The sequence below is a fragment of the Roseovarius sp. B08 genome (assembly GCF_051417955.1).
GTDB lineage: Bacteria > Pseudomonadota > Alphaproteobacteria > Rhodobacterales > Rhodobacteraceae > Roseovarius.
This window is the reverse complement of record NZ_JBPRLW010000001.1, coordinates 1,910,581-2,024,601: the sequence shown is the minus strand read 5'-3', so window position 1 is coordinate 2,024,601 and position 114,021 is coordinate 1,910,581. Positions and strand designations below refer to the sequence as shown.

At 64.9% G+C, this 114,021-nt stretch carries 104 protein-coding genes, 2 tRNA genes and 2 pseudogenes (2 of these 108 cut by a window edge); 50 read left to right on the top strand and 58 right to left on the bottom strand.

Translation table 11 applies throughout. The features are described from left to right. The 6 genes in view from ACSQ76_RS10260 to ACSQ76_RS10235 are tightly spaced (at most 34 nt apart) and all read left to right on the top strand, a layout consistent with a single transcriptional unit that may run on beyond the window. Positions 1-299, top strand: the 3' portion of a protein-coding gene (locus ACSQ76_RS10260) for an RHO alpha subunit C-terminal catalytic domain-containing protein (RefSeq protein ID WP_437156502.1). 481 nt of this gene lie to the left of the window's left edge; only the last 299 of its 780 coding nucleotides appear in the window; its start codon lies beyond the left edge, outside the window; the stop codon is at positions 297-299. A gap of 34 nt (positions 300-333) precedes the next feature. Continuing rightward, positions 334-1,200 carry an ABC transporter permease gene (locus ACSQ76_RS10255; protein WP_306128303.1) on the top strand — a complete coding sequence of 289 codons (867 nt, stop codon included), beginning with the start codon at positions 334-336 and terminating at the stop codon, positions 1,198-1,200. Beyond that, complete coding sequence (locus ACSQ76_RS10250; protein ID WP_437156501.1) at positions 1,197-2,012, top strand: ABC transporter permease; 816 nt, start codon at positions 1,197-1,199, stop codon at positions 2,010-2,012. Before ACSQ76_RS10255 ends, ACSQ76_RS10250 begins: the two co-directional genes overlap by 4 nt. A gap of 3 nt (positions 2,013-2,015) precedes the next feature. Continuing rightward, entirely contained in the window at positions 2,016-3,137 is a 1,122-nt protein-coding gene (locus ACSQ76_RS10245; RefSeq protein ID WP_437156500.1) for an ABC transporter ATP-binding protein, read from the top strand. 4 nt (positions 3,138-3,141) lie between these two features. Next, positions 3,142-4,347 carry an aromatic ring-hydroxylating oxygenase subunit alpha gene (locus tag ACSQ76_RS10240; protein WP_437156499.1) on the top strand — a complete coding sequence of 402 codons (1,206 nt, stop codon included), beginning with the start codon at positions 3,142-3,144 and terminating at the stop codon, positions 4,345-4,347. Then, positions 4,344-5,120, top strand: coding sequence for a methyltransferase domain-containing protein (locus ACSQ76_RS10235; RefSeq protein ID WP_437156498.1), 777 nt, complete (start codon positions 4,344-4,346; stop codon positions 5,118-5,120). Before ACSQ76_RS10240 ends, ACSQ76_RS10235 begins: the two co-directional genes overlap by 4 nt. A 79-nt stretch (positions 5,121-5,199) precedes the next feature. On the opposite strand, the gene ACSQ76_RS10230 is transcribed toward ACSQ76_RS10235, so the two are convergent. After that, entirely contained in the window at positions 5,200-6,264 is a 1,065-nt protein-coding gene (locus ACSQ76_RS10230) for an extracellular solute-binding protein (RefSeq protein ID WP_437156497.1), read from the bottom strand. A gap of 151 nt (positions 6,265-6,415) precedes the next feature. Between ACSQ76_RS10230 and ACSQ76_RS10225 the strand changes: the two genes are divergently transcribed. Beyond that, complete coding sequence (locus tag ACSQ76_RS10225) at positions 6,416-8,440, top strand: FAD-dependent oxidoreductase (protein WP_437156496.1); 2,025 nt, start codon at positions 6,416-6,418, stop codon at positions 8,438-8,440. Here ACSQ76_RS10225 and ACSQ76_RS10220 read toward each other — a convergent pair. From ACSQ76_RS10220 to ACSQ76_RS10205, 4 genes are read right to left on the bottom strand one after another with little or no spacing between them, the layout of a single operon-like run. Beyond that, the gene (locus ACSQ76_RS10220) at positions 8,432-9,823 is read right to left on the bottom strand and encodes an aminotransferase (protein ID WP_437156495.1); all 1,392 of its coding nucleotides are present in this window, start codon (positions 9,821-9,823) and stop codon (positions 8,432-8,434) included. The genes ACSQ76_RS10225 and ACSQ76_RS10220 overlap by 9 nt on opposite strands. Positions 9,824-9,842: 19 nt before the next feature. Next, the gene (locus ACSQ76_RS10215) at positions 9,843-11,030 is read right to left on the bottom strand and encodes an aminomethyltransferase family protein (protein ID WP_437156494.1); all 1,188 of its coding nucleotides are present in this window, start codon (positions 11,028-11,030) and stop codon (positions 9,843-9,845) included. Beyond that, positions 10,972-12,570 carry a phytoene desaturase family protein gene (locus tag ACSQ76_RS10210; RefSeq protein WP_437156493.1) on the bottom strand — a complete coding sequence of 533 codons (1,599 nt, stop codon included), beginning with the start codon at positions 12,568-12,570 and terminating at the stop codon, positions 10,972-10,974. The genes ACSQ76_RS10215 and ACSQ76_RS10210 overlap by 59 nt, the downstream gene beginning before the upstream one ends. Then, the gene (locus tag ACSQ76_RS10205; protein WP_437156492.1) at positions 12,567-14,201 is read right to left on the bottom strand and encodes a phytoene desaturase family protein; all 1,635 of its coding nucleotides are present in this window, start codon (positions 14,199-14,201) and stop codon (positions 12,567-12,569) included. The genes ACSQ76_RS10210 and ACSQ76_RS10205 overlap by 4 nt, the downstream gene beginning before the upstream one ends. A gap of 145 nt (positions 14,202-14,346) precedes the next feature. On the opposite strand from ACSQ76_RS10205, the gene ACSQ76_RS10200 reads away from it, so the two are divergent. Beyond that, on the top strand, positions 14,347-14,970 hold the full coding sequence (locus tag ACSQ76_RS10200) for a TetR family transcriptional regulator C-terminal domain-containing protein (RefSeq protein WP_437156491.1): 624 nt from the start codon (positions 14,347-14,349) through the stop codon (positions 14,968-14,970). 64 nt (positions 14,971-15,034) lie between these two features. Here ACSQ76_RS10200 and ACSQ76_RS10195 read toward each other — a convergent pair whose 3' ends face one another. The 5 genes from ACSQ76_RS10195 to ACSQ76_RS10175 are packed head-to-tail and all read right to left on the bottom strand — an operon-like array spanning position 15,035 to position 19,404. Beyond that, positions 15,035-16,243, bottom strand: coding sequence for a Tm-1-like ATP-binding domain-containing protein (locus ACSQ76_RS10195; RefSeq protein WP_437156490.1), 1,209 nt, complete (start codon positions 16,241-16,243; stop codon positions 15,035-15,037). After that, positions 16,240-16,689 (bottom strand): SRPBCC family protein, encoded by a 450-nt coding sequence (locus ACSQ76_RS10190; protein WP_437156489.1) that lies wholly within the window; start codon positions 16,687-16,689, stop codon positions 16,240-16,242. The genes ACSQ76_RS10195 and ACSQ76_RS10190 overlap by 4 nt, the downstream gene beginning before the upstream one ends. 19 nt (positions 16,690-16,708) lie before the next feature. Next, positions 16,709-17,542, bottom strand: coding sequence for a phosphoenolpyruvate hydrolase family protein (locus ACSQ76_RS10185; protein ID WP_437156488.1), 834 nt, complete (start codon positions 17,540-17,542; stop codon positions 16,709-16,711). After that, the gene (locus ACSQ76_RS10180) at positions 17,529-18,512 is read right to left on the bottom strand and encodes a branched-chain amino acid ABC transporter permease (RefSeq protein WP_437156487.1); all 984 of its coding nucleotides are present in this window, start codon (positions 18,510-18,512) and stop codon (positions 17,529-17,531) included. Before ACSQ76_RS10180 ends, ACSQ76_RS10185 begins: the two co-directional genes overlap by 14 nt. 1 nt (position 18,513) lies before the next feature. Next, complete coding sequence (locus ACSQ76_RS10175; protein ID WP_437156486.1) at positions 18,514-19,404, bottom strand: branched-chain amino acid ABC transporter permease; 891 nt, start codon at positions 19,402-19,404, stop codon at positions 18,514-18,516. A 102-nt stretch (positions 19,405-19,506) separates the two neighbouring features. On the opposite strand from ACSQ76_RS10175, the gene ACSQ76_RS10170 reads away from it, so the two are divergent. Beyond that, positions 19,507-20,358, top strand: coding sequence for an AraC family transcriptional regulator (locus ACSQ76_RS10170; protein ID WP_437156485.1), 852 nt, complete (start codon positions 19,507-19,509; stop codon positions 20,356-20,358). A 6-nt stretch (positions 20,359-20,364) separates the two neighbouring features. On the opposite strand, the gene ACSQ76_RS10165 is transcribed toward ACSQ76_RS10170, so the two are convergent. From ACSQ76_RS10165 to ACSQ76_RS10145, 5 genes are all read right to left on the bottom strand, one after another. Next, positions 20,365-21,093, bottom strand: coding sequence for an ABC transporter ATP-binding protein (locus ACSQ76_RS10165; protein ID WP_437156484.1), 729 nt, complete (start codon positions 21,091-21,093; stop codon positions 20,365-20,367). Then, positions 21,086-21,850: an ABC transporter ATP-binding protein gene (locus ACSQ76_RS10160; RefSeq protein ID WP_437156483.1), complete on the bottom strand. Its 765-nt coding sequence runs from the start codon at positions 21,848-21,850 to the stop codon at positions 21,086-21,088. Before ACSQ76_RS10160 ends, ACSQ76_RS10165 begins: the two co-directional genes overlap by 8 nt. Positions 21,851-21,917: 67 nt before the next feature. After that, the gene (locus ACSQ76_RS10155; RefSeq protein ID WP_437156482.1) at positions 21,918-23,135 is read right to left on the bottom strand and encodes an ABC transporter substrate-binding protein; all 1,218 of its coding nucleotides are present in this window, start codon (positions 23,133-23,135) and stop codon (positions 21,918-21,920) included. Between the two features lie 457 nt (positions 23,136-23,592). Then, positions 23,593-24,756, bottom strand: a complete 1,164-nt coding sequence (locus ACSQ76_RS10150; RefSeq protein WP_437156481.1) for a mandelate racemase/muconate lactonizing enzyme family protein — start codon at positions 24,754-24,756, stop codon at positions 23,593-23,595. A gap of 99 nt (positions 24,757-24,855) precedes the next feature. Then, on the bottom strand, positions 24,856-25,524 hold the full coding sequence (locus ACSQ76_RS10145) for a TetR/AcrR family transcriptional regulator (protein WP_437156480.1): 669 nt from the start codon (positions 25,522-25,524) through the stop codon (positions 24,856-24,858). Positions 25,525-25,648: 124 nt separating this feature from the next. Between ACSQ76_RS10145 and ACSQ76_RS10140 the strand changes: the two genes are divergently transcribed. Beyond that, complete coding sequence (locus tag ACSQ76_RS10140) at positions 25,649-26,815, top strand: efflux RND transporter periplasmic adaptor subunit (RefSeq protein WP_437156479.1); 1,167 nt, start codon at positions 25,649-25,651, stop codon at positions 26,813-26,815. Beyond that, positions 26,812-29,943 (top strand): efflux RND transporter permease subunit, encoded by a 3,132-nt coding sequence (locus ACSQ76_RS10135; RefSeq protein WP_437156478.1) that lies wholly within the window; start codon positions 26,812-26,814, stop codon positions 29,941-29,943. Before ACSQ76_RS10140 ends, ACSQ76_RS10135 begins: the two co-directional genes overlap by 4 nt. A 44-nt stretch (positions 29,944-29,987) precedes the next feature. Here ACSQ76_RS10135 and ACSQ76_RS10130 read toward each other — a convergent pair whose 3' ends face one another. From ACSQ76_RS10130 to comD, 5 genes are read right to left on the bottom strand one after another with little or no spacing between them, the layout of a single operon-like run. After that, the gene (locus ACSQ76_RS10130) at positions 29,988-30,443 is read right to left on the bottom strand and encodes a tripartite tricarboxylate transporter TctB family protein (RefSeq protein WP_437156477.1); all 456 of its coding nucleotides are present in this window, start codon (positions 30,441-30,443) and stop codon (positions 29,988-29,990) included. After that, complete coding sequence (locus ACSQ76_RS10125) at positions 30,443-31,945, bottom strand: tripartite tricarboxylate transporter permease (RefSeq protein ID WP_437156476.1); 1,503 nt, start codon at positions 31,943-31,945, stop codon at positions 30,443-30,445. Before ACSQ76_RS10125 ends, ACSQ76_RS10130 begins: the two co-directional genes overlap by 1 nt. 27 nt (positions 31,946-31,972) lie before the next feature. Next, a complete protein-coding gene (locus tag ACSQ76_RS10120; protein WP_437156475.1) occupies positions 31,973-32,929 on the bottom strand; it encodes a tripartite tricarboxylate transporter substrate binding protein in 957 nt (318 codons plus the stop codon). Positions 32,930-32,975: 46 nt separating this feature from the next. After that, on the bottom strand, positions 32,976-33,539 hold the full coding sequence (gene comE, locus ACSQ76_RS10115) for a sulfopyruvate decarboxylase subunit beta (protein WP_437156474.1): 564 nt from the start codon (positions 33,537-33,539) through the stop codon (positions 32,976-32,978). 1 nt (position 33,540) lies between these two features. Next, positions 33,541-34,038: a sulfopyruvate decarboxylase subunit alpha gene (gene comD / locus ACSQ76_RS10110; RefSeq protein WP_437156473.1), complete on the bottom strand. Its 498-nt coding sequence runs from the start codon at positions 34,036-34,038 to the stop codon at positions 33,541-33,543. Between the two features lie 142 nt (positions 34,039-34,180). On the opposite strand from comD, the gene ACSQ76_RS10105 reads away from it, so the two are divergent. From ACSQ76_RS10105 to ACSQ76_RS10095, 3 genes are all read left to right on the top strand, one after another. Further along, entirely contained in the window at positions 34,181-35,086 is a 906-nt protein-coding gene (locus tag ACSQ76_RS10105; RefSeq protein WP_437156472.1) for a LysR family transcriptional regulator, read from the top strand. 121 nt (positions 35,087-35,207) lie between these two features. After that, entirely contained in the window at positions 35,208-36,605 is a 1,398-nt protein-coding gene (locus tag ACSQ76_RS10100) for an FAD-binding oxidoreductase (protein WP_437156471.1), read from the top strand. A 276-nt stretch (positions 36,606-36,881) separates the two neighbouring features. Further along, positions 36,882-38,618 carry a sensor histidine kinase gene (locus ACSQ76_RS10095; protein WP_437156470.1) on the top strand — a complete coding sequence of 579 codons (1,737 nt, stop codon included), beginning with the start codon at positions 36,882-36,884 and terminating at the stop codon, positions 38,616-38,618. A 40-nt stretch (positions 38,619-38,658) separates the two neighbouring features. On the opposite strand, the gene ACSQ76_RS10090 is transcribed toward ACSQ76_RS10095, so the two are convergent. Further along, positions 38,659-38,744 (bottom strand) — tRNA-Leu (locus ACSQ76_RS10090). A gap of 128 nt (positions 38,745-38,872) precedes the next feature. Between ACSQ76_RS10090 and ACSQ76_RS10085 the strand changes: the two genes are divergently transcribed. After that, on the top strand, positions 38,873-39,487 hold the full coding sequence (locus ACSQ76_RS10085) for an exopolysaccharide biosynthesis protein (protein WP_437156469.1): 615 nt from the start codon (positions 38,873-38,875) through the stop codon (positions 39,485-39,487). Between the two features lie 76 nt (positions 39,488-39,563). Continuing rightward, a complete protein-coding gene (locus ACSQ76_RS10080; RefSeq protein WP_306130340.1) occupies positions 39,564-40,040 on the top strand; it encodes a disulfide bond formation protein B in 477 nt (158 codons plus the stop codon). Here the strand turns inward: ACSQ76_RS10080 and ACSQ76_RS10075 are convergent. Further along, positions 40,037-40,465 (bottom strand): Lrp/AsnC family transcriptional regulator, encoded by a 429-nt coding sequence (locus ACSQ76_RS10075; protein WP_306130339.1) that lies wholly within the window; start codon positions 40,463-40,465, stop codon positions 40,037-40,039. The two genes, ACSQ76_RS10080 and ACSQ76_RS10075, sit on opposite strands and share 4 nt — an antisense overlap. A gap of 116 nt (positions 40,466-40,581) precedes the next feature. Here ACSQ76_RS10075 and rocF point away from each other — a divergent pair, with 116 nt between their 5' ends. The 3 genes from rocF (at position 40,582) to ACSQ76_RS10060 (ending at position 43,319) form a co-directional block, all read left to right on the top strand. Beyond that, positions 40,582-41,511, top strand: coding sequence for an arginase (rocF, locus tag ACSQ76_RS10070; RefSeq protein ID WP_437156468.1), 930 nt, complete (start codon positions 40,582-40,584; stop codon positions 41,509-41,511). A gap of 17 nt (positions 41,512-41,528) precedes the next feature. Beyond that, positions 41,529-42,581 (top strand): ornithine cyclodeaminase, encoded by a 1,053-nt coding sequence (locus tag ACSQ76_RS10065; protein WP_371931339.1) that lies wholly within the window; start codon positions 41,529-41,531, stop codon positions 42,579-42,581. Between the two features lie 81 nt (positions 42,582-42,662). Next, on the top strand, positions 42,663-43,319 hold the full coding sequence (locus tag ACSQ76_RS10060) for an FkbM family methyltransferase (protein ID WP_437156467.1): 657 nt from the start codon (positions 42,663-42,665) through the stop codon (positions 43,317-43,319). Positions 43,320-43,564: 245 nt separating this feature from the next. Here ACSQ76_RS10060 and ACSQ76_RS10055 read toward each other — a convergent pair whose 3' ends face one another. The 6 genes from ACSQ76_RS10055 to pdxH form a co-directional block, all read right to left on the bottom strand. Further along, the gene (locus ACSQ76_RS10055; RefSeq protein ID WP_437156466.1) at positions 43,565-43,855 is read right to left on the bottom strand and encodes a hypothetical protein; all 291 of its coding nucleotides are present in this window, start codon (positions 43,853-43,855) and stop codon (positions 43,565-43,567) included. A gap of 164 nt (positions 43,856-44,019) precedes the next feature. Further along, the gene (locus ACSQ76_RS10050) at positions 44,020-47,685 is read right to left on the bottom strand and encodes a vitamin B12-dependent ribonucleotide reductase (protein WP_437156465.1); all 3,666 of its coding nucleotides are present in this window, start codon (positions 47,683-47,685) and stop codon (positions 44,020-44,022) included. Positions 47,686-48,256: 571 nt separating this feature from the next. Continuing rightward, a tRNA-Pro gene (locus ACSQ76_RS10045) sits at positions 48,257-48,333 on the bottom strand. 147 nt (positions 48,334-48,480) lie between these two features. Next, positions 48,481-48,975 (bottom strand): DUF192 domain-containing protein, encoded by a 495-nt coding sequence (locus ACSQ76_RS10040; protein ID WP_437156464.1) that lies wholly within the window; start codon positions 48,973-48,975, stop codon positions 48,481-48,483. Further along, positions 48,939-49,478, bottom strand: coding sequence for a cold-shock protein (locus tag ACSQ76_RS10035; protein WP_306130344.1), 540 nt, complete (start codon positions 49,476-49,478; stop codon positions 48,939-48,941). Before ACSQ76_RS10035 ends, ACSQ76_RS10040 begins: the two co-directional genes overlap by 37 nt. A 118-nt stretch (positions 49,479-49,596) precedes the next feature. Continuing rightward, positions 49,597-50,202, bottom strand: coding sequence for a pyridoxamine 5'-phosphate oxidase (pdxH, locus tag ACSQ76_RS10030; protein ID WP_306130333.1), 606 nt, complete (start codon positions 50,200-50,202; stop codon positions 49,597-49,599). Between the two features lie 179 nt (positions 50,203-50,381). Here pdxH and fabI point away from each other — a divergent pair, with 179 nt between their 5' ends. The 6 genes from fabI to ACSQ76_RS10000 all read left to right on the top strand — a co-directional run bounded on the left by fabI (position 50,382) and on the right by ACSQ76_RS10000 (position 56,921). Then, entirely contained in the window at positions 50,382-51,188 is an 807-nt protein-coding gene (gene fabI / locus ACSQ76_RS10025) for an enoyl-ACP reductase FabI (protein ID WP_306130332.1), read from the top strand. 5 nt (positions 51,189-51,193) lie between these two features. Continuing rightward, positions 51,194-51,694, top strand: a complete 501-nt coding sequence (gene gpt / locus ACSQ76_RS10020; protein ID WP_306130331.1) for a xanthine phosphoribosyltransferase — start codon at positions 51,194-51,196, stop codon at positions 51,692-51,694. A 9-nt stretch (positions 51,695-51,703) separates the two neighbouring features. Continuing rightward, a complete protein-coding gene (locus ACSQ76_RS10015) occupies positions 51,704-52,891 on the top strand; it encodes an aminotransferase (RefSeq protein WP_437156463.1) in 1,188 nt (395 codons plus the stop codon). Between the two features lie 50 nt (positions 52,892-52,941). Continuing rightward, on the top strand, positions 52,942-54,783 hold the full coding sequence (locus ACSQ76_RS10010) for a peptidyl-prolyl cis-trans isomerase (RefSeq protein WP_437156462.1): 1,842 nt from the start codon (positions 52,942-52,944) through the stop codon (positions 54,781-54,783). An 11-nt stretch (positions 54,784-54,794) separates the two neighbouring features. Next, complete coding sequence (gene trpE, locus ACSQ76_RS10005) at positions 54,795-56,306, top strand: anthranilate synthase component I (protein ID WP_437156461.1); 1,512 nt, start codon at positions 54,795-54,797, stop codon at positions 56,304-56,306. A gap of 75 nt (positions 56,307-56,381) precedes the next feature. Further along, positions 56,382-56,921, top strand: a complete 540-nt coding sequence (locus ACSQ76_RS10000) for a pseudouridine synthase (RefSeq protein WP_437156460.1) — start codon at positions 56,382-56,384, stop codon at positions 56,919-56,921. A 54-nt stretch (positions 56,922-56,975) separates the two neighbouring features. Here ACSQ76_RS10000 and ACSQ76_RS09995 read toward each other — a convergent pair whose 3' ends face one another. The 4 genes from ACSQ76_RS09995 to ACSQ76_RS09980 form a co-directional block, all read right to left on the bottom strand. Beyond that, positions 56,976-57,650: a sensor histidine kinase gene (locus tag ACSQ76_RS09995; protein ID WP_437156459.1), complete on the bottom strand. Its 675-nt coding sequence runs from the start codon at positions 57,648-57,650 to the stop codon at positions 56,976-56,978. Further along, the gene (locus ACSQ76_RS09990) at positions 57,608-58,069 is read right to left on the bottom strand and encodes a GAF domain-containing protein (protein ID WP_437156458.1); all 462 of its coding nucleotides are present in this window, start codon (positions 58,067-58,069) and stop codon (positions 57,608-57,610) included. Before ACSQ76_RS09990 ends, ACSQ76_RS09995 begins: the two co-directional genes overlap by 43 nt. A 290-nt stretch (positions 58,070-58,359) precedes the next feature. Beyond that, the gene (locus ACSQ76_RS09985) at positions 58,360-58,536 is read right to left on the bottom strand and encodes a nicotinate phosphoribosyltransferase (RefSeq protein WP_437156457.1); all 177 of its coding nucleotides are present in this window, start codon (positions 58,534-58,536) and stop codon (positions 58,360-58,362) included. Between the two features lie 148 nt (positions 58,537-58,684). Next, positions 58,685-60,283, bottom strand: coding sequence for a divergent polysaccharide deacetylase family protein (locus ACSQ76_RS09980; RefSeq protein ID WP_437156456.1), 1,599 nt, complete (start codon positions 60,281-60,283; stop codon positions 58,685-58,687). A 136-nt stretch (positions 60,284-60,419) separates the two neighbouring features. On the opposite strand from ACSQ76_RS09980, the gene ACSQ76_RS09975 reads away from it, so the two are divergent. The 6 genes from ACSQ76_RS09975 (at position 60,420) to lexA (ending at position 65,277) form a co-directional block, all read left to right on the top strand. Further along, positions 60,420-61,001: an anthranilate synthase component II gene (locus ACSQ76_RS09975; protein ID WP_437156455.1), complete on the top strand. Its 582-nt coding sequence runs from the start codon at positions 60,420-60,422 to the stop codon at positions 60,999-61,001. Further along, entirely contained in the window at positions 60,998-62,020 is a 1,023-nt protein-coding gene (trpD, locus tag ACSQ76_RS09970) for an anthranilate phosphoribosyltransferase (protein WP_437156454.1), read from the top strand. Before ACSQ76_RS09975 ends, trpD begins: the two co-directional genes overlap by 4 nt. Further along, a complete protein-coding gene (trpC, locus tag ACSQ76_RS09965) occupies positions 62,017-62,832 on the top strand; it encodes an indole-3-glycerol phosphate synthase TrpC (protein ID WP_437156453.1) in 816 nt (271 codons plus the stop codon). Before trpD ends, trpC begins: the two co-directional genes overlap by 4 nt. After that, on the top strand, positions 62,832-63,308 hold the full coding sequence (gene moaC, locus ACSQ76_RS09960; protein ID WP_437156452.1) for a cyclic pyranopterin monophosphate synthase MoaC: 477 nt from the start codon (positions 62,832-62,834) through the stop codon (positions 63,306-63,308). Before trpC ends, moaC begins: the two co-directional genes overlap by 1 nt. Beyond that, entirely contained in the window at positions 63,305-64,477 is a 1,173-nt protein-coding gene (locus ACSQ76_RS09955) for a molybdopterin molybdotransferase MoeA (protein ID WP_437156451.1), read from the top strand. The genes moaC and ACSQ76_RS09955 overlap by 4 nt, the downstream gene beginning before the upstream one ends. Before the next feature lie 83 nt (positions 64,478-64,560). After that, positions 64,561-65,277 (top strand): transcriptional repressor LexA, encoded by a 717-nt coding sequence (gene lexA / locus ACSQ76_RS09950; RefSeq protein WP_437156450.1) that lies wholly within the window; start codon positions 64,561-64,563, stop codon positions 65,275-65,277. Here lexA and ACSQ76_RS09945 read toward each other — a convergent pair. After that, the gene (locus tag ACSQ76_RS09945) at positions 65,271-67,274 is read right to left on the bottom strand and encodes a ComEC/Rec2 family competence protein (RefSeq protein ID WP_437158182.1); all 2,004 of its coding nucleotides are present in this window, start codon (positions 67,272-67,274) and stop codon (positions 65,271-65,273) included. The two genes, lexA and ACSQ76_RS09945, sit on opposite strands and share 7 nt — an antisense overlap. A 115-nt stretch (positions 67,275-67,389) precedes the next feature. On the opposite strand from ACSQ76_RS09945, the gene gltX reads away from it, so the two are divergent. From gltX to ACSQ76_RS09930, 3 genes are all read left to right on the top strand, one after another. Next, positions 67,390-68,799 (top strand): glutamate--tRNA ligase, encoded by a 1,410-nt coding sequence (gene gltX, locus ACSQ76_RS09940; RefSeq protein WP_437156449.1) that lies wholly within the window; start codon positions 67,390-67,392, stop codon positions 68,797-68,799. Positions 68,800-68,871: 72 nt separating this feature from the next. Continuing rightward, positions 68,872-70,167 carry a citrate synthase gene (gene gltA / locus ACSQ76_RS09935; protein WP_306130316.1) on the top strand — a complete coding sequence of 432 codons (1,296 nt, stop codon included), beginning with the start codon at positions 68,872-68,874 and terminating at the stop codon, positions 70,165-70,167. 181 nt (positions 70,168-70,348) lie between these two features. Then, complete coding sequence (locus ACSQ76_RS09930) at positions 70,349-71,113, top strand: hypothetical protein (protein ID WP_437156448.1); 765 nt, start codon at positions 70,349-70,351, stop codon at positions 71,111-71,113. A gap of 130 nt (positions 71,114-71,243) precedes the next feature. Here the strand turns inward: ACSQ76_RS09930 and ACSQ76_RS09925 are convergent, their stop codons facing one another. The 10 genes and pseudogenes from ACSQ76_RS09925 to ACSQ76_RS09880 all read right to left on the bottom strand — a co-directional run bounded on the left by ACSQ76_RS09925 (position 71,244) and on the right by ACSQ76_RS09880 (position 83,013). Next, the gene (locus tag ACSQ76_RS09925) at positions 71,244-72,023 is read right to left on the bottom strand and encodes an enoyl-CoA hydratase-related protein (RefSeq protein WP_437156447.1); all 780 of its coding nucleotides are present in this window, start codon (positions 72,021-72,023) and stop codon (positions 71,244-71,246) included. A 73-nt stretch (positions 72,024-72,096) separates the two neighbouring features. Beyond that, positions 72,097-72,549 carry a cytochrome c-type biogenesis protein gene (locus tag ACSQ76_RS09920; RefSeq protein ID WP_437156446.1) on the bottom strand — a complete coding sequence of 151 codons (453 nt, stop codon included), beginning with the start codon at positions 72,547-72,549 and terminating at the stop codon, positions 72,097-72,099. Beyond that, positions 72,546-74,513 carry a heme lyase CcmF/NrfE family subunit gene (locus tag ACSQ76_RS09915; RefSeq protein WP_437156445.1) on the bottom strand — a complete coding sequence of 656 codons (1,968 nt, stop codon included), beginning with the start codon at positions 74,511-74,513 and terminating at the stop codon, positions 72,546-72,548. Before ACSQ76_RS09915 ends, ACSQ76_RS09920 begins: the two co-directional genes overlap by 4 nt. A 443-nt stretch (positions 74,514-74,956) precedes the next feature. Continuing rightward, on the bottom strand, positions 74,957-75,544 hold the full coding sequence (locus tag ACSQ76_RS09910; protein WP_437156444.1) for a holin family protein: 588 nt from the start codon (positions 75,542-75,544) through the stop codon (positions 74,957-74,959). Continuing rightward, positions 75,535-76,146: a holin-associated N-acetylmuramidase gene (locus tag ACSQ76_RS09905; RefSeq protein WP_437156443.1), complete on the bottom strand. Its 612-nt coding sequence runs from the start codon at positions 76,144-76,146 to the stop codon at positions 75,535-75,537. Before ACSQ76_RS09905 ends, ACSQ76_RS09910 begins: the two co-directional genes overlap by 10 nt. A 67-nt stretch (positions 76,147-76,213) precedes the next feature. Beyond that, positions 76,214-76,660 (bottom strand): cytochrome c maturation protein CcmE, encoded by a 447-nt coding sequence (gene ccmE, locus ACSQ76_RS09900; protein WP_222450030.1) that lies wholly within the window; start codon positions 76,658-76,660, stop codon positions 76,214-76,216. 41 nt (positions 76,661-76,701) lie between these two features. Next, positions 76,702-77,730: an N-acetyl-gamma-glutamyl-phosphate reductase gene (gene argC, locus ACSQ76_RS09895; protein WP_437156442.1), complete on the bottom strand. Its 1,029-nt coding sequence runs from the start codon at positions 77,728-77,730 to the stop codon at positions 76,702-76,704. A 71-nt stretch (positions 77,731-77,801) separates the two neighbouring features. Then, positions 77,802-78,616: pseudogene (locus ACSQ76_RS09890) on the bottom strand (glutamate racemase). A gap of 22 nt (positions 78,617-78,638) precedes the next feature. Beyond that, positions 78,639-79,502, bottom strand: coding sequence for a lysophospholipid acyltransferase family protein (locus ACSQ76_RS09885; RefSeq protein ID WP_437156441.1), 864 nt, complete (start codon positions 79,500-79,502; stop codon positions 78,639-78,641). Between the two features lie 91 nt (positions 79,503-79,593). Then, positions 79,594-83,013: an indolepyruvate ferredoxin oxidoreductase family protein gene (locus tag ACSQ76_RS09880; protein ID WP_437156440.1), complete on the bottom strand. Its 3,420-nt coding sequence runs from the start codon at positions 83,011-83,013 to the stop codon at positions 79,594-79,596. Between the two features lie 179 nt (positions 83,014-83,192). Between ACSQ76_RS09880 and ACSQ76_RS09875 the strand changes: the two genes are divergently transcribed. Further along, the gene (locus ACSQ76_RS09875; protein WP_437156439.1) at positions 83,193-84,086 is read left to right on the top strand and encodes a LysR family transcriptional regulator; all 894 of its coding nucleotides are present in this window, start codon (positions 83,193-83,195) and stop codon (positions 84,084-84,086) included. Between the two features lie 198 nt (positions 84,087-84,284). Here the strand turns inward: ACSQ76_RS09875 and ACSQ76_RS09870 are convergent, their stop codons facing one another. Together ACSQ76_RS09870 and ACSQ76_RS09865 are read right to left on the bottom strand one after the other, a co-directional pair. After that, positions 84,285-85,415 (bottom strand): M24 family metallopeptidase, encoded by a 1,131-nt coding sequence (locus tag ACSQ76_RS09870; RefSeq protein WP_437156438.1) that lies wholly within the window; start codon positions 85,413-85,415, stop codon positions 84,285-84,287. Beyond that, positions 85,412-86,443, bottom strand: a complete 1,032-nt coding sequence (locus ACSQ76_RS09865) for a pyridoxal-phosphate dependent enzyme (RefSeq protein ID WP_437156437.1) — start codon at positions 86,441-86,443, stop codon at positions 85,412-85,414. The genes ACSQ76_RS09870 and ACSQ76_RS09865 overlap by 4 nt, the downstream gene beginning before the upstream one ends. 145 nt (positions 86,444-86,588) lie before the next feature. On the opposite strand from ACSQ76_RS09865, the gene purL reads away from it, so the two are divergent. From purL to grxD, 5 genes are all read left to right on the top strand, one after another. After that, complete coding sequence (gene purL, locus ACSQ76_RS09860) at positions 86,589-88,754, top strand: phosphoribosylformylglycinamidine synthase subunit PurL (protein ID WP_437156436.1); 2,166 nt, start codon at positions 86,589-86,591, stop codon at positions 88,752-88,754. A 202-nt stretch (positions 88,755-88,956) separates the two neighbouring features. Then, positions 88,957-89,505: a hypothetical protein gene (locus tag ACSQ76_RS09855; protein ID WP_437156435.1), complete on the top strand. Its 549-nt coding sequence runs from the start codon at positions 88,957-88,959 to the stop codon at positions 89,503-89,505. Positions 89,506-89,683: 178 nt separating this feature from the next. Then, the gene (locus ACSQ76_RS09850) at positions 89,684-89,926 is read left to right on the top strand and encodes a BolA/IbaG family iron-sulfur metabolism protein (protein ID WP_057793905.1); all 243 of its coding nucleotides are present in this window, start codon (positions 89,684-89,686) and stop codon (positions 89,924-89,926) included. 4 nt (positions 89,927-89,930) lie between these two features. Next, positions 89,931-90,167 carry a hypothetical protein gene (locus ACSQ76_RS09845; RefSeq protein ID WP_306130300.1) on the top strand — a complete coding sequence of 79 codons (237 nt, stop codon included), beginning with the start codon at positions 89,931-89,933 and terminating at the stop codon, positions 90,165-90,167. Beyond that, entirely contained in the window at positions 90,164-90,526 is a 363-nt protein-coding gene (gene grxD, locus ACSQ76_RS09840; RefSeq protein ID WP_306130299.1) for a Grx4 family monothiol glutaredoxin, read from the top strand. Before ACSQ76_RS09845 ends, grxD begins: the two co-directional genes overlap by 4 nt. 173 nt (positions 90,527-90,699) lie before the next feature. Here the strand turns inward: grxD and ACSQ76_RS09835 are convergent, their stop codons facing one another. The 7 genes from ACSQ76_RS09835 to ACSQ76_RS09805 all read right to left on the bottom strand — a co-directional run bounded on the left by ACSQ76_RS09835 (position 90,700) and on the right by ACSQ76_RS09805 (position 98,523). Then, a complete protein-coding gene (locus ACSQ76_RS09835) occupies positions 90,700-92,493 on the bottom strand; it encodes a TRAP transporter permease (RefSeq protein ID WP_437156434.1) in 1,794 nt (597 codons plus the stop codon). Positions 92,494-92,497: 4 nt separating this feature from the next. Beyond that, a complete protein-coding gene (locus ACSQ76_RS09830) occupies positions 92,498-93,451 on the bottom strand; it encodes a TAXI family TRAP transporter solute-binding subunit (protein WP_437156433.1) in 954 nt (317 codons plus the stop codon). 58 nt (positions 93,452-93,509) lie between these two features. Then, positions 93,510-94,844 (bottom strand): type III glutamate--ammonia ligase, encoded by a 1,335-nt coding sequence (gene glnT, locus ACSQ76_RS09825; RefSeq protein WP_437156432.1) that lies wholly within the window; start codon positions 94,842-94,844, stop codon positions 93,510-93,512. 42 nt (positions 94,845-94,886) lie between these two features. Next, complete coding sequence (locus ACSQ76_RS09820; protein WP_437156431.1) at positions 94,887-96,224, bottom strand: FMN-binding glutamate synthase family protein; 1,338 nt, start codon at positions 96,222-96,224, stop codon at positions 94,887-94,889. 12 nt (positions 96,225-96,236) lie between these two features. Then, positions 96,237-96,908, bottom strand: a complete 672-nt coding sequence (locus ACSQ76_RS09815) for a protein GlxC (protein ID WP_437156430.1) — start codon at positions 96,906-96,908, stop codon at positions 96,237-96,239. Position 96,909: 1 nt separating this feature from the next. Continuing rightward, complete coding sequence (locus tag ACSQ76_RS09810) at positions 96,910-97,803, bottom strand: class II glutamine amidotransferase (protein ID WP_437156429.1); 894 nt, start codon at positions 97,801-97,803, stop codon at positions 96,910-96,912. 87 nt (positions 97,804-97,890) lie between these two features. Continuing rightward, on the bottom strand, positions 97,891-98,523 hold the full coding sequence (locus tag ACSQ76_RS09805; RefSeq protein WP_306130292.1) for a helix-turn-helix domain-containing protein: 633 nt from the start codon (positions 98,521-98,523) through the stop codon (positions 97,891-97,893). 198 nt (positions 98,524-98,721) lie between these two features. On the opposite strand from ACSQ76_RS09805, the gene ACSQ76_RS09800 reads away from it, so the two are divergent. Next, on the top strand, positions 98,722-98,847 hold the full coding sequence (locus tag ACSQ76_RS09800) for a hypothetical protein (protein WP_306130291.1): 126 nt from the start codon (positions 98,722-98,724) through the stop codon (positions 98,845-98,847). Between the two features lie 70 nt (positions 98,848-98,917). On the opposite strand, the gene ndk is transcribed toward ACSQ76_RS09800, so the two are convergent. Then, a complete protein-coding gene (gene ndk, locus ACSQ76_RS09795; protein ID WP_057793921.1) occupies positions 98,918-99,340 on the bottom strand; it encodes a nucleoside-diphosphate kinase in 423 nt (140 codons plus the stop codon). Between the two features lie 133 nt (positions 99,341-99,473). Between ndk and abc-f the strand changes: the two genes are divergently transcribed. The 3 genes from abc-f to ACSQ76_RS09780 are packed head-to-tail and all read left to right on the top strand — an operon-like array spanning position 99,474 to position 102,604. Then, a complete protein-coding gene (abc-f, locus tag ACSQ76_RS09790; protein ID WP_437156428.1) occupies positions 99,474-101,330 on the top strand; it encodes a ribosomal protection-like ABC-F family protein in 1,857 nt (618 codons plus the stop codon). A 46-nt stretch (positions 101,331-101,376) separates the two neighbouring features. Continuing rightward, positions 101,377-101,997 (top strand): MarC family protein, encoded by a 621-nt coding sequence (locus tag ACSQ76_RS09785; RefSeq protein WP_306130289.1) that lies wholly within the window; start codon positions 101,377-101,379, stop codon positions 101,995-101,997. Positions 101,998-102,022: 25 nt separating this feature from the next. After that, entirely contained in the window at positions 102,023-102,604 is a 582-nt protein-coding gene (locus tag ACSQ76_RS09780) for a retropepsin-like aspartic protease family protein (protein WP_306130288.1), read from the top strand. A 14-nt stretch (positions 102,605-102,618) separates the two neighbouring features. On the opposite strand, the gene ACSQ76_RS09775 is transcribed toward ACSQ76_RS09780, so the two are convergent. Together ACSQ76_RS09775 and ACSQ76_RS09770 are read right to left on the bottom strand one after the other, a co-directional pair. Then, complete coding sequence (locus ACSQ76_RS09775) at positions 102,619-103,074, bottom strand: DNA polymerase III subunit chi (protein WP_437156427.1); 456 nt, start codon at positions 103,072-103,074, stop codon at positions 102,619-102,621. Beyond that, positions 103,074-104,547 (bottom strand): annotated as a pseudogene (locus ACSQ76_RS09770) (leucyl aminopeptidase). The gene ACSQ76_RS09775 and the pseudogene ACSQ76_RS09770 overlap by 1 nt, the downstream one beginning before the upstream one ends. Before the next feature lie 193 nt (positions 104,548-104,740). On the opposite strand from ACSQ76_RS09770, the gene lptF reads away from it, so the two are divergent. The 6 genes from lptF to rsmA are packed head-to-tail and all read left to right on the top strand — an operon-like array spanning position 104,741 to position 112,244. Continuing rightward, a complete protein-coding gene (gene lptF, locus ACSQ76_RS09765; protein ID WP_437158181.1) occupies positions 104,741-105,880 on the top strand; it encodes an LPS export ABC transporter permease LptF in 1,140 nt (379 codons plus the stop codon). Beyond that, on the top strand, positions 105,877-106,968 hold the full coding sequence (gene lptG / locus ACSQ76_RS09760; RefSeq protein ID WP_437156426.1) for an LPS export ABC transporter permease LptG: 1,092 nt from the start codon (positions 105,877-105,879) through the stop codon (positions 106,966-106,968). The genes lptF and lptG overlap by 4 nt, the downstream gene beginning before the upstream one ends. Further along, positions 106,965-109,190: an LPS-assembly protein LptD gene (locus tag ACSQ76_RS09755; protein WP_437156425.1), complete on the top strand. Its 2,226-nt coding sequence runs from the start codon at positions 106,965-106,967 to the stop codon at positions 109,188-109,190. Before lptG ends, ACSQ76_RS09755 begins: the two co-directional genes overlap by 4 nt. Next, the gene (locus ACSQ76_RS09750; protein ID WP_437156424.1) at positions 109,187-110,434 is read left to right on the top strand and encodes a peptidylprolyl isomerase; all 1,248 of its coding nucleotides are present in this window, start codon (positions 109,187-109,189) and stop codon (positions 110,432-110,434) included. Before ACSQ76_RS09755 ends, ACSQ76_RS09750 begins: the two co-directional genes overlap by 4 nt. Further along, entirely contained in the window at positions 110,431-111,411 is a 981-nt protein-coding gene (gene pdxA / locus ACSQ76_RS09745; RefSeq protein ID WP_437156423.1) for a 4-hydroxythreonine-4-phosphate dehydrogenase PdxA, read from the top strand. The genes ACSQ76_RS09750 and pdxA overlap by 4 nt, the downstream gene beginning before the upstream one ends. Next, positions 111,408-112,244, top strand: coding sequence for a 16S rRNA (adenine(1518)-N(6)/adenine(1519)-N(6))-dimethyltransferase RsmA (gene rsmA / locus ACSQ76_RS09740; RefSeq protein ID WP_437156422.1), 837 nt, complete (start codon positions 111,408-111,410; stop codon positions 112,242-112,244). Before pdxA ends, rsmA begins: the two co-directional genes overlap by 4 nt. 36 nt (positions 112,245-112,280) lie before the next feature. Here rsmA and ACSQ76_RS09735 read toward each other — a convergent pair whose 3' ends face one another. The 3 genes from ACSQ76_RS09735 to prfA form a co-directional block, all read right to left on the bottom strand. Continuing rightward, positions 112,281-112,859: a DUF4167 domain-containing protein gene (locus ACSQ76_RS09735; protein WP_306130280.1), complete on the bottom strand. Its 579-nt coding sequence runs from the start codon at positions 112,857-112,859 to the stop codon at positions 112,281-112,283. A 220-nt stretch (positions 112,860-113,079) separates the two neighbouring features. Then, the gene (gene prmC, locus ACSQ76_RS09730) at positions 113,080-113,919 is read right to left on the bottom strand and encodes a peptide chain release factor N(5)-glutamine methyltransferase (protein ID WP_437156421.1); all 840 of its coding nucleotides are present in this window, start codon (positions 113,917-113,919) and stop codon (positions 113,080-113,082) included. Beyond that, a protein-coding gene (prfA, locus tag ACSQ76_RS09725) for a peptide chain release factor 1 (protein WP_306130278.1) crosses the window boundary here: on the bottom strand, positions 113,916-114,021 show its end. 944 nt of this gene lie beyond the right edge of the window; only the last 106 of its 1,050 coding nucleotides appear in the window; its start codon lies beyond the right edge, outside the window; it ends in the stop codon at positions 113,916-113,918. Before prfA ends, prmC begins: the two co-directional genes overlap by 4 nt.

Genomic DNA, 114,021 nt, shown 5'->3' with positions numbered 1-114,021 from the left:
GCGGAACGACCTACAGGCTGGGCAAGGAAGACCGCCGGATGCGGCTGTCGCGCTATCTCAGCAGCCGGATCGACAGGCTGACCTCGGAAGAGGACGAGGAACTGGTGCGCTGGTCGTGGGAGGCGGCGTTTTCCAGCGGGTATGACGGCGTGATCCTCTCGGACCTTGAGAACACCGTGCGAAGCTATCACGACTGCCTGCGCGAGCTGTTCCCGGTCCTGAACGAGGACGAGCCGCCCAAGGGCACGGTGGCCGCGCGCAACGCCGAGTTGCTGGCGCAGAAAGTCGCCGCCGAATGAGTACCGGACCCGCCTCCGGCCGAGGCGCACCCTGATGGCATGGCGCTTTGACCGCGAGGCGGGACAGGGCCTGAAGCTGATCAGCCCGACCTTCGGCTATGTGCTGGTGATGCTGGCCGCGCCGCTGTTGATGGTGGTTACCTTCAGCTTCTGGACGCAGGATTACCTGACGATCGACACGACGCTGACGCTGGACAATTACCGCGAGGCGTGGACGCAGCCACTTTACCAGGTGCTGATGTGGCGGTCGCTGAAGATCTCGCTGATCGTGACGGTGGTGACGGTGCTCTTGGCCTTTCCCATCGCCTATTACCTGTCGTTTCACGTCAAGAAGCGCAAGGCGCTGTGGCTGTTCCTGATCACGGTCCCGTTCTGGACGAGCTACCTGCTGCGGGTGTTCTTGTGGAAGGTCATCCTGGGATACAACGGCGTGTTCAACACCACGCTGATGGGCCTGGGGTTCATCGACGAGCCGCTGACCTTCATCCTTTACAACCTGAACGCGGTGGTCATCACCCTGGCCCACGCCTGGGCACCTTTTGCGATCCTGCCCATTTTCGTGGCGCTGGAAAAGATCGATCGGTCCCTGCTGGAGGCCGCGACCGACCTTGGCGACGGGCCGGTGCGGCGGTTCTTCCGCGTGACGCTGCCCCTGGCGATGCCGGGAATCGTCGCCTCGACCCTGATCGTGCTGATCCCGACGGTGGGCGATTTCATCACGCCGCGACTGGTGGGCGGGACCGACGGGCTGATGATCTCGAACATGATCCAGATCCAGTTCGGCAAGGCCAACAACGCGCCGCTGGGCGCGGCGCTGGCGGTGTCGGCGATGGTGGTGATCGGGATGATCAGCGCCGGCATCTTCTTTGCCGGCAAGAAACTCGGAGGGCGTGTGCGATGAAATGGCTCTCGGTCAAGTGGCTGACGATCTACGCCGTGGTCTACATGATCTTTCTCTATGCGCCGGTCATCCTGCTGCCGCTCTTCGCGTTCAACACCTCGACGATCATCGCCTTCCCGCTTTCGGGCTTCACCACCGAATGGTTCGTGGGATTGTGGCACACCGACACGCTGCACACCGCGTTGGGCAATTCGATGATCGTGGGGCTTAGCACGGCGGTGCTGAGCACGCTTCTGGGCGCCTTCGCAGCGCGCGCCTCGGCCCGGTTCATGTTTCCCGGCAAGACCGGGATCGTCGGGCTGATCATGCTGCCCCTGGTGCTGCCCGAGATCATCGTGGCGGTGGCGCTTCTGGTGATGCTGAACCAGCTGGGCATGTCGCTGTCGCTGTGGACGGTGGTGGCGGGGCACGTGCTGATCTGCACGCCGTTTTCCATCGCCATCCTCAGTTCGGCCTTCCGCGGCCTCGATCGCGAGCTGGAGGAAGCGTCGTTCGACCTGGGCGAGTCGCGCTGGGGCACCTTCCGGCGCGTGACGCTGCCGCTGGTGCTGCCGGGGGTGATCTCCAGCCTGCTGATCACCTTCACCATCAGCCTGGACGAATTCATCATCGCCTTCTTCCTGACCGGAACGGACGTGACCCTGCCCGTCTATATCTGGAGCCAGCTGCGTTTCCCGGCCAAGCTGCCCTCGGTCATGGCGCTGGGCACGATCTTGCTGGCGGTCACCGTCCTGCTGCTGATCGCCGCCGAAGCGTTGCGCCGGCGCAGCGCCAGGCGGCAGGGCGTCGACACCACCCTGGCCGGGGTTTGAACCATGAGCGGAAAGACTGACATGCAAGACGACAAGACGCCGATGATCGCGATCCGCGACGTGGTCAAGAAATTCGGCAGCTTCACGGCGTTGCACGGGATCACCGCCGATATCCGCGAGGGCGAGTTCTTTTCGCTGCTGGGCCCGTCGGGCTGTGGCAAGACGACCCTTCTGCGCACCATTGCAGGGTTCGAGCCCACGACCAGCGGCACCATCGCCATCGGCGGCAAGAACATGGAGGGCATTCCCGCCAACGACCGCCCCACCAACATGGTGTTCCAGAGCTACGCCATTTTCCCCCACCTGAACGTGGAGGAAAACGTGGGCTATGGCCTGAAGACCCGGAAGATGCCGAAAAAGGATATCGCCCGCGAGGTGGCCGAGGTGCTGTCGCTGGTCGACATGGAAGGATACGGCAAGCGCAAGGCGCACGAGTTGTCGGGCGGCCAGCGGCAACGTGTGGCGCTGGCCCGGGCACTGGTGATGAAACCCAAGGTGATCCTGCTGGACGAGCCCTTGTCGGCGCTCGACAAGAAGCTGCGCGACCAGATGCAGGTGGAACTGCGCAGCCTGCAGCGCTCGATCGGCATCACCTTCATCCTGGTGACCCATGATCAGGAAGAAGCGCTTATCATGTCCGACCGCATCGCGGTGATGTTCGATGGTCAGATCGAACAGCTCGACACACCCGAGGGCCTTTATCGGCGCCCGGTCAACAGGCGGGTGGCGTCCTTCATCGGGGTGATGAACTTCCTGTCTGCCCGGGTGACGGCGCAAACGGACACGCATCTGACGCTGGATATCGACGCCCTGGGCAAGGTCGAGTTGTCGCGCGACACACTCGACCCGGACATCGCCCCCGACGGCATCGACACCGTCGGCGTGCGGCCCGAGATGCTGACGGTGCTCTTCGATCAGAACGACTGGTCGCAGAACAAGGTCGAGGGCGAGGTGGTCGATACCGAGTATTACGGCGACATGACCTATTACAAGGTGCGCCTGCCCGGTCGGGACGAGCCCTTGAGCATCTCGATGCGCAACACCGCGGGGCGGTCGGTGGTGCCGCCCGGCAGCCCGGTCACGGTCGGCTGGGGGGCCGAGTCGATCGTCGTGTTCGAGGAGTGATCCGATGTCCGTTTCAGACCTGATCGATACTCAGCGGGACGGCCATGCGATGGCGCAGGCGTTCTACACCTCCGCGGCCGTCTTCGAGGCGGACCGTCGCGCGATTTTCGGGCGCGAGTGGATGCTGGCGGGGCACGTCTCTGAACTACCGCAGCCCGGCGACTACATTCTTTTCGATATTCTGAAGGACAGCGTGATCCTGTGCCGTGACAACGCGGGTGACGTGCGGGCCTTTGCCAATGTCTGCCGGCACCGGGGCTCGCGCCTGTGCATCGAGCCGCGGGGAAACGTGCGGCGTCTGACCTGCCCCTATCACGCGTGGGTGTTCAACCTCGACGGCAGCCTGTTCAGCGCGCGGATGCTGGAAGAGCACCACGACAAGGACGCGCTCGGGCTATTTCCCGTCGCGGTCGAGATACTGGAAGGGCTGATCTACGTCTCGCTGGCAGACGACCCGCCGGATTTCGCGCCGATGCGGAAGGGGCTGACGCCCTGTCTGGCCCCGTTCGATCTTGCGAATACCAAGATCGCGCACCGCGAGACCTATCCCGTTGCGGCAAACTGGAAGCTGCTGCTGGAGAACTACAACGAGTGCTACCACTGCACCCCGGCGCATCCGGAATTCTCGCGCAGCCACGTCGTGCACTTGTCGGACGAGCGCATCACACCGCTGAACGACGCGATGGAGGCGCGGTCGGCGGCCTGCAACGTGCCGACGGATTTCATCGACCGCGTGGGGAAAAACGCCCCCGCACCCGGGGAGGATTATGCCTACAACCGCTATGCCCTCTACGACGGGTTCCTGACCGGGAGCGAGGACGGCACGCCGGTGGCGCCCCTGCTGGGGCGGATCACCGGCCATGATGGTGGGGCGTCGGATGCCTATGTGGGCTTTCTCAACCCGATGCTGCTTTATTGCGATCACGCGGTGCTGTATCGGTTTCTGCCGATCGACGCGGACACCTGCGCGCAGGAGATCATCTGGCTGGTCCATGCCGATGCCGAAGCGGGGCGCGACTATGACGTGGGACGCCTGAAATGGCTGTGGGACGTGACCACCAAGGCCGACAAGCGCATCGTCGAGGATAACGCGCGCGGCGTGGCGTCGCGCCACTATGTGCCCGGCCCGCTGGTGCCGATGGAACGCTACGTCGCGCGCTTCATCGACGCCTACCAGACCACGCTGCGACAACACGAGGCCCGGACATGACCGATCTGAATTACGACGACCGCCATATCGCGCTGCTCGAGGCGCTGTGGGGCGAGGGCTATCTGTCTCCGGGTGGGCCGGAGGAGGTGGCGCGCGTGGTCGAGCACGCGCCCGTGGCGGGTGCCCGGATGCTGGATATCGGCAGCGGGTCCGGCGCCATCGCCATTTCCCTGGTGCGCGACCACGGCGCCGCGCATGTCACCGGCATCGACGTCGAGGCCCCCGTCTGCGCGGCCGCAAGGCGACGGGTCGAGGCGGCGGGACTGGGTGAGCGGATCGCGATCGAACTCGTCACGCCGGGCCCCCTGCCCTTTGATGACGCGACCTTCGACGTCGTGTTCTCCAAGGATTCGATCATCCACATTCCAGACAAGGAGGCGCTGGCCGCCGACGTCTTTCGCATCCTCACACCCGGCGGCTGGTTCGCCGCTTCCGATTGGCTGATGTCGCACGACGACGCGCCCTCGCCCGAGATGGCCACCTATATCGCGCTGGAAGATCTGGATTTCGCCATGGCCTCTCCGTCGCGGTACGAAAAGGCGTTGACCGAGGCAGGGTTCCAGCACATCGCGCTGACCAACCGCAACAAGTGGTATCTGGAGGTCGCGCGGGACGAACTGGCCCGGTTCACCGGCCCGGAGCGGCCCGCATGGGAAAAGGCGCATGGCGCGGACCTGATCGCGTCGTCGATCGAGACATGGGGTGCGATGATCAAGGTCCTGGAAACCGGCGAGCATTGCCCGCATCACCTGCTGGCGCAAAAGCCCGGCTGACCTCGCGGCTTGTGCCCAAAGAAAGAAAACCGCCGCACCCGGTTGGCTGCGGCGGTCTCTTTTTCGGTATGACTTTCGCTCAGAACCCGGCCTTGATGTTCTCGAATTCCGCTATCATCTTCTCACGCATTTCCGCTCCCGGAGGTGCCTGCCAGAGCGTGTTCGCGCGCAGCGACTCGTTGCTGTCGAGCCCGACCGACTTGAGCATCTCCTGGTCCATTTGTGCCATCTGCGCGGCGTTGGAGTGGCCGTAGCCCCACGCGGTGACGATGTAGTCGGCGGTTTCAGGCTCCAGCCACGCATTGATGAAATCGTAGAACTTGTCGTCCGACCCCGGCCCGTCCTTCAGCTTGACGTAGCCGCAGACCCAGCTTGACGCGCCCTCCTCGGTGTCGCGTTTCATCGCGATGGGATGGCCTTCGCCGCTCATGGTCGAGGAGGTCTCGTTCCAGGCCCAGGCGAGTTCGACCTGGCCCGACTGCATCAGCTGCGCCAGCGACGACGAGCTGTCCCAGTAGGACAATACGTTCTGGTGCACCTTGCGCAGGAAGTCGGACGCCTTCTGGAAATCCTCGTCGGTGGCGGTGGTCCAGTCCTGCACGCCAACGGCAAGAAAGCCGAGCGCATAGGCGTCATCGACGTTGTCACCGACCGACACCTTGCCCTGCATCGACGGGTCGGCGAAGATCTCCAGCGAACTGACCTGTTCCTCGGTCAGCTTCTCGGTGTTGTAGGTCAGCGCCGTGTTGCCCCAGTCCATCGGGACGAAATAGTACTCGCCGTCCTTCTTGTAGGCTTCAATCTCGCGGAATTCCTCGTTGAGGTCATCCCAGCGGTCGATCCGGGAGGTATCCAGCGGCTCCAGCAGGCCCGCTTCCATCCACTTGGGCACCGACTGGGAACAGGGGTGCGCGGCATCGGCCTTGAAGCCCGAGCGCAGTTTCTGGAACGCCTCTTCCTCGTCGCCGAAGAAGGCGAAGGTCGGCGGCGCGCCGTGTTCCTCGGTATAGGCGGTGTAGAAAGCGGGATCCTCGTACCCGGCCCAGTCGAATACTGTCAGCTCGGAATCCTGCGCCATTGCTGTCGATGTCATCAGCGCGGCGGCTCCGGCGAGTGCGGCAAACTTCAGTCGTGAAGTGGTCATCCATTTCTCCCTGTTTATATCGTGCCGGCCCGTCCGGCGTGGATGCGGCAGGCCTCTGACTGCAAAGGCTAAGGGGGAAAGGCGGCTGACACAACATTTATTTGAGCGCTCAAATAATGTTGAGGCAGAAATGCGGGAGTTCGAACGAAATATGCGCGATCCGACCCACGATATCCTGTTCGAGCCGGTGCAGCTTGGCCCCGTGACCGCGCCCAATCGGTTCTACCAAGTGCCGCATTGTAGCGGCATGGGGTGGCGTCGGCCACGGATGCTTGCGGAAATGCGCGGCATGAAGGCCGAGGGCGGCTGGGGCGTGGTGAACACCGAGTATTGCTCGATTCATCCCACGTCGGACAACGATTACTTCGCCTATTGCGCGCTGTGGGACGACAGCGATGTCCGCGCCCATCGTCTGATGACCGAAGCGGTTCATGCGCACGGGGCGCTGGCGGGAGTGGAGCTTTGGCATGGCGGCGGGATGATCGTGAACCATGCCACGCGGCTGCCGCCCCTGGGCCTGCGCAGCCTGCCACAGATCGATGATCGCGAGGTGCAGCCCGGTCAGACCCGGACCATGGACCTGTCGGACATAACGGACCTGCGCCGATGGCATCGGGACGCCGCGCTGCGCGCCATCGAGGCCGGGTTCGACATCGTCTATGTCTATGCGACCCATGGCTATTTGCTGGCGCAGTTCCTCGATGCCGCCACCAACACCCGTACGGACCAGTATGGCGGAACCCTGGAAAACCGCGTGCGGCTGGTGCGCGAATTGATCGAAGACACCCGGGAAGCCGTGGCGGGGCGCGCCGCGGTGGCCTGCCGGTTCAGCGTGGGTCTGGAGGACGCGGAAAGCTACGACGCCTTCGGTCTGCTGGCCGACCTGCCCGACCTTTGGGACCTGACGGTGCCCGACTATGACGTCGAGATGAGCAATTCGCGGTTCGTGAAACAGGGCGCCCTGACAGCCAGCGTCGCGCGGGCCAAGGCGATGACCAGCCGCCCCGTGGTGGCCGTGGGGCGGTTCACCGATCCCGACATGATGGCGCGGGTGATCCGTGACGGCACGCAGGACATGATCGGAGCCGCGCGCCCCTCCATCGCCGATCCGTTTCTGCCGGTGAAGATCCGCGAGGGGCGCAGTGCCGAGATCCGCGAATGCATCGGCTGCAACATCTGTTACGCCCATGACAGTCAGGGCGTGCCGATCCGCTGCACCCAGAACCCCACGATGGGCGAGGAATGGAGGATGGGCTGGCACCCCGAACGCCTGCCCCCTGCCCCTTGGCCCGTACGGATCCTGGTCGTCGGCGGCGGTCCGGCGGGGCTGGAGGCGGCGCGGGCGCTGGGGGCGCGCGGGCACGAGGTGATGCTGGCCGAGGCCAAGCGCGAGATGGGCGGGCGCGTGACGCTGGAAGCGGCCCTGCCCGGCCTGTCGGAATGGGCGCGGGTGCGCGACTGGCGGCTGGGACAGATCGAGAAACTGGAGACCGTGAGCCTTTATCCCGAGAGCCGGATCGCGCCGGAGGATCTGGAGGAGATGTCCATCGACCACCTGATCGTGGCCACCGGCGCGCGATGGGCCGACGACACCATCGGGCGCAACAGCCCCGGCGGCCTTATAACGGTGGACCCGGGCATGATCGTCAGCGCCAACGATATTCTGGCGGGCCGGTCCGTGGATGCGCAGCATATCGCGATCTACGACGACGACCACTATTACCACGGCTCGGTTCTGGCGCTGGCCCTGCGCAAGGCGGGCCATGAAGTGACGCTTGTCACCCCGGCCGGGCGGGCTTGCGAGTGGGGCACCTTCACGCAGGAACAATATGCCTCGAACAGCGCGCTGGTCGCCGCGGGCGTGCGGATCGTGACGAACCGGATCCTGACGCATGTGGAGGACGGCAGCGTACGGCTGACATGCCTCTTTGGCGGCGAGGATGTGGAACTGGCCTGCGACGCCGTTCTGCCCGTGACCCGGCGTATTCCCGACCGGGCGCTTTACGATGCCGTCAGATCCACCGATCACGGCCTGCAAAGCGTCACCCTGATCGGTGATGCCGAAGCGCCGGGGCTGATCGCCGCGGCAGTCTATTCCGGGCACCGCGTGGCGATGGAACTGGGCGAGGACGTGGACCTTGCCGCCCGCTACGGACGGCGCGAAACCTCAGTCTGAGGCCATCTGCGCGGTCACGTCCTCCAGCGCCTCTTCCAGCAGGTCGAACATCTCGTCCACCTGCGCCTCGGTAATCACCAGCGGCGGAGAGAACACGGCCATGTTGATCAGCGGCCGCACCAGCAAACCGCGCTTGTCGCAGGCCTCGTCCAGCAGCGCGCCCAGCTTGCGCTCTGCCGCCAGCGACGTGCCTGGCGTATCCGGCCGCCCCTCGATACAGCCCAGCAGGCCCATGCCGCGCAGGTCCCCGACGATGGGGAACTTCTCCAGCGCGCGCAGACGGGCCTGGAAATGCGGTGTGATTTCGCGGGTATGTTCGAGAATGCGCTCTTCTTCCATGATCTCGATATTCTTCAGCGCGGCGACACAGCAGACCGGATGTGCCGAGTAGGTGTAGCCGTTCGAGAAGAGCACGTTCTCGTCCGGCCCTGTCATCCGTTCCATCACGCTGTCGGAGATGATGCAGGCCCCGAGCGGCAGGTAGCCCGAGGTCAGCCCCTTGGCGCAGGTGATGATGTCGGGGGTGATGCCGAACACGTCCTCGGACGCGAACCAGTGACCCAGCCGGCCGAACGCAGTGACGACCTCGTCCGAGATGTAGAGGATATCGTGCTTGCGGCAGATCTCCAGCGTGCGCCTGTGATAGCCCTCGGGCGGAACGATGACCCCACCCGAACACAGGATCGGCTCGGCGATGAACGCGCCCACCTTCTCCGGTCCCACCTGCTGGATCATGTTTTCAAGGTCGGCGACCTTGGCATCGCACCACGCCTCGACGCTCATGCCCTCGGGGCGCACATAGGGGTTGATGTCGGGCAGGAAGCGTACAAGGCGTTTTTCCACGTCGAAACGGCTCTTGTCGCGTTCCTTGCCGGTGACGGTCGAGGCGAGGTACGTCGAGCCGTGATAGCCCTTTTCACGGGCGATGACGATTTTCTTGTCGGGCCGCCCCAGCGCATTGTTCATGAAGTGCATGGTGCGCAGGGCGGTATCGACGGCGGTGGAACCGCCGGTGGTGAAGAACACGTTGTTGAGATCACCCGGTGCCAGATCGGCGATCTTCTTGGCGAGGATCGTCGAGGGATCGGTCGTGGTGGTCCAGGGCGAGGTGTAAGGCAGCCGCATAACCTGTTCGGCAATCGCCGCGGCCATCTCCTTGCGGCCATATCCGATCTGGACACACCACATCCCGCCCGGCCCGTCGATATAGCGCTTTCCGTCGGCATCCCACAGATAGATGCCCTCGGCGCTTTCGATCGGATGATAGTCGCTCTCCTGCCAGGCATCCATCGCCGCCCAGGGGTGAAGCTGATGGTTGCGGTCCCATTCGTTCAGAAGGTCCGGCGAGGGTCCGTTGGTCATGTCACGGGGAAGCGTTGTCATGTCGTGCTCTCCTTGGTCATCAAAACGCCCCGGGCGGTGTCGCGCGGGCGCGGTCATTGATGAAAAACGGTTTGGATTCAACGGTAACGGGCACCATGCGGCGGTTCCAGCGCCCCTCCTCGTTGACATAGATCTCGGCCCAGAGATCGCTGGTCTTGCTGTCTCCGAAGGGGGCCTTCAACTCTGCCAGGGCGATGTTGCGCTTGGCCGTGGGAGACCAGACGCCCGAGGTCACGTGCCCGACCTCGCGCCGCTTGCGGTGGTAGATCAGCGCGTCCTGCGCGGGCTTGAAACCGCCGATATCGAGCTTCACCAGGTGCGTGCGCGCGCCGTTGTCGCGGTGGGACAGCAGCGCGCGGCGGCCGTTGAAATGGCCCTTGTCGAAATCCACCATCCGCCCGAAGCCCAGTTCGAAGGGTGTCCGGCCGCGGTGCAGGCGCAAGGCGGCGTGCACCGGCTGGAAATCCATGCCCGCGGCCAAGAATCCGGCCTCGATCCGTGCGATATGCAGGGCGTCATAGCCGATGGCCCGCAGGCCCCGGTGACCGCCTGCGGCCCACAGCCTGTCCCAGAGCGCCAGCGCGGCCTCCCACGGCATCCAGAGTTCATAGCCCAGGTCCCCGGTGAACCCGGTGCGTGAAATCCAGAGGTCCGGTTCCACCTCGCGCAGGTCGAAAGGTTTCATGTCGGCCACGTCGAGCCCGGCGTCTTTCAGAACGGAAAAGGATGTGGGCCCCTGAAGCGAGAGGCCCGCGACCGTGTCGCTTTCGTCGGTCACCGCAACGTCGAAGCCGTCGGCGGCGTCGAGAAGCCAGCCGAACATGCGTTCCTGGCAGCACAGGCGAAACTCCGTGTCCGAGATGCGGAAGAGCGTGCCGTCGTCGATCAGCATCCCCTCTTCGTCGCACCACAGCGCGTAGCCGACCCGCCCGTCGCCGATCCGCCGCACATCGCGCGTGACGACTCGGTTGATCATCGCCGGCGCCTCCGGGCCGGTGACGCGGTACTTGTGCATGGGCGAGATGTCGAACAGCGTCGCCTGGTTGCGGATCGCGAAATATTCGAACTCGGCCGTGTCGAGTACGGAGGGCGACATGTAGCCGGCCCAATCCATCCATCCCCGCGCATGGCTGAGCGCGTCGAGCCGGTCATGGAAAGGTCCGGGGATCAGGCCGATGGGCACGGTGCTGGCGGGTCTTTGGGTCATGCCGGTATTCCGTCTTCGAGCAGCCGTCGCGCGGCGTTGCGCCCGGGCGATCCGGTGACGTCCCCGCCCGGATGGGCCGAGGCGCCGCAGAGATAGTACCCCCGATCCCGAAAGCATAGCGCGACAGACCGTTCACCGGCCGGACGGTCAGCACCTGGTCGATGCCGATCTCGCCATGGTGCCAATGCCCCCCCGGCGCACCCGTGGCGGCCGCGATGTCGTCGGGCGTCAGAAGTGTCTGGTGGATGATCAGGCCGGACAGGCCGGGCATGTAGGTCTCCAGCGTGTCGATTGCCCTGGCGGTCAGGTCGTCGCGGGCGGCAGGGGTCCATCCGCCCTCGGGGGCGAAGGGCACGTAGCTGACGATGGCCGACAGGACCTGCCGACCCTGGCCGCAGAGCGGTGGGTCGGTCAGCGACGGCATCACCGCCTCGATCAGCGGCGCGTCGGAGGCCCGGCCGTATTTCACCGGATCGAAGGCGCGTTCGACATGAGCCGCCGAAGGTGCCACGATCAGCCGCCCGGCCTTTTGCGCGTCGCTCAGCCCCGGCATGTCCGGCACATCGCTCAGGACAAGGTTCAGCTTCGCCGCCGTTCCCTTGGTGCGCATGTTGCGCAGGCGGCGGGTGGCCTCGATGTCGAAATGCGCGGGTCCGGCCAGTTGCATCGTCGCCTCTGCCCCGAGGCTGGACAGCACCGCGCCGGCCTGCAAGACCGTGCCATCCTCCAGCGTCACGCCCTGAACGCGGTCGCCCTCGACGTCGACGGAGGCCACGCCGGTGCCGCATCGCAGGGTCGCGCCCGCGCCGGTGGCCGCGCCCTCGAACGCGCCGAAGCCGCCCAGGGGCCAGGCCGCGTCGCCGCCCTGCCCCATCCGGTACATCAAGGTAAAGACGGACCCCGGAGCCCGCGGACCGCTGAACGCACCGCGCACCGCGTCGGCGGCCATCGCCCCGGCGACGGGGCCGTCGGGCAACTCGTCCAGCAGCAAGTCATAGGCGTTGGACAGCACGATCCGTAGGAACTCCCGCATGTCGTCGCGGCCCAGACGCTTGAGGTTCAGACCCAGCTTCACCAGCCCGCCGAGATCGCGCAGGCTCGCCATGCTGGCCAGACCTTCGGCGATGGTGGGCGGTGGCTTGTCGGACAGCTGCCCCAGCAGCGCGGCAAAACGCACCAGCCGAGCGTGCAGCGCCTCGAAGGCCGGGGAATCGGGATGCAGGGTCCCCTCGGCGCGGCGCAAGGTGCCGCCGCGTATTTCCGCATGGAATCCGTCGGGCGACAGCGCGATCGTCGGCAGCGGCTGCGCGTCAAAGGCCACGCCTGTGTCTTTCGCGACCGCGGGGCTGAGGTTGTAGAGCAGATGCGCGATCTCGGGGCCAGTCGCACCGCCGCCATAGTCTGTCATACGTGCCATGCCGCCCGCCTGCGCGGCCTTCTCGACCACGCAGACCCGCTTGCCCTTGCGCGCCAGCACGGTGGCCGCGGTCAGGCCATTATGCCCCGCGCCGATCACGATCACGTCGAACCGGGCGCTCATGCCGCGACCTTCGGCATTGCGCGCCCCTTGCCCGCCCGGCGCAGGATCTCGCGCGCGGCGTTTGCTCCCGGGGCGGCCATGACACCGCCGCCCGGATGGCTGGACGAGCCGACAATGAACAGGCCCTCGATCGGCGTGGAATAATCCGAGTAGCCCGGCACGGGCCGGTTGAACAACAGCTGGTCGAAGGTGAGTTCGCCCTGAAAGATGTTGCCCTCGGTCAAGCCTACCTCAGATTCGATATCCAGAGGCGTGCGGACCTCGGCGTGCACGATCCGCTGGCGGATGTCCGGCATCGCCTGTTCCATCTTGTCATAGACGCAGTTCGCCAGCGCGGCGCGGGTCGTGTCGTTCCAGTTCCGGCCCGAGCGCACGCCGTCGACCTTTAAATCGTACGGGGCATACTGCACGAAGACGGTCATCATGTGCTTGCCCGGCGGGGCCATCGTCGGGTCGATCTGGCTGGGGATCAGCATGTCGAAATAGGGCTCGGCCGACCAGCGCCCGTCCTTCCAGTCGTCGTATCCGCGCTCGAGCTCGGCCAGCGAGGTCGAGCAATGCAGGTCTCCGCGCAGGAAAGGCGCGCCCTCGGGGGCGGCGGGAAACTCGGGCATTCGGTCCAGCGCGATGTTCAGCTTGGCCGAGGAGCCGCGGATCTTGAATCGTTTTACGGCTTTCGTGAAATCCTCGGGCACATCGCCCGGGTCGACATGGTGCAGGAAGGTGCGTTTCACGTCCATGTTCGATGCCACGATAGGCGCATCGAAGGTGTCGCCATTCTCAAGCGCCACGCCGATGACCTTGCCGTCCCTGACGCGGAAACTGTCGAGGCCCGAGCCGGTTCGGATCGTGCCGCCCGCCTCCTCGAACGCCAGCCCGAGCGCGCGGGAAATCGCCCCCATGCCGCCACGGGCAAAGCCCCAGGCCCCGATCGCCCCGTCCACGTCGCCCATGTAGTGATGCAAGAGGACATAAGCCGTGCCCGGCGAGTAGACGCCCAGCCCGGTGCCGATGATGCCGGAGCCGGCTAGGTGCGCCTTGATCAGGTCGCTTTCGAAATGTTCGTCGAGGAAATCGCCGATGGACATGGTCCAGAACCGGATCGTCTCGCCCAGTTCCCTGGCGCCCAGCCCGTGCGCCTGCTTGACCAGGAACGCCAGTTCGCCAAGGTCGCGGGGATGCAGCGAAGTGGGATCGGGCGCGTTGCGCAGCAGGAAAGGCCGGATGAACCGGCACTGGCGCATCACGGTTTGCGAGAACCGCGCATAGGCGTCGACATCGCGCGGGCTGTGGCGCGCGATCTCACGCTCCAGCGCATTGTGATCCGACATGTACGCGAAATAGTCGTTGTCGCGGGTAAAGGTCGCCCCGCCCTCGTAAGGGATCACCTGCAAGCCGAAGCGCGGCAACTCAAGGTCGCGCACGATCTCGCGCCGCAGCAGCGAACAGACATAGGAACAGTTGGAATAGGTCCAGCCCTCATGCAGCGAGCGGCTGACCGCCGCGCCGCCGATCCAGTCGTTCTTTTCCACGATCAGCGTCTTCAGGCCGGCCTTCGCAAGATAACACCCCGTGGTCAGCCCGTTATGGCCCGCCCCGACGATGATCGCGTCGTATGTCTGCACGGTCATGCGCTGTCTCCCTGAGCTTCGCAATGAGTCTTAGCGAAGCGGCGATTTCTCGTAAAGTTTTTTTGAGCGCTCAAACAAAAACAATTAGAATGACAATGTGGTGCTGGTATGGAAAAAACGGCAGCACCCTGCGGAGGAATGGGATTTGACTGAAGAAACGACCAAAAGCTCGGCCAAGCCACGCAAGGAGCGCAAGGCGAACGCGGACAAGCGCCGGCGGCAATTGCTGGAGGCGACGCGCCGCTCGATCATCGAGCACGGGCTGGCCAGGACGACACTTGCCACCGTCGCGGCAGAGGCCGGCCTGTCGCAGGGCGTGGCAGTGTTTTACTTCAAGTCCAAGAACGGCTTGCTGGTCGAAACCCTGCGCGCGCATTACGAGTTTTACGACGATACATGGCGCGCCGCGCTCGAGCGTGCGGGCCCTGACCCCAGGGACCGCCTGATGGCGCTGATCGCGGCGGATTTCTCACCCGATGTCTGTTCCCCGGAATCGCTCTCGCTGTGGTTCGCCTTCTGGGGCGAACAGACCTTTGTGCCGCAATATGCCGAGATCTGCCGCGAGTTCGACCGCGACAGGGTTGCCGCGATACGCGAAGTCTGCGGTGAGTTGATGACCGATGCGCGGGAGGAAGAGGTCAATCACGTGGCGCAATGGATCGACACGCTGACCGACGGCTTCTGGCAGAACCTGCATCTTCAGCCCAACCGGATGACGCCTGCGGACTGTCTCGCATCGACCCGCGCCATGATCGACGCATTGATCTGACCTGTCTGCGGCCGGGCCCGGCAGTGCCCCGCGCGAAGAATCTTATGTGAGCGTCCTACAGAGATCAGCGGTTCCGGCGATCGCGTACGAGACACTCGACGAAATCGGCGAAGACCGCGTCGTTGATATGGGCGTCGAGCCGGTGGAGTTCATGGGTCTCCGACACGTCGAACGCCGCCTCCAGCGTCTCGAACAGGGCTTCGTCCGCCTGCGGATTCCAGAAGGCCTCGCCCGGTGCGTCGAGCGCGGAAACACCGCCCAGCGGCAGCACGAGATCCACCGGCCCGGGCGAGGCGTTCAGCTTGGCCGCCAGCCACCGCGCCATTTCCGCGTTCTCGTCCGGGGTCGTCCGCATGAGGGTAATGTTGGCATTGTGGACAAAGAACTGCCGGTCTTCATACCGGTCCGGCACCGTCTCGCGCGGGCCGAAGTTCACCATGTCGAGCGCGCCGCAGGACCCGATCCACGGAATGCCGGTCCGCGCCAGCACGTCAAAGCGCTCGGGTCCCGCCGAGCATATGCCGCCCATCAGGTGATCCGCGACCTCGGTGGTGGTGACATCGACGATGGCCGTGACCATGCCACTGTCGCCGATGGCCTCCAGTGCCCGGCCGCCCGCGCCGTTGGCATGAAACACGATGCAGTCGAACTCGTTATCCAGCCGTGCGCGAAGCTGCTGGACGGCTTTCGTCGTCACGCCGAACATTGACAAGGCGAGCGCAGGACGCGTGTCGCCGGTCGTGTCGGCGTGGTTGCCTGCGGCCATGCCGGCGATGGCCTGCGCCGCGTTTGCCAGAATGCGCCGCGAGACCGTGTTCAGCCCGGCGATATCGGTCACCGGGAACATCATCGTCAGGTCCGAGACGCCGACATAGCCGGATGTGTCACCGGAAGCGACAGTCGACACCATCAGCTTGGGCAGTCCCAGAGGCAGCGCGCGCATCGCCGGTGTGATGAGCGAGGTGCCGCCCGAGCCGCCCAGCCCGATGATGCCGGCGATATCGGGGCGGGTCGCCACGAAGCGGGTCAGCGCCTCGGACATGGCGATGACCGCCCTGCCCCGGTCCCCGGCCTCGAAGATGCGCGAAGCGCCATCGGGATGGTGCGCGGCAACGTCGGCGGCGGGAATATCGGCAGCGGCGGGGGTGGCCGTGGTACCGACATCGACGGTCGTGACGGCCATGCCCGTTTCGCGGATAATTCCGGCGACATAGGCCAACTCCTCGGCCTTGGTGTCGAAGGTGCCGACGACGTAGACGCGGGCGGCTGTCACCGCCGGACCTCGCGCCCGTGGATCACGTCCTCGGTGCCCTCGAAGGCAAAGCGGAACGTGTCGGAAACGGTCTGGTGCACCTCGGCCGCGTCGGCCTCGTCCACCTCGTATTCGGCCCACCATTCGCCGAAGGTCCGGCCGCCCTCGGTGATCGGTTTCAGGGTCATTTCCGAGACGTAGTTGCGTACCGGCAGCGTGGCCTCGAGGATGCAATAGCAGCAACGGTATTCGCGGTCGGACAGGGTCAGCAGCTGCTCGCGGATATGGCCGCCGTCATGGGTGTAAAAGTTGCGCACGCAACCAATCTTGTCGGACGGCAGACCGTCCTCGATTTCGCTTTTGCTGAAGAAGCGGTGATAGCGCGGCAGCGCGTTGAAATCGCGCAGCACGGCCCATGCCTTTTCGATCGGCGCGTCGATGACGGCGCTGATGTAAACTCTCGCCATGGTCTCCTCCCTTGATGACCTATTTCAGTTTCAGCGCCTTGAACGCCTCGATATTCGACTTGATCGCGGTCTCGACCGGCAAACGCTCGACGCTGGACGCGCCATAAAAGCCGTTGCAATGTTCACTATGCTCGAGAACGAAGGACACGTCATCGGGGGTGGCGATCGGGCCGCCATGGGCGATGATGATGATTTCCTTGCGGACCTTTCTGGCGGCCTCGGCGCATTCGTCGATCAGGCGCACCGAGTCCTCGAGCGATTTCGAGGTCGTGGCCCCGATCGTACCGCCGGTGGTCACGCCCATGTGCGGCACGATGATGTCGGCGCCGGCCTTGGCCATGTCGGTCGCCTGATCCGGATCGAAGACGTAGGGTGTCGTCAGCAGGTCGATCTCGCGCGCTTGACGGACCATGTCCACCTCGGAGGCGTAGTTGATGCCCGTCTCCTCCAGGCTGACACGGAAGGTGCCGTCGATGATGCCGACGGTCGGAAAGTTCTGTACGCCGGAAAAGCCCAGTTCCTTCAGTTCGCGCAGGAACTTGGGCATGATGACGAAGGGATCGGTGCCGTTGACTCCCGCGATCACCGGTGTCGTCTTGCAGACGGGCAGCACCTCGAGCGCCATTTCCTTGACGATCTCGTTGGCGTTGCCGTAGGCCAGCAGCCCCGCAGAAGAGGCCCGGCCCGCCATGCGGTAGCGGCCGGAATTGTAGACGATGATCAGGTCGATCCCGCCGGCCTCTTCGCTTTTGGCCGAAATGCCTGTGCCCGCGCCGCCGCCCACGATGGGCACCCCGTCCGCGATCTGCCTGTTCAGGCGCTCCAGGATCTTGGAGCGGTCAATTCGTGGCATTCTCGTTTTCCTTTTCGTCATGTGAAGCCTTGGCGTCGCGGCGCTCGGAGAGCAGCGCGTGGAGTTCGCCCACGATCCCCCTGCGGAACAGCAGGACGCAGCCGATGAAGATCCCCCCGACCATGATGGTGACCCATCCCCCCAGCGCGTCGAAATAATGGTAGAGCGAGGAGATGAGCGCCGCGCCGAGCGCCGGACCGAGAACCGAGTTCATGCCGCCCAGCAGCGTCATCAGGATCACGTCGCCGGACATGCTCCAGTGCACGTCGCGCAGCGAGGCGACCTGATAGATGATCGCCTTGAGAGACCCGGCCAGACCCGCCAGCGCGGCCGAGAGAGTGAAGGCGAGGATCTTGTACCGCGCGACCGGAAAGCCGAGCGATTTCGCCCGTGGTTCGTGTTCGCGGATCGCGCGCAGCACCTCGCCGAAGGGCGAGTGCACGATACGGTGGACAAGGGCCAGCCCGACCAGCGTCAGAACCATCACCACGAAGTAGAGCGTCAGATCGTTTTGCAGGTCGAGCACGCCCAGAAGCACCCCGCGCGGGATCTGCTGCATCCCATCCTCGGCATGGGTCCAGGGCAGTCGCAGGAACAAGAAGTAGACCAGTTGCGACAGCGCAAGCGTGATCATGGCCAGGTAGATCCCCGATCGCCGCGTCGCCAGCGCGCCGAAGATCGCGCCCATCACCGCCGCGCTGGCGACCCCGGTCAGCAGGCCGATCTCCGGCGGAAGGCCCTGTTCCTTGAGCATGTAGCCGCAGAAGTAGGCGGCGCTGCCGAAAAACGCCGCGTGGCCGAAGGAGAGGATGCCGGTGTGCCCCAGAAGGATATTGAATGCGCAGGCAAAGAGCGCCAGGCACAGGACCCGCATCACGAAGACAGGATAGATCACCTGCGGATAGAACGGCACGAGGATCAGGGCCAGCAGAAGACCTGCGCCCAGCACCAGGAGAAGCGCGCGGCTCATCTCAGCCCTCCTCCCGGCCAAAGAGGCCGGCAGGCCGGACCAGCAGGACGATTGCCATGATGAGAAAGACGATGATGGTCGAGGCCTCGGAGTAGAACACCTTGGTCAGCCCCTCGATCACGCCCAGCATCAGCCCGGTGATCGCCGCGCCCGAGACAGAGCCCAGCCCGCCGATCACCACGATCGCAAAGACGATGATCACCAGTTCCGAGCCCATCGACGGGCTGACATTCTGGATCGGTGCCGCCAGGACCCCGGCGAGCGCGGCCAGCGCCACGCCTGCGCCATAGGTCAGGGTCATCAGCAGCGGCACGTTGATCCCGAAGGCCTGCGTCAGGTGCGGCCGTTCGGTTGCCGCGCGCAGCTTTGCGCCCATGGAGGTCCGTTCGATCACCACCCATGTCGCCACGCAGATTGCCACCGCCGCGCCGATCACGAACAGCCGGTATATCGGCATGAACATGAAACCGAGATTCACCGCGCCGCGCAACTGGTCGGGCGCGGTATAGATCTGGCCGGACGAGCCGAAGGCAACCGTGAAGCCGCCCTCGATCACCAGCACCATGCCGAAGGTCAGAAGCAGGCCGTAGATCGGATCGAGCCCGTAGATGCGGCGCAGCAGGAGCCTTTCGGCGACGACGCCCAGAACGCCCACGATGAGCGGCACGATGAAGATCGCGCCCCAATAGCCGATTCCCAAGGTGTCGAGCAGCAGGAACGACAGGAACGCGCCCATCATGAAAAACGCGCCGTGTGCGAAATTCACGACCTTCACGATTCCGAAGATGATGGCGAGGCCGAGGCTCAGGACAGCATAGAAGGCACCGTTGACGATCCCGAGCATGATCTGCCCAGTCAGTGCGACAAGCGGCACCCCGAAAATCTCGATCATCGGCCCTCCCACTCGGCCACCCTTGGGCAGCGCGACCCGGCGCGCCGTACTTTTACTGTTACCCACTTTACTGTCGCGCCAAAGGCCGAAACAATGGTCACCATGCACGATAAACTATCCGAAACCCACATCGTAGGCGAGGACACGCATCAGCGTATCGTCCGCGCCGAAGACTGTCCGCTGCTGGCCCGGCGGCTGTTGTCGCATGTGGGAGTGGGCGATGCCGCGCCGCCCTACCGGGTGGTGCGCACGAACCTCAGCGGGGCATACCTGCACGCCTGTCTGGGCGGCGAGGGGCGGATGCTGCTGGACGGTCGCTGGCGGCCGCACCGCGCGGGGATGGTGACCCTCGCACCGGCCCACGTGCTGCACGCCTTTCACGCGGTACAGGGCAAGCGGTGGCAATATTGCTGGGTCCGCTACATGCCGCAGTCCCCCCGGTCAGCCATCGAGGGGATGACGCCGCTGGTCAGCCGGGTGGATCCCAAGCCGCTGTCGGATGCGATCCTGGGGCTGTACCACGAGGTGAACAGCGGCGGCGATATCGCGGCGACGGCCCTCTGGATCGACCTGATCGAGCATTACGTGAAACGCTACACCGAGCCGCTGCGCAACGAGGAACGGCTCAGCAGGCTGTGGGCCGAAGTCACGGCGGACCTGGGCCACCCCTGGACGCTTGACCAACTGGCCGCCATCGCCGGCATCAGCGGAGAGCACCTGCGCCGTCTGTGCCAGACCCGGCTGGGCCGCAGCCCGATGCAGCAATTGACCTACCTGCGGGTGCAGCAGGCCGCGCAAGTGCTTGCGACGACCGACCGGCGAGTGGAGGACGTGGCCTTCGAGGTCGGATATCAGAACCCCTTCGCCTTTTCGAATACGTTCAAGCGAATGACCGGCTTCCGGCCCTCGCGGTTTCAGCGCGGGCGAAAGCCGCCGGAGGCCAAGGGCGCCTGAAGCGGCTCAGGCGCTGAGTTGCGCGCTGATCCGGTCGAAGTCGGCCAGGAGCGTGGCGTTGTCGAAGGTCTCTGCCACGTGGCCACGGTCTATGACATAGTGCCGGTCCGCCACGGTGGAGGCGAAGCGCACGTTCTGTTCCACCATCAGGATGGTATAGCCCCGCGCCTTGAGATCCGCGATGGCGGCGCCGATCTGCCGGACCACGACGGGAGCCAGCCCCTCGGTCGGTTCGTCCAGCAGCAGAAGGCGCGCGCCGGTCAACAGGATGCGCCCGATGGCGAGCATCTGCTGTTCGCCGCCCGACAGCTTGGTGCCCGGGCTGTTCATCCGGTCCTTGAGACCGGGGAACAGCGTCAGGATCTCGGGCACGCTCATCCCGCCCTCGGCCACGATGGCCGGCAGGACGAGGTTTTCCTCGGCGGTGAGGCTGGCGTAGATGCCCCGGTCCTCGGGACAGAAGGCGACGCCGGTGCGGGCGATCCGGTGCGACGGCAGCGCCGAGGTCTCGGTCCCGTTGATGACGATCGAACCGGACCGGCGGGAGACCATGCCGACAACGGAGCGCAGGGTCGTGGTTTTTCCCGCGCCGTTGCGGCCGAGCATGGTCACCAGTTCGCCGGCGCGGACATCCAAAGTGATGTCATACAGCGCCTGGCTGGGCCCGTACCAGGCCTGCAGGTTCGAGATGTCCAGAACGGTCCGTGTCGTGGTTTCTGTCTGCGCTTCAGACATGGGTGCCCCCCAGGTAAGCCTCGATCACATCCTGGTTCGCGGCGACGCTGGCATAGTCGCCTTGGGCCAGGACCCGGCCCCGGGCCAGCACGGTGACCTCGTCGCAAATCTCGGAGACGATGCCGAGATTGTGTTCGACCATCAGGACCGAGCGGCCCCGGGCGGCATCGTGGATCAACCGTGTGATACGGTCCACGTCCTCGATCCCCATGCCGGCGGTCGGCTCGTCCAGCAGGATCACTTCGGGTTCCAGCGCGAGGGTCGTGGCGATCTCCAGCGCCCGGCGATGGCCATAGGACAGGTCCCCGGCAGCGACCTCGGCCAGGTGCTGGATTCCGACGCTGTCGAGGTGCTCCATCGCCGTGTCGCGATTTACCCAAAGGGCGGATTTGCGGGTCCAGAAGTCGTAGGATTCGCCGCGTTGGCGTTGCAATGCCAGCATAACGTTCTCGAGCGCCGTCATGCTGTTGAAGACTGCCGAGATCTGGAAAGACCGCACCATACCCAGACGCGCGATGGAGCCAGGGTCGAGCGAGGTGATGTCGCGACCGTTGAACCGGATTGCGCCCGAACTGGGCGTCAGAAACTTGGTCAGAAGATTGAAGCAGGTGGTCTTGCCCGCGCCATTGGGGCCGATCAGGGCGTGGATGCTCCCCCTGCGAAGCGCGAGATCGACGCCGTCCACGGCCTTGAAGGCACCGAAGCTCTTGGTGAGCCCTTGGGCTTCCAGCACGTTGGCGGTCGTGGGGGCGGTCATGGATGTCTCGCAGGAACGTGGGGCGATGCGGGGCCGCGCAATGTCGGCCCCGCATCGCCCAGAGCTATCAGCCGTTGTCACCCGTCACAAGGTAACACGTGCTCTGGTCCAGGGGGCGGAACGCGTCTTCGGCCGGGATGGTGGACACTGCCTTGAGGTAATCCCATTCGCCCTCGGCCTCGTCCGGCGTCTTGACCTGCCACAGGTACATGTCGTGCATCATCCGGCCGTCTTCGCGGATGTAGCCGTCCTTGGCGAAGAAGTCGTTGATCGGCATGGACCGCATCGCCTCGGACACGGCGCCTGACTCGTCGGTGCCGGCCTTCTCGATCGCGCGCAGATAGTGCATGGTGGACGAATAGTTCGCGGCCTGGCTCATGTTGGGCATCGAGCCGACACGGTCGAAGTATCGTTGTGCGAACTCGCGCGATTCCTCGTTCATGTCAAAGTACCAGGCGTTGGTCAGCATCAGACCCTGCGCCGCTTCCAGCCCGATGGAGTGCACATCGTTGAGCCACAACAGCAGGGCGGCGAGTGTCTGGTTCTGGGTCAGGCCGAATTCGGCGGCGGCGTTGATCGCGTTGACCGCGTCACCGCCCGTCGAGGCGATGCCGATGATCTCGGCCCCCGAGGACTGCGCCTGAAGCATGTAGGACGAGAAGTCGCTGGCCGAGAGCGGGTGACGGGCCGAGCCCAGCACCTCGCCGCCGGCGTTCTCGACCACCTCGGTCACCTGCTCTTCCAGGCCGATGCCGAAAGCGAAATCGACAGTCAGGAAAAACCAGGTCAGCCCGCCGCCCTCGACAACGGCCTTGCCGGTGCCATGGGCCAGGGAATAGGCGTCATAGGCGTAGTGGATGGCGTAGGGCGAACACACGTCATTGGTGATGCCGATGTTCGAGGCGCCGTTCACAATGATGTGGCGCTCGGCCTCCTTGGCCACCGCCGCCACGGCCAGGGCCGCGCCGGAGTTGGACAGGTCGTTGATCATGTCGACGCCCTCGACGTCGAACCACTCGCGCGCCTTGGCGGCCGCGGTGTCGGCCTGGTTGAGGTGGTCCGAGAAGATCACCTCGATCGGCGCGCCAAGAACTTCGCCGCCGAAATCCTCGGCTGCCATGCGCACGGCCTCGACCGCGCCCTCCCCGGCAAGATCGCTGTAGATGCCGCTCATGTCAGTAAGCACACCGATCCGGACGACATCGTCCGAAACTTCGGCCTGCGCCGCCGCAGCGGCGGTGACACAGGCACATGACGCCATCAGACGCCCAATCATTCCACGCATTCTTTCCTCCTCCTCAGGTTAGAATCTCGTATCGGTCCCGTAGTATTTTCCACCATGTTACCGTCTCGTGGGCCAGTCACCATGTGCATTCCGCAAGATAACATATCCGAAACACACATATCCGCCGACGCTGTTCCGCCCCGCCTGTCAGAGTATCCTTTGCCCAAGGCGAGAGATGCTCACGCGTGCGATGCACAGTGAGGGTCCGCTGGACACAGATCGGCCCTTCGTCGGAAAGCGCGCGCAGGCACAGCGGAGAGGGGTCCACTGCAACGGTTTCGCAAGGCTGCTATCGCCGTTTCAAATCGATGCCCGGTCCGAGCCGTCACTGCCATGCCACGCGATCAGGATCGGACCTATGCCGCACCGCGAACTTGCTAGAGCCCGCTCTGACCGGCAATGCGTCCGCAGCGGAAACCGGCCCCGGCACCGTCTTCCCCTGCCCCGCCAACGCTGTTCATTCCGCCAGCGCGCGCATCACTTCGATCAGGTCGGATTTGCCCTCGAAGCCGATGCCCGGCAGGTCGGGCATGAGGATGTGCCCCTCCTCGACCTGCCCGCCATCGGGGAAGCCGCCGTAGGGTTGGAACAGATCCGGGTAGCTTTCGTTGCCGCCCAGACCGAGCCCCGCGGCGATGTTCAGTGACATCTGGTGACCGCCATGCGGGATGCAGCGCGACGGGGACCAGCCGAGTTCATCAAGGACATCGAGCGTGCGCAGATATTCGACAAGCCCGTATGACAGCGCACAGTCGAATTGCAGCCAGTCCCGGTCGGGCCGCATCCCGCCATGGCGGATCAGGTTGCGCGCGTCCTGATGCGAGAACAGGTTTTCACCGGTCGCCATGGGACCGGGGTAGAATTCGGCCATCGCGGCCTGAAGCTGATAGTCCAGCGGATCACCGATTTCCTCGAACCAGAAGAGCGGGTATTGCCGCAGCATCTTGGCATAGGCGATCGCGGTCTCGAGATCGAAGCGTCCGTTGGCATCCACCGCCAGCTGCGCCTCGGAGCCGATTTCGGTCAGCACCGCCTCGATCCGGCGCTGGTCTTCGTCGATGGATGCGCCGCCGATCTTCATCTTCACGACGTTGTAGCCGCGGTCGAGATAGCCGCGCATCTCATTGCAGAGCGCAGTGTCGTCCTTGCCCGGATAGTAGTAGCCCCCGGCAGCATAGACGAAGACGCGCGGGTTTGCCTCGCGCCCCTTGCGGTCGGCCAGCAGGCGGAACAGGGGCTTTTCCTCGATCTTGGCGATGGCGTCCCAGACGGCCATGTCGATGGTGCCGACCGCGACCGAGCGTTCGCCGTGGCCGCCGGGCTTTTCGTTCTGCATCATGGCCGCCCAGATCCTGTGCGCGTCCAGGTTGCTGCCGTCATCGTTCAAAAGCGATGCGGGGTCGGCCTCGAGAATGCGGTCGCGGAAGCGTTCGCGGATAAGACCGCCCTGGCCGTAACGGCCATTGGAATTGAAGCCATAGCCGACCACCCGGCGTCCGTCCCTGACCACGTCCGTCACGACGGCCACCAGACTTGCCGTCATCTTGCTGAAGTCGATGTAGGCGTTGCGGATGGGCGACGAGATCGGCTTGGTCACCTCACGGATATCAACGATTTTCAAAGGCATTTTCCTTGTTCGGGTTTGCTGTCACGTTGCCGCGTTCGATACGCAGCTTATCGGAACACCGGCCACGGATGCCAGTGCCGGTGGCCCGGGTCTCTATCGCAGAAGCTTCTCGAAGGCGTCTTCCGGCGGAAGCTCTATGCTGCCGGGAGGCAGGCCGAGGAGCCTTTCATAGGTTTGTCGCTCGGCCCGCACTCGCTGGTGCAGTCTACCCCGCGCCTCGGCAAGCCGTCCCGCGCGTGCTGCCTGTTGCAGTTCGATGAACTTCAGCCACCTCGTGCGCGCCACGCGGAGGAAGAGGTCTGCGGTCAGTTCCACATCCGCAAGGTCGAAGGCGCGGCGCTCCATCCCTTCGGAAAGGATCTCTTTCAGAATCGGAAGCGTTCGGCGCTCGGTTTCCCGGCTCAACCCCAGAAAGATCGGTCCGTTGCCGGGGCGCATGGCCAGGCTCACGATGCCGATGATCTCGTCGCTGTGATCCAGTTCCCACTGAATGGCGTCGTGAAGAAACATCGAGATGCGGTCGACGAATCCTTTCCCGGACCTGTTCATCCCCGATCTTGCGGCAGCGCTTGCCGCATCCGCGAAGCGGAGCACCAGCGCCGTGAGGACATCATCCTTCGATGAGAAATGGTGATAGAAGCCGCCCCTGGAAATGCCCGCGGCATCGAGGATGTCGTTGATCGTGACCTCTTCCCACCCCTGCCTGGCCAGAAGCTGCGCGGCGGCATCCAGAATCGCGGCCTGACGCTTGTCTGCCGACATTCGCTCACGTCGCGCCGCGGATTTCTCGTCCGGTTGCATCGTCCCGGCTCTCCCACTACATACCGACTGTCGGTATATAAGCGCGCCGGCGAAGTCCTGACAACCCTGTGCCTGGAACACCCTCATGCCCGAACATTCCGATGCTGCGCCAACCACCGAGCAAAAAGACATGCGCCGCGACCGCGGCGCCTCGAGATCGTTCTGGATGGCCTGCGCGATCCTGGCCGCGATCATCGCGTGGATGGGCAGCGGTTTTTTCGCCGAGAAGGAGACAGGACCGGCACAAACCGCGGTGGCGCCACCGCCTCCCCCGTCGGTCGTGGTGCGCAATTCGACCGCCGGTAGCGTGCAGCTCAGCTTCAGCGCACAGGGGCAGGCCCTGCCCGAACGCGACACCGACATCGTGACGGAGACGGCCGGGACCGTGGTCGCGCTGCCCGTGCGCAAGGGACAGATGGTGGAGCGCGGCGCGGTCATCGCCCAGCTTGATGCCAGCCGCGCCGAAGCGGCTCTGTCGCAGGCACAGGAGGAGCAAAGCCGCGCTCGGCGCGAACTGGACAACGCAACCACGCTGCTCGACCGCGGGGCGGGCACTGTGGACAGGGTCGCCGAGGCGCGCGCCGCTCTGGCTGCGGCCGAGGCGCAGGTCTCTTCGGCGCAGGAGACGCTTTCGAACTTCACCGTTGTTGCGCCCTTCGACGGCAGCATCGAGAACCTGCTGCTTAACGACGGTGAATACGCCGCCGCGGGGGCCGCGGTGGCGCGGATCGTCGACAGCGACCCGATAACGGTGGCGATCCAGATCCCGCAGCAATCGCGGGAGAGGATCGAAGTCGGCCAGAGCGCGCAGGTCCGCTTCATCACCGGGCAGACCCGCGAGGGCGTCGTCGAGTTTGTCGCGAGTGCCGCGTCGCCCGAAACCCGCACCTTTCTGGCCGAGGTCAGGATCGACAACCCCGATGGCGCCATCAGACCCGGCGTGTCTGCAGAGGTGACCATTCCGACCCGCGAGGAAACGGCGCATTTCGTCGAAGCCTCGGTGGTCTCGCTCAGCCCCGAGGGCACCACCGGGATCAAGACGGTCGAGGACGATGTCGTGCGCTTTCACGAGGTCGACCTCATCAAGGCCGAGATCGGCGGACTCTGGGCGACGGGTCTGCCGGAGACGGCGCAGATCATCACGGTGGGCCAGGGCTTCGTGCGCGCCGGCGAGACCGTCCGCACCCAATCCGAGGCGGCGCTGGAGGATCAGCCCGCCTCGGCCGCGGACAATGACGAGGCGAACCGATGAACGCCCTGATCGATGCCGCATTTTCGCGCACGCGCTTTGTCCTGCTGGCCTTCGGGATGATCCTGGCATTCGGCGCCATCTCCTACATTGCGATCCCGAAGGAGGCGAACCCGGAGGTTCCGCTGCCGCTCGTCTATGTCTCGACCGGGATTGACGGGATCAGCCCCTCGGACGCCGAGCGCCTCCTTCTCGAGCCGATGGAGGCCGAGTTCGGGGCCATCGAGGGCCTTCAGAAGATGTCGAGCGAGGCCGCGGAGGGGTTTGCCAGCGTCCAGCTCGAGTTCCAGGCGGGCGGAGACATCGAAGAAGCGCTGCGCAAGGTGCGGGAAGCGGCCGACAACGTCGAGAGCGACCTGCCCGAGGACGCACGCGATCTGAACCTGACCGAGGTCAACACCGCCCTCTTCCCGGTCATCACCGCGACGCTGTCGGGCCCCGTGCCGGAACGGACGCTCAACGACCTGGCGGAAGACGCGCGGCGCGAGATCGAGGCGCTTCCGGGCATTCTGGAAGTCGAGATCGGGGGCGAGCGCGAGGAGTTTCTGGAAGTTCTGATCGACCCCACGGTCTTTCAGACATACAACCTGAACCTGGAAAGCCTGACGAACCAGCTTCAGCGCAACAACCAGCTGATCGCGGCTGGAGCCATCGACACCGGCGGCGGGCGCGTGGTTTTGAAGGTACCGGGCCTCATCCAGGACATGGACGATATCCTCCAGATGCCCGTCAAGGTCGAGGATGACACCGTGGTGACCTTCGCGGACGTGGCCACCGTTCGACGGACGTTCGAAGAGCCGACGGGGTTCGCGCGGATCGACGGCCAGCCGGCCTTGTCGCTCGAGGTCGTCAAGCGCTCGGGCGCAAATGTCATCGACACGGTGGCCGAGGTGCGCGCCACGATCGAACAGCTAAGCCGGGACTGGCCCGACAGCGTCCGGGTGACCTATCTGCAGGACCAGTCGGAAGAGGTGAAAACCTTGTTGTCGGACCTGGAATCCAACGTCCTGGCCGCGGTGCTTCTCGTCATGGTGGTCATCGTCTTCGCCCTCGGCCTGCGGTCGGCGATCCTGGTCGGCCTTGCTATACCGGGCGCGTTCCTCGCCGGGGTCGCCGCGATCTGGGCCCTGGGCCTGACCATGAACATCGTGGTGCTTTTCGCGCTGATCCTTGTGGTCGGGATGCTGGTGGACGGGGCGATCGTCACGGTCGAGCTCGCGGACCGGCGCCTTCACGAGGGCGACACGCCAGCGCAAGCCTACGCCGCTGCCGCCAAGCGCATGGCATGGCCGATCATCGCGTCGACCGCGACCACACTGAGCGTGTTCTTTCCCCTCCTCTTCTGGACCGGCCTGATCGGCCAGTTCATGAAGTACCTTCCGATCACGGTCATCCTGACGCTTTCCGCGTCGCTTTTCATGGCACTGGTCTTCATTCCCGTGGTCGGAGGCGTGATCGGACGCGCACAGCCCCGGACCGCGGCCGCCAAGACGGCCCTGCGCGAGGCCGAGCACGGCGATCCGCGCCGGGTGGGCGGTCTCACCGGTGCCTATGTCCGACTTCTGGAGCAGGCCATCCGCCGCCCCGGTGCCACCGTGGTTCTTGCAATTTCGCTGCTGCTTGGGACCTTCGCGCTGTATGGAGAGGTCGGGCGCGGCGTCAGCTTTTTCCCGTCCATCGAACCGGAAGCCATGCAGGTGCAGATCCGCGCCCGGGACAACCTGTCCATCTACGAGCGCGACGACCTCGTCCGGCAGGTCGAACGGCGTCTTGTCGGCACCGAGGGCGTGGAAAGCATCTATTCCCGCTCGGTTCTGACGTCCGGACAGGGGGACGAGGACATCATCGGCACCATCCAGCTCGACCTCCTGGACTGGGACCAGCGGCCGAGAGCGGCCGAGATCGGCGCCGAACTCCGCCGGGATCTTGCGGATATCGCGGGCATCGACGTTCAGGTGGAAACCGAAAGCGGCGGTCCCAGCGGTGGCAAGCCGATCAACCTCCAGGTATCGGCCGAAAGCCCCGCCGAGCAAAGCCAAGCCGTTGAAAACGTCCTGGCCACGATGGAGGATCTGGGCGGGTTCGTGGATGTGACGGACACGCGCCCGCTTCCGGGTGTCGAGGTCGCGATCAACGTCGACAGGGTACAGGCCGCGCGCTACGGTGCCGATGTCGGCCTGCTGGGCCAGGCCATCCAGCTGCTGACCCAGGGCATCACGGTGACCGACTACCGCCCGAGCGACGTCGACGGAGAGATGGACGTGCGGGTTCGATTTCCCGACGATGACCGTTCCTTGGGCGAGTTGGGCAACCTGAGGGTGCCGACCTCCGCCGGGCTGGTCCCGATCTCAAACTTCGTGTCCTTCGAGCCGGTAGAGCGGGTCGGCGTGATCCGGCGGATCGACGAGGCGCGCGTCACGACGATCGAGGCGAATGTCGCGCCTGGGGTTCTGGTGAACGATCAGATCGCGGCCCTGCGCGCGGCGCTCGATGGCGACGTTCTTCCCCAGGGCGCCACCGTCGATTTCGCCGGCGAGGCGCAGGACCAGCTGGAATCGATGACGTTCCTCGCCGGCGCTTTCGTTGCCGCCGTGGTTCTGATGTTCATGATCCTGGTTCTTCAGTTCAACAATTTCTACCAGGCCTTCGTTGTCATGAGCGCGATCGTCTTCTCGGTCGCCGGGGTGCTGCTCGGACTGATCGTGACCGGACGACCCTTCGGCATCGTCATGGGCGGCGTCGGCGTGATCGCTCTGGCGGGCATCGTGGTGAACAACAACATCGTTCTGATCGACACCTTCAACGAGTTGCGCCGCTCCGGCGCTTCGGCACGTGATGCGGCACTTCGGACCGGAGCGCAGCGCCTTCGTCCGGTGTTGCTGACATCGATCACCACCGCCCTTGGGTTGCTGCCGATGGTTCTTGGCCTGAACGTCGATTTCCTCGGCCGCGAAATGATCTTCGGCGCACCGTCGACCCAGTACTGGACGGAGCTTTCCGCGGCGATCGCAGGCGGTCTGGTGATAGCTACTCTGCTGACCCTCATCGTGACGCCCGCCATGCTGATGCTTGGTCGGCGAAGGCATGGGGAAAAGCGTGCCAAGGCGTTCCAAACGGCGACGGCCCCTTAAGGCATGTGTTCCTGCCGGCCGGGCTCACACCTTCGGGGCGCCTTTCACGGCAGGGGGACGTGCAGAACGTAGCGGAAAAGAGCGAAGAACGCGATCATGACCGCCGCGCCACTACCGGCATAGAGCAGCGCGGTCATCGGGGTCCATCTGTCATGCATCGCAGCGATGAGCCCACCGCCGAAGGCAATCGCGCCGCTGGCGAGAAAACCGATATGCGGTATGGCAAGGCACCCCGCGAACATGGCGACGATCAGCAGGATCCGGCGCCACCAGGTGCCGGTGCCGAAGCCGCCGCTGTCGCGCGGGTGAAGAAAGCGGGTGACCAAGGACAACCCGGCCGTCAGGATCATCAGGATCGCGACGGTACGCGGGAACACCTGGCTGTCGCGGTCGGAATAGCCCATGGTGTCGTAAAGCGCGATGATCCCCATGAGCACGAAAAGCGCGGAAATCACCAGCGATCCGACATGGCCTTCCGGGTGGCGCTGATGGTCTGGCATCAGGTCTGCTCCCGTGCTTTCCTGCGGCGCCGCCTGGCCGTGTAAAGCGGCAGGATGAGGGTGATCAGCGTGAACGCGATGATCCCCTGCGAGATGGGCCGTCCGAAGAACATGCCGAAGAGGTTGCCCGTGGCCGAGCCGATGGTCCAGCCCTGCACGAAGCCCTGTTCGGCGATGGGGCCCAGGATCAGCCCCAGCACGATGGGCGAGGCAGCAAAGCCGAAACGCCCCACGACCCAGCCAAAGACGCCGAGGCCCAGCATCAGGATCACATCCGTCACGCTGTTGCGGATCGAGAAGGTGCCGATGATCGTCATGAACCCTACCGTCGGCACGAGGACGGCCTTTGGGATGTTCACGATCGACTTGTAGGCGTAGCGCCCGATCAGCAGGCCCGCGGGCAGCATCAGGATCGTGGCGATCAGCAGCCCGTAGATGAAAGTATAGACGATCGAGCCGCTCTGGCTGAACATCGTGGGGCCGGTGCGGACGCCCTGCACCAACAGGGCACCAAGCACGATGGCATCGGGGGGCGTGCCGGGAATGCCCAGCACCAGCGTCGGGATGAAACCGCCGCCCACGGTGGCATTATTGGCGGATTCCGTGGCGAGGATGCCGTCCGGCTCGCCCTCACCGAATTTCTGGTGCGGCTTGGCGGTGCGCTTTGCCTCGGAATAGGCAACGAGCCCGGCGACCGAGCCGCCCGCGCCGGGCAGGATGCCGATCAGCGTGCCGACGATGGACGACCGGATCAGGTTGAACTTGGACCGCGTGGCGATCCGGAACGCCTCGCCGATGCGCACCGAGCGCACGTCCTCTTCCATCTTGAGGTGGCGGTCGGGCGTCGCGACGAGGTCGATCAGCACCGGGATGCAGTAAAGCCCGATCAGCGCCCCGATCACGCCGAAACCGCCGACCAGCATCTGGCTGCCGAAGGTCAGACGGATATCGGCCGAGACCTCGGCCACGCCAACGGTGGAAAGCAGCATCCCGAAGGCGCCGCCCGCCAGACCCTTCATCAGGTTGCCGGTGGACAGCGACGCGATCAGCGACAGCCCGAAGATCGACAGCCAGAAATACTCGATCGGCCCGAAGGCCAGCGCCACCTTCGACAGGGGCGGCGCCAGCAGCAAGAGCGAGAACGCCCCCACCAGCCCGCCGACGACCGAGGCGAAGCAGGCGAGTGCCACCGCCAGGTCGCCGTCGCCGCGTTTCGCCATCGGGTAGCCGTCGAAGGTGGTGGCGATGGCCGAGGGCGTGCCGGGCGTGTTGAGCAGGATCGCCGCGTAGGCCCCGCCGTATATCGCGCCGGTATAGATCGCGCCCAAGAGGATCAGCGCCGAGGCGGGATCCATGCTGAACGTGATCGGCACCAGCACGGCCAGCGCCATCGTCGCGGTAAGGCCCGGGATCGAGCCGACGACCGTGCCCGCCACGACACCGAACAACGCCAGAACCAGATTGAACGGTGTCAGGGCGGACAGGAAGTGACCGAATTCCATGTCGGCGGGCCTTTGCGCGAAGTCAGCTTATTCGATCAGGCCCGCTTCGCGCGCGTCGCTGAGATATTCCTCGCTGCGCGCGGCCATGAAATCGTCCATGCCGTCCGCCTCGACATCCAGCATCGCAAAGCCGTTATCCAGCATCTGCTGACGGAACTCGGGGTCGTTGTTGATCTCGGCGATCATGTCGGACCACATCTGCGTGACCTCGTCGCTGGCCGAATTCGGCAGGGCGATCCCGCGATAGGCGCCGCCCACCATGTCATAACCCAGTTCCTTGAAGGTCGGCACATCGGGGAAAAGCGGGTGGCGTTCCTCCATCGCAACGGCCAGCATCCGCACCTCTTCGCCCTGGGTCGCGGCCACGGTGGAATAGCCCCATTCGGCCTTGACCTGGTTGCCCAGAAGCGCCGTCACGGCCGCGCCGGTGCCCTTGAACGGCACATAGGTGGTCTGGATTCCGGCCATCTTGTCGAACTTGATATGCGCCAGGTGGTTGGCCGTGGCCTTGCCCGAGCCCGACATGGTGACCTGCGCCGGGTTCGCCTTGGCGTCCTCGACCAGGTCCTCCAGCGTCTGGTAGGGGCTGTCGGCGCGAACGATGATCGCGTCGGGCGTGAAGTGGAACATGTGAAAGACGTTCAGGTCCTCGGTGGTGAACCCCACGTCCTTTTGCGCCGGCTTGATGATGATATGGGGCAGGTTCACGCCCATGATCGTCTGGCCGTCGTCGCTGAGACCGTTGAGCGTGGCCCATGCCACCGCGCCGCCGCCGCCGGGCTGGTACGAGATCACCATGTCCTGGCCGAACTTGTCCTTGAAGAACGGTTGCTGAAAGCGTGCGGAGATGTCGGATTCTCCCCCGGGTCCGAACGGGATGATATAGTTGACCGGCCCGTTGAGTTCGGCGGCAGTGCCGCCAGTTGCCAGCGATGCGGTCACGGCCAGGGCCGCGCCCATCTTCAGAAATGTTCTTTTCAGCATGTGTTCCTCCCAGAGCTGATTTATGTCGGCGTTTTCGCCGTCTTGATTATGCGTTGGCCTCCTTCAACGCGGTCATGAACCGGTCGCGGATCACGACCGGGTCGGTCCTGATGACGGAAACCGGGATGTTCCCGCTTTCGCATTTGCACACGATTATCGTCATCTTGTCACCTGCCAGCGCGTCTTTCATGACGGCTGCGCAGTCTTCGGCCTGGCATTCGATGACGTTTTCGCACCCGCAGGCCTCGGCCACCTTTGCCAGCGACGTCTTCATGCCCGCATAGGTCGGCTGATCGCCGGTGGAACCGTAGCTGCCATTGTCGATGATCAGCAGGATGAAGTTGTCGGCCACGTTGTTGGCGATGGTGGGCAGCGTGCCGAAATTGGTCAGGACCGAGCCGTCGCCGTCGATCGAGATCACCTTTTTCGACTGCGCCAGCGCCACGCCCAGCCCGATCGACGAGGCAAGGCCCATCGTGCCCAGCATGTAGAAATTGGTCGGCTGGTCATCCAGCATGTGCAATTCCTGGCTGGGCAGGCCGATGTTGCAGACGACGAAATGGTCCGAGATCAGCGGAACCAGCGTGCGCAGTACGTCAGATCGGATCATGTCAGTACCCTTTCCAGAAGGTGGCATCCGTCAGGATCGCGACCGGCTTATTGCACATGAACGTGTATTCCAGGATCCGGTCCAGTTCTTCGGCGTCGCTCTCATGATGGAAGTGATAGGTCGGGATGTGAAGCTGATTCAGCAGCGCCTTGGTGTGCACGGCCATTTCCACCTGGCAGGCCACCGGCTCGCCCAGCTCTCCGCGATAGGAGATCAACATCGGCAGCGGCAACCGGTAGAACTGGGTCAGCGTCACCAGCGTGTTGACCGTCACGCCAAGCGCGGTGTTCTGCATGATGATCGCGGACCGCTTGCCGCCCATGAAGGCGCCGGCGCAGATGCCGATGCCTTCGTCTTCCTTGTTGGCGGGGATGTGGTGGATATCCTCGCATTGGTCGATTTCGGCAATGACCCCGGCAAGCTGTTTGCACGGGACCGTCGTGACCAGTTTGACGTCGTTCTTCACCAGATCCGCGACGATCTTTGCGTCGATGCTCACGCGCAGGCCTCCCCCTCGATGCGTTCATGTTTCATGATCTTGCGCGATAAGAGAAGCTTTAACAAACCAACATTCTTTTCCCATTTGTAAATCTCTGCTTTAGTAAATCGTGCCTTTGATCCTGTTGCGAAAGCGCCCTGCCATGTCGATCACGCTGTTCAAGACCCTTATCGCCGTCGCCGAGGAAGGCAGCTTCAACGCCGCCGCGGACCGCGTTTGCGTGACCCATGCGGCGGTCGGCCAGCAGATGAAGCGGCTGGAAGAGACACTGGGGGTGGCGCTCTTCGACCGCTCGCAGAAATCCCCGCGTCTGAACCAGCTGGGCCGCGCGATGGTGCCCAAGGCCAAGGAGGTCGTCGCCGCCTACGAGACGATCCTCGACGACCCGACGGGCGATCCGCGTCTGATCGGGGATATCGTTCTGGGGGCGGTGCCATCAACGCTGCGCGGGCTTGTGCCCAAGGCGATGAAGGGTCTGATCGGGCAATATCCGGACCTGCGGATCCGGGTGGTGCCGGGCCTCAGCCCGACCCTGCAGGAGATGGTCGAGACCGGCACGGTGGACGCCGCGCTGGTCAGTGAGCCAAGCCGCACGCCGGCCACGATGACATGGACGCCCTTCGCGGTGGAAAAGCTGGTGCTGCTGACCTCGGTGGAGGTGACCGAAACCGACCCGGTGCGCATCCTGTCCGCCAAGCCCTTCATCCGGCACAGCGCGTTGTCGGCCATCGGGGTGATGGCCGAGGACTGGCTGGCCCGCCGCAAGCTGAAGGTGCGCGACATGATGGAGATGAGCTCGCTCGATACCATCGCGAGCATGGTGGCGCATGATCTGGGCGTGTCGATCGGCCCGAATTTCTGCGTGCCCGACCCGATCTTCGGCAGCCTGCGCAAGCTGCCGCTGGGGCCCACGGCACCGTCGCGGACGCTGGGCATCCTGAGCCGGGCGGATTGCTCGAAATACCGGCTGGTCGAGCGGTTCCTGGACGAGCTGACCCGGACGGTCGCGGCTCATGGCGGGCAGACGGTTACTAAAGAGATGGCTTAGATAATCGTAAATTATCTTGCCTTGCTAAAGATCGTGTTTGCCACAGAATGAGCCCGAACGAGGATCGGACGACAGGAGCATCGGGCAGTTGGTGGCATTCAAGACCGCGGAAGACAGAACTTTGAATGATATCAGGGCGATTGTCGGGGAAGCCGCCTGCAAGTCCGGGGCAGATGCCGCGCGCTATTACGAAGACCCGCGCGGCAGCTTCACCGGCAAGGACTGTATCGTTGTCCTGCCCGAAACCACCGACCAGGTGTCGCAGATCGTGCGGCTGTGCAACGCGGCCGGCATTGCGATTATCCCCTATGGCGGCGGCACCGGCGTGGTCGCGGGACAGCTTTCGCTGGACAGCGACGCGGCCATCATCCTGTCGCTGGAGCGGATGAACCGGGTGCGCAGCGTGTCGCCGGACGATTTCGTGATGGTCGCCGAGGCGGGTTGCGTGCTGGAGAACATCCACGCCGAGGCCGAACGACACGACCTGATGTTCCCGCTCAGCATGGCCTCGAAGGGCAGTTGCACCATCGGTGGAAACCTGGCCACGAACGCGGGCGGCATCCAGGTGCTGCGCCACGGCAATGCCCGCGACCTGTGCCTGGGGATCGAGGCGGTGATGCCGTCGGGCGACGTGCTGGAAGAGTTGAGCCCCCTGCGCAAGAACAACACCGGCTATGACCTGCGGCACCTGCTGATCGGCAGCGAAGGCACCCTTGGCATCATCACCGCCGCCAGCCTGACGCTGAAGCCACTGGACCCCGAGGCCGTGACCGCCTTTTGCGCCATCACGTCGCCGGCGGATGCCTTGCGGGTGCTGCGGGCGCTGCGCACGGCCATCGGCAACCGCATGAACGGGATGGAGTTGATGAGCGGCTTCGGTGTGGGCCTCGTGTGTGAACATTTTCCGACACTGAGAAACCCATTCGCCGACGACCACCCCTGGTACCTGCTGATCGATGCCGCCGGGAACCCGGGCGTGCGGGATGAAACCGAGGCGGCGCTGGCGGACTGTATCGAACAGGGTTTCGTCGTCGACGTCGTGATGGCCGAATCCGAGGCGCAGCGCAGCGCGCTCTGGTCGCTGCGCGAGCATACGCCCGACGCCAACCGCAAGACTGGCGCGTTCTGCAGCAGCGACACCGCGGTGCCGATCGGCCAGATCGACGCGTTCGTGTCGGGAACCCATGCGGCGATTGCCGGCGTTCACGAGGGCTTGCGGACGAACAGCTACGGTCACATCGGCGACGGCAACATCCACCACAACGTCTTTCCGCCCCAGGGCACGGGCAAGGCCGACTTCCTGCAGGCCAATCCCGGAATTGCCGACCGCGTGCGCGAGGCGATCAACGAGGCGACGCTGGCACTGGGTGGGTCGATCAGCGCGGAACACGGGATCGGCCGCCTGAAACGCAAGGACCTGAAGAGGCATGCCAGTCGGAGCAAGATGACCCTGCTGCGCCAGATCAAGCGGGCCATCGATCCCAACAACATCATGAACCCCGGCGCGCTGATCGATTAGCGCCCAGTTAAAGGTGCGCCTTGCGGGTCATGCCGAACCGCCTTGACACGCTTTCAGGTTCCACTATGGATTGAGGGGCCTGCATGTTTTCCCGTTAAAATGTAAGAAACTGCCTTTTGCCTGGCGCAGCCATGTGTTCGCCAAAATTAACTATTACCAACGGTGAATGCCATGAACGATCACAGACTACAGTGATGATCGGTGCGGCATGAGGTGAGGTTTCGCAGCAGGCTGTCTGCTCAGAGAATCCTAGGTTATCGAAGCAGGAGGAAAGAATTGCCCAAGTTCGCGAGCAGACGCACACTTTCGTTCCGTATTGTCAGTTCTCTGTTGATCGTGTTCGGCTTGGGCCTCCTGGCCCTCATTCTCGCGGGACACAACGCGATCAGGATCGTCGATCAATCCTCTTTGGATCGGCAACAACGTATGGCGACGCGCAGCCTCGCTGCGGCTGTCGCCAGCCTTCCCGAACAACAGAGAAGCGCGACAATTTGGGATGACGCCATCCGGAATGTCGCTGCCCGAAATGAGAAATGGATCGACGCCAATCTCGGTGTCTGGATGCAGGAATACTTCGGACACCACGAGAGCTACGTTCTTGACGAAGAAAACAAGCCCGTCTTCTCTTCTGTTTCGGGTGAGGTCCGCGCGCCTGAAACCTTTGAAACGCGGGCCGATGCCATCGCTCCGCTTGTGGCACAACTACGCAGTATCATGGCGGAGGCGAGCGAAGGGCAGGACAACGCTTTCGAGGAACTGGCAGACGTGGCGGTCGTGAGCCCGGTTCGGCTCGCCGGAGAAGTGGCATTGGTTAGCGTCGTGCCCATCATCTCTGACACGGGCGAGATCCCGCAATTGCCTGAGACAGAACCGCTGCATATCGCCGTGCGCTACGTCGATGACGTTCTTGCCCAGGAGGTCGGCCAGGCAATCGAACTTGATGAAACCGCGTTCCAATCCGCTCGCCCCGATGAAGATTTGGCGGGTGTTGCGCTGGCTGATCTTTCCAATAACATTCTTTCCTGGCTCGTATGGAAGCCATACCGACCGGGCATGGACCTGTTCCTCAAGATGTTCCCTGCGCTGGTGATTTTCGGACTTGCGGGCGGAGCGGTCCTGTTTTGGCTTGTCCGGCGTTTGGTGGGCGTTTCCGGGCAATTAGAGGCCAGTGAGGCGCAAGCGCATCTGGATGTCATCGCCCTGAACAAGGCCAGACAGGAAGCCGAAGCGGCGGACCGTGCCAAACTGAACTTCCTGAGCGTCTTGAGCCACGAGCTCAGAACGCCATTGACTGTGATTCTGGGTTTTTCACGGCTCGGAAAAAATATGCGTCAGTTGCCTTCCGCGAAGCAACTGGATGAGCGGCTGAACCTGCGTCCGGCGGATGTCGACGACATACGGGGCAGCGTTGATGAAGTGCTGGAATTTACGACTACCGCGATGGAGAAGATCGATAAATCGGGCGAGCACCTTCTGTTCCTCGTAAACCAGTTGCTCGATTACGCCAAATTGGAAACCGGAAGCATGAAGATCGATCCCGAGATCTGTGATGTGGAAAAGGTTATCGAGCCCGTGGTGGCACAGATGAGTATCCTGGCCGAACAGAAAGGCCTGCGGCTCGAGACCAGCTTGATATCCAGTCTGATCTGGGCGGATGTGACGCGTACACGACAGATACTCATCAATCTTCTGGGAAATTCCATCAAGTTCACGGAGTCCGGCAAAATATCTGTCGTCGTCACTGAAACGGAAAACCAGGTCCATATCGATGTCTCCGACACCGGGGCGGGAATAAAGCCCGAGGAACTCGACAGGATATTCGAACCATTTCATCAGATCGACTCGTCCTCGACGCGAAGCGTCGAGGGAACCGGGCTGGGCCTGGCGGTTGTGAAGGAACTCGCCGAACTCGAAGGCGGAACCATCGAAGTGCGCAGCGAGGTCGGTGTCGGAAGTACCTTCACCCTATCCTTGCCGAAAGAGACGTCTGCAAGGTTGGAAATGGCGGTTTGATGTCAAATGCCATGACCTATCCTGACCTCGGCTAAGTCGTTGGTACCCAAGGCCGGACTCGAACCGGCACGGTATCACTACCGGGGGATTTTGAATCCCCTGCGTCTACCATTCCGCCACTTGGGCACGGACCCAACCTCTACCCAACTCAGAGGCCAAGGACAATAGGTGAACTGAAGCTGGTGTCGGTCGTTTCGATTTGCTACCGGAGATCCGTCGGACCTTTCGCGACACATTTACCAGGGACCCAGAGCATGACCGAGACCGCCCCGGAAGATCTTGCGATTTCGGACCGGCTGGACCAGTTGGCGGTCCGCGCCGAAGGCAGCGGTGTCACGCTGGGCTGGATCCTGGAACAGCTGCACGAACGCGCCTTCGGGCTATTCCTGCTGATCCTTGCCCTGCCCTGCTGCATCCCATTCCTTTACGGCGTGCCACAGATCGTCGCCTTGCCGCTGATGTTCGTCTCGGTCCAGATCATGATCGGGCGGCGGGTGCCGTGGCTACCGGGCAAGCTGGCCGCGCGCCAGGTCACGACCGCGAGCCTGCGCCGGCTTGCCGAGCGCGCGGGCCCCTGGCTGCGGCGGATCGAGGCAGTGAGCAAGCCGCGCCTGGCGTTTCTCACCCGCAAACCTCTGGATCAGATCGTCGGTGTGGCGCTGGTCGTGTTCAGCGCCTCGATCCTGGTGCCCCTGCCCGCGACCAACACCGTGCCGGGCTTTGCCGTGGTGGTGGTGGCGATGGGCCTGTTGCAGCGCGACGGCATTCTGGTGCTGATCGGCGCGGTGCTGGGGACCGCGTGGATCGCGACGCTGATTTTCGCCGGCGCCACGCTGGTCAGCCTGATCCGGGGATGGCTGGGCCTTTGACGCGGCACTATGATCCCTTGCAACCACCGGAGCGGACCGATCCATTCTTTCCCACACCTGACTGTCAGAGGCAGACATGACCCGTAATTCCCTCGTGATCCTAGCCGCCGGCGGCTCGCTGGCCCTGCTTCTGGGGGCCTGGGCCTTTCAGCACCTGGGCGGGCTGGCCCCCTGCAAGATGTGCATCTGGCAACGCTGGCCGCATGGCGTGGCGATCGTGGTCGGGGCGCTGGTGTTGCTGATGCCTCTGGGTATCGGGACACTGCGGCTGCTGCTGGGCGCGGGCCTCTTGGCCGCGCTGACCACTGCCGCGATCGGCGGCTACCATACCGGCGTCGAGCGCGGCTGGTGGGACGGCCCCTCGTCCTGTTCCGCGGGCAGCACCGCAGGGATGAGCACCGACGAGCTGATGGACCAGATCATGTCGGCGCCGCTGGTGCGTTGTGACGAGGTGGCGTGGCAGATGCTGGGCCTGTCGATGGCCAGCTGGAACATGCTGGCCTCGCTGCTGCTGGCGGTGTTCTGGCTGCTGGCGCTGCGCCGAACAGCTTAACCCGCCTGTTTCTTGGTGCTCAAGAGCAGGCTCGTCTCGGACGTCGCGACGCCCTCGAACCGCCGGATCTCGGCCAGCACGGCATCCAGATCTTCCAGCGTCTCGGCCCCGATCTCGACGATGAGGTCCCAGCGGCCGTTCGTGCTGTGCAGCGCGCGCACGGACGACAATCCGCGCAGCCTCCGTTCCACCCGCTCGGTCCCGCGCCCTTCGATGCCCAGCATCATCAGGCCCCGCACCGGATCGCGGATCGTGTCCTCCTTCAGCACGACGGTAAAGCCCACGATCTGGCCCGACGCCTTCAGCCGGTCGATCCGGGACCGCACCGTGGTGCGCGACACACCAAGCGTCATCGCCAGTTCCGACAGCGACGCGCGGGCGTCGTGACGCAGAGCCGACAGCAGTTTCTGATCCACCGCATCCATTTCGAAGCTTTCTGCCTCCGCTTTGCCGATTTTGGTTTCGTTCCGGTCAAAATACCTGCTTCATTCCGATCGATTTCGCAACAACATTCTGGGCAACAGAACAAGGAGCCCCCGACATGACCCAGACCAACTGCATCCTGATCGGCGCCCCCGTGGACAGCGGCAAGGCCCGGCGCGGCTGCCTGATGGGCGCGGACGCGCTGCGCGTGGCCGGGATCGGGGCCTCCCTCGCCTCGCTGGGCCACACTGTCGAGGATTGGGGCAACCTGACCCCTGCCCCGGCCACCGCACCGGCCTCCCTGCCCGGCCACCTTGTGCAGCCGGCCGAGACGATCGGCTGGACCGGGACTATCGCCGCCGCCGCCGAAAAGGCGATGAACACCGGCCTGCCGATCTTTCTCGGCGGCGACCATGCTCTGTCACTGGGCAGCGTGATCGGCGTGGCGAACCATGCCGCCCGCGTGGGCCGCCCGCAATTCGTGCTGTGGCTGGACGCGCATACAGATTTCCACACGCCGCAAACCACCGAATCCGGCAACCTGCACGGCACGCCGCTCGGCTATGCCACCGGGCGCGACGGGTTCCACGGCTTCCCCGAGGTCGCCAACCCGGTGCCGTATGAGAACATCTGCTTTCTCGGCCTGCGCTCGGTCGACCCGGATGAGCGGGAATTTCTGCAATCTACCCCCGCCCACCGCCACGACATGCGCAGCATCGACGAGCAGGGCATCGCGCGCCCCCTCGCCGCCTTCCTCGATACGGTCGCCGCGGCGAACGGCCTTCTGCACGTCTCCTTCGACGTCGATTTCCTCGACCCCGGCATCGCGCCCGCCGTCGGCACCACCGTGCCGGGCGGCGCAACCATCCGCGAGGCGCATCTGGTAATGGAGATGATCTGCGACAGCGGCCTCATGACCTCGCTCGACCTGGTCGAACTCAACCCTTTCCTCGACGAGCGCGGCCGCACGGCGCAGGTGATGGTGGAGCTGACCGCCTCGGCGCTTGGCCGCCGCATCTTCGACCGTCCGACCCGCGCCTTCGCCTGATTTCAAAGGAGCCTGACATGCCCATCCTCGCCCCCTCCGACAAGGCGCTCGTGCCGTTCGTCTCCGTCGAGAACATGATGCGCCTCGTGCACCGCATCGGCATCGAAAAGATGCTGACCGGGCTGGCCGAGTATATCGCCGCCGACTTCGCCCGGTGGGAACTTTTCGACAAGACGCCGCGCGTGGCCAGCCACTCGGATGTGGGCGTGATCGAACTGATGCCCACCTCGGACGGCGAGGCCTATGGCTTCAAATACGTGAACGGCCACCCCAAGAACACCAAGGACGGGCTGCAGACCGTGACCGCCTTCGGCCTTCTGGCGGATGTGGATACGGGTTATCCCGTGCTGCTGACCGAGATGACGGTGCTGACAGCCCTGCGCACCGCCGCCACCTCGGCGCTGGTGGCCAAGCATCTGGCGCCGAAGGGCGCGGACACCATGGCGATGATCGGCAACGGCGCGCAATCGGAATTCCAGAGCCTTGCGATGAAGGCGATCCTGGGGCTGAAAACGGTGCGCCTTTGGGACACGGACAAGGCCGCGACACGGAAAGCGGCGCGCAACCTCAAGGGGCTGGGCCTGAACGTGGTGGAATGCGACAGCGCCGAGCAGAGCATGGAAGGCGCGCAGATCATCACCACCTGCACGGCGGACAAGCAATATGCCACGATCCTGACCGACAACATGATCGGCGAAGGTGTGCATATCAATGCCATCGGCGGCGACTGCCCCGGCAAGACGGAACTGGCCCCGGCGATCCTGACGCGCTCCGACATCTTCGTGGAATATCCCGAGCAGACACGGATCGAGGGCGAGATCCAGCAGATGGACCCCGACCACCCCGTCACCGAGTTCTGGCAGGTCCTGACCGGGGCCGCGCCGGGGCGCACCAGCGACCGGCAGATCACGCTTTTCGACAGCGTCGGCTTTGCCATCGAGGATTTCAGCGCATTGCGCTACATCCGCGACCATATCCCCGGCACGGATTGTTTCCTGGATCTCGACCTTCTGGCCGACCCGGACGACCCGCGCGACCTCTTCGGCATGGTGCAGCGCGCGACGCCCTGAGCGCCGCTGTCGATACGCTCTCGCCTTGGGCCGCGATCTTGGCTAAGACGCCGCCCTGTACCCAAGTGAAAGAGCGTGACAATGGCTTCACTGAAACGATGGCTCGACCGGCGGCGCAACCCGTGGAAAGGCGTGTTCTACGACGCGTTCCGGACGTGGCGGCGCCAGAACGGCCAGGCGCGGCTGGTGCAGTATGGCAACCTTGGCCCCGGCGACGTGGTGTTCGACGTGGGCTCCTACAAGGGGGAATGGACCGAGACGGTCCTGCGCCAGCAGCCGGGCGCGCAGATGCACCTCTTCGAGCCGCATCCCGGTTTCGCCGACGCGTTGCGCGACAGGTTCGCGGGCCGCGACCAGGTCCATATCCACGAACTTGCCATCGGCTCCGCGACCGGCACGATGAAATTGTCGGATGCGGGCGACGCGTCTTCCTCGATCGCCGATCACGGACGCGCGTTCGAGGCCCAGACGCTGTCGGTGCAGGATTTCTTTGCCGCCACACCCGTGGACCGTATCGCGCTGATGAAAGTGAATATCGAGGGCGGCGAATACGACCTGCTGCCCGCGCTTATCGACTCGGGCGACATCCGCAAGGTCGACCGCCTTCAGGTCCAGTTTCACCTCTTCGAGCCCGACATGCAGGCGATGCGCGACGATATCCGCGCCCGGCTGGAGAAGACGCATCATTGCGTCTGGTCCTATCCCTTCGTTTGGGAAGAGTGGCAGTCGCGGCCCTGAGGACACAAGAAAAACGGGGGGCACGAAGCCCCCCGGTTCAAGTTTCGCCGCTCAGGCTCACTCTTTATGTACCGCCCGGTTTCTGCCTGCGGCCTGAGCTGCGTCAGGGGCGAGCGCACCCGCCCCGGATGAGGATGGGCCAGAGCGATAGTCTGCCCCCACCCTATTCGCCGTGTCGTCCGAAGCCGCGCATGTATCCAGCGTTCCGGCCCCGTCGCCCCCGCATACGGGGGGCATAGTGTGTATCAGGCCCCGCTTTCCGGCACCGGTCCCGAGGTCTGAAATTCGATCCGGCGCGTGTCCTTGAACGCCTTGCGGATCATGATCGTGAAGGTTTCGCCCGACGCGGTGTGTACGGTGGCCTGGCCCTCGACGCCCTCGATCTCGTCGAAAACAGTCTGAGAGACTTGCGCCTCGCCGGAGCCCGACCGCTTGCCGTCCTTGGTCTCGACAGCAACTGTCACGGTCATCGGCTCGGTTTTCGCACCTGCAACCTCGATTGTCGCGTTCTTGAATTCTCGAATGTCGTCGGCCATTTTGCTCTTCCTTGACCACAGCGCAGTTCGGCGCCGCAGGTGGTTACTTTGTGTTCGGGCCGGTCCGGCGGCTGGTGCCGCCTCTGGCCTTGTCTCGTCGGGGCGGCCGGCCTAACGCCAAGCCGGGACCGCCCCTGCACATCCCCCAGGGGACGTGTGTTCCGTCAGCTACACCCCGATGTCGCACCGCAGGTGTTGCACTTCATGCAGGTGCCGTTGCGAACCAGCGTGTAGTTGCCGCATTCGCCGCAGGCCTCGCCTTCGTAGCCCTGCATCTTGGCCTTCGTCGCCGCACTCATGCTCATCGAGCCCGAGGGGGCCGACGTGGTCGTGTTGGTGCTGACCGACTTGGTTTCCGGCACCAGGGTCTGCAGGGCCGTTTCGGGGTCCGCGCCGTTCAGCGCAGTGGCCAGCGAGGCGCCGCCGTTCAGCACCACCAGTTCCTGGGGCAGACGCTTGCGCAGGTAGCCCGTCGAGCTGATCTGCTTGAGCACTTCGAGCGATTTCGAGGCAGCTTCGCCCGACATCTCCTTGATATTGCTCACGCCTTCCTCTTCGCCGCGGCCGAGATCGTCGAACGACGCGCCTTCGGGTTTGACATGCGCCAGGTCCGTGCGGTCGAGGTAGCTGACCGCCAGTTCGCGGAAGATATAGTCCAGGATCGACGTGGCGTTCTTGATGCTGTCGTTGCCCTGGACCATGCCCGCCGGTTCGAACTTGGTGAAGGTGAAGGCGTCCACGAACTCCTCCAGCGGCACGCCGTATTGCAGACCGACCGAGACCGCGATGGCGAAGTTGTTCATCATCGCCCGGAATCCCGCGCCTTCCTTGTGCATGTCGATGAAGATCTCGCCAAGCGAGCCGTCACCATATTCGCCCGTCCGCAAGTACACCTTGTGCCCGCCGACGACCGCCTTCTGGGTGTAGCCCTTGCGGCGCTCCGGCATCTTTTCGCGGTGCGAGCGGACCATTTCCTTGACGATCACCTTCTCGACGATCTTCTCGGCCAGAACGGCGGCTTTTTCTTGTGCCGATCCGGTCTCCAGCACCTCGGCGGCCTCGTCGTCATCCTCGACAAGCGCGGCAGCCAGCGGCTGGCTGAGCTTCGAGCCGTCGCGGTAAAGCGCGTTGGCCTTGACCCCCATCTGCCAGCTGCGCTCATAGGCGGCCTGGCAATCCTCGATGGTGGCGTCGTTGGGCATGTTGATCGTCTTCGAGATCGCGCCCGAGATAAACGACTGCGCCGCCGCCATCATGTCGATGTGGGAGTTCACCGACAAAAAGCGCTTGCCCTTCTTGCCGCAAGGGTTGGCGCAGTCGAAGACCACGTAGTGTTCTTCCTTGAGGTGCGGTGCGCCTTCCAGCGTCATCGTCCCGCATACGTGGTCGTTGGCCGCCTCGATGTCCTTTTTGGAATAGCCCAGCGAGGCCAGCAGGTCGAAGGTCGGGTCGTTCAGCTTTGCGGCCGGGATGCCCAGCACGTTGCGGCAGAACTCCTCGCCCAGCGTCCACTGGTTGAAGACGAAGCGGATGTCGAAGGCGCTGCCAAGCGCCGCGTCGATCTTGGCCAGCTCGTTGGCGCCAAAGCCGTGACCGGCCAGCGTGGTGTGGTTGACGCCCGGCGCGTTGCCGATGGTGCCGTGACCCACGGCGTAGGCGACGATCTCTTCGATCTCGGCGCTGCCATAGCCCAGCTTTTCAAGCGCGGCGGGCACCGACTGGTTAATGATCTTGAAATAGCCGCCCCCGGCCAGCTTCTTGAACTTGACCAGCGCGAAGTCGGGCTCGATGCCTGTGGTGTCGCAGTCCATCACCAGCCCGATCGTGCCGGTGGGCGCGATGACGGTCGACTGAGCGTTGCGGTAGCCGTGCTTTTCGCCCAGCTTCAGCGCCTCGTCCCAGCTGGCCATCGCCAGGTCGGCCAGGCGGCTGTCCGGCACGTTGGCCAGGTCCAGCGGCACGGGTTTCACGGCCAGCTTCTCATAGCCTTCGGTCGCGCCATAGGCCGCGTTGCGGTGGTTGCGCATCACGCGCAGCATATGCGCCTTGTTGCGCTTGTAGCCGGCAAACGGACCCAGTTCCTTGGCCATCTCGGCCGAGGTGGCATAGGCCACGCCGGTCATGATCGCGGTCAGCGCACCGCAGAGCGCGCGGCCCTCGTCGCTGTCATAGCCAAAGCCCATGTTCATCAGAAGGCCGCCGATATTGGCGTAACCCAGCCCCAGCGTGCGGAACTCGTAGCTCAGCTGCGCGATCTCCTGGCTGGGGAACTGCGCCATGGTGACCGAGATTTCCAGCGTCACGGTCCAAAGGCGCGTGGCGTGTACATAGGCTTCCGCATCGAAATTGGTGCCGTCGAAGAATTGCAGCAGGTTCATCGATGCCAGGTTACAGGCCGTATCGTCGAGGAACATATATTCCGAGCACGGGTTCGAGCCGCGGATGGCGCCGTCTTCCGGGCAGGTGTGCCAGGCGTTGACGGTGTCGTGATACTGGATGCCCGGATCGGCACAGGCCCATGCGGCATGGCCCACCTTCTCCCACAGCTCACGGGCCGGGATTTCCTTGACCACCTTGCCGTCGGTCCGGTTGGTCAGCGGCCACATCGCGTCGTCCTTGACCGCCTTCAGGAAGGCATCGGTCACGCGGATCGAGTTGTTGGAGTTCTGCCCGGAAACGGAGGCGTATGCTTCACTGTCCCAGTCGGTGTCATAGGTCGGAAACTCGATGCTCTCGTAGCCTTGGCGAGCATAGTCCAGCACGCGCTTGACATAGGTTTCCGGAATGGCCGACTTTTTCGCGCCGCGAATGGCGTCTTTGAGTTGTGCGTTCTTTGCAGGGTCGACCGCATCCTCGGTGCTGCCGTCCCAGGCGCGGATCGCGCCGAAGATGTCATTGAGTTTGGACTCGTGCATCTTGGAGCCGGCGACGATCGACGCCACCTTCTGTTCCTCGATGACCTTCCAGTTGATGAAATCCTCGATATCGGGGTGGTCGACGTCGCAGATCACCATCTTGGCGGCGCGGCGCGTGGTGCCGCCCGACTTGATGGCGCCCGCCGCGCGGTCGCCGATTTTCAGGAAGCCCATCAGGCCGCTGGACTTGCCGCCGCCCGACAGCGGCTCGTTGGCCGCCCGCAGCGAGGAAAAGTTGGTGCCGGTGCCCGAACCGTACTTGAACAGGCGGGCCTCGCGCACCCACAGATCCATGATGCCACCGTCGCCGACAAGGTCGTCCTTGACCGACTGGATGAAACACGCATGGGGCTGCGGGTGCTCATAGGCGCTGCTCGATTTGGTCAGTTCGCCCGTCTTGAAATCCACGTAGTAGTGGCCCTGGCCGGGGCCGTCGATGCCGTAGGCCCAGTGCAGGCCGGTGTTGAACCATTGCGGGCTGTTGGGCGCCGCCATCTGCCGCGCCAGCATAAAGCGCATCTCGTCGAAATAGGCGCGGGCGTCTTGCTCGGTGGAGAAATAGCCACCCTTCCAGCCCCAATAGGCCCAGGCGCCGGCGAGACGGTCAAAGACCTGCTTGGCGCTGGTCTCGCCGGTTTTCGGCGTGTCGTCGCTGGCGGGGACCGAGCGCCACAGGAACTCGGGCACGTCCTTTTCCTCAACCTTCTTCAACGCGGTGGGCACGCCGGCCTTGCGAAAGTATTTCTGGGCGATCACGTCGCTGGCGACCTGGCTCCACTTCGCGGGGACCTCGACCTCGTCCAGCTTGAACACGGTGGTGCCATCGGGGTTGCGGATTTCCGAACTCGTCGTGACGAAGTCCAGCTCCGCGTATGCGTCCTGACCTGCCTTGGTAAACTTTCTTTCGATCTTCATCTTGGCTGCCCCATGATCCAGCGTTATTCGACCAGCACGACCTTTGGCCGCGAACCCTGCAAGTCAGTGAACCGGGCGACAAAACCCATCCCTACCGATACGCCGCATCCGGCTGCACCTGGCTTGACCCGGCCAAAGCCGGTGGAATTCTTGAGGTCTGTCCCTACCCGGATCCGCTCCACTATATCTTGTGGCTTGCTGACCCGCTCACACAAACTGACGTATTGGGACATACACGGTCAACGAATTTTTTACCTTGTTTGCCGAAAAATTTCAGTTGACCGGCTTATCCACAACGAGGGGTTCGGGCCTGTTGCGATTCATTCCATCACCTTGCGCCGACGCTGCCGGAATTGGGGGCAGGAAAAGCGCTTTTATCCTTGCGGCTTAGCCGGTTCTGAACGGAGCAGTTCGGGCGTTCGGACAGGTGTTGCTCAAAAACCCACCACATATAGTATCCACAGACGGATGTTAGCCCCATATAGAGCGCTTCCACCGGCGCGCACGGGTGAGCACCGGCGAATCCGCAGAATCACCGTCAGGGGAAGTGGTGTGAGTTGTCATCGAATGGTGGTCGGGGCGGCAGGATTCGAACCTACGACCCCCTGTACCCAAAACAGGTGCGCTACCAGACTGCGCCACGCCCCGGACCGTGGCGCCCCGTGTAGCCAGCTTTGGGGAGAATGGAAAGCCCCTTTGCGACGCGCCCAGAAACTGCGCGACATGTCATCCCGGACTTGATCCGGGATCTCGGGCCAGGAGGTCCCGGGTCAGGCCCGGGACGGGCGCAATGACCTATTCGGTGTTGCAGGGCCAGGCCGCCGCCTCGGCCCCGATCGCCGGGTGGCGTAATTCGGTGCCTTCGGAAATGCCCATCGGTCGTGCCATGCCACCGTTGATCTCCAGCACGTACTGGATGGCGTCGCCACCGAAGATCAGCGTCTCGTCCAGGGGCTGGGCCTCGTGATGCACCTTCTGCACCGTGCCGGTTGCGTCGAGAAAGATGATGTCGAGCGGTATGAGCGTGTTGCGCATCCAGAACCGCACCGGGCGCGGCGCGGGATAGGCAAAGAGCATTCCCGCCGAGCGGGCCATGCTTTCGCGGTTCATCAGCCCCTGCGCTCGCTCGGCATTGTCGTCGGCCAGTTCTACCGTGAAGCTGGCCGTGCCCCAGTCGCCGCGCAGGTCGACCTTGTCTTCGCGGCAGGCGCCCATCGCCGCCCCGGCCATCAGCACCAGCGCGACCGTCCCCGTCAGGAGCCTTTGGATTCCTTGACCGCCATTTCCCATCCACACACCTCCGTGGCCATGCGGCCGCGTTTACCTTCTATCACACGAATGGCAAGCGCCTCGCCCGGCTGCAAGTCCGCAAGGCCCGAGCGGCGCAACACTTCTATGTGAACGAACACGTCCTCGTCGCGCCCGAAGGTGTTGGCAAAGCCGAAACCCTTGCCCTTGTCGAACCATTTCACCCGCGCCGGTTCCAGCGGGGCGGCGCGGATCACCTCGGGGTCGATGCCTTCCAGGTCGGCAAGCCCGGTGGCGTCGGCATCTTCGGGCGGTTCGATCTCCAGCACCTCCACGGCCTGCACGCCACGGTCCGTCTCCTGCACTGTCAGCAGGATACCCGCGCGGTCGGCAACAGAGCTTTGTCCGAAGTTGCGCAGCACATTGGCATGCAGCAGTATGTCCGGGCCACCCTCGTCGGCCACGACAAAGCCGAACCCCTTGACGGGATCGAACCACTTCACGTGGCCATGCAGTCGCCTGGTGTCGTTGTCCGAGTTGTCCACGTTCACTGTCTGGTTTGGCCGTTTTGACCGGCTGTTGCGGAATATTGCGCCGAAGTCGCCCATTGTTTCAAGAGAATCCCATAGCGTTCAAAGGTTTGCACGCGTCACGGCAGCGGATTCAAGGGCTCAGCCGTGTGATTTCCCAAGCATTATCATGTGCTTCCCGCCGCCAGACGAAGCGATCATGCAGACGAAATGCCCCATCCGCCCAGAATTCAATTTCAACCGGAGCGATACGAAACCCGCCCCAAAACGCGGGACGCGGTGGATTCGGGCCCTTCGCGGCCGTCACGCGCGCCACTTCGGCCATCAGGTCGGTGCGCGATTCCAAAGGCTGCGACTGTTTCGATGCCCAGGCCCCCAGCCGGCTCTTGAGCGAACGGGAGGCGAAATAGGTATCGGCCTCCGGCCCCTCCTCGCGGGTGACGGTGCCGCGCACCCGGATCTGGCGGCGCAGCGATTTCCAGTGCAGCACCAGGGCGGCCTTGCCGGTGGCGCCGATTTCGCGGCCCTTGGCGCTGTCGTAATTCGTGTAAAAGACGAAACTGTCCGCGCCGATGCTTTTCAGCAGCACCATGCGCACATTGGGCATCCCGTCCGCGTCCACCGTGGCCAGAGCCATGGCGTTGGGGTCGTTGATCTCCGTCTCCTCGGCCTCGGCCAGCCAGGTGCGCGCGATCTCGAACGGATCGTCGCCCGCGAATTTGCCGCTTCTGTCGGTCATGCCGTCCTTCCCGTCCTGTCGTTTCCTGCGCTAGACCGCGCGGCGCGATTGCGCAAGCGCAACCTGTCCCGTCCGCTACGTCCCGGCGCCTGTATGCGGTCGCATCCGGTCTTTGGCTTGATGCACCTTGGCCAATCGCCTAAAGCAGTCAGACAATCGAAGTGGGCCGAGGGCACTGAATGTCAAATCAACTGATGGCGGGCAAGCGTGGGCTGATCATGGGATTGGCCAATGACAAATCCATTGCATGGGGAATCGCCAAGGCCTGCGCCGACGCCGGTGCCGAACTGGCCTTTTCCTACCAGGGCGAGGCGCTGCTGAAACGCGTCAAACCACTGGCCGAGGAACTGGGCAGCGATACCATCCTGCCCTGCGACGTGGCGGACATGGCCTCGATCGGCGCGCTTTTCGACGCGCTGGAGGAGAAGTGGGGCAAGATCGACTTCCTTGTTCACGCCATCGGCTTTTCCGACAAGAACGAGCTGCGCGGCCGCTACGTCGACACCAGCCGCGAGAACTTCATCAAGACGATGGACATCTCGGTCTATTCCTTCACCGCCGTGGCCCACCGCGCGGAGAAGATGATGCCCGACGGCGGCTCGATGCTGACGCTGACCTACTATGGCGCCGAGCAGGTGATGCCGCATTACAACGTCATGGGCGTGGCCAAGGCCGCGCTCGAGGCGTCGGTGAAGTACCTGGCCGAGGATCTGGGCCGTGACGGCATCCGCGTGAACGCCATTTCCGCCGGTCCGATCCGCACGCTGGCCGCCAGCGGCATCGGCGATTTCCGCTATATCCTGAAATGGAACGAGCTGAACTCGCCCCTGCGCCGCAACATCACGATCGAGGACGTCGGCAAGTCCGCGCTTTATCTTCTCAGCGATCTGGGCAGCGGCACCACGGGCGAGAACCTGCACGTGGACGCAGGCTATCACATCGTGGGCATGAAGGCCGTGGACGCCCCCGACATCGACAAGAGCTGACACCCATGACCGACCGCCTGCCCCACGAAAAAGGTTTTCACGTCAGCTGGGACCAGTTGCACCGCGACGCGCGGGCGCTGGCCTGGCGGTTGCAGGACGAGGCGCCCGCCGATGCCGACTGGAAGGCCGTTGTCGCCATCACACGCGGCGGCATGGCTCCGGCGATGATCGTCGCGCGCGAGCTGGACATTCGCGCGGTCGATACGATCAGCGTGAAATCCTATGACCACCAGACGCAAGGCAAGCCGAAGATCCTGAAATCCCCCGACCCCGACCTCGTGGGCGATGGCGAGGGGGTACTGATCGTCGATGACCTGGTCGATACCGGCAAGACGCTGGAAGTGGTCCGCGCCGCCCTGCCCAAGGCGCATGTGGCCACGGTCTATGCCAAGCCGCAGGGGCGCGAACTGGTCCATACCTTCGTGACCGAGGTCAGCCAGGACACGTGGATATTCTTCCCGTGGGACATGGCCCTGCAATATGTAGAGCCCTATCGCGGGGTTTGAGGGTACAGCATGCCAAGCCGCACCGAGACCACCTTTTCGCCCCCGGTGATGGAGGCGCGGCGCTGGCTCGACGGCGTCAACTTCCCGCCCGAGCGCCCGCTGATCAACGTCAGCCAGGCTGCGCCGGTGGACCCGCCGCCCGACCAGTTGCGCCGCGTCATCGCCGAGGCCGCACTGAACGAGCCGCAAGCGCATCTCTACGGCCCCGTCCTGGGCCGCCCCGACCTGCGCGAGGAAGTGGCCCGCCAATGGTGCGGCGCCTATGGCGGCGCCATCGCGGCAGACCAGGTCGCCATCACCTCGGGCTGCAACCAGGCCTTCGCCGCCACCATTGCCGGGCTCTGCACCGAGGGCGACGAGGTCATCCTGCCCACCCCGTGGTACTTCAATCACAAGATGTGGCTCGACATGCAGGGCGTCACCTCCGTGCCCCTGCCCACCGATGACGCGCTGCTGCCCGACCCCGCGCGGGCCGAGACCCTGATCACCCCGCGCACGCGGGCCATCTCATTGGTCACACCGAACAACCCCGGCGGCGTGGAATATCCCGCCCAGCTGGTGCGCGCCTTCTTCGATCTCGCCCGCCGTCACGGCCTCGCCCTGATCGTGGACGAGACCTACCGCGATTTCGACGCCCGCAGCGGCGCGCCGCATGACCTCTTCACCGATCCCGACTGGGACGAGACTCTTGTGCAACTCTATTCCTTCTCCAAGGCCTACCGCCTGACCGGCCACCGCGTCGGCGCCATGGTCGCCAGCCGCGCGCGCCTGGCCGAGGCCGAGAAGTTCCTCGACACCGTCACCATCTGCCCCAACCAGCTTGGCCAGATCGCCGCCCTGTGGGGGATGCAGAACCTCAGCCAATGGCTGGCCGGCGAACGCGACGAGATCCTCGACCGCCGCGCCGCCATTTCCGACAACATGGACAAGATCGACGGCAAAGGCTGGAAACTGATGGGCTGTGGGGCGTACTTCGCCTATCTCCGCCACCCGTTTGCCATACCGTCCGATGAACTGGCCCGAAAACTGGTGGCCGAGGCCGGCATCCTGCTCTTGCCCGGCACCATGTTCCAGCCCGCCGATGCGCCCCAGGGACAGCGCGAGCTGCGCCTGGCCTTCGCCAACGTGAACCGCGCCGAGATCGGCACGCTCTTCGACCGGCTGGCCGCGCTTGACTGGCCCCTTGCTCCTCGCTGAAACCGGCCTTAGACAGGCCTGAACGCAAGAGCAGCCCCGGGGGAGGCCAAATGGCAGCCAAAAGCATCACGAAACCGCTTGTCTGGATACTGATGGGTCTTCTGATCCTCGGCCTCGGCGGCTTCGGCGTCACCAGCCTGTCGGGCACCCTGCGCACCGTCGGCACCGTGGGCGAGGCCGAGATCTCGGTCCAGGACTATTTCCAGGGCCTTCAGAACGAGATCCGCGCCGCCGAGGCCGACCGCGGCGAAAGCATCAGCTTTGCCCAGGCCCAGCAGATGAACATCCCCCAGCGGGTCATGGGCCAGCTGACCGTGCAGGGCGCGCTGGACCATGAAACCATCGTCAACAACATCTCGGTGGGCGACGCGAACCTGGCCGACCAGATCACCTCGATGCAGCAATTCACCGGCCCCGGCGGCGAGTTCGACCGCGAAGCTTACCGTTTCACGCTCGACCGCATGGGCATGAACGAGGCCGAGTTCGAGGACGACATCCGCCGCGAGATCGCCCGCAGCTTCGTGCAGGCCGGCGTGCTGTCGGGCGTGACCATGCCCGAGGTCTATACCGAGACCATGCTGAACTATCTCGGTGAGCGGCGCGGCATCGAATGGGCCGTTCTGGAACGCGGCGATCTGGAGGTCGGCCTGCCAGACCCCACCGACGAAGAGCTGGCCGCCTACCATGCCGAGAACGAGGCGCTGTTCACCCGCCCAGAGGTCAAGCGCATCACCTATGCATGGCTGACGCCCGAAATGATCCTCGACACGGTCGAGGTGGACGAGCAGGCCCTGCGCGACGCCTACGAGGCACGGCGCGACGAATTCGTACAGCCCGAGCGCCGGCTGGTGGAACGTCTGGTCTTTTCCGACACCGAAGCGGCCCAAGCGGCGATGGCGCGGCTGGACGAGGGCGAGGTCAGCTTCGAGGATCTGGTGGCCGAACGCGGGCTCGAGCTTGCCGACACCGACATGGGCACCGTCGAGGCCGCCGATCTGGGGGAGGCCGCCGAAACGGTGTTCGAGGCCGCGCCCTCCGAAGTGGTGGGCCCCCTGCCCAGCAGCATCGGGCCCGCGCTGTTTCGTGTGAACGCGGTGCTTCAGGCACAGGAAACCACCTTTGAAGAGGCCGAGCCGGAACTGCGCGACATCATCGCCGCCGACCGCGCCCGCCGCGTGGTCGAGGGCCGGGTCGACGCCGTCGACGACCTCCTGGCCGGCGGCGCCACCATCGAGGATCTGGGCGCCGAGACCGCGATGCGCGTGGCCAGCATCGACTGGCACCCCGGCATGTCCGAGGATATCGCCGCCTATGAAGGCTTTCGCGACGCGGCCGCGAACCTCAGCCAGGACGACTACCCCGAGGTGATCGAGCTGGAGGATGGCGGCATCTTCGCCATGCGCCTCGACGAGGTCGTGCCCCCGACCCTGCAACCGCTCGACGAGGTGCGCGACGCCGTTACCGAGGCCTGGACCCAGACCAAGATCAACGAGCTTCTGCGCGAACAGGTGGCCGGCAAGGTCGGCCGCCTCGCCACCGGCGAAAGCTTCGAGGAGGTCGAGCTGACCGTCGATGGCAGTGAGGAGGTCACCCGCCGCGGCTTCATCGAGGAGGCGCCGCCGGAATTCATCGAGACCGTCTTCGGCATGGAGGCCGGCGAGGTCCAGGTGATCAACGGCAACGGACGCATCTTCGTGCTGAAGCTGAACACGATCCAGGAGCCGGATGCCGAGGATGGCGACCTGCAACAGATCGAGCAGTTCGTGCGCAACGAGACAGCGGGCAGCCTGTCGCAGGACCTCTTTCAGGTGCTGGCCAACGACATCCGCACCCGCGCCGGTGTCAATTTCGACCAGGGCGCGCTCAACGCCGTGCACAACAACTTCCAGTAAGGGTACCTGCGTTGGACCTCATCCCGTCATTCGAGACATTCGCCAAGGGCTACGAGGCCGGACAGAACCAGGTCGTCTACGCCCGGCTGGCCGCCGATCTGGACACGCCCGTGTCGCTGATGCTGAAGCTGACGGGCGCGGCCCGCGACGCGTTTTTGCTGGAATCGGTGACCGGCGGCGAGGTACGCGGGCGCTACTCGATGATCGGGCTGAAACCGGATCTCGTCTGGCAGTGCCACGGCGAGAGCAGCCGCATCAACCGACAGGCGCGTTTTGACAGCGACGCGTTCGAGCCGCTGGAGGGCTCCCCGCTCGACACCCTGCGCGCGCTTCTCGCCGAAAGCCGCATCGACCTGCCGGGCGATCTGCCTGCCGCCAGCGCCGGCCTCTTCGGCTACCTGGGCTATGACATGATCCGGCTGGTGGAACACCTGCCCAACGTGAACCCCGACCCGCTGGGTCTGCCCGACGCCGTGATGATCCGCCCCTCGGTGGTGGCCGTGCTCGACGGGGTCAAGGGCGAGGTGATCGTCGTGGCCCCCGCCTGGGTCAGCGACGGGCAAAGCCCCCGCGCCGCCTATGCCCAGGCCGCCGAGCGGGTGATGGACGCGGTGCGCGATCTCGAACGCGCCCTGCCCCAGCAGGCCCGCGACCTGCGCGACGCGGTCGAGGCAGGCGAGCCGGTCAGCAACTTCACCCGCGAGGGCTACAAGGCCGCGGTGGAGCAGGCCAAGGAATATATCCGCGCGGGCGACATCTTTCAGGTCGTGCCCAGCCAGCGCTGGACGCAGGATTTCCCGCAACCGCCCTTCGCGCTCTATCGCAGCCTGCGGCGCACCAACCCGTCGCCCTTCATGTTCTATTTCAACTTCGGCGACTTCCAGGTGGTGGGCGCCAGCCCCGAAATCCTTGTCCGCGTCATGAACGGCGAGGTCACGATCCGCCCCATCGCCGGCACCCGCCCCCGCGGCGCCACTCCCGAAGAGGACCGCGCCAACGAGGCGGACCTGCTGGGCGATCAAAAGGAGCTGGCCGAGCACCTGATGCTGCTGGATCTGGGCCGCAACGACGTGGGCCGCGTGGCGAAGATCGGCACAGTGCGCCCCACCGAGGAATTCATCATCGAGCGCTATTCCCACGTCATGCATATCGTGTCGAACGTGGTGGGCGGGCTTTCCGAGGATCACGACGCACTTTCCGCCCTTCTGGCCGGCCTGCCCGCCGGCACCGTGTCAGGCGCCCCCAAGGTCCGCGCGATGGAGATCATCGACGAGCTGGAGCCGGAAAAACGCGGCGTCTATGGCGGCGGCGTGGGCTATTTCAGCTGCACCGGCGACATGGACGTGTGCATTGCCCTGCGCACGGCGGTGGTGAAGGACGGCAAGCTTTACATCCAGGCGGGCGGCGGCGTGGTCTATGACAGCGACGCCGAGGCCGAGTACATGGAGACCGTGCACAAATCCAACGCCATCCGCCGCGCCGCCGCCGATGCCACCCGCTTCACCGGCAACGGCAACGCGTAGGGTGGGGTTTCACCCCACCTTGACGGGGTTACACCCCACCTTGACCGGGTTTCACCCCACCATCACCCGCATCCCATGCTGATCCTCTTCAACAAACCCATGGGCGTCCTGTCGCAATTCACCGACACGGGCACCGAGGGCAGCCCTCGCCCCACCCTCTCGGACTTCATCGACGTCCCCGGCGTCTATCCCGCCGGGCGGCTCGACCGCGACAGCGAGGGGCTCTTGCTGCTGACCGACGACGGCAAGCTTCAGGCGCGCCTGTCGAACCCGAAATTCAAGACCGAGAAAACCTATCTGGTGCAGGTCGAGGGGCAACCCGACGCCACCGCGCTCGATGCGCTGACCAGCGGCGTCACGCTGAAGGACGGCCTCACCCGGCCCGCCAAGGTCCGCCACATCGGCCCGCCCGACCTTTGGCCGCGTGACCCGCCGGTGCGGTTCCGCAAATCCGTACCCGACTGCTGGCTGGAAATCACCATTTCGGAAGGCCGCAACCGGCAGGTCCGCCGCATGACGGCCCATGTCGGCCACCCCACCCTGCGGCTGGTGCGCTGGCGGGTGGGCGACTTCAGCCTGGACGGGATCGACCCGGGAACATGGCGCGAGGCCTGAGCAGGGCGACGCTTCCCGCACAGACCGGCCGTAGCACCCGGGTTTTGAACCGCCCTACTCCGTCGTGGGTGTGAATGTCAGCGTCGCAACCACACCTTGCGCGCCGTTCCGCAGGTCCAGCTCAGTGCCAAGCTCGATGCAGACCACTTCCGCGACCTTCATGCCCAGGCCAGTCGCCTTTGCCCCTTGATCGGGCGGAAGACCGACACCGGTATCGGAACAGGTCAGCCGCAGGCGCCCATCCGGTTCGAACCCGAGATTGATCATCACCGCGCCCGCCTGCCCGTCGGGAAACCCGTGCTTGAAGGAATTCGCCGCAAATTCGTTCACGAAAGTGCCCAGGGCGACCGCCTGCTGCGCCACGACCGACACCGGCACCGTCGCGACCTCGACCGTGACGCCGGCAGGCGCCAGCCCCTCAAGGCGCGCGCAGACCCCGGCAAGATACTGACCCAATTCAACCACGCTGTGTTCGTCGGAATGATACAGCATCTCGTGCAGTTGCGTCAGCGCGTCGATCCGCGTCTTGACCATCGACAGGGCCTGCTTCGCCTCCTCCGCCGCAAATGCTCTGGTTTGCAGATTGGTAAAGGACGACAGCGATTGCAGCGAGTTCTTAACCCTGTGATCCACCTCGCGGCGCAGGATGTCTGCCGACCGCAGCGCCTTGCGCATCTCCAGCATGGTCATGACCTGCCGCGCCAGAACCCGCAGCGTGTCGCGTTGCAAGGGGTCAGTTCGCGGGGCTCATAGTCCAGAACGCACAGCGTGCCCAGCGGCAGCCCCTCCTGCGTGGTCAGCAGCGCGCCGGCATAAAAGCGCAGGCCCGGCTCGCCGCAGCACAGCGGGTTGTCCTGCATCCGGGGATCTGCAAGCGTATCCTGGATCTCGGCAAACTCCTCTTCCAGGATCACATGGGCACAGATCGAGGTGGCCAGCGGCGTCTCACGCACGCCAAGCCCGGTTTCGGCCTTGAACCATTGCCGTTCCGCATCGATGAAATTGACCACCGAGATCGCCGTGCCGCAGGCCGCCGCGGCCAGCTTTACGATCTCGTCGAATTCCTGCTCCGGATCCGTGTCGAGGATCTCGAAGTCGCGAAGCGCAGAAAGCCTGTCCTGCTGAAGTGGATGACGAAGCGCTTCCATGAAGATATTAGTCCTGAGTTCTGACCTATAGGTCAAGGGCGATGCCGGGTTCACTGCGGAATTCGCCGGGACACGCGTTTGCGTATCAAACGCCTTTACGACATTTTTTGCGCGCGGCGCAACCGGCGTTGCGCAGACCGCAACGTCAGCCGGGACCGGAGTGCGCATCGCGAAACATCAGCCGAGAACCGCGTCGCCGCGCACTCGGGTCTATCACGATCTTGCAATTATCGGTTCAAGCACGCCGGGGACGGCCAAGCGCACCCGCTCACGCCAAAGTTTTTTACAGCCTACTGGTCGAGCGGCGCAGGCGGCTCCTCGACCACCTCGTTCGGCTCTTCCGTGGCTTCGTTGGTCCAGAAGCCCCCAAACACCATGATCCCCACCAGCAGGACGAAGCCGATCGGGATCATCGCGTAGAGCAGGCTGCGGGGCATACCGCGGCTCGGTTTCTCGTCGTGGTCCATGATGTCCTCTTTTCGGTATCGAGGACTCAACACGGGAAGGGCACAGCCTGTTCCGTCCGATGCGCAGCCGGACTGAACGATCAGCGCAGAAAGAGCGGATATCCGCGCCCCCCGGGATTCGACCAAGGGACCGCAGGACCAAAAATCCCTACTCGGCCGTCAGCACCGCCGAGACCGGCGCCAGTGCCACGCTGGCCGCGCGGTCCTGCAGGCCCCAGAGCAGAAGCGCGCTGATCGTGTCGGGGCGCAGGCGGCCCACCATGATCACGCCGCCCTCTTCCTGCCCTGCGCGGAACGCGGCCTGGTCGAGGAACCGGCGCACCGCCGCCGCACTCTGCCCATTGGAGTCGAAGTCGCGGAACACCGTGGCCGAGGGCACGCCCTCGCGCGCGATGAGCTTCTGCGCGGTGTTCAGCCCGTTGGGGAACATCACCAGGCCATGACCGCTGTCCTTCAGGATCGGCGCCAGCTGCTCGGCTGCTTCACGGCTCGATTGAAGGCCCGTTCCGGTGCCTTCGAACACCGCCACGGCTTCGGGCACGGCCTCGAGGAACACGCTCATCGAGGTTTCCGCATCGCTGGCAGCGGCGTTCTGCGGCAGGTTGACCAAGGCCAGAACCTCCATCCCCGCATCGCGATAACGGGCGGCGATTTCGGCCGCGTCCGGGCGCGAGGCGTCGACGGCAAAGCTCAGCGGATAGGGAAAATCCCCCAGCGCGGCGGGACCGATCGGGCTGGTGCCGTCGTCGATCAGGATGATCGACATCAGCGGTTTGTTCTCGGGGTTCTCGAACTCCGCGGCGAAACGTTCGACGGGCGGCAGGGTTTCTGCCTCGGTCTCCTCGGCCGCGTCGTCGGCCCCCACCTCACCGGTCTCAGGCTCGGGTTGGGGTTCGGGGTCGGGGTCGATGGCGGTGGGCAGACGGTCGGTGGTCACGCCTTCGGCGATGTCGCCAATCGTGCCGGTTTCCGCCGCTTCGGTCGTGGCCTCGGCGGCATCCTCGCCCGCCTCTGCCGAAGGCGTGGCGGGCTCTGCCGCGTTTTGCGGTGCATCGACGACAGGATCCTCCTGCGGCTCCGGCGTCGCCACGTCGCTGGCGGGGGACTCCGGCGTGCTTTCCGGCGTGTTGTCCGAAGTTGTCTCTTCACTAACCTCGGTCTCCGCCTCAGCCTGCGTTTCGCTGTCCGCCGCCGGGGTCGCGTCGCTCTCGGCCTCCGGCGCGTCCGCGCCTTCAGGCTCGGCCTGCGGCTCGGGGAACGCGGCACTTTCCTCTTCCGCCTCGGGCAGCACCGGCTGCGCCGGCTCGGTCGAGATCGACAGGTCGTCCTCGCCCGCCGGCGCCTCGGGTGCCTGAGCCTGCGGGTTGGGCAGCACCGGCTCCTCGGTGCCGACACTCAGGGCGCCGTCACCCTGCGGTGCCTCCGGCGCGCTCAGGCCCACCTCGGGCTGACCGGTTTCGGGCAGCCCCGACGAGGTGGTGTCAGCGCCGTCCAACGAACTCAGGTCGTCAGGCTCGGGCGCGATCACCTGCGGCACGGCATCGGGCGTGGGCGTGTCCTGCAACTGCGGCAGCGAGGCCGCGTCGTCGTCGCGCGACTGGTCGAACTCCGACCCCGCCGGCACTTCTACCGGTGTCGCCTCGGGTGGGGTATCCCCCGGCATTCCGCTCAGCACCGAGGCCCCGGCCAGAAGCACTCCCGACAAGGCCGTTCCCGACACCACTCCGGCAAGAAATCCGCGTAACACTGCTTTTGCCCCCTTATTTCTTTCTTAACAGTTTTGCGCCTCTTGACCCTGCCGCGCAACCCTGAGCATCTATACCCCGATTGAAGCCCCGGGTCATAGGTCCGAAATGACACGGCACGGACGGGAAATTGGCGACATGCTGCTGCTCATCGATAACTACGACAGTTTCACCTACAACCTCGTGCAATATGTGGGCGAGCTGGGCGCAAACGTGCAGGTGCACCGCAACGACGCGCTGAACGTGCAGGACGCGATGGCGATGAAACCCGCGGGCATCCTGTTGTCCCCCGGCCCCGGCACGCCGTCGCAGGCGGGCATCTGCAAGGCGCTGATCGAGGCGGCGGCGGACACGCGCACGCCGCTCTTGGGCGTCTGCCTCGGGCATCAGGCCATCGGCGAGGTCTTCGGCGGCACCGTCACGCGCCATTCCGATATCGTGCACGGCAAGATGGGTACCATGCACCACACCGCCGCGGGCGTTTTCTCGGGGCTACCCACGCCCTTCGAGGCGACGCGCTATCACAGCCTTGTCGTGGCGCGCGACACCTGCCCGGATGTGCTTGATATCACGGCGGAACTCGACGACGGCACGATCATGGGACTGCAACACAAATCGCTGCCCATCCACGGCGTGCAGTTCCATCCCGAATCGATCCGCTCGGAACACGGGCACGCCCTTTTGCGGAATTTCCTCGACGTGATGAAGGTGCCCGCGTGAGTGACAGCCTGAAGCCCCTCATCGCCGCCGCCGCAGACCGCGCGCTCAGCCGCGAAGAGGCGGAGGCCGCGTTCACCACCCTTTTTGAGGGCGAGGCGACGCCGGCGCAGATGGGCGGCTTCCTGATGGCCCTGCGCACGCGCGGCGAGACGGTGGACGAATACGCCGCCGCCGCCGCCGTGATGCGCGCCAAGTGCAACAAGGTTCGCGCGCCCGAGGGCGCGATGGACATCGTCGGCACCGGGGGCGACGGCAAGGGCACGCTCAACATCTCGACCGCCACCGCCTTTGTCGTGGCGGGCGCGGGCGTGCCGGTGGCCAAGCACGGCAACCGCAACCTCAGCTCCAAATCCGGCGCGGCCGATGCCCTCACGCAGATGGGCGTCAACGTGATGGTCGGCCCGAAAGTCGTTGAAAAGGCGTTGGAAAAGGCCGGTATCGCCTTCATGATGGCGCCGATGCATCACCCCGCGATGGCCCATGTCGGCCCCGTGCGGGCGGAACTTGGAACGCGCACGATCTTCAACATCCTTGGGCCCCTGACCAACCCCGCAGGCGTCAAGCGCCAGCTGACGGGTGCTTTCAGTCCCGACCTCATCCGCCCCATGGCGGAAACCCTTGGGAAACTCGGGTCCGAACGCGCCTGGCTGGTCCACGGCGGCGACGGCACCGACGAGTTGAGCATTTCCGCCCCCAGCCAGCTCGCCGCGCTGGAGGAAGACGGCACGATCCGCGAAACTGAAATCCACCCCGAGGATGCGGGCCTGCCCGTCCACCCGTTCGAGGATATCCTGGGCGGCACGCCCGAGGAGAACGGCCGCGCCTTCCGTGCCCTGCTGGACGGGGCGCCGGGGGCCTACCGCGATGCCGTGCTGCTCAATGCCGCCGCAGCGCTGGTGGTGGCGGGCCACGCGGATGACCTCAGACAAGGCGTCGAACAGGCCCGCGACAGTATCGACAGCGGCGCCGCGAAATCGCGCATCGAAACGCTTGCCAGAATAACATCGGAGGCCGCATGAGCACGCCGTCCATCCTTGAGAAGATCAAGGCCTACAAGCTTGAGGAAGTCGCCTCAGCCAAGGCCAACAAGCCTTTGGAAACGTTGGAAAACGAGGCCGCGAACGCCCCGCCCGTGCGCCCCTTTGGCGATGCACTCCTGCAGGCCAGCAAGACCGGCTTCGGCCTGATTGCCGAGATCAAGAAGGCCAGCCCCTCCAAGGGCCTCATCCGCGAGGATTTCGACCCCGCCGCGCTCGCCGCCGCCTATGCCGAGGGCGGCGCCACCTGCCTGTCGGTCCTGACCGACACGCCCAGCTTCCAGGGCGCCCCCGAATACCTGGTGCAGGCCCGCGAAGCCTGCGACCTGCCGGTGCTGCGCAAGGATTTCCTTTACGATCCCTACCAGGTTGTCGAGGCCCGCGCCTGGGGCGCGGACTGCATCCTGATCATCATGGCCTCGGTCAGCGACGCCCAGGCCATCGAGTTGGAAGAGGCCGCCATCGCGCAAGGCATGGACTCGCTGATCGAGGTACATAACGAGGCGGAACTGGAACGCACCGGCGTGCTGAAATCCAACCTTCTTGGCATCAATAACCGCGATCTGAACACGTTCGAGACCTCGCTCGACGTGACCAAGCGACTGGCCCGGCTGGCGCCGATCGAGCACCTGCTGATCTCGGAAAGCGGTCTTTACACCAATGCCGACCTGACCGAGATGGCACGCTACGGCACCCGCTGCTTTCTCATCGGCGAAAGCCTGATGCGGCAGGAGAACGTCACCGCCGCCACCCGCGATATCCTGTCGGGCTCCACCTCGGCGGCGCACGTCTGATGGCCGGGCTGACGCATTTCGACGGCAAGGGCGACGCGCACATGGTCGACGTCTCGGACAAGGACGTGACGAACCGCGTGGCGGTGGCCGAGGCGCACATCAAGATGGCGCCGGAAACGTATGATATCATTACAGAAGGCCGCGCCAAGAAGGGCGACGTCCTGTCCGTCGCGCGGCTCTCCGGCATCATGGGCGCCAAGCGCACGTCCGAGCTGATCCCGCTCTGCCACCCCCTGCCCATCGCCAAGGTCGCGGTGGAACTCACTCCCGACCCCGACCTGCCCGGCATCCGTATCGAGGCGACCGTCAAGACCACCGGCCAGACCGGGGTCGAGATGGAGGCTCTGACCGCGGCCAGCACCGCCGCCCTTACGGTCTATGACATGGCCAAAGCCGTGGACCGCGCGATGCAAATCGGCGGGCTGCGCGTTGTGCTGAAAGACGGCGGAAAATCAGGTCGTTACGAGGCGACATGATCACCGTCGACGAGGCCCTTGACCATCTCTTCTCGCTCGTCTCACCTTTGGAGCCGGAAACCGTTCCCTTGCGCGAGGCGCATGGCCGGGTCCTCGCGCAATATGCCGAGGCGCGGCGCGATCAGCCACCCTTCGATGCTTCCTCGATGGACGGCTACGCGCTGAAGGCATCCGAGGCCAAACCGGGCGCCAGTTTCGACGTCATCGGCGAATCCGCCGCCGGGCATGGGTTTGCGGGCTCCGTCGGCGCGGCCCAGGCCGTGCGCATCTTCACCGGCGCGCCGGTGCCCGAGGGCGCCGACAAGGTCGTGATCCAGGAGGACGTCACCCGCGACGGCGCCCGCATCACCCTGGGCGACAGGCTGGAGGAGAAGCCGAACATCCGCCCCCGCGGCGACGACTTCCGCATCGGCGACCGGATCGAGGCCCCGCGCCTGCTCTCCCCCGAGGATGTGGCGCTTTTGGCCTCGATGAACGTGGCCGAGGTCACCGTCACCCGCAAACCCAAGGTGGCCCTCATCGCCACCGGCGACGAACTGGTGATGCCGGGCGAAGACCCCGGCCCGGACCAGATCATCGCGTCCAACTCCTTCGGCCTCTGCGCCCTTCTGGACATTCTGGGGGCCGAGCCCCGGATGCTGCCCATCGCCGGCGACACCCGCGAAGCGTTGGAGACCGCTTTCGACCTGGCGAAAGGCGCCGACCTCGTCATCACCATCGGCGGCGCGTCGGTGGGCGATCATGACCTCGTGGGCGCGGTCGCAGGCGATCTTGGCATGGAGCGGTCGTTCTACAAGGTCAGGATGCGCCCCGGCAAACCCCTCATGGCGGGCCGGATGGGGGACGCGGCCATGCTGGGCCTGCCCGGCAACCCCGTCTCGGCCATGGTCTGCGGGCACATCTTCATGGCCCCGATGATCCGCGCGATGCAGGGGCTCGGCGCACACCCTGCCCCGCGTCTCTCTGCCAGGCTTGCCGCCGCCATGGGCCCCGGCGGCCCGCGCGAGCATTACATGCGCGCACAAGTGGAGGACGGCACCATCCTGCCCGAACGCAGCCAGGACAGCGGCATGCTGTCGGTTCTGGCCCGCGCCAACGCGCTGCTGATCCGGCCCGCAGATGATGGCCCGCGCGCCCAAGGCGACTGGGTCGATTACGTGCAGATCTAGCAGTTTATCCACAGACCCGTTGACACAAAACAAGAACATGCGTAGAACAAATGTAAACGCATGGATCGTGGAGACCTGGGAAAATGCTGACCAAGAAACAGCTCGATCTGCTGGAATTCATTCACAAGCGGGTGCAGCGCGACGGCGTGCCGCCCAGCTTTGACGAGATGAAGGATGCGCTGGACCTGCGCTCGAAATCCGGCATTCACCGCCTGATCACAGCGCTCGAGGAACGCGGTTTCATCCGCCGCCTTGCCCACCGTGCGCGGGCGCTGGAAATCATCAAGCTGCCCGAAAGCATGGGGGGCGACATGATCGGCGGCGGCGCGAGCGGCGGCTTCACCCCCCGCGTGATCGAGGGCGACCGCTCTGAGGCCAGCCAACCCGCCAATGCCCAGCCGGTCGCACCGGTGCACGCGCTGGAACTGCCCGTCATGGGCCGCATCGCCGCCGGTGTCCCGATCGAGGCCATCGCCCATGCCAGCCACAACGTCGCCGTCCCCGGCGACATGATCGCCGGCCCTGGCCAGCATTACGCGCTCGAGGTCAAGGGCGACTCGATGATCGAGGCGGGCATCAACGACGGCGACGTGGTGGTGATCCGCGAGACGTCGACGGCGGATAACGGCGATATCGTCGTGGCGCTGGTGGACGACCAGGAAGCGACGCTGAAGAAATTCTATCGTCGTGGCAACGCCATCGCTTTGGAGGCCGCGAACCCGGCCTACGAGACCCGCGTTCTGCCCGAGGACCAGGTCAAGGTGCAGGGCCGCCTCGTGGGCCTTATCCGCACCTACTGACGCGTACCGGACCGCCGCCGGCGGTCCGTGTTCCAAAGCCGCGCGCCGGTCATGTCGCGGGCGGTGACGGCGCGCAGGCGGTCACCCTCACGCCAGATTGCCAGCGCCCCCGTTTCCTTCAGCGTATCCGGATGGATCGCGCGGCATGGCAGGTCCGCCTGCGGCACGTTGTTGAACACCACCCACTCCTTTGGGCCACACTCGGTGAAATCCTCCGCCGCGCGCTTGCCCCGCACGGCGGTGATCGGCCAGCCGTCGCCGCCCGCTACCTTGGTCCAGCGGGCAAATGCGCCCTCCTGATCCGCCGGATCGCCGTCATTCTCCAGCCAGTTCATCGCAACGAAACTCGACGCGCGCCCCGTGGACAGCCCCCGCCCTTCCGGCGTCATCACGCCCACCAGCCCGCCAGTGTCGGAGACAAGGATATCGGGCCGCTCCGCCTGCGCCCACAGCACGAAGGCCGCCGCCACAGGAAGCACGCCGGCAAACCGCGCCCGCCCCTGCCACAGCACCACGAAAAGCGCCCCCAGCGACAGAAGCGGCAGCACCCACGGGCCGGGGCGTACCACGGTGCCGCGCGCGCCCTCCAGCGTTGAGACCCAATGCGCCACGCCCAGGATCCACTCCAACGCGGGCTGCATCACGGCCAGCGCCAGCCCTTCCAGCCCCAAGGGCATCAAGAGGCCCGCCAGCACCGCCATCGGCATCACCAGCACGCCCATCAACGGCACGCTCATCAGGTTCGCCACCAGCCCGAAATGCGCGATCTGGTTGAAATGCGCCGCCGCGATGGGCGCCGTGGCCAGCCCGGCCACGAAGGACGACATCACCACCGCCCAGACCGGCCGCATCCACTTGGGTCCCACACGCCAGTCAAGGTCGCGCAAGGCGCCGAAGACCGCCACCAGCGCCGTCGTGGCGGCAAAAGACATCTGGAAACCGGGGCCCATCAACGCCTCGGGCCGCAGCACCAGGATGATGCAGGCCGCCAGCGCCACCGCCCGCAAGCTGAGCGCCCGCCGGTCGGCCAGCACCGCCAGCAGCATCACCGCCACCATGACGAAAGCCCGCTCCGTCGCCACGTTGCCGCCCGACAGCGCCAGGTATCCCGCCGCAGCCACCAACGCGCCCACCGCCGCGATCTTCTTGGTGGGCAGGCGCAGCCCCCAGCCCGGCACGGCAGCCATCCCCAATCTCAGCGCCGCAAAGACGAACCCGGCCAATAGCCCCATATGCAGACCGGAAATCGCCAGCAGGTGCGCCAGGTTCGACACGCGCAACGCCGTCAGCGTCTCCTGCCCCATGCCAGAGCGGTCCCCGGTCATGATCGCGGCGGCAAAGGCCCCGGCCTCGCCCGGCATCTGCGCCTGAATGCGCCCCGACAGGGCCATGCGCGTCTTGAACAGCACCTGTCCGCCCTGCGCCGGTTCCAGCAGCAGGACAGGCGTGCGCGTGTAGCCTACCGCGCCCAGCCCCTTGAACCACGCGTGCCGCTGGAAATCAAAGCCGCCCGGCTCCACCGGGCCCGCGGGCGGCGACAGGTGCGCGGTCAGGATCAACGTCTCGCCAGGTTGCGGATCGGCCCCCTCCGCCGCGCCGTGAAACGAGACCCGCACGCGCCCCGGCGTAATGCCGGGACCCATGTTGCGCAGCACCACCCGGTCCAGCGTCACCCGCAGCGCGTCCGAGTTCGAGCGATCGATATCCACCACGCGTCCCTCGACAGGCCCGTAATAGCGCCAGCCCAGCTTGGCATCCGCCACCCCATGCGCCCGGGCGGCGGCGATGCACAGCCCAAGCGCCACCAGCGCCACGGCCCAGATCACCGGCGCCAGCCCCGCGCCGATCAGGCGCAGTACCACAAGCGCCACGCAAACGCCTCCACCAAGCGCTGCATAGACCCACAGCGGAGGCTCGGACTTCAGCCCGAAATAGAGCGCTATGCCACAGGCCAGCATCACCGGCACCCAATGAAACAGGTGCCCGCGCTGATCCATCCACGCGGCGACCGCACGCTGCCAAAGCACCAAGGCTTGTCTCCCTTTTCATGGGCCGATAGACAGGCACCGTATTGATACGCCTCCCATGCTTACCGAAAGGTTAACCGGCCCCATGTCGCAGCCAGTTGTCACCCGTTTTGCCCCCTCGCCGACCGGATACCTGCATATCGGCGGCGCGCGCACGGCGCTGTTCAACTGGCTTTTCGCAAGGCGTCACGGCGGGTCTTTCCTCCTCAGGATCGAGGATACCGACCGTGCCCGCTCGACCCCCGAGGCGACGCAGGCGATCCTCGACGGGATGGCATGGCTGGGCCTCGACCATGATGGCGAGGTGGTCAGCCAGGCCGCCCGCGCCGACCGTCACGCCGAGGTGGCGAACGAATTGCTGGCCAAGGGCCAGGCCTACAAGTGCTTCGCCACGCAGGAAGAAATCCAGGCCTTCCGCGATCAGGCCAAGGCCGAGGGCCGCTCCACCCTCTACCGCAGCCCGTGGCGCGACGCCGACCCGTCGACACACCCCGACGCGCCTTATGTCATCCGCATCAAGGCCCCGCTCGACGGCACGACCACCATCGCCGACACCGTGCAGGGCGACGTCACCATCCGCAACGATCAGCTTGACGACATGGTCCTGCTGCGCTCGGATGGCACGCCCGTCTACATGCTGGCCGTGGCGGTGGACGATCACGACATGGGCGTCACCCACGTCATCCGCGGCGACGACCACCTCAACAACGCCGCCCGCCAGATGCTGATTTATTCGGCGATGGGCTGGCCGCTGCCGGTCTACGCCCACATCCCGCTGATCCACGGCCCCGACGGCAAGAAAATGAGCAAGCGCCACGGCGCGCTCGGCGTGGACGAGTACCAGAAACAGGGCTACCCGGCGGCCGGGATGCGCAACTACCTCGCGCGACTGGGCTGGAGCCACGGCGACGACGAGTTCTTCACCGACGACCAGGCGAAGGCATGGTTCGACCTCGACGGAATCGGCAAATCTCCCGCCCGCTTCGACTTCAAGAAGCTGGAAAACCTATGCGGCCAGCACATTGCCGCCGGCGACGATGCTGCGCTGCTGCATGAACTGAACGACTATCTTGACGCGACGGCATCCGATCCGCTGCCCGAACCGAAGCAGGCGTTGATGCGCGAGGGCATGTATTGCCTCAAAGAACGCGCGAAGACCTTCCCGGAACTTCTTGATAAGGCGCAGTTTATTCTGGCGGAACGGCCTGTCGAGCCGGACGAGAAAGCCGCGGCGCAGCTTGACACTGTATCCCGTGGTATACTGAGCGAATTGACGCCGCACTTGCAAAATGCTAACTGGTCGCGCAACGATCTGGAAGAGGCCGCGAACGCGTTCGCGGCGTCCAAGGATATCAAGTTCGGCAAGCTGGCCGGCCCGATGCGGGCCGCGTTGGCCGGTCGGGCGGCAACACCGAGCGTGTTTGACATGATGCTGGTCCTGGGCCGGGAGGAATCCCTCGCCCGACTGAATGATGCTGCCTCAAAGAGTGGGTAACACTCTTGAAAGGTGTGCTGTATTAAGCAGCCAAGACGCGCCGCGCGTCACGGCTTGACGAGGGAGACCCTGATGGCAGACAGTACCAAATCCGCAAAACTGACGATCGGCGACAAGGAATACGAACTTCCGGTCTATTCCCCCACCGCCGGCCCGGACGTGATCGACATCCGCAAGCTCTATGCCGAGGCGGGCGTGTTCACCTATGACCCCGGCTTCACCTCGACCGCCAGCTGCGACAGCACGATCACCTATATCGACGGCGGCAAGGGCGAGCTTTTGCACCGCGGCTACCCGATCGACCAACTGGCCGAGAAATCACACTATCTCGAGGTCTGCTACCTGCTGCTCTACGGCGAACTGCCCTCTGCGGCCCAGCTGGAGGATTTCGAGAATCGTGTGACCAACCACACCATGCTGCACGAACAGATGCACTTTCTGTTCCGCGGCTACCGTCGGGATGCGCACCCGATGGCGATCATGGTGGGCGTGGTGGGCGCGCTTTCCGCCTTCTACCACGACAGCACCGACATCTCCGACCCGTGGCAGCGCGAGGTCGCGACGATCCGCCTGATCGCCAAGATGCCGACCATCGCCTCGATGGCCTACAAGTACACGCTGGGCCAGCCCTTCGTCTATCCGCGCAACGACGTGGACTACGCGTCGAACTTCCTGCGCATGTGCTTTGCCGTCCCGGCCGAGGATTACGAGGTCAACCCGATCCTTTCCCGCGCCATGGACCGCATCTTCACGCTGCATGCCGACCACGAGCAGAACGCCTCGACTTCGACGGTGCGCCTTGCGTCCTCGTCGGGTGCCAACCCGTTCGCCTGTGTCGCCGCGGGTATCGCCTGCCTGTGGGGCCCGGCCCATGGCGGCGCCAATCAGGCCTGCCTGGAGATGCTTCAGGAGATCGGCACGCCGGACCGCATCCCGGAATTCATCAAGCGCGCCAAGGACAAGGACGATCCGTTCCGCCTGATGGGCTTCGGCCACCGCGTCTACAAGAACTTCGATCCCCGCGCCAAGGTGATGAAGCAATCCGCCGACGAGGTGCTGGACCTTCTTGGCATCGAGAACAACCCGACGCTGCAAGTGGCCAAGGAGCTCGAGAAACAGGCGCTGGAAGATTCCTACTTCACCGAGAAAAAGCTCTTCCCGAACGTCGATTTCTATTCCGGCATCATCCTCGAGGCGATGGGCTTCCCCACCTCGATGTTCACGCCCATCTTCGCGCTCAGCCGCACGGTCGGCTGGATTTCCCAGTGGAAGGAAATGATCGGCGATCCGCAACTGAAAATCGGCCGCCCGCGCCAGCTCTACAAGGGCGAGACGCTGCGCGATTACGTGGACATGGAAAACCGCTGAGCGCAGAGACAATCAATGCGACAACGCCCCGCCCATGCGGGGCGTTTTGCGTTGCGGCAGCGATATATACTGCAAATCCTCAAATTTTTATCGGAAAGCGCGACCATTTTCGGCGTGGATTTACCGGCTGTTCAGCCCTCTGCTCCATGATGGCCCAAGCTTGGGAAAGCGAGGGCTGTACATGGTCACAATCGGCATTCTGTTAGTTATAGGCGCCGCGATGGCGGGGCTCGTGGGCGTTGGCGGCCTCGGCGTGCCAGAGCTTGAACAGGACGACCTCGACCGCACGTCCGCCGATACCGATCCCGATGCAGATTCACATGTCAAACCGGATGCCGCCCTGCTGCTGGGCAGCGACAGCGCCGAGGCGCTGACCGGCGGGCGCGGCGGCGACTGGCTCTTGGGCCTGGGTGGCGACGACACGCTGTCGGGCGGCGCGGGCGGCGACGTGATCATCCCCGGCGATGGCGCCGACGCGGTGTCGTCAGGCGACGGCTCCGATTTTGTCGAGGCGGCGAATATCGTCGAAGAGCAGGCCCTTCGCGCATCCGCCGTCAAGGCCACGGACATCTTCGGCGTCACTTTCGATTATGACCTGCCTGCCAGGTCCGACGCGGGCGACGATATCGACCTTGGCGAAGGGGACGACACGGTTGTGGCCGGCTCCGACGACACGGTCGCCGGTGGGCCGGGAAAGGACGAGTTTGCCCTGGGCGACTGGATCGAGGGCAACACCCCGGTCAAGATCGCCGATTTCGACGCGGCAGAGGATATCATCACCTTCGTTTACGACCGCGCCGGCGACACCCCCGACCTGTCTGTCGAACGCAACGAGACCACGGGCGTCACCACGATCCTGGCCGACGGCCGCTCGATCGCCGTGCTGCACGACGCCAGCCCGGAGTTTTCTCTGCGCAACATCGCCATCGGGCGCTACACGGCCTGAAGGGTCGCGCCGCTCCGGCCCCGGCGGCTCGTCAAGCGTTCGATTTTCGCGGCATCGTTCCACGCTTGGCGAAAGCCCCGGCGACAGCATCCAGCTCAGCGACGTGGAACCGGTCGGCCTCTCGGACTGATCAGCGCCCCTCGTATTCAGGCTTGCGCTTGTCCAGGAAGGCGGTCACGCCTTCCTGGAAATCCCGCGTCCGCCCGCATTCGCCCTGCAACTGCGCCTCGAGGTCCAGCTGCTTGTCGAACCCGTTTTCCCAGCTGCCGCGCACCGCGCGCTTGATCCCGCCATAGGCCGCCGTCGGCCCCTTGGCCAGGTGCGCTGCACGCGCCTGCCAGTGCATCTCGAACGCGTCATCCTCGACCGCCTCCCAGATCAGCCCCCAGGCATCCGCCTGCCGCGCCGAGATCGGCTCGGCAAACAGCGCCGCGCCCATCGCCTTGGCCGCGCCCACCTGCCGCGGCATCCAATAGGTGCCGCCCGCGTCCGGAATAAGCCCGATCCGCGCGAAGGCCTGCAGGAAATAGGCGCTTTCGGTCGCGATCACCACGTCGAAGGCCAGCGCCAGGTTCGCCCCCGCCCCCGCCGCCGGTCCGTTCACCGCCGCAATGGTCGGCACCGGGCAGTCAGAGATCATCCGCAGCATCGGCTCGTACTCGTCGCGCAGCACGCGCTCCACGTCCAGCGCCGCCGCCGTGCCGTTGTCCGACAGGTCCTGACCCGAACAGAACGCCTTGCCGTTGCCGGTCAGCACCACCACCCGGGCCTCGCGACCCGCGCGCTGCACCGCGTCGGTGATCTCGGCCCGCATCTGGGTGTTAAGCGCGTTCATCTTGTCGGCGCGGTTCATCCGCAGCACGGCGATGTCGTCGGTCAGGTCATAGGTCAGGGTCTGATAGGTCGTCATCGGCCGGGCCTCCATCTGGCGTGTGTCGCCAATCAACCCCGCCTTGCCGCCAATTGCAACGCGCGACGGCGCGTCAGTCCTTCATGATTTCGCGCAGCCGCGCCTCTTCGGCGGCGCTCAGCCCGGCCTCGCCCTCCGGTTTCGCGCCCGCGCGCCCCCGGATATAGACCGCCGCCAGCAGCCCGCCCAAAAGCAGCATCACCGGCCCGGCCAGCCATAGCACCAGGTTGCTGCCGCTCGCCACCGGGTTCAGCAGAACGTATTCGCCATAGCGATCCACCACGAAGTCCACGACCTCTTCGTCGCTGTCGCCCGCCACCAGCCGCTCGCGCACCAGCAGGCGCAGGTCGCGGGCCAGGTCGGCGTTGGAATCGTCGATGCTCTCGTTGCGGCACACCAGACAGCGCAGGCCCGAGGAAATCTCCCGCGCGCGCTCCTCCAGCACCGGATCGTCCAAAATCTCGTCCGGCTGCACCGCCCAGAGCGGCGAGGCCAGAAGGCAGAGGATCAGGACCAGCCGTTTCATTCCGCCGGCACCCCCACGGCCCGGGTCTTGCGCGCCCCCGCCGCCACGCGATAGCGCCGGTCCGAGAGCGACAGCGCGCCCCCGATGGCCATCAGGATCGCACCGCCCCAGATCCAGTTCGCCAGAGGTTTGTAATAAGTCCGCACGGCCCAGCCGCCCGCCGCCTGTTCGTCGCCGATCACCACATAGACGTCCCGCAGGAAACCATTGTCGATCGCCGCCTCGGTCGTGGGCATTCCCGCCACCGGGTAGACTCGCTTTTCCGGGGTCAGCCGGCTGACGACCGACCCGTCCTTCGACAAGGTCACGTCCGCCATGGTCGACAGGTAATTCGGCCCCTCCACCTCGCGCACATCGTCGAGCGTGATGGTCAGCCCCGAGACCTCGAAACTGTCGCCCACCTGCGCCACGCGGATATCCTCGGCCTCCCAAGCCAGCATCCCGGCGATGCCCGCAATTGTGACGCCAAAGCCCGCATGCGCCACCGCCTTGCCCCAGTCGGCGCGCGGCAGGCGCGTCAACCGAGACAGGCGCCCCCCGCCCCGGCCCGTCCGGCTCCACAGGTCCACCGCCGCGCCCGCGACCAGCCAGGCCGCCAGGAACAGGCCCACCGGCCCCAGCGCACTGCGCCCGGTCTGCAGCGCAAAGGCCAGCGCGCCCACCGCCACGGCCAGCGCGAAGGCGCCCGCCAGCGGCCGCAGCACCCGGCCCAGGTTGCCCCGCTTCCACGGCAGCATCGCGCCCACCGGCAGGATCAGCCCCAACACCACCATGAACGGCGTGAAGGCCATGTTGAAGAACGGCTCGCCCACGCTCAGCTTTCGGTCGAACAAAAGCTCTGACACCAGCGGCCAGATCGTGCCCACGAAGATGACAAAGGCCGACACGCCCAAAAGCACGTTGTTCGCCACCAGCATCGTCTCGCGGCTCAGCAGGCCGAACACCCCCTTGGCCTGCATCGCCCCCGCCCGCAAAGAGAACAGCGTCAGCCCCAGCATCATGAAGAACCCGGTGATCATCAGTAGGAACACGCCCCGCTCCGGGTCCGTCGCAAAGGCATGGACCGACGTCAGCACGCCCGACCGCGTGATGAACGCGCCGATCATGGAAAACCCGAAGGCGATGATCGCCAGCAATATGGTCCAGCTTTTCAGCGACTCGCGCTTTTCCACCACGATGGCCGAGTGCAACAGCGCGGCGGCGATGAGCCACGGCATGAAGGACGCGTTCTCGACCGGGTCCCAGAACCAGAACCCGCCCCAGCCCAGCTCGTAATAGGCCCACCAGGACCCCAGCGCGATGCCGATGGTCAGGAAAATCCACGCCGCCAGCGTATAGGGCCGCACCCACCGGCCCCAGGCCGCATCCACCCGGCCCTCGATCAGCGCGGCCAGCGCGAAGGAATAGGTCATCGAGAGGCCCACATAGCCGAGGTAGAGGAACGGCGGGTGGAAGGCCAATCCCGGGTCCTGCAAAAGCGGGTTCAGGTCGCGCCCGTCGAAGGGCGGCACCGGCATCCGCAGAAACGGGTTCGACGTGAACAGGATAAAGGCAAAGAACGCCACCCCGATCAGGCCCTGGATCGACAGCACCCGCGCCTTCAGCGTCGGCGGCAGGTTGCCCCCGAACCACGCGGCAAAGGCCCCGAACAGCGTCACGATCAGCACCCACAACAGCATCGAGCCTTCGTGGTTCCCCCAGACGCCGGTGATCTTGTAGAGCATCGGCTTGGCCGAGTGGCTGTTGGCCACCACCAGCTCCAGCGAGAAATCCGAGGTCACGAAGGCCCAGGTCAGCGCTGCAAACGCCCCCAGCGTCAGCACGAATTGCAACGTCGCGGCGGGCTCGGCCACGGCCATCCACCCCGCCCATCGCTTGTGCGCGCCGATCAGCGGCACGACCGACTGAAAGCACGCCACGAAGAAGGCGAGGATGAGGGCGAAATGTCCAAGCTCGGTGATCATGGCCCGGTTATAATCGTCCCGGGCCTTGCCTCCAACGCATTTCGGGTGCGACGGGTGATCACATTGTCGCGGGGATCAGCCTCGAACGATTAGCCGCGCGATTGCCAGACTGCGGGCTGGCGAACCGACCTTGGTTCAGCACACTTTATATCCGCCAAGTCCGAAAAACCTCAATTCGGCGCGCCTGCATCACCCAATCGCCAGCCCGTCGCTCCAAAGGTGCGCCGTCTATGGTCGGCACGCCTCGGGCGTGACGGGCGGTCTGGCGATCGCGCGGCGGTGCAGCAAGCTGCACCTTGATTCCGCGCGGGTGGCTGGATGCGCAACGCCGTCCCGGACTTGATCCGGGACCTCGCCCGCCAAGAGAACCCCGAATCAAGTCCGGGGATGACGGACAGCACACGCGGCCGGAGTCGTGCTTCGCGCCACCAGCCCGCGCGACCCTACCGTCCGTGGCTCGCCTCCTGCCACTCCCGAAGGGCCGGGTTCGGCTCGCCGCCGACCTCCTGCACCTGCAACGCTAGCCCCGCATCATGCCCGGTATCGGCCACCCCCACGCTCCCCGCCTCCAGGGCGCGCAAGGATCTCAGGTTGCCCACCACCTGCGGTGTACGGGCCATGGTGGCGGCGATGGAGCGCTGGAACTCCTGCCCCTTCGCCTGATGCCGCGCGCCGAAATAGAAGCTGACGATCGCCCCCAGCAGCCACCATAGCGGCTCGGGCACCAGCGCAATCCCCTGCATCCGCTCGGAAAACCAGATCGGATCGACCATTGCGGCCACGAAGAGGCCCAGCGTCCCAAGCGCCATGGCCGGGCGCGGCACCCGGTTCAGCCCGTCGATCAGCCGGTCGTACCAGCCCTTGCGCCCCGCCTCGAACTCGGCGGCCAGCTGCGCCAGCGCCGCGCCTTGCAACCCGGCGGCACGGGCGTCGGATCTCTCGGCATTCACCCGGAACACCTCCGCCGTCTCGGTCACCGCATTGCGCCCGCCGCCGAAGATCAGGCTCAGGACCGTCTCGATCAATCCCATTTCGCCACCCGCTCCCGAAATTCCGCCGGCGTCATGTGATAGCGCGACGAGATGAACGCCTCGGCCCGCCGGATCCAGCCGCCCTTGCCGCCGGCCCGGTTGCGCGCGAACTTGCGCGACGCGGGGCGCTGATCGGCCAGCCGGAAATAGTAATTCCGCCGCGCGATCCCGTAGGCATCGGCGATATGCAGCGGCGCGACACCATGCGCAAGCTCCGCCGCCTCGATGGTCTGCGGCCCGATGATGCCGTCCACCGCCACCTCGTGCCCCATCTGCCGCAACAGCCGTTGCAGGATCTTCACGGCGTTGGCCCCGGCATTCACGTACATGTCGAACACGCTGGCCTGCAAAACCTGCGGCAGCCGCGCGATGCCGGGCCGGTGGTAATAGTGGTCAATGAAAATGTCCTGCGCCTGCGCCCGGCTCAGGCGGCGCACATCGGCCACGTCCACATCCCCGTCACGGTCCAAGTCCAGCCCCAGCCGCCGCATCGTATGGATGGTCACGCCATGGTTGGTGGCCCCGCCCGGGTCATCGGGGTCGTTCACGAACCCGCCTTCCCGCGCCAGGATGTCCTTTGCGATCTCCGAGACAGTCTGCATTCCGCGCCCCCTTGGCCAGCGATTTGAACTCGCCGGCAAGGGTCGTCAGGAAGGGTTAATGCGGGGTCTAGCTACCGTCCGGTTCCTGGTAAACGCCCTGTTCCTTCAGCGCATCGACCACTTCCTTGGGCATGTATTCCTCGTCGTGCTTGGCCAGGATCTCGGTCGCGGTAAAGACACCGTCCTCGTACCGGCCCAAGCCCACCATGCCCTCGTTTTCGCCAAACAGGTCCGGCAGAACCCCGGTATAGCGCACCGGCACCGACGCCCCGCCATCGGTCACGCTGAAGGTCACCGTCTCGCCCTCGCCACGCACCAGCGTGCCTTCCTCGACCAGCCCGCCGATGCGGAAGGTTTCCGAGGGGCTGGGCGGTTCGGCCATCACCTGGCTGGGCGAGCGGAAGAAGTTGATGCCGTCGCGCATCGCATAGCCGATGAGGCCGGTGGCCAGGATCAGCGCAATCGCCGTCACCGCGATGACTTGGATCCGCCGCTGTTTCTTGAGTGATTTCATCGCGCCACCCCGTCCTCCTCAGGGAAACTCCACAGGGACATTCACGGAAACACCGGCGCCAGCATCAGCCCCGTTGTCTCGTCGATACCTAGCATCAGGTTGGCGTTCTGCAACGCCTGCCCGCTCGACCCCTTGGTAAGGTTGTCGAGCGCCCCGACCACGATGGCCCGCCCGTCGATCCGGTCCGCGACCACCCCGATATGGCAGAAATTGCTGCCCCGCACATGCCGCGTGCTGGGCCCTTCGCCATAGGGCAGCACCTCGATGAAGGGCTCGTCGGCATAGGCCCTGACCAATGAATCATGCACCGCCTTCGCGTCGCCCTTCACATACCCGGTCGCCAGAATCCCCCGGTTCGCCGGCACAAGATGCGGCGTGAACTGGATGCGCACGTCCCGCCCGGCAATGGCGGAAAATTCCTGGTCGAACTCGCCCAGGTGCCGGTGCGTGCCCCCCAGGGCATAGGCGTGATACCCCTCGGACAGTTCCGCGTGCAGCAGGTTTTCCTTCAGGCTCCGCCCTGCCCCCGACACCCCGCATTTGAGGTCGAGGATGATATCGTCGAGGTCGATCACCCCGGCCTCGATCAGCGGGCGCAGCACGTACTGCCCGGTCGCGGCGTTGCAGCCCGTCCCGGCCACCAGCCGTGCGGCGCGGATTTCCTCGCGGTAGAATTCCGTCAGACCATAGACCGCCTCTTTCTGCATCTCCACCGCCGCATGGGGGTTGCCATACCATTTCTCATAGGCTTCGGGATCCCGCAGCCGGAAATCCGCGCTCAGATCGACGATCTTCAGGTCGCGCGGCAGCACCGCGATCACGTCCTGGCTGGTCTTGTGCGGCAAGGCGCAGAAACACAGGTCGATCCCGGTAAAGTCGATCTCCTCGATCGTCACCAGCACCGGCAGATCAAGGTGCCGCAGATGCGGAAACGCCTGCGCCATGGTCTGCCCGGCCTTGGAATTGGCCGACAGCGCGGCAATCTCCAGGCCCGGATGGGTGGCGATCAGCCGGACAAGTTCGGCGCCGGTATAGCCCGAAGCGCCCAGAATGGCGATTTTATGGGTCATGTCAGACCTCTTTCATCAGTTGTCAGTCATGTAAGGAAGATTGCGCGCCCCCGCAATGCGACGCGCTGGCCTCAGGCGGCGTGGAACGTGATCCCTCGTCGCAGGAACTGCGTCGCCCGGTCCGACGTGCGCTTGGGGTCGCCCGTGGTCAGAAACCGCACGCCGGTCCCCCCTTCGACCATCTCGGGGTGCCGCTTGAGGTAATCGGCCAGGCTCGCCGCCACCAGGTTGGGCTGCGAATAGACCTGGACCTCCGGTCCCAAAGCGGCCTGGAACACGTCCTCGACCAGCGGGTAATGCGTGCAGCCCAGAACAGCGGCCTGCGGATTGGGCATCTTGCGCTTCAGCGCATCCACATGGCTGCGCACCAGCGCCTCGGCCAGGATCATGTCGCCGTCCTCGATGGCGTCGACCACCCCCCGCAGGCCTGCGCCTCCACGTCCACGCCGATGGCCCGGAAGGCCAGTTCCCGCTGGAAGGCCCGGCTGCTGACTGTCGTGGGGGTGGCGAACAGCGCGGCATGCTTCACCGCCACCTCGCGCGGGGGCGAGTTGTCACCCCATTGCCGCTCGGTCAGCGCCTCGATCAGCGGCACGAACACCCCCAGCACGCGTTTGCCCTTCGGCACGCCTTCTTCCTGCATCCGGCGCAGCGCAGCCGCGGACGCCGTGTTGCACGCCAGAATCACCAGGTTGCAGTCCTCGTCATGCCACAGCCGCTGCACATGGGCCTTGGTGCGAGTGAAAATATCCTGCTGGTCGCGCACCCCATAAGGCGCGTTGGCGTTGTCGCCCAGATACACCAGCGCCACCTCCGGCAGCCGCGCCTCCACGGCGCTCAGAACCGTCAGGCCGCCAAGCCCGCTGTCGAAAATCCCAACTGCCATCTGTCCTGCGCTGCCCGCGCCCCTAGTCGTATTCAAAGCCGATCTCGTCCGGGTTCACCGGACGTGTGCTAAGCTCATACGTCTTGTGCCGTAGAAACGCCATCAAGGATTTCGTGTCCCCGGCGCGTGCGCGCAATTCGTCCTGCGGGATGGGCTGGCCCACCACAACCTGAACGCTGGTGTCCACGCGCTTGGTGAATTCCTTGATCAAAAGGCCCATGCGCAGGGTGGTATGCAGGTGACTGGCCAACTGGAACAATCGGCTGGTATGCCCCTCGAAGAAAACCGGCACTACAGTGGCGTCGGACTTGGCGATCATCCGCGCCGTGAACCCGCGCCAGCCGGGGTCGAGCGGTTGGGCAAAGGGTTTCGCGGCCGTACTGACCGTACCGCCGGGAAAAATCCCGATGGCGCCCCCGCCCTTCAGGTAGTCCAGCGCCGTCTTCCGCGTCTCGATATTCAGCGCGACGGCCTCTTTCGTCTCGTCGAAACTGATCGGCAGGATGATCCGGTTCAGATCTTCGGCCTTGCGAAAAACCTGATGCGCCAGGATGCGGAAATCGCCCCGCGTCTGGCTCAGGATATGGCCCATCATCAGTCCATCCAGAATGCCATAGGGATGGTTCGCGATCAGGATCAGCGGCCCGGTGCGCGGAATGTTGTCCAGGCTCCCGCCCACCACGTCCAGCGTCAGGCCATAGCGCTCCACCATCACCTGCCAGAAATCGCGCCCCGCCGCGACCTCCTGCTCATAGCCTGCCGCCCGTTTGATCAACCGGATGCGGCCCGTCAGGTTCTCCATCGTGCGGATCATGGCGCGCCCCCCACGGGTCTGCGCCGAATAGGCGTAACTTATGTCACGGGCCACGTGGCGTTCCTGGCGCATCTCACCTTCCGTCTCGAATCGCGTGCATCCATTTACATCGCCCCGCCACGTAACAGGGCGATGAAAGTTCGATGACCAAAGCCGGCGCGGTCTACTGTGCCGCCCGCGCCACGTCCTGCCCGCCGTCGCGGATCACCTGCAAAAGATGCTCGCGCTGCTTGGCGGCCTTGCGCGCATTCTCCATCTTCACCGGGCCGAATCCGCGAATCTGCAGCGGCAGTTCCGCCAGCGCCACGATGGCGTCCTGGGTCCTGCCGTCCAGCTTGGGCAGAACCTCGGCCATGTCGTCCTCGTATTCGCGGATCAGCGCACGCTCCATCCGCCGCTCCTCGCTGTAACCGAAGATGTCCATCGGCGTGCCACGCAGGCCCTTGAACTTCGCCATCAGGCCCATCGGCTTTTCCATCCATGCGCCGAACTGGCGTTTCTTCGGCCGCCCGTCCGGGCCTGTCTTGCTCAGGATCGGCGGCGCCAGGTGAAAACTCATGTCGAAATCGCCCGCGAACTCTTCCTCGGCCTTTTTCCGGCTCTGGATCAGCAGGCGCGCGACTTCGTATTCATCCTTGTAGCTCAAGAGCTTGTGATAGCCCAAGGCCACCGCCTCGCGCACCTGTTGGTTCTCGATTTCATCGACCAGCTTGCGATACCGCCGGGCCAGCCGCTTGCCCTGGTAGTCGACCAGGTGGGTCTCGCGAAAGGCGATCTTTTCCTCCAGCGACTTCGGCTTTTCCACCACGTTCGGCGTAACCATACGGTCTGCCTCCTCGGGATGCTCGGCGGCCCACCGCCCGATCTCGAAGGCCCGCAGGTTGCGCTCCACGGCGGCCCCGTTCAACTCGATCGCCGCATCGATCGACGCCTTGGACAGGGGCACGAGGCCCCGCTGCCACGCCGCGCCAAAGATGATCATGTTGGAAAAGATCGCGTCTCCCATCGCCACCCGCGCCAATTCGCTGGCGTCGAACAGAACCACATCGTCGCGCAGCCGCGATTGCAGCGAAAGCGCAAGCTGGTCGGTCGGGATGGTGAACTCGGTGTCACGGGTGAAATCGCCGGTCATGATCTCGTGGCTGTTGACCACCGCGCCGGTGCGTCCGGCCCGCGTCAGGCCCAGCGTCTTGGCCCCGGCACTGACCACCAGATCGCCGCCGATCAATGCATCCGCCTCGCCCGTGGCGACACGTATGGCGCTGATATCGCTCGGCTTCTCGGCAAGGCGACAGTGGATATGCACCGCGCCGCCCTTCTGCGCCAGACCGGCCATCTCCATCATGCCAGCGCCCTTGCCGTCGATCTGCGCCGCCTGCGCCATCACCGCGCCGATGGTCACGACGCCGGTGCCGCCCACGCCGGTGATCACCACGTTATAGGTGCCATCGATCTTTGGCAGCGCAGGGTCCGGCAGATCCGGAAGGTCCAGATCGGCCGAGGCTTCTTTTCGAATCTTCGCCCCTTCCAGCGTCACGAAAGACGGGCAGAACCCCTTGAGGCAGGAAAAGTCCTTGTTGCAGCTCGACTGGTCGATCGCCCGCTTCCGGCCCAGTTCCGTCTCTTTCGGCACGATGGCGACGCAGTTCGACTGCACCCCGCAATCGCCGCAGCCTTCGCAGATATCGGTGTTGATGAAGACCCTCTTGTCGGGGTCCGGAAATTTGCCCCGCTTGCGGCGGCGGCGTTTCTCGGCGGCGCAGGTCTGCACGTAAATAATGGCCGATACGCCCTTGATTTCCTGAAATTTCTCCTGCACCTGCATCATCTCTGCCCGCTCGTGCCAACCGATGCCCGACGGAAAGTGCGACTTCTCCGGCTCTTCCTTCTCGTCATAGACCACCGCGATGTGCTCCACGCCCATCGACTGCAACTCGCGCGCAATCCGGTCCGGCCCCAGCCCGCCTTCGTTGGTCTGCCCACCGGTCATGGCGACCGCGTCGTTGTAAAGGATCTTGTAGGTGATGTTCACACCCGCCGCGAGCGCGGCGCGAATGGCCAGAACGCCCGAATGGTTGTACGTGCCATCCCCAAGGTTCTGGAACACATGCTCGCGGTTCGAAAACGGCGCCTCGCCGATCCAGTTGGCGCCTTCCGCGCCCATATGCGTGAACCCGCTGGTCTCGCGATCCATCCACAGCGACATGATGTGACACCCGATCCCGGCATAGGCGCGCCCGCCCTCGGGCACCTTGGTCGAAGTATTGTGCGGGCACCCGGCACAGAAATAGGGCAGTCGCGCCGCCAGCTCCTGTGCATTGTCCAATTTCTTAGCCTCTTCAATCAGTTGCAGCCCGGCCCTAACGCGGTCCGTGCCGCGACCTTCCTCCACCAGGATGGTCCCGATCTTCTCGGCCACCATCACCGGATCCAGCGCCATGCGCGTCGGGAACAGCTCTTCGGAATGCAGGCCGCCGGCGCCGCCCTTGTACCAGCCATAGACGCGCCGCCCCTGCCGGTCGTCGAAAATCGCCTCCTTGATCTGGATCTCGATCAGCTTGCGCTTTTCTTCGACCACCACGATCAGGTCCAGCTCCTCGGCCCAATCGTGAAAGCCCTTCATGTCCATCGGAAAGGTCTGGCCCACCTTGTAGGTCGTCAGCCCCAGCCGCTCGGCCTCGGCGGCGTCGATCCCCAGCATGTCCAGCGCGTGCGTCAGGTCCAGCCAGTTCTTGCCGGCGGCCACGAAGCCGATCTTCGCGCCGGGTTTGCCCCACATCCGCTTGTCGATTTTGTTCGCGTGGGCAAAGGCTTCGGCGGCGTACCTCTTGTGGTCGATCATCCGCGCTTCCTGCGCGATCCAGTGATCCCCCAGCCGGATGCTCAGCCCGCCCTCGGGCATGTCGAACTCCGGCAGAACGAAATTCATCCGGTCGAGGCTGCCATCGACAACGCTGGTCACCTCCACCGTGTCCTTCATGGTCTTCAGCCCGGCCCAGACGCCCGCAAAGCGCGACAGCGCGAACCCGTAGAGGCCGAAATCCAGGATCTCCTGCACCCCGGCAGGCGACAGCACCGGCATGTAGGCATCGACCAGCGCCCAATCCGACTGGTGACAGACCGTGGAACTCTCGCCCGTATGGTCGTCCCCCATCGCCATCAGCACGCCACCCAGCGGCGCGGTCCCCGCCATGTTGGCGTGGCGCATCACGTCGCCCGAGCGGTCCACCCCCGGCCCCTTGCCGTACCACAGGCCAAAGACGCCATCGTGCTTGCCCTCGCCGCGCAGCTGCGCCTGTTGCGTCCCCCACAGGGCCGTCGCCGCCAGATCCTCGTTTAGACCCGGCTGGAAGGTCACATTCGCCTCCGCCAGCACCTTCTGCGCCCGCGCCATCTGCATGTCGACCGCGCCCAAGGGCGAGCCGCGATACCCCGTCACGTAGCCGGCGGTGTTGTGCCCCTCGGCGCGGTCCCGCGCGGCCTGCATCAGCATCAGCCGAACCAGAGCCTGCGTGCCGTTCAGCAATATCTGGGATTTCGACAGGTCCAACCGGTCATTGAGGGAAATCTTCTGATCGCTCATCTCGTCCTCCCGTGGCGATTGCGCAATTCCGCGCAACTGCTAAGTATATAGGCGTGTATTAGGTCAATATACGTGACCTAACGCAAAGTTTCACGTGTTTTCCACGCTATCGGCTGTGATCCGCGAATGTTTTTCTGCTATTGCGCGTGCGGGGATTGGATCCAATTGAAAGTTGCGAAATGGATTGGGACAAACTGAGAATATTTCACGCGGTGGCCGATGCCGGCAGCCTCACCCATGCCGGTGACCAGCTTCACCTGTCGCAATCGGCGGTCTCGCGCCAGATTCGCGCGCTGGAAGAATCACTCAACGCCACGCTGTTTCACCGCCACGCCCGCGGCCTGATCCTGACCGAACAGGGCGAGCTTCTGTTCGATGCCACCCGCGCCATGGTCAAGCGGCTGGACGCCGCCACCGCCCGCATCCGCGACAGCGAGGAGGAAGTGTTCGGCGAGTTGCGCGTGACCACCACCATCGGCTTCGGCACACTCTGGCTCGCCCCGCGCCTGCCCAAACTGTTCGAGACCTACCCCGACCTCAACATCGACCTGATGCTCGAGGAACGCGTCCTCGACCTGCCCATGCGCGAGGCCGACGTCGCCATCCGCATGAAGGAGCCCAGCCAGGCCGATCTCATCCGCAAGCGGCTGATGATGATCAACATGTGCCTCTTCGCCACGCAGAAATACCTCGACGAGCGCGGCACGCCCGAAAAGATGGAAGACCTCAGCCAGCACCGCATCCTGTGCCAGAATCCCCGCTCGGCCCAGGTCGGCGCGGGCGCCACGCTGGTCAGCGAACTGATGACCTACGACATCCCCTCGCTGCTGACGGTGAACAACTATTACGGCGTGCTGCAAGGCGTGCTCAACAATCTCGGAATCGGCGTGCTGCCCGACTACCTGGGCCAGGATTTCCCGCAGATCGTGCGCGTTCTGCCCGAGGTACAATCCTCCGACGTGCCGGTCTTCCTCGCCTACCCCGAAGAGCTGCGCCACTCGCAGCGCATCAAGGCGTTCCGCGACTTCGTCCAGGAAGAGATCATAGCCTATCGCAAAAACGTCGCGAAATAAGGCATTTCGCGCCGTTCGCTGCCGCCGAAATAGCAGCCATGCGGCAACAGCATAGCAGGTTTTCACCTGGTGCGGCCTGTTTGCCCTTGATCGCTCGAAAATCGGGCACTAATTGCACGGCATGACGGTGATCAACCCGATCACTTCATACCTCCCTGTTGGACTATGGCCGAGCTTATTGCTCGGCCTTTTTTTTGCTCAGACCACCGGGATCTCGCCCCCCGCCAGCGGCGACAGCGCCCGCGGCTGGCCGTCGGTGATCGCGATCACCTCCTCGTGCACCATGCACAGGCCCCCGGGCCGGTCGATCCCCGGCTCCAGCGTGATCACCATGCCGGGCTCCAGCACCGTCTCGTCGTGCGCGGTCAACGACAGCCCCTCGGTCAGCTGCATCCCCAGCCCGTGGCCCAGCCGCCCTGCCGTCTCGCCCGCGCCCACGGTACCCGCCATGGCCCGCCACAGGTCGCAGGCGCGTGCGCCGGGCCGGGCGATCTCCATCGCCGCCTGGGTGGCCCGGGTCAGCTGCGCATGGGCCTCTGCCACGCCCTCGCCCACATGGCCCACGCCGAAATTGCGGTCGAAATCGCAGAAATACCCGTCCCACCCCGCGCCGGTGTCCAGCATCAGCACGTCGCCTGGGCAAAGCGGCGTCTCCGGCGCCGGCGAAATCACATCCGCGTAGCCACCCTGCGCCGCGCCCCCGGCAAGATAAGGCACCCAATCCGCGCCTTCCTCCAGCAACAGGCGCTGGAAGTCCCGGAACACCTCTGCCAGAGGGCGGCCTTCCCCCGCGATCTCGGGCACGCGCGCAAACGCCCGCCCCGCGATCCTACAGGCGGTCTCGATCTTGGCGATCTCGGCGGGAGACTTGACCGCCCGCAGCCGCGCCACGATCCCGGCATCGCCGGTAAACGCCAGACCGGCCAGGTCCTTCACCCGCGCGAAATCCATCAGCGGCATCCGCAGATGCGTCTCGTAACCCATCGGCACGCCAACGGGGCCACCCACCTCGCGCAGCGTTGCAGCCAGCAGGCTCACCCCGTCATCCTCGGGCGCAGGCGCGGGCCAGGTGCGGATGTCCTCGACCCATGTGCGCCCCATCAGCGCCGCCCCGATCGACGGAATCACAGCGACCGGCGGGCCCTCCCGCGGCACCACCACGAACCACGGGCGGCTCGGGCTCTCCCAGAACCGCGTCAGAAAGCCGGTGAAATAGCGCACATCCGCCTCGGTCGTCAGCAGCAGCGCGCCCAGCCCCGCGCGGTCCATCAGCATCTGCGCCCGCGCGGTGCGGGTCTCGTATTCCGCGCGGTCGAAACCCCGCTTCATCCGTCTGACTGCTCGCTCAGGATGCACAGCGCCCGCGCCTCCGCGCCAAGGCCCATCAGTCGCGCGGCCGCCAACCCCGCCGCCCCTGATTCCGTGCTCTCCAGCCCCATCAGATTCAACTCCGGCAGCACTGCCGCCGCCTCCTCTTCGGTGATGGTCGCAAAGTCGTCCGCATCGCGCGACAGGCCCCGCAGCGCGATCAGCGACGGCTCCTTGCAATCCAGCCGTCCCATGGCCGAAACCGGGCCTTCCGCCGCCACCGGCCGCCCGGCCTCGATACTCGCCTGCAACGCCGGTGCGGCATCAGGCTCCACAACGATGATCTGCGGCTCCGCGCCCCAATGCGCGCGGAAATAAGCCGCGCAGGCCCCCGCCAGCCCGCCGACCCCGGCTTGCAGAAAGATATGCGTCGGCACCTCCGGCATCTGCCGCACGGCCTCCTCGGCCATCACCAGGTAGCCTTCCATCAGCCGCCAGGGCAGGTCCACGTAGCCGGGCCAGGAACTGTCCGACAAGAGGGTCCAGCCGTTCGCCTCCGCAGCCTGTTGGGCGGCCTCCATGCTGGCCTCGTAATCCGCCCCGGCCCGCGCCACCTCGGCGCCCATATCACGCAAACGCCCGGCAAAGCCTTCGGGCACCGTCTCGGCGATATAGACCACCGCCTTCGCCCCAAACACCTTGGCCCCGGCCGCCACCGACATCCCGTGATTTCCGGCACTCGCGGTCACGTAAGTGCGCCCCGCCAGCGCGTTCGCCCAATCCTCCGCCCCCGCCGCCGCGGCCTCGTGCGCAATCACGTAAGCCGCCCCAAGCGCCTTGAAGCTCCCCAGCCCCATGCGCCCGCGCTCGTCCTTCACGAAAAGCGTCGTGCCGAAGGCCTCCCGCCGCTCCAGCGGCGTCACCCCATGCGCCGGACATTCCGCCAACAGCCGCAACGGCGCGGCGGCGTCGACGCTTGGGCCGGGGATCTCGGCCAGCACCCCGTCCACCAGCCCCTGCCCGCGCCACGGGTTCTCGATGATCTTCATGGCAACTCCCTTTCGCCTTACCCGACGGCATCACGCGGCCTCCGTCAAGGCCCGTGCCGCGCAACGCGCCGCACCCCTTCCCCCCGCCGCGCGCATGGCCTAATAGGGGCGCCATCTGCACCGCACCTTGGGGGACATGTTTCACATGCAGGAACCGGCCATCACGTCCGAACTGATCGCGGCCCACGGGCTGAAGCCCGAAGAGTACGACCGTATCCTCGAAATCATCGGCCGCGAGCCGACGTTTACCGAACTCGGCATCTTCTCGGCCATGTGGAACGAGCATTGTTCCTACAAATCCTCCAAGAAATGGCTGCGCACCCTGCCCACCGACGGACCGCAGGTAATCTGCGGCCCGGGCGAGAATGCGGGCGTCGTCGATATCGGCGACGGTCAGGCCGTGGTCTTCAAGATGGAAAGCCACAACCACCCCTCGTACATCGAGCCCTACCAGGGCGCGGCCACCGGCGTCGGCGGCATACTGCGCGACGTCTTTACCATGGGCGCACGCCCCATCGCCTCGATGAACTCGCTCAGCTTCGGCGAGGTCGCCCACCCCAAGACCCGCCAGCTGGTGCATGGCGTGGTCGAGGGCATCGGCGGCTACGGCAACTGCTTCGGCGTGCCCTGCGCGGGCGGCGAGGTGCGCTTTGACCCCGCCTATAACGGCAACTGCCTCGTCAACGCCTTCGCGGCGGGCCTCGCGGACGCCGACAAGATCTTCTACTCGGCAGCTTCCGGCATCGGCATGCCCGTCGTGTACCTCGGCGCGAAAACCGGCCGCGACGGCGTCGGCGGCGCCACCATGGCCTCGGCCGAATTCGACGAGACCATCGAGGAAAAGCGCCCCACCGTGCAGGTCGGCGACCCCTTCACCGAGAAACGCCTGATGGAGGCCACGCTGGAGCTGATGGCCACCGGCGCCGTCATCTCGATCCAGGACATGGGAGCGGCGGGCCTCACCTGTTCCGCGGTCGAAATGGGCGACAAGGGCGGTCTCGGCGTGAAACTCAACCTCGACGCCGTGCCGCAGCGCGAGGCGAACATGACCGCCTACGAGATGATGCTGTCCGAATCCCAGGAACGCATGCTCATGGTCCTGCGCCCGGAAAAAGAGGCCGAAGCCCGCGCCGTATTCGAGAAATGGGACCTCGACTTCGCCATCGTTGGCGAGACCATTGCCGAGGACCGGTTCCTGATCATGCATAAAGGCGAGGTCATGGCCGACCTGCCCCTCGCCACCCTCTCAGGCAGCGCGCCGGAATACGACCGCCCTTGGGAAGAGCCTGAAACGCCCGAGGCGCTCGACGATGCGAACGTGCCCAATGTCGATCCCGTCGACGGGCTGAAGGCCCTCATCGGCTCGGTGAACTATTGCGCCAAGCAGTGGGTCTATGAACAATACGACACGATGGTGATGGCCGACAGCGCCCGCACGCCCGGCCAAGGCGCCGGCCTCATCCGCGTGCACGGCACGGACAAGCACCTCGCCTTCACCTCCGACGTGACCCCCCGCTACGTCAAGGCGAACCCTTTCGAGGGCGGCAAACAGGCCGTGGCCGAGGCCTATCGCAATCTCACGGCACTTGGCGCCGTGCCGCTTGCCACGACCGACAACCTCAACTTCGGCAACCCGGAAAAGCCCGCGATCATGGGCCAGTTCGTCATGGCCATCAAGGGCATCGGCGAGGCCGTCGCGGCGCTCGACATGCCCATCGTGTCGGGCAACGTCTCGCTCTACAACGAGACCGACGGCAGCGCCATCCTGCCCACCCCCACCATCGGCGCGGTGGGCTTGATCCGCGACCCCGAGTCCGCCATCACCGGCCAGGCCCGCGACGGCCACGTGGCCCTGCTGGTTGGGGAGACCACCGGCCACCTGGGCCAGTCGGCACTTCTGGCAGAGGTCTACAACCGCGTCGAAGGCGACGCGCCACCCGTCGATCTGGCCGCCGAAAAGCGAAACGGCGACTTCATCCGCGCCAATGCGCAGTACATCAAGGCCTGCACCGACCTCTCCGACGGCGGCCTCGCACTGGCGGCCTTCGAGATGGCCGAAGCGGCCGGCGTCGGAATCTGCCTCGACAGCGACGACACGGCGACCCTCTTCGGCGAGGACCAGGCCCGCTACCTCGTGGCCTGCAACTTCGACCAGGCCGAGGCGCTGATGATCGCCGCAGGCCAGGCCGGCGTGCCGATCCAAAGCGTGGGCCGCTTCACGGGCAGCGATGTGCAGATGGGCCGCTCCAGCGCCCCGCTGGACGAGCTCGCCGCGATCTATCGCGGCACCTTCGGCGACACCTTCGCCTGACACCCCATAGGGCGGGGTTTCACCCTGCCTCGCCGCCCCGGACTTGATCCGGGGCCTCGGCCCCCAAGAGGTCCCGGATCAAGTCCGGGACGCGTCGCACAGAACACGCCGCTCTCGGCCTATCACGTTTGCGTCGGGGACGTTGGCGGACCCGCCGTCCCCTGCCATTCTTTTGGACGCCATTTTCCGAAAGGTCCCGCTCATGTTCCGCCTGCCCCTGATCCTCGCCCTCGTCACGCTGCCCCTAATGGCCCCCGCGCAGAACAGCGAAACGCCCGCACCGGATATCCCGGCCGAGGCGCCCATGACGCTCGATCGGCTGGACACGATCCTGAAATCGCTGGACGAGAATGCCCGAACCGACGGCCGCGTTTGGCAAATGACCATCGTCGATACCCCCGTGCTGATCATCACCGATCCCGACAATGACCGGATGCGCGCCCTGTCCCCGGTGGCCGATCTCGAAGACGTGCAGATCGACACGCTTCAGCGGATGATGCAGGCCAATTTCGACACCGCACTCGACGCCCGCTATGCCATCGCCAAGGACATGGTCTGGTCCACCTACATCCACCCGCTCCGCCCGCTGGAAAAGGATCAGCTGATCTCGGGCCTGGGCCAGGTGGTCAACCTCGTTCAGACCTACGGCACGCTTTACACCGGCGGCGCGATGCAGTTCGGCGGCGGCGACAGCGGCGCCTTGCAGCGCGACCTCATCGACGAGCTTCTGAAAAAGGGCGAGGAACTCTGACGCGGCGCGCACCCGCCCCACACCGTAGGGCGGGGTTTCACCCCGCCTCCCCGCCGCAATGCCGGGATGAATTCCCGGCCTACCCTGCCACGGACGACATCGCCGGAAACCGCGTCCGTCGCTTGCATCCCGGCCCTGCCCTCTCTACATCAGGGACAGACACCAAGGAGACGCGCACATGCCCATGCAAGTCCAGGAAATCGAGGATCTGATCCGCGAGACCTTCCCAGACGCCAAGATCACCATCACCGATCTGGCCGGCGACGGGAACCATTACGCGGCCGAGGTCATCGACGAAAGCTTCCGGGGCAAGAACCGTGTCCAGCAGCAGCGCGCCGTCTATGCCGCGCTCAAGGGCAAGATGGACGGCCCCTCCGGCGACCTGCACGCCCTGGCCCTGACCACCAAGGCCCCGGACTGAAACGATGAGCTGGACGCTGATCATCCTCCTGGTCCTCGTTGCCGCCGCCATCGCTGCGGTCGCCATCGTGGGCCAGCGCAAATCCCCCGGCAAGCGCGGCAGCGAACCGGGGACCGGGATGCACGTCCTTGAATCCGACTATCAATCCGGCATGGGCGGCGGCAACGTCCGGCGGTGGGAAATCCCCCGCGATCCGCAAGCCTACGCCAAACTCTTTGCACCGAAGGACACCGACAAATGAGCGACCCGAAGACGCAGATCGAAGAAACCGTGAAAGCCAATGACGTGGTGCTGTACATGAAGGGCACCAAGACCATGCCGCAATGCGGGTTCTCGTCCCGCGTGGCCGGCGTGCTGAACTACATGGGCGTCGAGTATACGGATGTGAACGTGCTGTCCGATGACGGCATCCGGCAGGGCATCAAGGACTATTCCGACTGGCCCACCATCCCGCAACTCTACGTGAAGGGCGAATTCGTCGGCGGCTGCGACATCATCACCGAGATGACGCTCTCGGGCGAGCTCGACACGCTGTTCGAGCAGAACGGCGTCTCCTACGACAAGGACGCCGCCGACAAGATCCGCGAAGCCAACGGCTGAGCGAATCTAAATCCGGTCATTTAAGACGCGGTCCCCGGTCGGGGCCGCGTTTTTCTTTGCAAATGCTTAACGGCGCGCGGTCGGTTCATCCGGGTCTTCGGACAGCGACACCGTCGCGATACCACCCAAATACCGACGCAATACCGACGTGGGTTTTTGACCCCGATTCGCCGTTAAGACATTGGCCACAGGATCAAGAACAGCCCCGCCGCGAACGCCGCCCCCCGCAACGGCCAGCCCTTTTTCAGCACCAGCGACAGGCTGACCAGCGCCAGCCCCGCCCCCACCTTGACCATCGACAATACCGCCCATCCCGGCACCTCGGCCAACGCCGTGATGCCGGGGTTCGCCACCATGCCCAAGGGGATCAGGTACAGCCCTACACCCAGCGTCATCGCCGTCAGTGCGACCCGCAGCCAGTTCTCTCCGATCATGCCAGCGGCAATGAATACCGCCCCGCAGACGGGCGGCGTGATGGTCGACAAAAGCGCGTACCAGAAGACGAAAAGATGTGCCTGAAGCGGCGCCATCCCCAGCTCGATCAGCGCCGGCCCGGCGACGGAAACGCAGATCACATAGGCCGCCGTTGTCGGCACCTCCATTCCCAAAATCAAACAGGCAAAGGCGGTCAGCAGCAGCGATGGCCACAGCATCCCGCCCGAGGCCGACAGGATCAGCGAGGTGATCTTGACCCCCAGCCCGGTGACGCCCAGCACCCCGATCACCAATGAGGCACAAAAGATGATCGCCCCGATCAGCGCCACCTGCCGCGCCGCCGTCATCAACGCCGTCTCGGCCCGCGCCAGCGCCCGCGACAGGTTCACCCGCAGGTCCGACCCCAACAAGAGCAGCGCCGCCCCGGCAAAGATCGACAGGCACGCGGCGTATTGCGGCGTCACCCGCATCACGAACATGCCCCACAGCAGGACCGCGAAAGGCACAAGGAAAAACCCTGAAGTCACAAGCACATCGCGCCGTGCGGGCCGGTCCGCATCCGCCAGCCCCCGCAGATCGAACCGCGCCGCGTAGCCGTCGATGCCCACCCAGACGGCCCAGAAATACAAGAGCGCCGGCAGCGCCGCAGCGGCCATGACGCCGGTGTATGGCACCCCCGTCAGCTCGACCATGACGAAGGCTCCTGCCCCCATCAGCGGCGGCATGATCTGCCCGCCCGAGGACGCCACCGCCTCCACCGCCCCGGCGATCCGCTTGGGGTATCCCAGCTTCTCCATCGCCGGCAGCGTCACCGCCCCGGTCGAGGCCACGTTGGCCGAGGCCGAGCCCGAGATCGAACCGAAAAGCGCCGAACTCAGCACCGAGACCTTCGCCGCCCCGCCCCGCAGACGCCCCGCAGCGGCGGCGGCCACGTTCATGAAGCCCTGTCCCGCCTCGCCGGCGTTCAGCACCGCGCCGAAGATGACGAAGATCGCCACCACGTTCACCGAAACCTGCGTCAACGAGCCCCAAAGCGCGCCTTCGGCAATGGTCAGCGTTCCGAAAAAGCTCTCGATCGGCGTACCCGAATGGCCGAAACGCCCCGGGATGTGTTGCCCGAAGAGGCCGTAGAGCAGCGCAATGGCGGCCACCAGCGGCAGGGGCCAGCCGATGGCACGCCGCGCTGCTTCCAGCACCACGAGGATCAGCACGGCGGCGATGGCCACCTGCCCCTGTCCTTCCAGAAACCCGTACTGGTCGCCCAGCATGTCGCGGTTAAGAACGACCCACAGCGCCGCGCCCACGCCAAGTGCGGCCAGCACGTATCCGCTATGGCGCATCAGCCCCGCCTGCCCCCAGACCAGTACCCAGGGCAGCACGAAAACCAGGTGCATCGGGCGGCTCACGAGGTTCGGCACCAGCCCCCAGAACACCAGCCCGATATGAAACACCACCGAGGCCAGCGCCAGGCCAAGCCAGAAAAGCCGCGCAGGACCGGCCTGCGCGGCGGGATCGGGGGTCGTCAGGCTCACGTGGTCACTTCTGGGCGTCGGTCAGGGCGATGCCTGCCTCTTCGTAATAGCGCACGGCGCCGGGATGGATCTGGCCGGTGATGTTCTCCATCAGGGCCTCGTCCACGCCGTTCCACCACGCCGAGGAGTCCGCCAGCTTGGCCTTGCTCTCCCAATAGGTCTTGGTCAGCTGATAGGCGGTCTCGTCATCCATCTTGGTGGTCGTATAGGCCGCCACCGGCAGCGAGGTCGTCACGATATCCTCGTCCTGCCCGGCATAAGTGCCCGCAGGGATCACCAGCTTGGTGCGCCCGGTCTCGGCAATCTGATCGTCGCTCATCGACAGCACCGTCACCCCGGTCGAGGCCGCGGCCTCCACCACGTTGGGCGCGGGCCACGAACCCGCCGTCACGAACCCGTCGATCTGCCCGTTCTGCATGGCCGGCACCGCGTTCGACAGTTCAACATCGGCGATCTCGACCTTGTCAGCCAGTCCGAAGAGGTCGAGATACTTCTCGCCCTCCGTCGCACCGAAACTGCCCTTGCCCAGCAGGATCGTCTTGCCTTCGAGGTCCGCCAGCGTCGTGGCGCCGCTCTCCTCGGACATGACGAAATGCATGGTCAGCGACGGGATCGGAAAGAGTGCGCGGATATCGTCGAAGGCCGGGTCGCCCTTGCCCTCGAACATCGCCTTGCCACCCTGCGCCAGGCTGACCAGAACGGGGGGCGTGGTGAACACGTAATCACCGCCGCGCGCCCGCACCTCCATCACGTTCTGAACCGATCCCTGGCTTTCCTCGACGGTCACGCTGATCTCGCCGTCCGAGGCCTCCTGCATGGCCTCGGCGATCTGCACGCCCATCTGGTAATAGGACGAGGCCGACTTGGCCGATTTGTAGGTGACGCGCGTCTCGGCGGCGGCCGGCAGCGCCAGCATGGAACCGGCCAGGACGGCGGCGGTCAGGCGATGAAACTTCATGGTAATCCTCCCATTGTCATGGGCGCATTTATGCCTGCGCCCGTGAAAGGGTCAATGGTCAGATATCCAGCGTATGGTCCTTTTCCCATTGGCTGAAATGCGCCATGTAGGAATCCCATTCCTGCCGCTTCATCTTCAGGAAGGCCGACGAGAACGCCTCGCCCAGCATCGCCTTCAACTCGCGGTCCTTGTCGTAAAGACGCATGGCATCCAGCATGTTCAACGGCAGTTTAGGCGCGCCCCGCACCTTGTAGCCCTCGGCATACATGTCGATGTCATACCGCTTGCCCGGATCCGCCTTGGACCGGATCCCGCTGAGGCCCGCCGCGATGATCACGGCCTGCAACAGGTACGGGTTCGCCGCCCCGTCCGCCAACCGTAGCTCGAACCGCCCCGGCCCCGGCACCCGCACCATGTGTGTGCGATTGTTGCCGGTCCACGTCACCGTGTTGGGCGCCCAGGTGGCCCCCGACGTCGTGCGCGGCGCGTTGATCCGCTTGTAGCTGTTCACGGTCGGATTGGTGATCGCCGCCATGGCGCTGGCGTGCTTCATGATCCCGCCCAGGAAATGCGCGCCGCGCTCGGACAGGCCCAGCTCTGCGGTCGGGCTGCCCTCGGCGGTGTCGGTGGCGAATACGTTGGTCTTGGCCTTCGCGCCCGGTGCGTCCCAGACCGAGATATGCACATGCGCGCCGTTGCCCGTCAGCCCCTCGACGGGCTTGGGCATGAAGGTGGCGCGAAAGCCGTGTTTTTCCGCCACCGACTTGGTCATGAACTTGAAGAACGAATGCCGGTCGGCGGTCACCAACGCGTCGTCGAACTCCCAGTTCATCTCGAACTGGCCGTTGGCGTCCTCGTGGTCGTTCTGATACGGGCCCCAGCCCAGATCCAGCATGTAGTCGCAGATCTCGCGCACCACGTCATAGCGCCGCATCACCGCCTGCTGGTCATAACACGGCTTCTCGGCGGTATCGAACTCATCCGACAGCGCATTGCCGTCCGGCGTCAGCAGGAAATACTCCGCCTCCACACCCGTTTTGACGTGCAGACCTTCCTCGGCGGCCTCGTCGATCAGGCGGCGCAGCACGTTGCGGGGTGCTTGCGCCACGTCCTCGTCTTCCATCACCGGGTTGCCGGCCACCCACGCCACTTCGGGCTTCCACGGCAGTTGAATGACCGACTCCGGGTCCGGTACGGCCAGCATGTCGGGATGCGCCGGCGTCATGTCCAGCCACGTGGCAAAGCCCGCGAACCCCGCGCCATCCTCCTGCATGTCGGCAATCGCCTGCGCTGGCACCAGCTTGGCGCGTTGCCCGCCAAACAGGTCCGTGAAGGAAATCATGAAGTACTTTACGCCGTTCTTGTCGGCAAATTTCGCCAGGTCCGTGGCCATTGTCGTCTCCCCGTTTCTTGTCGTTGTTGATTATTGTCGCGATTACATACCGCCCTGTCCGGGAATCCAAGAGGTTCCCGCCAGAGGCACCCGCGCCATCGCGGCGGCCTCCACGGTAAGGGCTTGTAAATCTTCCGGCTCCAGGTTGTGCACGTGGTTCTTGCCGCAGGCACGGGCCAGCGTCTGTGCTTCCAGCGTCAGAACCTTGAGGTAGTTGTTCAACCGCCGGCCGGCCTCGACCGGGTCAAGGCGCTTCGACAATTCCGGGTCCTGGGTGGAAATGCCCGCCGGGTCGCGGCCTTCGTGCCAGTCGTCATAGGCCCCGGCGGTGGAGCCGAGCGCGTTGTACTCGGCCTCCCACTTGGGGTCGTTGTCACCGATGGCCACCATGGCCGCCGTTCCGATGCTGACCGCGTCCGCGCCAAGCGCCAACGCCTTGGCGACGTCCGCGCCGGTGCGGATGCCGCCCGAGACGATCAGCTGCACCTTGCGGTGCATGCCCAGTTCCTGCAGCGCGGCTACGGCCTCGCGGATACACGCCAATGTCGGGATGCCGACATGCTCGATAAAGACGTCCTGCGTGGCCGCCGTGCCGCCCTGCATGCCGTCGATCACCACCACGTCCGCCCCGGCCTTCACCGCCAGCGTCGTGTCGAAGAACGGGCGCGCCGCGCCCACCTTGACGTAGATCGGTTTTTCCCAGCCCGTGATCTCGCGCAGCTCGAGGATCTTGATTTCCAGATCATCAGGGCCGGTCCAGTCCGGGTGCCGACAGGCCGAGCGCTGGTCGATCCCCTTGGGCAGCGTGCGCATCTCGGCCACACGGTCCGAGATTTTCTGACCCAACAGCATCCCGCCGCCGCCGGGCTTGGCGCCCTGGCCGACCACGACCTCAATGGCATCCGCCTTGCGCAGGTCAACCGGGTTCATCCCGTAGCGACTCGGAAGATATTGATACACAAGCGTTTTCGACTGCCCGCGCTCTTCGGGCGTCATCCCGCCATCGCCCGTGGTGGTCGAGGTCCCGGCCATCGACGCCCCGCGCCCCAGTGCCTCTTTCGCCTGCGCCGACAGCGCGCCGAAACTCATGCCGGCGATGGTGATCGGGATCTTCAGCTCGATCGGCTTCTTGGCATAGCGCGACCCCAGCACCACGTTCGTGCCACACCGCTCGCGATACCCTTCCAGCGGATAGCGCGACATCGACGCGCCCAGAAACACCAGGTCGTCGAAATGCGGCACCTTTCGCTTTGCCCCGCCGCCTCGGATATCGTAGATGCCGGTCGCCGCCGCGCGCCGGATCTCGGCATTAACATCGGGGGTGAACGTGTTGGAATATCTCGGCAAAGTCCGCGGAGCGGATTTTTGATTTTCGCTCATGGGTCCGTCTCCTCAATAGGCATTGTCGACTTTGAAATTGTAGAGCTTGCGGGCCGAGCCGTAGCGTTTGAACTCGGACGGATCGGCGTCGATCCCGGCCTTGTCCAGCAGTTCGGTCAGCTTTTCGAAATGCTCGGGCCGCATCTCCTTTTCGATGCAGTCAGCCCCAAGGCTTTTGACACTGCCCCGCACGAACAGCTTGGCCTCGTAGATCGAGTCGCCAAGCGCGTCGCCCGCATCGCCACAGACCACCAAGTGCCCCGCCTGTCCCATGAAGGCCGACATATGCCCCACATTGCCGCCCACAACGATGTCGATCCCCTTCATCGAGATCCCGCAGCGGGACGACGAATTGCCCTTGATCACAAGCAGTCCACCATGCCCGGTCGCCCCGGCATATTGGCTGGCGTCGCCCTCGACGATCACGGTGCCGCTCATCATGTTCTCGGCCACGCCGGGGCCGACATTGCCCGCCACCCGCACGGTCGCCTGTTGGTTCATGCCCGCGCAGTAGTATCCGGTCGACCCCTTCACGGTCACATCCAGTGGCGCGTCCAGACCCACCGCGATGGCATGGCTGCCACGCGGGTTCACCACTTCCCAGCCGGTCTCGTTGCCGCTGGCCCCTTGCAGCGCGGCGTTCAGCCCGCGCAGCCCGTCCGCTTCCAAATCGTAAGTCTGCATCTCAGTGGCTCCAGAAATAAACGGTGGCGGGTTCGGGTTCCCACACGCGGGCATCCTCGATGCCCGGAAGGTTCACCAACGCGCGATACTCGCTGCCGAAGGCCACGTATTGGTCGGTTTCAGCCATCACGGCCGGTTTGCAGGCGATGGGGTCCCGCACGACACCAAAGCCGTCCTTGGTGCCCACGACGAACGTGTAGAAGCCGTCGAGATCCGCCAGCCCCGCCTCCAGCGCCCCTCCAAGCGTATGACCCTGCAGCATCTTCCAGGTCAGATAGGCCGCGGCCACCTCGGTGTCGTTCTGAGTCTCGACCTCGATGCCCTCGCGCGCCAGCTGCCGGCGCAGCGCATTGTGATTGCTGAGCGAGCCGTTATGTACGAGACACTGATCCGCGCCCGTGGAAAACGGGTGCGCCCCCAGTGTGGTGACCGCGCTTTCCGTGGCCATGCGGGTGTGCCCGATGCCGTGGCTACCGGTCAGCTTGGGAATGTCGAACCGTTTCGCCACGTCCCCCGGCAGGCCGACTTCCTTGTAGATCTCGATGATGTCGCCTGCGCTCATCACACGGATATCCGGGCGCAGCCGCTTGATCGCCTGCCGCGCCGCCGACAGCTTGTCCTGCGGCAGGTTCAGTACCGCATGAGTGTCGATCACCCTTTGCTCGATGGTCGCGCCAACCTCGTTGCCGATCTCCTCGGCCAGTCCTTCGAACTGGCTCGGCTCGGCGGCCTGAAGCGTCAGCTTCGCCTGCCCGTCCCGATCCGTGCCGTAAACCGCTATGCCGGCGCTATCGGGCCCGCGGTCGGACATCGTGATCAGCATTTCAGTCAGCATTTCACCCAAGCGAGGCTCGAGCGTCTTGTCCTTCAGGAACAGTCCAACGATTCCACACATTCCGATGTCTCCTAATGCTCAGGAGACGCTATTACGACCTACGGAAATATGCAATAGGGGGAATTAAATATTCTTGATAGGAATATTCTACCGATCGCCCTGCGGGTACGAGATCACTGACAGATATCGGATCGGCAGGCGCAAAAGCTGGTCCGGACCATGCGGCGCGTCGGCATCGAAGAACAGGCTGTCTCCGGGCCGCAAATGAAAGCTCTGCTCGCCATGGCGGTATCCCACCTCGCCCTCCAGGATATAAAGAAGCTCGATCCCCTCATGCTGAAACGTGGGAAAGACGTCCGATTCCTCGTTCAGCGTGATCAGATAGGGCTCCACCACGACGCCACTGTTGTTGGCGCCGATATGGCCCAGAAGGTTGTATTGGTGCCCGGCTCGCGTTCCGGCACGTTCCATCTCCACCGCCTCGCCCGCCTTGACGTGCACGACCTCGCGCCGTTCCTCGAACCGGCGAAAGAACGCGGTGATCGGCACACTGAGCGCCGCCGAAAGCGCCTGCAACGTGGTCAGGGAGGACGACGTGACCCCGTTCTCGATCTTGGACAGCATCCCGACCGAAAGGCCGGTCACGTCCGACAGATCCGAGACGGTCATGCCGCGGGTCTTGCGGAACTCGCGCACCGCCCGCCCGATGGCGGTTTCCAGATTCATGTCCTGGTGTTCACGAACCTTGTGCGGGTCCTGGTTGAGCTTGCCTTGGGCCATGATACGCGCGCTTTTCTCGTTTCGAAACTTACCCTTGCACGGTGTCAGCCCGGATTGCGATATAAAAATCCGAGCAGCACGCCACATTCCCGCCACATTTCCGCCCAATTCCTGACAGCCTTTGCCGACACCCTGACCGGATAACTTGGCGCCGGTCGGCGCTGTTCGGCCGGCCTGACCTCAAAAAGGAGCAGGCACATGGCAACGACCCCCGACCTTCCCCGCAAGTCGCAGACACCCGCCCCGACGCCGCGCAGCACGGCAACGCAAGAAGCGAAGGTGATCGTGTCCAGGCAGGTCTTCAACGACTTCGCCGCGATCTGAAACGTCTCGCGCAAACGAAAACGGCGCGCCCCGAAGACCGCGCCGTTCCGAAAATTCTGTCTCAGCGCAATCAGCCGACCAGTTCCAGGCCCGAGAAGAAATAGGCGATTTCCACCGCCGCCGTCTCCGGCGCGTCGGACCCGTGGACCGAGTTCTCGCCGACCGATTCCGCGAATTCCGCGCGGATCGTGCCCGGCGCCGCATCGGCGGGGTTCGTGGCACCCATCACTTCGCGGTTCTTGGCAATCGCGCCTTCGCCTTCCAGCACCTGCACGACAACCGGCTCGGACGCCATGAATTCGCACAGTTCGTCGTAGAACGGACGCTCGGAATGCACGGCATAGAACACGCCGGCTTGCGCCTTGGAAAGGTGAATCCGCTTCTGCGCGATGATGCGCAGGCCGGCATCCTCGAACTTGGCGTTGATCTTGCCGGTCAGGTTGCGTTTGGTGGCATCGGGTTTGATGATGCTGAGCGTGCGTTCGACAGCCATTGGAGCCTCTTTTCGTAAATAGTCATGGCGCAAACCCCATGCCTGCGCCGTCATTCGGCGCCCCGATAGCATGGGGGTGCGTGATTGAAAAGCTGCGATTGACGGCGCCGGCGCGATACGGCATGCGGTGCGCATGTTGCGTCTTGATAACATGAGTTTCTCGGTCGCCGGCCGCCCCCTGATCGAGGGCGCGTCGGCCGTTATCCCTGCCGGCCACAAGGTCGGGCTGGTGGGCCGCAACGGCACCGGCAAGACCACGCTCTTTCGCATGATCCGGGGCGAGCTGCCGCTGGACACGGGCACGATCTCCATGCCCGAGCGCGCCCGCATCGGCGGCGTCGACCAGGAGGTGCCGGGCAACGACGTGTCGCTGATCGACACGGTCCTGGCCGCGGACACCGAACGCAGCGCGCTGATGGCAGAGGCCGAAACCTCGACCGACGGCACCCGCATCGCCGAGATCCAGACACGCCTGGCCGATATCGACGCCTGGAGCGCCGAGGCGCGCGCGGCCACCATCCTGAAGGGTCTTGGCTTCACCGACGAGGAACAGGCCCAGCCCTGTTCGGCCTTTTCGGGCGGCTGGCGGATGCGCGTGGCACTGGCCGCCGTGCTCTTCACCGCGCCCGATCTGCTGCTCTTGGACGAGCCCACGAACTATCTCGACCTCGAAGGCGCGCTCTGGCTGGAAAGCTACCTCGCGCGCTATCCGCATACCGTTCTGGTCATCAGCCACGACCGTGGCCTTCTGAACCGTTCCGTGGGGTCGATCCTGCATCTGGAAGACCGCAAACTGACGCTCTACCAGGGCGGCTACGACACCTTTGCCGAAACCCGCGCCGCGCGGCTCGCCAATGCCGAGGCAGAGGCCAAGAAGCAGGAGGCCCGCCGCGCCCACCTGCAATCCTATGTCGACCGCTTCCGCTACAAGGCGGACAAGGCGAAACAGGCCCAGTCCCGCATCAAGGCGCTGGAAAAGATGAAGCCGATCTCGCGCCCGCAAGAGGCCGCGCTGCGCCGCTTCACCTTCCCCGAGCCCGACCAGCTGTCGCCACCGATCCTGCGGCTGGACAATGTGGCCACGGGCTATGACGGTGTGCCGGTATTGCAGCGCCTTTCGCTGCGCATCGACCAGGACGACCGGATCGCGCTTCTGGGGCGCAACGGCGAAGGGAAATCCACGCTTTCCAAGCTGTTATCGGGCAAACTTGAGGTGCTGGACGGAAAGAAGCACGCCGCCTCGAAGCTGCGCGTGGGTTACTTCGCGCAGCACCAGGTCGACGAGTTGCATCTCGACGAGAGCCCGCTCGATCACATCCGCCGCCTCTATCCCGATGACGGCCAGGCCAAGCTGCGCGCGCGGCTGGGCGGCTTCGGCATCCGCGCGGAACAGGCCGACACGAAGGTGGCCAAGCTGTCGGGCGGACAAAAGGCGCGGCTGTCGCTGATGCTGGCCACCACCGACGCGCCGCATATGCTGATCCTCGACGAGCCGACCAACCACCTCGATATCGAAAGCCGCGAGGCGTTGGTCGAGGCGCTCACGGATTACACCGGTGCGATCATCCTGGTCAGCCATGACATGCACCTGCTGCAATTGGTGGCCGACCGGCTGTGGCTGGTCAAGGACGGCACGGTCAAACCATACGAGGGCGACCTGCAGACCTATCGCGCTGCCCTGCTGGACCAGAAGCCTGCGAAAAAGGACGCGGCGGCGGAGAAACCTGCGCCGAAGCCCAAGCGCCCGTCCCGGGACGCCATTCTGGTCCTGCGGCAGGAGGTAAAAACCTGCGAGCAGCGCGTGGAAAAGCTGAACGTGATGCGCGACAAGATCGCCGCCAAACTGGCCGATCCCAAGATCTACGACGACGCCAAGGCAGACGACATGGAAGCGTGGCAGCGCAAGTATGCCGAGGTGATGGACGGGCTCGACCGGGCCGAGGCGCTTTGGCTGGCCGCGCTGGAACGGCTGGACGCGGCGGAAAACTGAACCCGGGCGGTTTACAACGCCCGCCTCCCGGCGCAAACCATGGCGCATGGACCCGAGTTTCCTCATCACCGCCTGGGTGGCGCTGTTCGTCATCATCGACCCGATCGGGATGACCCCGCTTTTCGTGGCGCTGACCCAGGGCGACAGCCCATCGCGCCGCCGCGCCATTGCCCTGCGCGCCTGTATCGCCGGTGCACTGATCCTGATCATCTTCGCCAGTTTCGGCGAATCCGTGCTGGAGTTCGTCGGCATCTCGATGCCCGCCTTCCGCATCGCGGGCGGTCTCTTGTTGTTCCTCACCGCGCTCGACATGCTGTTCGAGCGGCGCACCAAGCGGCGCAAGGATCAGGCGGACGAGGAAGACGACCGCGACGATCCGTCGATTTATCCGCTGGCGATTCCGCTGATCGGCGGGCCGGGCGCCATCACCACCGTGATCCTGCTGGCCGGCCAGCAGCCCGGGATCGAAGGGTTGGTTTGGGTCATCGGCGTGATGCTGAGCGTGGTCCTCCTGGTCTTCCTGTTGTTCCTGACCGCGGGCCTGCTGGAACGCGCGCTGGGGCGGACCGGCATCAACGTGATCACACGCCTGCTGGGGATGCTTCTGGCCGCGCTGGCGGTTCAGTTCGTGCTGGACGGATTGAAAGGGTTTGGGCTGGCGGGCTGAGGGTGCGCTGTTTATATATTGCGCCATGACCGGAGATGATACAGCCCGCCTGCTCTACCTCGCGCTGCTCGGCGCCGCCGTCGTGGCGTGGTTCTTTGCCCAGAACCGCAATTCTCTGGGCAAGACCATGCAATATGCGGTGGTCTGGGGACTCATCTTCGTGGGCGGCATCGCGGCGGTCGGGCTGTGGGGCGACATCCGCAACACCGTAGCCCCTGCAGCGCATCGAACCCTGGGCGAGGACCGGATCGAGCTGCGTCGGGCGATGGACGGCCACTACTACGTCACGGCGCAGGTGAACGGCGCACCGGTGGACTTCGTCGTGGATACAGGTGCCACGCTGATCGTCCTGACCCGCGCCGATGCCGAACGTGCGGGGCTGAATACCGACGAGCTGGCCTTTGTGGGGCGCGCGGGCACGGCCAACGGCACGGTCAGCACGGCGCCGGTGCGCCTTGACAGCCTGACCATCGGCCCACTGGAGGATCGCGGCATCGCGGCCTCCGTCAACGGCGGAGAGCTGGACCGGTCGCTCCTGGGTATGAGCTATCTCGAACGGTTCTCGAACGTGCAGATTTCCGACGGACGGATGATCCTTACCCGCTAGACGGCGCGCCGCCCCTACGCCTCGGCCTTCTTCTCCCAGCGGCCGGAATCCTCGGACCAGTATTGCGCCGAACACCCCGCGCCAGTCAGCGCCTTCCACTGCCCGCGGGCGTGGTTCAGCGCCCGTTCGTCATTGCCGTCGAACAGGATGCAGGTCCGTTCCAGAGCCTGCACCTCTTGGGAAGAGACCTCGGCACCGTCGATGCTCATGATGCAGGAAGCCCCGTTGGTGGCCTCCCCCGTGCCCAGCAGGATGGGCTGGCGGGCGTCATGCGGCCCGCCTTCACGCCCATGCGGCAGAAACCCGTCCTCGGGGCCCAGCCAGAGCTTTTCGTCCAGCCAGTCCAGCCGCGCCGCCTGGGTGCCGCGCACCAGCACACGCCACCCCGCGCCGCGTGCCTTGTCCAGCAGCATGGGCAATGTCGCCTCCAGCGGTCGGCGGGTCAGGTGATAGAAATAGACCGCGCCCATCACTCCCCTTCGTATTGATCGGCCACCAGCCGGTTAAGGCTCATCACGCCCCAGCCCGTCGAACCCTTGGGGGCGAAATCGGTGTCCTTGGTCACCCGCGCAACGCCGGCGATATCAAGGTGAATCCACGGTGTGCCCTCCTCGACGAAGCGTTGCAGGAACTGCGCCGCGGTGATCGAGCCGGCGGGCCGTCCGCCCACGTTTTTCATGTCGGCGATGTCGGACTTGAGTTGCTTGTCATAGTTCTTGCCAAGCGGCAGTCTCCAGGCACCCTCGCCCTCGTTCTTGGCCGCGCGCAGGAACTTGTCGCAGAAATTGTCGTCGTTGGAAAAGACGCCAGCATTCTCGTGCCCGAGCGCGATGATCATCGCACCCGTCAGAGTGGCAAGGTCGATGATCGCCGCGGGCTTGTAGGCCTGCTGCGCGTACCACAGCACATCGGCCAGCAACAGCCGCCCTTCGGCATCGGTGTTGATGATCTCCACCGTGTCGCCCTTCATCGAGGTGAAGACGTCGCCAGGGCGGTAAGCTTCGCCCGAGGGCATGTTCTCGACCAGCCCGACAAGGCCAACAACGTTGGCCTTGGCCTGACGCAGCGCAAGCGCGCGCATGGTGCCCGTCACGACCCCGGCGCCGCCCATGTCCATCGTCATGTCTTCCATGCCCGTGGGCACCTTCAGCGAAATGCCCCCCGTGTCGAACACCACGCCCTTGCCCACCAGCGCCAGCGGCGCGTCACCGTCGCGCCCGCCGGACCATTCCATGACCGCGACCTTCGTGGGCGAGGCCGAGCCTTGACCCACGGCGAGCAAAAGCCCCATCCCCTGCTTTTCAAGCTCGTCTTCCTCCAGGATGGTGATCTTGAGCCCGAGACTCTCCATCTCCTTGATGCGCTTGGCGAATTCGGTGGTGGTCAGGTGGTTGGCCGGTTCCGACACAAGGTCGCGCGTCATCAACACGCCCTCGGCCACCGCGAGCGCCGCTTTCGCAGCTTCGGTGGCCTCGTCAGGTTTGGCGACCATGATCGACACCGGACCTGCCTCGTCGGGTTGTTCCGACTTGCGCGCATCGAAGGAATAGGCGCGCAGGACGATCCCCCTGCGCCAGCTCGCTCAACCGCCGCGCGGTCCCCGCCAGCACCAGCAGAGGGTCGGACCCTTTGAGTTTGCCCAAAGCCGCGCCGGCCTGGCGCGTCTCGACCGGGTCCGCCCCACGTTCCAGGCACAGGACATCCAGCGCCTTGGCCGCAAGGCCCGTCGGCCATGCCAGAGTAATCACCTGACCCGGCTTGGTCTTTTCCCACGCCTCGCTTTCCAGCAGGCGCTTCACCGCTCCCTTGGTCAGGCGGTTCACCCGGCGCGCACCCGGGCCCATCTTGCCACTCGGCGTGACCACCACGGCGACGCGCCCTTCCGCTTCGGCGATGGCGTCGAGGTCCAGATCGGTGAAGGTAACGGAAACGGGGGTGCTCATGTGATGCTCCTTGCGCGGAAAATGTCTGTCTGTCGCCACCAGACCTAGCGCCTTGCGCGGGCAATGGCCAGTGCCGGCCGCAAACCGCCGGCGCGCGTCGCTTTACCGGTTTTCCCCCGCAGTCAAATCGCATAACTTGGCGTGCAATGCAGTTAAGGTCCTGGGGGGATGCGTGACCAGATTCGACAGGTATATGCTGTCGCAATTCATGGTGCTGTTCGGGTTCTTCGCGCTTGTGCTGGTGTCGATCTTCTGGATCAACAAGGCGGTGCGGATGTTCGATCGGCTGATCGGCGATGGCCAGCCGGCCTGGATCTTCCTTGAGTTCACCGCACTGACCCTGCCCGGCGTGATCGGCGTCGTGCTGCCCATCGCGACCTTTGCAAGCGCGGTCTACGTCACCAACCGCATGACCACCGAATCCGAAATGACGGTGATACAGGCGACCGGGTATTCCCCGTGGCGCCTGATCAGGCCGGTGTTGATCTATGGCATCCTCATTGCGGTCATGATGTCCGTGCTGAGCCACTACCTGATCCCCAAGAGCCTGAGCCAACTGCGCCTGCGCCAGGCCGAGGTCAGCCAGAACATCACGGCCAAGCTGTTGACGGAGGGAGAATTCCTGCACCCTGCCCCCGGTATCACCTTCTACATCCGCGACATCACGCCAGAGGGCGAGCTTCGGGACGTCTTCCTGTCGGACAGGCGCAATTCCGAGGTTCCCGTGACCTACACCTCGACCCAGGCCTACCTCGTGCAGGAAGGCGGCGGCACCAAGCTGGTGATGGTAGAGGGGCTGGCGCAAAACCTGCGGGCCGAGGGCAATCGCCTGTTTACCACGCATTTCGACGACTTTTCTTATGATATCAGCAGCCTTATCTCGCGCGATCCGACCAACCTCAACCGCGTCGATTTCGCCCTGACCGGCGACCTTCTGTTCCGGCCGGCCGAGATGGCCGAGATGACCGGCAGCACCGTTCCCGAAGTGCTGTACGAGGCGCATGGCAGGTTCGCACAGGCGCTGATGTGCATCGTCGCGGCGCTGATCGGGTTCGCCACGTTGCTGGTCGGCACCTACAGCCGTTTCGGGGTCTGGTGGCAGATCGTCGGGGCGTTCACCCTGCTGGTGCTGATAAAGATGGTCGAGGGCAGCGTTTCCGGTACCGTTCTGGGAAGTGCGGGCTACTGGCCGCTGATGTACCTGCCCACCGGCATCGGCGCGCTGGTCACTGTCATTCTTCTCTACCTTGCCGCCCACCCCGGTATCTGGCGTCGTTTGTGGTCGTTCGGGCCGCGCAGCGGTCCCCCCGGGCCGGTGGAGGGCACCACGTGATCCTGCATTACTATTTCGCCCGCAAGTTCCTGTGGACCTTCGTTGCCATTGCCTCGGTCTTCGTGATCCTGTTGGCGCTGATCGACCTGGTGGATGAATTGCAGGATTTCCCGAACCTGCCCTTCATGGACGTTCTCGGCGTGGTGCTGCTCAACGTCCCGCACGCGAACTACGAGATCCTGCCTCTGGTCGTGATCCTGTCGGCGGTGGCGTTGTTCCTGCGGCTGGCACGGTCGTCGGAACTGGTCGTGACGCGGGCCGCCGGGCGCTCGGCCCTGCGCAGCCTCGCCGCCCCCATCACCGTGGCCGCGCTGATCGGCATCCTGTCGATCACGATGCTGAACCCGCTCGTGGCGGCGTCCTCGAAACGGTACAACGACGTGGTCAACACCTACATGGGTGGCGGCACCAGCGTGCTGGCCATCGCGTCCGAAGGGCTGTGGTTGCGCCAGGGCAGCGCCGAGGGGCAGACGGTCATTCACGCGGCAAGGGCCAGTTCCGACGTCGCCACCCTTTACGAGGCGACATTCATCAATTTCTCGCCCGAGGGCGAACCGCAACAGCGGATCGTGGCGGAGACCGCCAGCCTTGCCGCCGGCCAGTGGGAGCTGAAGAACGCCAAGATCTGGGAACTGACGCTCGGGCAGAACCCCGAGGCGTCGGCCCGCGAGGTGGCGCAACTGGAATTGCCCTCGGCACTGACGCAGGACCGCATCATCGACAGTTTCGGCAAGCCGGAATACATCTCGCTGTGGGACCTGCCGGCGTTCATCAACCAGCTGGAAGAAGCCGGGTTCTCGGCGCGGCGTTATGCGGTCTGGTTCCAGATGGAACTGTCGCGGCCCTTGTTCCTGGTGGCGCTTGTCATGGTGGCCGCAGCCTTTACCATGCGACACGCGCGGCTCAGCAATACAGGGATCTCGGTCCTGATTGCCGTGATGTTGGGCTTTACGCTGCACTACATCCGGAATTTCGCGCAGATCCTCGGGGAGAACGGCCAAATCCCGATCTACCTCGCGGCATGGGCGCCGCCGGTGGCCTCTTTCATGCTGGCCGCAGGGATCCTGCTGCACATGGAGGACGGATGAGCCGCAGGTCCGGAATACGCGCCCGGCTTGCGGGGCTTGCCGCTGCGCTGATCTGGGCGGGTGGCGCGGTGGCGCAAGGCGGTGTCGATCCGTCTATGCCCGCCGCCACGGATGCGCCGCAGCCAGCCATCCTGGTGGCCGACGACGTTTTTCTGTCCGGTAACGAACAGCTTGTCGCCACCGGCAATGTCGAGGCGCTTTACGACGGGCGGCGGCTGAAGGCGTCTGAAATCGTTTACGACCGCACAACCGAAACCCTGCGGGTGACCGGACCGATATCGCTGGAAGACGCGGACGGCACGATGCTGGTGCTGGCCGACAGTGCCGAGCTCGACCGCGAGATGAGGAACGGCCTGCTCAGGGGCGCGCGTATCGTGATGGATGACCAGGTGCAGCTGGCCGCGAACGAGTTGGCGCGGGTCAACGGGCGATACAACCAGCTCTACAAGGCTGCCGTCACCTCGTGCCGCGTGTGCAATTCGCAAAGCCCTCCGCTCTGGCAACTGCGTGCACGCCGTGTCGTTCACGACCAGCAGGAAAAGCAGCTTTATTTCGACGGTGCGCAGTTCAGAGTGCTGAACACACCGGTTTTCTACCTGCCCCGCCTGCGCCTGCCCGATCCCACGCTGGAACGCGCCACCGGATTTCTGGTCCCATCGCTGAACAACTCCTCGCTTCTGGGGTTCGGCGCCCGGGTGCCCTATTTCATCCGGCTCGGTGATCACAAGGACCTGACCGTCACGCCGTATCTTTCCACCGAAACCCGGACGCTGGAGCTGCGCTATCGACAGGCGTTCCGCACCGGCGCGATCGAGGTGGAGGGTGCGCTGAGCGATGACGACATCGGCGGGCGCAGCTTCAAATCCTACGTCTTTGCCAACGGGACCTTCGCCCTGCCCCGCGACTTTACCCTGCGGTTCGATATCGAGGCGGTGAACGACGACACCTACCTGCTGGACTACGGCTATTCCGAGAAAGACCGGCTGGACAGCGAGATCTCGATCGAGCGTGCCCGGCGCGACGAGTACATCCGGTTTGCCCTGACCGGCTTCCATTCGCTTCGTGCCGGGGAAAGCAATGCGACCTTGCCGACGGTGGTCTCGAACGGCGAGTATGAACGCCGGTTTCAGCTGGCCAACGCGCCCGGCGGCGAAATCCGGCTTGGGGTTCTCAGCCACGCGCATTACCGGTCTTCGGACCTTGCGGTCGACGGCCCGGATTTCGATCCGTTCGCGGATGGCCGCGACGTCGCACGCTTCACCGTCAGCGCGGACTGGCACCGGTCATGGACACTTGGCGCGGGCGTGCTGACCAGCGCGCAGGTCGGGCTCGCCATCGACAGCTTTCACGTGTCGCAGGCCGGCATCACCAGCCGATCGGATGCGGTCGAGGTCACGCCCTCGGCCTCTGTCGAGCTGCGCTGGCCGCTTCTGAAGACCACGTCGTCGGGGGCGACCCATGTGATCGAGCCTGTCATGCAGCTTTCATGGGTCGGAGGCAGCAACCCGCTGGTGCCCAACGACGAAAGCACCCGGATCGAGTTCGACGAGGGCAACCTCTTCGCCACCTCCCGCTTCACTGCGCCGGACCGGCGCGAGCGCGGCTTCAACTCGGCATACGGCATCAGCTGGACACGCTATGGCACCAGGGGCTGGCAAAGCTCTTTCGCCCTTGGTCAGGTGGTGCGTGAGGAGGTCGAGGTCGACCCCGCCGGCGGGCCCGCCTTTACCAACTCCTCGGGGCTCCAGGACCGCTACTCCGACCTGCTGATCGCGGGGCAGTTCAAGAACGATGACGGGCTTACCATCACCGGGCGGGGCCTCTTCGACGACGATTTCGTCACCACCAAGGCAGAGGCGCGGGCCAGTTGGCGCAATGACCGCGCGGCCGTCGGCGGCACCTATATCTGGCTGCGCAACGATCTGGCCGAGGCGCGGCCGAACAACATCTCGGAATGGGCCTTCGACGCCTCCTATCGGCTGTCACGCCACTGGACCGGCAGCGCCAACTGGCGCTACGACGTGGCCAGCGACGAATCCGTGCGGGCGGGACTCGGGATCACATACACCAATGAGTGCGTGGACATTTCGCTTTCGGCCTCGCGTCGCTTCACCTCTTCCACTATCCTCGTGCCATCGACCGATATCAGTTTCACGGTTGGCCTTCGCGGCTTTACCACCAAGACACGCGACAAAAGCTACGTCCGGACATGCGAGCAATGATGCCAAGACTTACATACCTCACTTCCGCGCTTCTGGCGCTTACCCTCTTTGCGACTGCCGCGCTGACCGTCACGGGGCCCGCGCAGGCTCAGCAAAGTCCGTTCGACGCGGTCATCAAGGTCAACAATCTGGCCATCACCCGATACGAGATTTCGCAGAGGGCCCGGATGCTGCAACTGTTCCAGGCGCCGGGCGACCCCGAAGAGCTCGCCCGCGAACAGCTGATCGAGGACCGGCTGAAACTGGACGCAGCCAGCGCCGCGGGCTTCGAGCTGACCGAGGACGCGATCATGGCCGGGATGGAGGAATTCGCAGGCCGCGCCAACATGGACGCAGAGCAGATGATCGGTGCATTGGAGCAAGCCGGCGTCGACCCTTCGACCTATCGCGAATTTGTCCGGGCCGGTCTGACATGGCGTGAATATTCGCGCGCCCGCTTCGGGCCTCGGGTCAACGTGACCGAAGACGACGTGGACCGTGCCCGCCTCTCCTTTGGCCAAGAGACCAGCGTGCGCGTGCTCTTGTCCGAGATCATCATGCCGCTGGCGAACGCCAATCCGCAGACGATCCAGGAGCGCGCAAACCGCATCAGCCAATACACGACCGAGGCTGAATTTGCCGCCGCCGCGCGGCGGTACTCGGCCACGGAAAGTGCCGGGCGCGGGGGGCGTATGGACTGGGTTGCCGTCAACGACCTTCCCGAAGGGCTGCGCTCGGTGGTGCTGGCGCTCGCACCCGGTGAAGTGAGCAACCCGCTGCCGCTGCAGGGCGCCATCGCCCTGTTCCAGCTGCGCGACATCGAGGAGATCGACCAGCCCGAGCAGGAATACGAGGAAATCGAGTACGCCGCCTATTACATCAGCGGTGGCCGCACCGAGCAGAACCTCGCCCGCGCCGCGCAGATAGATGCGGACACCGATACCTGCAACGACCTTTACGGCATTGCCCAGGGACAGCCGGAACAGGTGCTGGAACGCGGCAGCAAATCGCCGTCCGAAATTCCCGATGACATACGGTTCGAACTTGCCAAGCTCGATCCGGGCGAGATTTCCACCGGGATCACACGCTCCGGAGGTCAGACGCTCGTGGTGCTGATGCTGTGCAGCCGGACGCCGAAGACCGAAGGCGAAGCACCCTCGGCCCAGCAGATCACCAACTTCATCCAGAGCCGGCGGCTGGACAGCTTTGCCAATGCCTATCTCGCCGAATTGCGGGCTGCGGCGCGGATCGTCGAACTGGAATGACCTCCTCTTCCGCGTTGCCCGTCGCCATAAGCTGCGGCGAACCCGCGGGCATCGGTCCGGAAATCGCGGCCCGGGCCTGGCACGCCTTGAAAGACGAGGTGCCGGTGCTGTTCTTGGGCGACCCGGACCACCTGCCGGCGGATGTGCCGGTCGCCCGCGTCGACAACCCTAAGGACGCGGCCGAAGCCGGCAAAAGCGCCCTGCCCGTGCTGGCGCATCCGTTCGAGGGGCCTCTGACGCACGGCCAGCCCAACCCCCACCACGCCCAGTCTGTCATCGACATGATCGCCAAGGGCGTCTCGCTTGTGAACGACGGTGCTGCCAGCGCCCTGTGCACGGCGCCGATCCACAAGAAAGCCTTGCAGGATGGGGCGGGCTTCGCGTTTCCCGGCCATACGGAATTCCTCGCGGAAATCTCGGATACTCGGCATGTCGTGATGATGCTGGCCAGTGACCAGTTGCGCGTCGTACCCGCGACGATCCACATCCCGTTGTCGGAGGTGCTCGCCGCCCTGTCGCCCGAGGTTCTTGAACAGGCGATCCGCATCACCCACGACGGCCTTATCCGCAACTTCGGCATCGTCGTGCCCCGCATCGCCGTGGCAGGGCTCAACCCCCATGCCGGCGAAGGCGGCAAGATGGGGCGCGAAGAGATCGAGGTGATAACGCCCGTGCTGGACAAGCTACGGAGCGAGGGCATGGACCTGCGCGGCCCCCTCAGCGCAGACACCATGTTCCACGCCGCCGCCCGCGCCACGTATGACGCGGCGGTCTGCATGTACCACGATCAGGCGCTGATCCCCATAAAGACGCTTGATTTCGACCGCGGTGTGAACGTGACCCTGGGCCTGCCTTTCGTGCGCACCTCGCCGGATCACGGCACCGCGCTCGATATCGCGGGCAAGGGCGTCGCCAACGCCTCGTCCATGATCGAAGCCGTGCGCCTTGCCGCCCGCCTGGGCCGGGCACGCGCATGAGCGCGATCGACACGCTTCCGCCCTTGCGCGACGTGATAACCGCCCATGGGCTAAGCGCGCGCAAATCCCTGGGGCAGAACTTTCTTCTCGACCTCAACCTGACGGCCAAGATCGCCCGCATGGCCGGCAAAATCGAAACCGCGGACGTGCTCGAGATTGGCCCCGGCCCCGGCGGCCTGACGCGCGGACTGCTTGCCGAGGGGGCACGGCGGGTGCTTGCGGTGGAAAAGGACGCACGCTGCATCCCGGCCCTGGAAGAAATCGCGCAGGCCTATCCCGGCCGGCTGGAGATCATCAATGGCGACGCGCTGGAAATCGACCCGGCGGCGCAACTGACTCAACCGATCAAGGTTGCGGCCAACCTGCCCTACAACGTCGGCACCGAGCTTTTGGTGCGGTGGCTGACCCCCGACACCTGGCCTCCGTTCTGGCAAAGCCTGACCCTGATGTTCCAGCGCGAAGTGGCCGAGCGTATCGTCGCGCAGCCCGGATCAAAGGCGTACGGTCGTCTGGCGGTCCTGGCGCAATGGCGGGCGTCGGCGCAGATCGTCCTGCATTTGCCGCCCGGTGCGTTCACCCCGCCGCCGAAAGTGTCAAGCGCAGTGGTGCATCTCGAGGCGCTCGCGGCCCCGCGTTTCCCGGCAGAGCCGAAGGTACTGGAACGCGTGGTGGCACGGGCCTTCAACCAGCGACGCAAGATGCTGCGCGCGGCCTTGAAAGGCATGGCGCCGGACATCGAAGACAGGCTTGTCGCGTCGGGGATCAAGCCCACGGACCGCGCCGAAACCGTCGGGCTGGAGCAGTTCTGCGCGCTCGCCAGAACGCTTGCCTGACCCGTCAGCGAAGAAAATCACGAAAAAGGTGTAGGCTTATTCTGCCGCCGCCGAGGATTCCGGGCCGCCGCCCTGTCCCTGGTCGCCACCGCCGTCGTTGCCGCCATCGGGCTTCTTGCGCGGCTTGCGACTGCGCTTGGGCTTTTGCGGTTTCTCGCTGGATTGGCTCTCGGGCGTTTCCACCAGCCCGCTGTCACTCTCGGAATCGCTTTGGATCACGTCGGGTTGCGCATCGTCGCGATCATCTTGGCCGCCCTCGTCGCCGCCACCGTTCGACTCGCGTTCCTGGCGCTGGGCGCGCTCGCGGTCACGTTCGGCCTGCCGCTCGCGGTTCTGGCGCTCCTGCTCTTCGCGCTTCTGGTCCTGCTCCTTCTGGGCCGCTCCCAGCAGGCGCAGGTAATGCTCCGCATGTTGCTGGAAGTTCTCGGTCAGAACCCGGTCGCCCGCCAATTGCGTATCGCGGGCAAGCTGGTTGTACTTGTCAATGATCTGCTGCGGCGTGCCGCGCACCTTGCCTTCGGGCCCGGAACTGTCGAACACGCGGTTGACGACATTGCCCAGGGGCGAGCGGTTGCGGTTGGACTTGTTCCGCGAACGTGACTTCGATGATCTCATATGTGGTTGTCAGCCCTATTGCTTGAAGCGCTGTTTGTTCCGGGTGACGCCCCTTGCGTCGACGATGACCGGATCAATGTGCTGGCTTGAACTCACGTACGGGTGTCGCAAGGACCCTCTTCGTCGTGATGGTCCTCAGTAAACACGCCTCGGCGCATTGCACAAGGGGTAAGCTGGATAATTTGGCAAAAAACCGGCAAAACCGCTTATTTTCCACAGATCAGAGGGGTATTTCGCCTGCGATAACCCGGTCGCGGCCTTCGATGTCGCGCAAAACCGCGACACGCACAAAGCCCGCCTCGCTGAACAGGCGACTGACCTCGGCGGCCTGCGTCCAGCCGATTTCGACCAACAATCGCCCCCCCGGCCGCAAGTGGGACACAGCACCCGGCACGATCCGGCGATAGGCAGACAGCCCATCCCCCTCGTCGGTCAGCGCGCCGCGCGGTTCGTGCATCAGCTCCGGCCCAAGGTCTTGCATTTCATCGGCCGCAATATAGGGCGGGTTCGAGACCACGAGATCGAAACGCCCCTCGACGGCCTCGAACCAGTCGGACTGTAGCAGAAGGCAGCGGTCGGCGACGCCAAGGCGCCTGGCATTGCGGTCGGCCAGGGTAAGCGCGGCGGGCGAGATATCGGTCCCGATACCGGCGGCCTCCACGCGCTCCGCGAGCAGCGACAGAAGGATGCACCCCGAGCCGGTGCCGAGATCCAGCACATGACCGAATGGATGCGACAGCGCCGCCTCCACCAGCGTTTCGGTATCCGGCCGCGGGTCGAGCACGTCGCCACTGACCTCGAAGCGATGCCGGTAGAAGTCGCGCCACCCGGTCAGATGAGACATCGGCACACGTTGTGTTGCGCGGCGCTCCAGCAGGTCTTGCAGTTGCGCGATGGCATCGGGCGTAACTTCGTCATGCGCCAGCAGGGATACCCGGTCGGGCGCCACGCCAAGCGCCAGCGCCACGAGGCTGCGCGCCTCGCGCTGCGCGTCTTCGATGCCCGCCGCCCTGAGCGTGACCCCGGCATGACGCACGAGGTCCGCGACCCGCTGGCTCACCCTTCCATCTCCGCCAGAAGCGCCGCCTGCGCATCGGCGGTCAGCGCATCGATCACCTCGTCCAGGTCGCCCTGCATCACCTGGTCCAGCTTGTAGAGCGTC

Bases quoted from the DNA above. Each gene is read 5' to 3' on its own strand.
- ACSQ76_RS09870 (WP_437156438.1), bottom strand. From the start codon at position 85,415: ATGAAGCGGGGTTTCGACCGCGCGGAATACGAGACCCGCACCGCGCGG.
- lptF (WP_437158181.1), top strand. From the start codon at position 104,741: ATGCTGTCGCAATTCATGGTGCTGTTCGGGTTCTTCGCGCTTGTGCTG.
- ACSQ76_RS09905 (WP_437156443.1), bottom strand. From the start codon at position 76,146: ATGCAGACTGTCTCGGAGATCGCAAAGGACATCCTGGCGCGGGAAGGC.
- ACSQ76_RS10180 (WP_437156487.1), bottom strand. From the start codon at position 18,512: ATGAGCCGCGCGCTTCTCCTGGTGCTGGGCGCAGGTCTTCTGCTGGCC.
- ACSQ76_RS10060 (WP_437156467.1), top strand. From the start codon at position 42,663: ATGGCTTCACTGAAACGATGGCTCGACCGGCGGCGCAACCCGTGGAAA.
- trpC (WP_437156453.1), top strand. From the start codon at position 62,017: ATGAGCACGCCGTCCATCCTTGAGAAGATCAAGGCCTACAAGCTTGAG.
- ACSQ76_RS09845 (WP_306130300.1), top strand. From the start codon at position 89,931: ATGAGCTGGACGCTGATCATCCTCCTGGTCCTCGTTGCCGCCGCCATC.
- argC (WP_437156442.1), bottom strand. From the start codon at position 77,730: ATGACCCATAAAATCGCCATTCTGGGCGCTTCGGGCTATACCGGCGCC.
- moaC (WP_437156452.1), top strand. From the start codon at position 62,832: ATGGCCGGGCTGACGCATTTCGACGGCAAGGGCGACGCGCACATGGTC.
- purL (WP_437156436.1), top strand. From the start codon at position 86,589: ATGCAGGAACCGGCCATCACGTCCGAACTGATCGCGGCCCACGGGCTG.
- ACSQ76_RS09880 (WP_437156440.1), bottom strand. From the start codon at position 83,013: ATGAGCGATCAGAAGATTTCCCTCAATGACCGGTTGGACCTGTCGAAA.
- ACSQ76_RS09875 (WP_437156439.1), top strand. From the start codon at position 83,193: ATGGATTGGGACAAACTGAGAATATTTCACGCGGTGGCCGATGCCGGC.
- rsmA (WP_437156422.1), top strand. From the start codon at position 111,408: ATGAGCGCGATCGACACGCTTCCGCCCTTGCGCGACGTGATAACCGCC.
- ACSQ76_RS09805 (WP_306130292.1), bottom strand. From the start codon at position 98,523: ATGGCCCAAGGCAAGCTCAACCAGGACCCGCACAAGGTTCGTGAACAC.
- ACSQ76_RS09975 (WP_437156455.1), top strand. From the start codon at position 60,420: ATGCTGCTGCTCATCGATAACTACGACAGTTTCACCTACAACCTCGTG.
- glnT (WP_437156432.1), bottom strand. From the start codon at position 94,844: ATGGCCACGGACCTGGCGAAATTTGCCGACAAGAACGGCGTAAAGTAC.
- ACSQ76_RS09810 (WP_437156429.1), bottom strand. From the start codon at position 97,803: ATGTGTGGAATCGTTGGACTGTTCCTGAAGGACAAGACGCTCGAGCCT.
- ACSQ76_RS10055 (WP_437156466.1), bottom strand. From the start codon at position 43,855: ATGGCCGACGACATTCGAGAATTCAAGAACGCGACAATCGAGGTTGCA.
- ACSQ76_RS10075 (WP_306130339.1), bottom strand. From the start codon at position 40,465: ATGGATGCGGTGGATCAGAAACTGCTGTCGGCTCTGCGTCACGACGCC.
- ACSQ76_RS09920 (WP_437156446.1), bottom strand. From the start codon at position 72,549: ATGAAACGGCTGGTCCTGATCCTCTGCCTTCTGGCCTCGCCGCTCTGG.
- gltX (WP_437156449.1), top strand. From the start codon at position 67,390: ATGTCGCAGCCAGTTGTCACCCGTTTTGCCCCCTCGCCGACCGGATAC.
- ACSQ76_RS10000 (WP_437156460.1), top strand. From the start codon at position 56,382: ATGCTGATCCTCTTCAACAAACCCATGGGCGTCCTGTCGCAATTCACC.
- ACSQ76_RS10215 (WP_437156494.1), bottom strand. From the start codon at position 11,030: ATGACCCAAAGACCCGCCAGCACCGTGCCCATCGGCCTGATCCCCGGA.
- gltA (WP_306130316.1), top strand. From the start codon at position 68,872: ATGGCAGACAGTACCAAATCCGCAAAACTGACGATCGGCGACAAGGAA.
- ACSQ76_RS10185 (WP_437156488.1), bottom strand. From the start codon at position 17,542: ATGCCACGAATTGACCGCTCCAAGATCCTGGAGCGCCTGAACAGGCAG.
- ACSQ76_RS09990 (WP_437156458.1), bottom strand. From the start codon at position 58,069: ATGGAAGCGCTTCGTCATCCACTTCAGCAGGACAGGCTTTCTGCGCTT.
- abc-f (WP_437156428.1), top strand. From the start codon at position 99,474: ATGTTGCGTCTTGATAACATGAGTTTCTCGGTCGCCGGCCGCCCCCTG.
- ACSQ76_RS09915 (WP_437156445.1), bottom strand. From the start codon at position 74,513: ATGATCACCGAGCTTGGACATTTCGCCCTCATCCTCGCCTTCTTCGTG.
- ACSQ76_RS09945 (WP_437158182.1), bottom strand. From the start codon at position 67,274: ATGGATCAGCGCGGGCACCTGTTTCATTGGGTGCCGGTGATGCTGGCC.
- ACSQ76_RS10245 (WP_437156500.1), top strand. From the start codon at position 2,016: ATGAGCGGAAAGACTGACATGCAAGACGACAAGACGCCGATGATCGCG.
- ACSQ76_RS10250 (WP_437156501.1), top strand. From the start codon at position 1,197: ATGAAATGGCTCTCGGTCAAGTGGCTGACGATCTACGCCGTGGTCTAC.
- ACSQ76_RS10050 (WP_437156465.1), bottom strand. From the start codon at position 47,685: ATGAAGATCGAAAGAAAGTTTACCAAGGCAGGTCAGGACGCATACGCG.
- ACSQ76_RS10085 (WP_437156469.1), top strand. From the start codon at position 38,873: ATGACCGAGACCGCCCCGGAAGATCTTGCGATTTCGGACCGGCTGGAC.
- ACSQ76_RS10165 (WP_437156484.1), bottom strand. From the start codon at position 21,093: ATGTCTGAAGCGCAGACAGAAACCACGACACGGACCGTTCTGGACATC.
- ACSQ76_RS09820 (WP_437156431.1), bottom strand. From the start codon at position 96,224: ATGAGCGAAAATCAAAAATCCGCTCCGCGGACTTTGCCGAGATATTCC.
- ACSQ76_RS09910 (WP_437156444.1), bottom strand. From the start codon at position 75,544: ATGGGATTGATCGAGACGGTCCTGAGCCTGATCTTCGGCGGCGGGCGC.
- ACSQ76_RS09735 (WP_306130280.1), bottom strand. From the start codon at position 112,859: ATGAGATCATCGAAGTCACGTTCGCGGAACAAGTCCAACCGCAACCGC.
- ACSQ76_RS09850 (WP_057793905.1), top strand. From the start codon at position 89,684: ATGCCCATGCAAGTCCAGGAAATCGAGGATCTGATCCGCGAGACCTTC.
- ACSQ76_RS10240 (WP_437156499.1), top strand. From the start codon at position 3,142: ATGTCCGTTTCAGACCTGATCGATACTCAGCGGGACGGCCATGCGATG.
- ndk (WP_057793921.1), bottom strand. From the start codon at position 99,340: ATGGCTGTCGAACGCACGCTCAGCATCATCAAACCCGATGCCACCAAA.
- ACSQ76_RS09755 (WP_437156425.1), top strand. From the start codon at position 106,965: ATGAGCCGCAGGTCCGGAATACGCGCCCGGCTTGCGGGGCTTGCCGCT.
- fabI (WP_306130332.1), top strand. From the start codon at position 50,382: ATGTCAAATCAACTGATGGCGGGCAAGCGTGGGCTGATCATGGGATTG.
- ACSQ76_RS10175 (WP_437156486.1), bottom strand. From the start codon at position 19,404: ATGATCGAGATTTTCGGGGTGCCGCTTGTCGCACTGACTGGGCAGATC.
- ccmE (WP_222450030.1), bottom strand. From the start codon at position 76,660: ATGAAATCACTCAAGAAACAGCGGCGGATCCAAGTCATCGCGGTGACG.
- ACSQ76_RS09815 (WP_437156430.1), bottom strand. From the start codon at position 96,908: ATGCAGACTTACGATTTGGAAGCGGACGGGCTGCGCGGGCTGAACGCC.
- ACSQ76_RS10065 (WP_371931339.1), top strand. From the start codon at position 41,529: ATGCCCATCCTCGCCCCCTCCGACAAGGCGCTCGTGCCGTTCGTCTCC.
- ACSQ76_RS09925 (WP_437156447.1), bottom strand. From the start codon at position 72,023: ATGACGACCTATCAGACCCTGACCTATGACCTGACCGACGACATCGCC.
- rocF (WP_437156468.1), top strand. From the start codon at position 40,582: ATGACCCAGACCAACTGCATCCTGATCGGCGCCCCCGTGGACAGCGGC.
- ACSQ76_RS10140 (WP_437156479.1), top strand. From the start codon at position 25,649: ATGCCCGAACATTCCGATGCTGCGCCAACCACCGAGCAAAAAGACATG.
- ACSQ76_RS10010 (WP_437156462.1), top strand. From the start codon at position 52,942: ATGGCAGCCAAAAGCATCACGAAACCGCTTGTCTGGATACTGATGGGT.
- ACSQ76_RS09775 (WP_437156427.1), bottom strand. From the start codon at position 103,074: ATGGGCGCGGTCTATTTCTATCACCTGACCCGCCGACCGCTGGAGGCG.
- ACSQ76_RS10170 (WP_437156485.1), top strand. From the start codon at position 19,507: ATGCACGATAAACTATCCGAAACCCACATCGTAGGCGAGGACACGCAT.
- pdxH (WP_306130333.1), bottom strand. From the start codon at position 50,202: ATGACCGACAGAAGCGGCAAATTCGCGGGCGACGATCCGTTCGAGATC.
- ACSQ76_RS09885 (WP_437156441.1), bottom strand. From the start codon at position 79,502: ATGCGCCAGGAACGCCACGTGGCCCGTGACATAAGTTACGCCTATTCG.
- ACSQ76_RS10230 (WP_437156497.1), bottom strand. From the start codon at position 6,264: ATGACCACTTCACGACTGAAGTTTGCCGCACTCGCCGGAGCCGCCGCG.
- comE (WP_437156474.1), bottom strand. From the start codon at position 33,539: ATGATCCGATCTGACGTACTGCGCACGCTGGTTCCGCTGATCTCGGAC.
- gpt (WP_306130331.1), top strand. From the start codon at position 51,194: ATGACCGACCGCCTGCCCCACGAAAAAGGTTTTCACGTCAGCTGGGAC.
- ACSQ76_RS09955 (WP_437156451.1), top strand. From the start codon at position 63,305: ATGATCACCGTCGACGAGGCCCTTGACCATCTCTTCTCGCTCGTCTCA.
- ACSQ76_RS10125 (WP_437156476.1), bottom strand. From the start codon at position 31,945: ATGGAATTCGGTCACTTCCTGTCCGCCCTGACACCGTTCAATCTGGTT.
- ACSQ76_RS10160 (WP_437156483.1), bottom strand. From the start codon at position 21,850: ATGACCGCCCCCACGACCGCCAACGTGCTGGAAGCCCAAGGGCTCACC.
- ACSQ76_RS10145 (WP_437156480.1), bottom strand. From the start codon at position 25,524: ATGTCGGCAGACAAGCGTCAGGCCGCGATTCTGGATGCCGCCGCGCAG.
- ACSQ76_RS10135 (WP_437156478.1), top strand. From the start codon at position 26,812: ATGAACGCCCTGATCGATGCCGCATTTTCGCGCACGCGCTTTGTCCTG.
- pdxA (WP_437156423.1), top strand. From the start codon at position 110,431: ATGACCTCCTCTTCCGCGTTGCCCGTCGCCATAAGCTGCGGCGAACCC.
- ACSQ76_RS10235 (WP_437156498.1), top strand. From the start codon at position 4,344: ATGACCGATCTGAATTACGACGACCGCCATATCGCGCTGCTCGAGGCG.
- ACSQ76_RS10015 (WP_437156463.1), top strand. From the start codon at position 51,704: ATGCCAAGCCGCACCGAGACCACCTTTTCGCCCCCGGTGATGGAGGCG.
- ACSQ76_RS09930 (WP_437156448.1), top strand. From the start codon at position 70,349: ATGGTCACAATCGGCATTCTGTTAGTTATAGGCGCCGCGATGGCGGGG.
- ACSQ76_RS10120 (WP_437156475.1), bottom strand. From the start codon at position 32,929: ATGCTGAAAAGAACATTTCTGAAGATGGGCGCGGCCCTGGCCGTGACC.
- ACSQ76_RS10040 (WP_437156464.1), bottom strand. From the start codon at position 48,975: ATGGGAAATGGCGGTCAAGGAATCCAAAGGCTCCTGACGGGGACGGTC.
- lexA (WP_437156450.1), top strand. From the start codon at position 64,561: ATGCTGACCAAGAAACAGCTCGATCTGCTGGAATTCATTCACAAGCGG.
- ACSQ76_RS09865 (WP_437156437.1), bottom strand. From the start codon at position 86,443: ATGAAGATCATCGAGAACCCGTGGCGCGGGCAGGGGCTGGTGGACGGG.
- ACSQ76_RS10205 (WP_437156492.1), bottom strand. From the start codon at position 14,201: ATGACCGTGCAGACATACGACGCGATCATCGTCGGGGCGGGCCATAAC.
- ACSQ76_RS10225 (WP_437156496.1), top strand. From the start codon at position 6,416: ATGCGCGATCCGACCCACGATATCCTGTTCGAGCCGGTGCAGCTTGGC.
- ACSQ76_RS10255 (WP_306128303.1), top strand. From the start codon at position 334: ATGGCATGGCGCTTTGACCGCGAGGCGGGACAGGGCCTGAAGCTGATC.
- ACSQ76_RS09855 (WP_437156435.1), top strand. From the start codon at position 88,957: ATGTTCCGCCTGCCCCTGATCCTCGCCCTCGTCACGCTGCCCCTAATG.
- ACSQ76_RS10210 (WP_437156493.1), bottom strand. From the start codon at position 12,570: ATGAGCGCCCGGTTCGACGTGATCGTGATCGGCGCGGGGCATAATGGC.
- ACSQ76_RS10155 (WP_437156482.1), bottom strand. From the start codon at position 23,135: ATGCGTGGAATGATTGGGCGTCTGATGGCGTCATGTGCCTGTGTCACC.
- ACSQ76_RS09750 (WP_437156424.1), top strand. From the start codon at position 109,187: ATGATGCCAAGACTTACATACCTCACTTCCGCGCTTCTGGCGCTTACC.
- ACSQ76_RS09780 (WP_306130288.1), top strand. From the start codon at position 102,023: ATGACCGGAGATGATACAGCCCGCCTGCTCTACCTCGCGCTGCTCGGC.
- ACSQ76_RS10220 (WP_437156495.1), bottom strand. From the start codon at position 9,823: ATGACAACGCTTCCCCGTGACATGACCAACGGACCCTCGCCGGACCTT.
- ACSQ76_RS10105 (WP_437156472.1), top strand. From the start codon at position 34,181: ATGTCGATCACGCTGTTCAAGACCCTTATCGCCGTCGCCGAGGAAGGC.
- ACSQ76_RS10080 (WP_306130340.1), top strand. From the start codon at position 39,564: ATGACCCGTAATTCCCTCGTGATCCTAGCCGCCGGCGGCTCGCTGGCC.
- ACSQ76_RS09785 (WP_306130289.1), top strand. From the start codon at position 101,377: ATGGACCCGAGTTTCCTCATCACCGCCTGGGTGGCGCTGTTCGTCATC.
- ACSQ76_RS09800 (WP_306130291.1), top strand. From the start codon at position 98,722: ATGGCAACGACCCCCGACCTTCCCCGCAAGTCGCAGACACCCGCCCCG.
- ACSQ76_RS09830 (WP_437156433.1), bottom strand. From the start codon at position 93,451: ATGAAGTTTCATCGCCTGACCGCCGCCGTCCTGGCCGGTTCCATGCTG.
- ACSQ76_RS10130 (WP_437156477.1), bottom strand. From the start codon at position 30,443: ATGCCAGACCATCAGCGCCACCCGGAAGGCCATGTCGGATCGCTGGTG.
- ACSQ76_RS10190 (WP_437156489.1), bottom strand. From the start codon at position 16,689: ATGGCGAGAGTTTACATCAGCGCCGTCATCGACGCGCCGATCGAAAAG.
- ACSQ76_RS09985 (WP_437156457.1), bottom strand. From the start codon at position 58,536: ATGGACCACGACGAGAAACCGAGCCGCGGTATGCCCCGCAGCCTGCTC.
- grxD (WP_306130299.1), top strand. From the start codon at position 90,164: ATGAGCGACCCGAAGACGCAGATCGAAGAAACCGTGAAAGCCAATGAC.